Genomic DNA, 115343 nt, shown 5'->3' with positions numbered 1-115343 from the left:
GACGTTCCGCGACTTCCAGGCCTCCGACCGCCTGCCCGGCAAGGACTACGAGTCCGACCCGCTCGTCGTGGTGCTGTGCTCGTTCTACGACAGCGACCTCGGTGAACTGCAGGCGGGCCAGGCGATGCAGCGCGTCCTGCTCACCGCGACCACGCACGGCCTGTCCGCGTCGTTCATGTCCCAGCCGGTCGAGGTGAAGTCCGTCCGCGACGAGCTGCGCCGTGCGCTGGGCGGCATGCTGGTGCCGCAGACCGTGCTGCGCATCGGGTTCAGCACGCCGGTGCCCGCGACGCCCCGGCGTGCTGTCTCCGACCTGCTGATCACGCCGAACCATCACGTGGACGCGTGAACCGCCACTCCCGGATCTCCGGCAGGTCCTCGCCGGTCCGCCGGATGTGCTCGTGGTGCACGGCGAGCCGGTCGAGCAGGTGCTGGCGCAGGTGCCCGAGCCGGTCGGCCAGCCGCGGCACCCGCCGCAGCGCCGCCAGCGCGAGGTGGAACCGGTCCAGCTCGTTGAGCACCACCATGTCGAACGGCGTCGTGGTCGTGCCGTTCTCGTGGAACCCGTGCACGTGCATCAGGTCGTGACCCGGTCGCCGATAGGTCAGGCGGTGGATCAGCCACGGGTAGCCGTGGTAGGCGAAGATCACCGGCGCGTGGCTCGTGAAGATGGCCTCGTAGGCATCGTCGTCGATGCCGTGCGGGTGGTGCTCGGGTGAGGCGAGCGTCGCGAGGTCCACCACGTTCACGACGCGCACCCGCAGGTCCGGCACGAGCGCGCACAGAACGTCCACCGCGGCCAGGGTCTCCTGAGTGGGCACATCGCCCGCGCACGCGAGCACGACGTCCGGTTCACCGTCCACATCGGAGCTCGCCCAGCTCCACACCCCGATGCCCTGGGCGCAGTGCGCCACGGCCTCGTCCGGCCCGAGGTACTGCAACGCGGGCTGCTTGCCCGCGACGATCACGTTCACCAGGCCGCGGGAGCGCAGGCAGTGGTCGGCGACGGCGAGCAGGCAGTTCGCGTCCGGCGGCAGGTAGACGCGGACGAACTCCGGCCGCTTGTTCAGGACGTGGTCGATGAACCCGGGATCCTGGTGCGAGGCACCGTTGTGGTCCTGCCGCCACACGTGCGAGGTCAGCAGGTAGTTGAGGCTCGGAATCGGTCTGCGCCAAGGGATTTCGGCCGCCGTGTGCAGCCACTTGGCGTGCTGGGCGACCATCGAGTCGACGATGTGCGCGAACGCCTCGTACGACGACAGCAGCCCGTGCCTGCCGGTCAGCAGGTAGCCCTCCAGCCAGCCCTGGCAGAGGTGCTCGGACAGGACCTCCAGCACGCGTCCCTCGGGGTCGAGGTGGTCGTCGGCCGGCGAGACGGGCAGCTGCCAGCGCCGCCCGGTCACCTCGAACACCGCGTCGAGGCGGTTGGAGGCGTGCTCGTCCGGTGAGAAGTACAAGAGGTTGTCGTCGTTGAGCCGCATGGCATCCCGCAGATATCCGCCCAGCACCCGCGTCGACTCGGCGATCACCGGACCGTCGATCAGGTGCCGTTCGAGCGCGGGCAGGCGAAGATCACGCTGGGTCAGGCCGTGCGCGTGCGGGCTGGCGCTCATCCGCCCGTCGCCGCGCGGATGTCCGTTGACCAGCGGAACACCGTTCCCGGTGAACAACTCCTCCGGCCGGTAGGACCGCATCCACTTCTCCAGGTCCGCCAGCCGTTCCGGATGCCGCCGCACGTCGGTGATCGGCACCTGGTGCGACCGCCAGCTCCCCTCCAGCTCGGGCGGTCCCGTCCAGCCCTTCGGCGTGCGCAGCAGGATCATCGGCCGCGGCCCGCCCTCGGCGATGAGGTCGAAGGCGTGGTCCAGTGCCGCCGCGTACTCGGTGTGCACGTCGATCGGGTCGCAGCCGCGGACCTCGATCGGCCGCCACCCGAACCCGCGCAGCAGCTGTGCCAGGTCCTCCTCGGGCAGGCGGGACAACAGGGTCGGGTTCGCGATCTTGTAACCGTTGAGGTGCAGGATCGGCAGCACCACGCCGTCGCGTCGCGGGTGCAGCATCGACGGCGCGTGCCAGCTGGTCGCCAGCGGACCGGTCTCGGCCTCGCCGTCGCCGATCACGCACGCCACGACCAGTCCCGGATTGTCCAGCGCGGCACCGGTCGCGTGCGCGAGCGAGTACCCCAGCTCCCCGCCCTCGTGGATGGATCCCGGCAGGTGCGCCGACGCGTGGCTGGGAATGCCGCCGGGGAACGAGAACTGCCGGAACAGCCTGCGCATCCCCTCGGCGTCGCGGGACACCTCCGGGTACAGCTCGGAGTAAGTGCCTTCCAGCCAGGCGGCGGCGTTCAGACCGGCGGCGCCATGTCCTGGTCCGGCGACGAACAACGCCCGCACGCCACGGGTGACTATCGCGCGGTTGAGGTGCGCGTAGGTGAGTGTCAGGCCAGGCACCGTCCCCCAGTGGCCGAGCAGCCGCGGCTTCACGTGAGCCGGCTCCAGTGGCTCGGTCAGCAACGGGTTGTCCAGCAAGTAGATCTGTCCGACGGAAAGGTAGTTCGCCGCTCGCCACCAGGCATCCACCTGTTTGAGCGTCACGGTGTTCATCGAAGTCCCGCCTCCCGGTTCCGACTCGTCCCTTCAACCGTCCTTTCCCGAGGGGGCCGTCACAGCGGCCGCGGGGCCCGGCCGGGTCGGGACTTTCGTCCCCCTGTCACATTCGGGACCGATGTGGCGATGTCGTGTGCGGAGGAGGCGTAGTGGCGAAGTCGGTGAAGTCGCGGACCGGCCGCATCGTGGCCGGGATCGTGCTGGTGGGAGCGATCGCGGGCCTGGTGTTCGTGCTCAAGTCGTCGGCCGAGCAGAAGTCCTGGGCCAGTTCGGACGGGATCGTCCAGGAGCGGCTGCGGTCGGGAAAGAGCTACTCGGTCAAGGTCGAGTACCCGCTGCCGGACGGCTCGAAGCAGGTCGCGACCCTGTCGGAGAACGGACCGGCCCGCCACCCGGGTGATCGCGTGACGGTCCGCTACGACCTGCGGAACGGCAAGGTCGTCGACGCCGCTCTGGCCGACAACGACCAGGCGCACTGGGTGGTCGGCGGCATGCTGGGCTTCGTGATCCTCGGCGGCGTCTTCGCGAACTTCATCGCGTGGGCGCCCAAGCCGACGACCGAGTAACCGGCGGCCACCTCGGATCCTCTGTGGACAGTCGTTGTCCGCGCTCCCACAACGGTTTGCGGCCGCACGACTAGCCCGTAAGCCGGTATGGCGCACCCGGAACGTCGTGAATACTCGGCCGAATGCAGTTCCGGATCCTGGGCCCGCTGGAGGTCTGGGACGACGATCGTCCGGTGTCCGTGGGGGGACCGCAGCAACGCGCGCTGCTCGCCGTGCTGCTCGTGGACGCCAACCGCGTCGTGTCGGCCGACCGGCTGGTCGGCGAGCTGTGGCACACCGATCCGCCGCCTGCCGCGCGCCGGTTGCTGCAGGGGTGCGTGCGTCGGCTGCGCCGCGTGCTGCCCGGCGACCGGCTGCTCACCAGCCAGCCCGGCTACCTGCTGCGGGTGCTGCCCGGCGAGGTCGACGCCGACCGGTTCGACGAGCTCGTCGCGGCGGCGGCGGGCAGTGATGACGCCGGAGCCTCGGCGCTGCTGGCCGAGGCACTGGAGTTGTGGCGCGGCCCGGCGCTGGACGGCGTGACCGCGGAGTCCTGCCAGACCTGGGCGCGGGAGCTGGAGGAACGCCGCCAGACCGTGCTCGAGGATCGCATCGACGCCGACCTGCGGCTCGGCAGGCACCACGACCTGGCCGGCGAACTGCGGGCACTCGTCGGCGCGCAGCCGCTGCGGGAACGCCGGTGGGCGCAGCTGATCCGCGCGCTGCACGCGGCGGGCAGACAGGCCGACGCGCTCGCCGCGTACCGGGATCTGCGCCAGGTCCTGGTCGACCAGCTCGGGGTCGAGCCGAGTGCCGAGGTCCAGGAGATCCATCGCGCGATCCTCGCCGGAGACGCCCCTGCGGAGCCGGGACCGGCGCCGGTCCCGGCCCAGCTGCCCGCCGCGATCGCCACGTTCACCGGGCGCGACGAGCAGCTCAAGGAGCTCGACTCGCGGCTCGGCGCGGGCACGGTCGTCGTCACCGCGATCGACGGGACCGCGGGGGTCGGCAAGACCGCCCTGGCCGTGCATTGGGCGCATCGCGTGCGGGAGCGCTTCGCGGACGGCCAGCTGTACGTGAACCTGCGCGGGTTCGCGCCCGCACCGCCGATGCGGCCGATCGACGCGCTCGTCGGGTTCCTGCGGGCCATGGGCGTCGCGGCCGAGGAGATTCCCGTCGACGTCGAGCAGGCCGCGGCGTTGTACCGGACGCTCCTCGCGGATCGCCGGATGCTGATCCTGCTGGACAACGCCCGCAACCCGGACCAGGTGCGCCCGCTGCTGCCCGGCGGCGCGGGCTGCCTCGTGCTGGTGACCAGCCGCGACAAGCTCAACGGGCTCGTCGCGCTCGACGGCGCGCATCGCGTCACGCTGGACGTCCTCGCGCCGGACGAGGCCGCGGTGCTGCTGGCCAGGATCATCGGCCGGGAACGCGTCGAGGCCGAGCCGGACGCGACCGGCGAACTGGCTCGCGTGTGCGCGTTGCTGCCGCTGGCGTTGCGGATCGCCGCGGCGAACCTGGCCGACCAGCCGTGGCGCACGGTGGCCGGGTTCGCCGCCGCGCTCGCCGAGGGCAACCGCCTCGCGGAGCTGTCCGTGGCGGGCGACGACCGCGCGGCCGTGCGGGCCGCGTTCGACCTGTCCTACGCGACACTTCCCGTTGCGGCGCAACGGGTGTTCGCATTGCTCGGACTGGTGCCCGGCCCGGACGTGACCCAGGACGCGGCCGCCGCTTTGGCCGGGATCGGCGCGAGTGAGGCGGGGACGTCCCTGGACCGGCTCGCGGCGGCGCACCTGCTCGCGCAGCACGCGCCCGGCCGCTATACCTTCCACGACCTGCTCCGGGCCTACGCGGCACAGCACGGCGAACGGACCGCGGACCGCGACGCGGCGTCGCGACGGCTGCACCACTGGTACGTACGCACCGCCCACGCCGCCACGCGAGTGCTGTACCCGCACATGCTGTTTCTGCCCGTGGACACAGAGGACGTGTTCGGTGAGCCCGCGGAGGCGTTGGCGTGGCTCGACGACGAACGCCCGAACCTGGTCGCCGCCGTCACGCCGGCGGGTGGTCCACCCGCCTGGCTGCTCGCCGACGCGTTGCGCGGCTACCTGATGGCCCGGATGCACACCGTCGACTGGCTGACGGTCGCCGAGGCCGGGCTCGACGCGGCGACCGCGGCCGGTGACCTGACCGCGCAGGCCGCGGCGCGGCTCAGCCTCGGCGACGCGCACCAGCGGCTCAGCCGGTACCCGGAGGCCGTCGGGCACTACACGGCCGGACTCGGCCTCGCCCAGCGGGCGCACTGGACCGACGGGCAGGCCGCGTTGCTGCGGAACCTCGGCAACGTCTATTGGCCGATGGGCCGGCTCCGTGACGCCGCCGACCACTACACCCGCGCGCTCGCGTTGTACGAACGGGCGGGCCAGACCGCCGGGCAGGCACTCAGCCTCGGCAGCCTCGGTCTCGCCTACCGCCACCTGGGCCGGCTCGCGGACGCGGCGGACCACCTCGGCCGCGCGCTGATCCTGTTCCGCGACATCGGTTCCCGCAGCGCCGAGGCGGCGTGTCTCGGCAACCTCGCCGAGGTCTGCCACGACCTGGGCGAGCTGGACCGGGCCGCCGGGCACGGCACCAGATCACTGGACCTCTACCGGGAGTCCGGCGACCGCGGCGGCGAGGCCGACACCTGCCGGGTGCTCGCCGGGATCCACCTCGACCTCGGCGATCCCGGCCGCGCGCTCGACCTCGCCCGTACCGCGCTGGACCTGGCCCGCGACATCCGCGACCGGCGCGTCGAGGCCAACGCGCTGAACACGTTGTCCACGGTGTACGAGCGAATCGGCCGATACCGCGCGGCTGTCCAGGGGCACCGGCAGGCGCTCGACCTCGCAGAGGAGTCCGGCAACGCCTACCCGAAGGCGCAGGCGCTGCTCGGCCTGGCCACCGCGCACCGCGGCCGCCACGAGCTGCCCGAGGCCGAGTCCACCGCGCGCCGGGCGGTGGAGACCACCTGCGAGATCGGCTATCGCGCTCTGGAGGGCCGGGCGCTGGCCCTGCTCGCGGTCGTCCAGCTGGACCTCGGGCGCCCCCAGGACGCGGCGAGGTCGGCGCGGGAAGCGCTTTCCGTCTGCCGTGCGACCGGAATCGTTCCAACCGAGCTCCAACAGTTCTTCCACAGGCGACCGGTTGACTCCGCATCCCCGAGATTGGAGTCGACATGAGAGTCATGAAAGTCCTCGCAGCGGCGGCACTCGCGCTCGCGGCGACGCTGGTGGTGCCCGCGGCGGCGAACGCGGTCCCATCGACCAGCATGGCACCCGGAGCGTTCGCCATCTGGGACGGCACGAACTTCACGGGCCTGGCCGCGAGCATGGTGCAACACACACCCTCCTACGGCAATCTCGTCTACGCCGGTACGAACGTCCGGATCGACAACACGGCCAGCAGCGCGGCCAACTACGACCCGGACCTCGTGGCCAGGGCGTACCGCGATCCCCAACCCCAGTGCGACTTCACGGCGTTCCACCTCCTGTTCCTGCGCAAGGGTCAGGTCACGGCGGACGCGAGCTGGTTCTACGGGAACCTCGCCACCAAGGGGTTCGACAACACCATCAGCGGCCACTGCTTCGGGTGACCCGATGATCAGGTGGTGCACGCTTCTCCTGCTGCTCACCGCCTGCGCCACTCCGGCACCACCGGTCGCGACCGCGCCGGTGGTGCGGACGGGCGCGGACATCGTGCTGCCGCTGGACCGCTACCTGCACACCGCCGAGCACCGTGCGCTGCTCGACCGGGCCGCCGACGTCGTGGGCGACCGCTGCATGCGCCGCTTCGGGTTGAGGTGGGAGGGGGACCCCACGCCCGAACCGGTCTCGAACGCCCGGCGGTACACGAGCCTCGACGCGGCCGAGGCCTACCACCCCGCGACTCCCCCGGTACCGCGACGACCTCCGTTGCCCGCGGAGGTGAAGGCGGTCTGGCTCGGTGAGGTCGCGTTCCACGGCGGGCCGGTGCCCCAGGGCGGCTGTGTCGGCGAGGCCATGCGGATCCTCAAACCCGGCATCGAGCGGATCCAGGCCGGGCTGCCGCAACGCCTGCAGTGGGAGTCGTACGGCCGGACCCGGTCCGACGAGCGCGTCCACCGGGTGTTCGCGGCGTGGAGCTCCTGCATGGCGGACCGGGGGTTTCACTACCCGGACCCGTCCGCCGCCGCGAACGACCCGCGCTGGCGCACTCCGTCGATCACTCCACAGGAGACGGTCGTGGCGCGCGCCGACGTGGAGTGCAAACTGCGGACCAACGTCGCGGGCGTCATGCTCGCCGTCGAGACCGGCTACCAGCGCGAGCTCATCAAGCAGAATGAAGCCGCGCTGGCCGACGTCATGGCGTACGCGGACCGGGAGGTCCGCATCGCCGTGGAGACGCTGGGCAACAGCTGACGAACAGGATCGAAACGTGATCATCAATGCTCTGGGTGAGCTGACGAACCCGAACGTCGATGACGTCATCATCGACGACCGCGTCCTGAGCGAGGCGAAGGCGTCCGGCCTCACCGCCGTCAACATCACCATCGGCTACACCTGGGGCGACTTCGACCCGTACACGCACACGTTGCGCGAGCTGGACCTGTGGGACGGCCTCATCGCGACCCACTCCGACCACCTGCTCCAGGTCCGGTCCGCCGCCGACCTCCGGCGGGCCCACACCGAGGGCCGGATCGGCGTGATCTACGGCTTCCAGAACGCCGTCGCCGTCGACGCCGAGCGCGTCCCGTTCTTTGCCGACCGCGGTGTCCGCGTCATTCAGTTGACCTACAACCAGGCCAACCACCTGGGCGGCGGCTCGATGGCGCCGGAGAACCTCGGCTTGACCGATCTCGGCCACTCGACGATCGCGGCCCTGAACGACCACAGCCTCATGGTCGACCTGTCCCACAGCGGCCGGCAGACGTGCCTGCAGGCGACCCGCGCCTCCAGGCAGCCGGTCTCCATCAACCACACGGGCTGCCGCGCCCTCACCGACCTGCCGCGCAACAAGACCGACGAGGAACTCCGGCTGGTCGCGGACCGGGGCGGCTTCGTCGGCATCTACTTCATGCCGTTCCTGGCGCTCTCCGGCGACGCCCGCGCGGCCGACGTGGTCGAGCACATCGTGCACGCCGTGGACGTGTGCGGCGAGGACGCCGTCGGCATCGGCACCGACGGCCCGATCACCACCGTCGACGACCTCGACGCCTACCGCACCCGCCTGGCCGTGCAGCAGGCCGAGCGCGCCGACGCCGGGGCGGGCGCCGCGGGCGAGCTCGGTGCGCTGCCGTTCGTCGTCGACCTGCGCGGCGTGGACCAGTTCAGGCAGCTCGTCCGGCTGCTCGAGCAGCGGGGTTTCCGGGAGGAGCGCATCGCCAAAATCATGGGCGGCAACTTCCTCGCCTACGCCTCCCGGATCTGGGCGTGATCTGCTCCCGGACATACGGGATCGCCATCGTCTCCAACCCCCGGTCCGCGCCGAACGCCGGATGCACGTTCACCTCGAACACCACCCCGCCGTGCTCCGCCGCCAGGTCCACCCCGGCGAAACTCAGTCCCACCGACCGCGCCGCCCTGACGGCCAGCTCCGCGAGGTGCTCCGGCAGCTCCCCCGGATCCAGCACCGTGGACACCGCGCCCCGCACCTCGTTGCACGTCGCGAACTCGTCCTTCTGCACGTGTTCACACACCCGCACGACCTCGCCACCCAGCACCACCACCCGGAACTGATGGCGGAGCCCGTCGGCGTTGACGTTGGCCGCGTCCTTGGACATCAACCAGGTGCCTCTGGCACCTGCCACTTGGACAAGATCCTCGACCGCCGTCACCCGGAACACGTCATCCCCGCCCGCGCCGACCGCCGGGCGAAGCCACACATCACCGCCCAGCTCCTCGAAGTCACCGCACAGATGCGCCGCGTCCCGCCACGGCCCGCACCGCGTCGGCATGTGCGGCACCCCATCGCGCACGAACCGCCGCACCATCAGGTCCTTCTCCGTCGCCCACCGCCACGCCTCGGTGGCGTGCGACCGGATCCCGTGCCGCCACAGCTCCCGCTGGAACGGCTCGAACGCGCGCCGGCCGTGCGGCGGAATCTCGTAGACGATCACGGCATCCGGCGTGACCTCTTCGCCGGCAGCCGACAGCCGGAGCTCACCGTTTTCGCCGCCGACCTTCCCGTCGTTGCCGGGCAGGAAGTGCCGGGCATCGACGTGGACCGGGGTGCGGCCGGTGAGGCGGCGGACCGCCGCGGCCAGCACATCGGCACTGCCCTCGGTCGAACTGTGATCGGTGATCAGCACGATCGAGCCGTCGCCCATCAGCCCTCCGTAGCGTCAAGTGACGCCGACGTTACGGAGAGCGCTCACGTGTGGTAAATCAAGATCACCGATTCGGCGGCAGGAACGGCCATGTTCAGCTCGCCGCCGGCGTTGGCGTGAGCACGGTTGGCGGTGCTTGGTGCAGTGCCTCGCGGCGGACGCCGCGGACGAGCAGGTACCCGACCATCCACAACTCGCCCACGGTCGCGGGAAAGGCGAGAGTGTCGGCGACGAACGGCACGCCGGGGGCGAGATATCTGGCGAACGCGCCGAGCAGGTATGCGATGCCGCCGCCGATGAGGATCCAGCCAAGGGTGCGGGGCATCCAGCCCGAGCGGAGTACGCACCGGCCCATGGGGATGAGCCACAGGCCGAAGAACAGCGCTCCCACGCCCCACAGGTTCCCGCTGACCAGGTACAGGAGCTGGACGGTGGCTGCCGCGTCTCCGATCGGGTCGATCGCGATCTGGACCGCGGTGGCCAGCAGGGCCGCGTTGACGAGGATCGCGACCGCGTTGACGAGGCCGAAGGCGGCGATACCGCCGGCGGCAAGCGGGGCCGTCGTGCGGAACAGGCGGTAGAACCACACCGCGGCGAGGGCTTGGGTGACGACGATGAGCAGCTCGACGGCGACGCCGACGCGGGCGAGCGATTCGTGCTCGACCAGGTTGGCGAGTGTCGCGCCGGGGTTGTCGGCGGCAAAGAGTTGCGGCCGGACGAGCAGGAAACCGAGTAAGCCGGTGATGGCGAGGCCGAGGTAGAGCAGTCCGGTCGTGCGGGCGGTGCGGATCAGCGCGTGCATGGTGGCTCCTTCGCGGGCGGTGCGATCGGATCCGAGCGGTTTCTTACGTTGTAAGGTGACCTTACGTTGTAAGGTGAGATGCGGACAAGAGTGAGGAGATCGGTGAAGGCGTCCAGGCAGCCGCTCAGCCGTCAGCGCGTGCTGGCCGCGGCGGTCGTTCTGGCCGATACGCACGGGATCCAGGCGCTGACGATGCGCCGCCTCGCCGCCGAACTCCACGTCGAGGCCATGTCGCTCTACTACCACCTGCGCGACAAAGAGGCCCTGCTCGACGGCGTGGTCGAGACCGTGATCGCCGAGTTCGCCCGCATCGACACGAGTGGCGGTGACTGGCGTACGCGGCTGCGGCAGCGGTTCCTCGCGGCGCGTGACGTCATGCTGCGTCACCCGTGGGCGCCTGGGCTGCTGGCCACGCGCCGGACCATCCCCGCCGACGTGTACGCCTACTACGACGAGATCGTCGCCACGCTCGTCGATGCCGGGTTCTCGTACCACCTCGCCCACCGGGCGCTGCACGCGTTCGGGAGCCTGCCGCTCGGGTTCGCGCAGGAGATCTTCAGCCCGGCGTCGGCCGGCGGGAGCATGGAGGCCGACGCCGCGGAGGCAGACTTCGCCGCGATGGCCGAGGCCCTGCCGCACCTGACCGCCATGGTGGCGGCCGAGGTCCACGACAGCACCGACCCCACGCTGGGTTGGTGCGACAGCCAGGTCGAGTTCGAGTTCACCCTCGACCTGCTCCTGAACGGTCTCGAACGCCTCCGCGGCTAGCTGACGATCACCATTTCGTGGCCGGCGATCCTCAACCGCCGCCGATCGTGGACCCGCCCATTCCACGCCGCGTCACGTCGATGATCGGACACACTGTCCCGGTGCGAAACGATCTCGACCGAATCGAAGCGGCGTTCGCCGGCACGCCACTGGCCGGCCTGCCGATCGAGCACGGCCCCTCGGGCACCGTCCTCGTCGCCGACATCGACCCCAACCGCCTGCACGAGGCCTGGCAGGCCGCCGACGCCCTGGTGCCGGTCATCGGACGCCGCCCCGTCATGGTCACCGACGACTTCGGCGACACGCTGACCCGGCCCGAGCCCGAGCCGGGTCCGTCGGAGTCGGAACTGCAGGCGTTCGTGGCGGCGGCCGAGTCTTCCGACCCCTGGCTGACCTACCGCCACTACAGCGAGGACGACGAGGGCGACCAGGGCGAAATCGAGTACTACGCCCGTGGCATGGCCGGCGTCGACCTGACGGCTCTGGTGCCGGATGTGGCGCTGCCGACTTCACGCCCGGCGCTGGAGCGAGCGCTGTACGACCGAGTACTCGCCGACCCCAACCTGTACGCCCAGGTGCTGGGCAGCGTGGGGTTCGTGACGCAGACCGACTACTGGTACACGCCTGACAGCGTCCTGCTCATGTTGCTGCCGACCAGCGACGTCCGCAGTTCGGGGTACTGGGTGGACTTCTTCGGTGCGCTGACCCCGGAGTACCAGCAGAAGCTCGCCGAGGTGCTGGCGCAGTGGCATCACCGGTGGGACGCCCGCCTGGTCGCGTCGTGGGGCACCATGCTGCAGTTCCAGGTGGGCCGTCGCCCGGCGCCGGGTGATGAGGCGTGGACCGCGGCCGGCCAGCTCAAGGCGCTCGCCCCGAACCTCGACCTGAGCCAGTGGGAGGTCGCGGTCGCCTTGGCCGCCGGTGACGCGTGGTTCGTGCACAACCGTCCCTGACAGCCCGTGCCCCATCGGGCTCGGCCGTCGCCTGCGGATGAGCCGCTCTCTGAGGGGCGCATCACGCTGTCATGGGCGTTGGGCTCAGTACCGACGTGGGGCCGGTGACGGTGACCTGGACCAACACTTTCTACCCATACGGCGTCGAAGTCTTCCACGACAGGATCGAAGACCATCTCGTCTTGGGTGACGAGGGCCCGCAGCGGGTCGGGCCGCATGTCGAGTCCGGGAGTCCTTGGGACCGGTACCGCGCGTTGTGGACGTACCGACGGCACTTCGTGTCGACTTCCTGGCGGGTGCAGTGTGGTTTGTCGCTGCCATCCCACAGGCACCGGAGATGCAACGCGTGTTCGTCCTGGGCGACGAGATGATGGTTGTCTTCTCCCACGGGAAGATGCGTGACATGGGCTTTGACGACGCGGCGTTCCTCCGGTAGCTCGAGGACATGAGCGCGCGCTGAGCAACGCCGGTCAGTGTCAGCGGCATGAGCGTGCGTTGGGCCGGCGGGTGGCTTACCAATGTCCGAAGTGGACCGTCTCGGAGCGGTCGAGCCGTCGCCGCTTCATCCACGACTTGTCGGCGTCCGCCTCGGCGGTGTGCCCGATCGCGATCGCGCCGACCGGCTCGTGTGTCTCGGGCACGCCGTACGCGGCACGCAGGTCGTCCCACTGATCGGCACCGATACCGAAGTACACCGCACCCAGGCCTTCGTCGACCGCGGTCTGCAGGGTCAGCAACACGGCCATACCGGTGTCGATGTACCAGTACGGCACCGGCCAGTTCTCCTCGACGTCCAGGCCGCTATCGATCTTGTCCGGCCTGGAGTACCGCTCGAGGTACGCGTCCTTCACCGCGAACGGGATCACGATGACCTGCGCCGTGCGCACGGACTCGACGGTCCACGAGCCGAATTCGGTCACGAACCGCTTCGCATCTTCGCCCTGCAGCACCAGGAATGCCTGGCCCTGTGAGTAGCCTGCCGACGGGCACCGCACCGCGTTGTCCATGATCCGCCGGACGCTCTCATCGGACACCGGCTCCTCGGTGAACTCGCGCACCATTCGGCGCCTGCGGACCACATCGTGGAACTCCACGAAACCACCCCCGCGGCCGACTCTAGGGGTCTGTTACCGATCAGACCAGCATGTTCGTGGCGACATGAGACTTCGTTGGCAGGCGCTACGCCCAAGGCTCCAGGTTGGTCGTTTCGTGTGTCAGGTGGCTGAGGCCTTGTAGGCGGCGAGGATGTAGTTGGGATGGCGGTCGACGTTCTTGCGTGCGCGGTCGTATCGCATGGTGGTACGTGGATCGGCGTGCCGGGCGGCGATTTGGACATCGCGGAGATCGACGGCGTGCTCGACCGGTTCTACGACACCCTGCGATGGCCAGGCTGGCAGCAGGAGGTTGCCTCGGTCCGGACCGACCACGGCATCCACACCTGGCCACCACCATGGAGCCTCGAGGGTAAAGACCTCTCAAGTGTGTCACGCAAGGTCATCCCCCTGGCCGAGTCGATCTCTTTCCACCACGGCGCGGCCCGACAGCTGAACGGTCACGAATCCTGACCGGTCCGCCGGGACGAGCGGCGCGCAGGCCCGGTGATCGGCATGGGCGCTGAGCAACGCCGCTCAGCGGCATGAGAGTGGCACTCACACCGGGCCTTTGGGGAGGTCCAACGTCCGCGCCGCCGAGCGATTCGGCATGCGCTACCATTGTTTTATGGTGTCGGGACTTTGAGCCGATCGGCGCAGACGGCGAGATCCCAGAACTCCGGCCTCACCGCCTGCGCCAACACCGCCTTATCGGCAGGCGGACCCAGTGAAAGCGCCGCGAAATGCGGAACAGCGAAAGATTTCAGACCAAATAATTGTCAGGTGCGCACCGGTAGACCGCCGCCGAGCAGGCTGCCGACCAGCCCGAGCAGCGTCTTCAGCAGGCCCTGCACCAGGCCGGTGATCATCTCGATCGGATTCGACAGCATCGCCATCTCCGCCTCTTCGATCTTCGCGTCCAGCTCGGCGGAGGCCAGCTTCGCTTCACGCAGCTCGTCCATGGAGCTGTCGAACCCCGGCTGACCTGCAATGCTGTCCAGGACCGGACGCAGCTGGTCGAGGCGATCAGAGATGCCGGCGAAATCCTCGGCCTCGAGGGCGCTCTGCAGCTGATCATGCATTGTCTGCACTTTCGCTGCGGCCTGCCGCGCCTGCGACGCGGTGTCCGCGGTCGCCATGGTCACCCCCGACAGCATGAGCATGCTACCGGCGACAATCGCCGCAACGGCCCTCGTGAATCCTATAAACATGTTTGCACTCCTATCGGATGTGCCCCCTCACATGCGCCATCGTGACCACCAAATAGAATTCGCGCCACGCGCACCATCGGCCGCATTTTCACCCTCTGTCAACGTTTCACCGACAAGGCGCCGATACCAGCCCTTCGTAGTACCAGGAGAGTGAGTTTTCGCCACTCCCCGCAGTCATTTGCGCGGCTCGCACGCTCGCATCACCCGCCGTCACCCCCAACATCACACGTTTCGGGCCGCGTGCATCACGGAGATGTCCAGGCATGCCGGGTGAGCCGACCGCGGCACAGTGCCGGTGTCGGCCGGTACCTGCGACACCACGGGCACGGTCGCCGCCGGCGATCAGGTCGAGTAGTTCGTCGATAACCAGCGCTGCAAGGTGCTCGGTGCGGTCAACGCGGCCCCGATGGGGCGACTGAGTCAGCCGTTCCCAGGCTGCGGCGAGCACAGACCTCACATCCCTGACGACGTACACCACAGTGCGCACCACGTGGATCAGCAGCGCGTCAACCGCAGCGAGGCCGTCGAAGTCGATGAACGCCACCGGAACACCGTTGCGGTACACCGTGTTCCACGGGCCGAGGTCGCCGTGCGAGACGATTTGCCCTGCGCGTGGGGATGAGGGTGTAACCGGTAGTCGGTGACGGCCGGCTCGAATCCCGCCGCGGCGGTGTGTAGCCGGCGCAGCAGCGTCGCCGCGCCGACGAGGGCTGTTCCGTTGTGGCGTACGGGGGTAAGCGGTGTCCGCGTCCTGGTTGCCAGCGCGGGTCTACCGGCACGTCGCCCTCGACGTAGGTGAGGATCTCCCGGTCGTGCTCGAGGCCCAACACTCGCGGTGAGCTCATCGCCAAGAGAAATCAGACACAGGTCTACGGTGGCATGCGCATCACGGTTGGCGTGAGATGGTGGTCGATCATGACTGGTGGAAATCCGCTCTCCGGCCGGGACACGGTGCTGGGCACACTCGACGACCTGGTGAGGCAGCTGCGAACCGATCCGGCTTGGGAGAATCTCGAGCTCGACCGGTACCTGGAAACCCTTTCCGCGCTACTCGCCTCCATTGAGAACCACTACGCCAACACCGACCGGCCGATACCGGACAATCCATGGGCCATCATGGCGGAAGCTCTCAAGGGCGCCCGCGACTACGAGTAACTGGTGCAACCGACAGCTCCAGCGAGGGGCGAGGCACGGCCGGTGAACAGCTCGAAGTTCGAGGCGGCCTGCGTCGAGCGGCCAACCCGGCGTTCGACATCATGGACTGCCGTGGACACGTCCATGGTTGATCAACTCAAACGGCGCTGGCCTGAGGACTGGACGAAGCTGCACGTCTACTTCGTCCCCGACCCGACCGAGATCAAACCGCTGGCCGACGCCTACCGCGACGTCATCGAGGACCTCGACTGTGTGGCCCGGCAACCAGACGAGTGGCTGCATTCAACGGTCATGGTGATCGACGACATCCCAGCGCGCGACGTGACGGCCGAACAGCGCGCTGAACTGGCGAACAGGCTTCAGCAGACGCTCGCGGAGCTGCCCGCGTTCACGCTGTCCGCCGGTCCGGCGATCGCGGGCCGCAGCACCATCGCACTAGACCTGGTCCCCGATCGGGACTTCCGGAACCTGGTCGACCGCGTGCGGAGCGCGGCCGCCGGCGTGTTCGGCGAGGACAAGGTCCAGTACTCCAACGGCCGCCCGCACATCACCCTCGCCTACGCCACAGGTGACGGGGACTCGGGCGTCATCGCGGGCAGGTTGCGCGGCGCCACGGATCTCCGCGCCACGCTCACTGTCGACACGGTGCGGCTGGTGGATGTGCTGGTGGACGCCGATCTGTTTCAGTTCCGTTGGGAAGAACTCGCGGTCATACCGCTGCGGGGCTGACCTCTTCGCGCACGCGCTCGCGGATCAATGCCACGACGGGGTACTGATCCGCCGGTACTCCGCCGCGGCACCGGACGGTGCGCTCCGGGCAGGCGTGAACACGCCTCCCATAGCCAAGTCCTGAGTACTTGGGGTATCGCGTGATCAACGAAGTGGTCGTGGTCAGTTGCAGCGTCGCGTGCAGGACGACAACTCTGGTGAGATCGGGCTTCGTCTGTGCGTCGGACGTTCGGGGTGGTGTGCCGCCGTCAGCACCTCCGCATGCCGAGATCAGGATCGCCACGACTCCGGCCAACGTCCTCAGCACTGTCGTTCCCTCCAACGACGACGTGAGTTGGAGGAGGTAGACAAGCGACCGGTTCCATAGGTACTCGACGCGAGACCGGCGCTGGTGCCGCTCGGCAGGATCGTTGGGCCGTCGTCGGTACGGCGATCTACGGCTTGTCGGCCGCTGGCGAGGTTTCGGCCAGGCGCGCGCTCCAAGATCATGACAGCCGTCACGAAGAACAGGGCGGCCACGACGGCCCAGGGCGCGGTGTCCCGGACCGCCACTGCCGCATGGACGACCGACAGCGCTCCGAACACGACGGCCAGGCGGCGCAGTGCGTGTTCGCAGCCGCATGCCGCGCCGCCACGACGTCTCATGTCGGAAAGATCGAGGAGGTGATCCCAGCTGTTACTTGTCGCGTGGAATGGGGTAGCCAGGTGGACAAGTCCGATCGGCCCCCCTGCCGTCACCGCGCTAACGCCAGTGGGCGTGGCGTTCTGATCAAGACGGTAGGGGGATCTCCAGGTTCAGCGTGCCGCGCAGGTCCAGCCACGCCCGGTCCGGTCCACGCACCACCCGCAGCACCACCTTCTCGCAGCTCGGGCAACGGGCCACCAGCCCCGGAGCGCGCTGGTAGACACGCAAGGTCGCCACGGCGCCCCGGTACCCGCACCCCGCACATCGTCCCGTCGCCGCCGTCATGTCCATCGCGAAGATCTCCTGGAGATCCCCCGCGAGCGCGTTGCCGTCGACGTAGTCGTTGCTCATCTCTGGCCTCCTGTCATCGGTCCGGCTGGGTGCGTTGCGGCGCACTGGGTCCGAAGCGTTCGGTGCGGACACGTCGAGGGTCGTGACCCAGCGCCACGAGGATGTCGGCCACCGTCTCGACGAAGCCGGTCGACCCGCACACGAAACAGTTAGGGGCGAACTCGGCCAGCCAGCCGTGCGTGTTGAGGGTTGCCACGCTCACGCGGCCGACGGGCTCCGTTGCCTCCGCAGGGGCTCGCCGGGTGTAGACCAGCCGGACGTCGAGGCCGGCGTCGTCACGCACGCGTCGGCGCAGCTCGTCGGCGAAGTACACGTCCTCGGGCGTGCGCACCGAGTACACCAGCCGGAACGGCACGCGGCTGCCCAGCGCGGCCCGAGTACGCACCATCGCCATCAGCGGCGCGATTCCCGACCCGCCGCCTACCAGCAGTACCGGCGCCGGGTCGGCCGGCCGCCACACGAAGTAGCCGCCCACGGGGCCGCGCAACTCCACCGCGTCGCCCATCTCGAGCACGTCACACAGGTATGGCGACACCTCGCCGCCGGGCACGCGCTGCACGCTCAGCTCCACCCGATTGCCGTCGACCGTCGACGCGATCGAATAGCTGCGCTGCACCGAGTAGCCGTCCTCGGCGGTCAGCCGCACATCGACATGCTGTCCCGGCAGGTGTCCCGGCCAACCCGGCACGTCGAACACCAGGCTGCGCGCGTTGTGGGTCTGCTGGCGGGCCTCGGCCAACTCGGCCACCCGCCAGGTCAGTCGCCCTGATACCGCTGCTCCCGCCATGGGTCTCCGTAGTCGTGATAGCCCGCTGTCTCCCAGAAACCTGGCTCATCTTCCAGCAGCAACTGGATCCCACGGACCCACTTGGCCGACTTCCAGAAGTACAGATGCGGCACTAGCAACCTGGCCGGCCCACCATGCTCGGCGGCCAGATCCTCATCGTCATAGCGATACGCCACCCACGCCTGTCCGTCGAGCAGGTCCTCCAGTGGCAGGTTGGTGGTGTAGCCGCCGTAGCACTGGGCCAGCGCGTAGTCCGCCGCCGTCTCCACCTCCGCCAGCAGCGTGTCCAGGGAGACGCCCTGCCAGTGCGTGCCCAGCTTCGACCACTTGGTCACACAGTGCAGGTCCACCGTGATCGTTTCCGCCGGCAACGCCATCATCTGCTGCCACGACCAGGTGTGCCGCTGCCCGGTCTCGGTAGTGACCGTGAACTCCCACCGATCGGACGGCACGCGCGGGGTCGGCCCGGCAGTCAGCACGGGGAAATCCTCGGTCAGATACTGCCCAGGCGGCAGCGTGACGTCTGGCGATTTACGCCGACCGGCAAAGCCGCGAGAGACGATTCCCATAGGTTCCAGTAGACGCTACCGCGGTGCCGACAGCCATGGTCGAGACAGGGAATTGACCGCCTGCGCGCGTGTGCCGGATCAACGTCCACGCCGACGTCCCGCCCGAGGTGTGCGGTCCCGCCATCGGTAAGGGTGGTGGCCCAGGTGGAGAGGGCGGGCGTGTCCGCCATGGAGCTGGCGGGAGTTGCGGTGTGCTGGCTGGGTGATTTCGGCCGAAGGTCTGGCGGACGACGCTTCCGGCAGGGCGCCCCGGCGCGGTGACGAGTAGTCCGGTCGGTGGCATGACGGCGCTATCGGCCTGTTCCAGAGCGCTCAGGGCGCACGCGAATCACGGTCTTGCCCTTGCGCCGCTCGGTCGGGTTAAGCGCAGGGACGGCGTCGTCGAGGGTCGCGACGGTTCCGATGTGCGTGCGAAGGCTCCCGTCGCGCACCCGGTCGACGATCTCCGCGAGCTGACTCGGAACGGACTCGACGACGAAGTCGATCGCGAGGCCGTCGACAGGGCGAGCCTGCGCGGGCCCGAGCACCGTCACCAGGGTCCCACCAGGCCGGATGATGCTCGCCGAGCGCCGTTGGATGTCACCGCCGATGACATCGAAGACCAGGTCGACCCCGCCGACGTCGTCGAGATTCTCGTGGTCGAGGTCGAGGAACTCGTTCGCGCCGAAGTCGAGCGCCGCCTGGCGGTCCGCCGCGCGCCCGGTACCGATGACGTAGGCGCCGAACTCCTGGGCGAGCTGCGTCACCACGGACCCGACCGCGCCGGCGGCGCCGTGTGCGAGGACGCTCTGCCCCGCCTGAAGACGACCGTGCTGGAAGAGGCCCTGCCACGCGGTCAGGCCGGAGATCGGCAGGCTCGCACCCACCGTGAAGTCGACGTTCCCCCGCAGCGGCGCAAGGTTGCGTGCCTCCACGGCCGCGTACTCGGCCAGGGTTCCATCGCGGTGCCAGTCCGTGATCCCGAACACCCGCTGTCCGAGCGAGAGTCCCGTCGTGCCGTAGCCGAGGGAGGACACCACTCCGGCGAACTCGTGGCCGATGATCGCCGGGGCTCGATCGTGACCGGAGCGATCGACCCACGTCGAGGGCCATTCCCACTCCGCGGGGACGAAGCCCGACGCGTGGACTTCGACGATGACGTCGTTGATCGCCGGCGTCGGCTCAGGCCGCTCCGCGAGTGTGATCCCGGCTGCTTCCGCGGCCTGGTCCGTCGCGACGATTGCCTTCATTGGTGCCTCCGTATGTTTCGTGCTCGCCGGCTCTGTGCGCCGGTCTGTGACTAAGGTCGCGCAGTTCCTCACACCAGCCACATCAGGTTCGCCCGGCACAGGTCGGCGAGCTCGACCATTCCGACGAGCCTCCGGCCTTCGACAACCGGCAGGTGTTGGACGCCTTCCGCCAGCATCAAGTGGATCGCGTGCTGGACGGAGGTATCGGCCTGGACGGTCACCGGCTTGGTTGTGACGACCTGGCGGATACGCGTGTCCTCGAGGTTCCGCCCTCGCGCCACCGCCCTGGTGATGTCGGCCTCGGTGATCATCGCGACGGGTTCGCGGGTGTCGTCGGTGACCACGACGAGGGCCGAGTCGTGGTTGTGCTTCATCAGATATGCGGCTGCGGCCAGGTGGCCGTCCGGTTCGATCGTGGTCGTCGGAGGCTTCATCACCTCACGCACGGAACTGGTGCTCATGTTGGGCTCGTCTTGGTTCTCGAGAAGGGAGCGGGCACGGCCTCTGACGAAGACCGGACGGGGAGCCGGGTTGGTGACAACGACCCGCGCCGCATGTCGGTGGTGAGGACGAGGCGCTGGTGCGCGTCCTTGTTGACCGGTCCGGGGCGGATTCTGAAGTGCGCCCGCCGGATCAGTTGCCTGGTATTGGCCTGGCCGAGGTGCAGGACCTGTGCGACCCCTAGGTAGGGATAACCGAACCCTCTGCGCAGCAGGTACGCGGCCTGTTCGGAGGGGTTGGCCCGCTCCAGGAGAACCCGGACGATGAACTCGGCCGTCTCGGTGCGCTCCAGTCTCGTCGCCGGGTCGGCGGCGACGTCCACCTGCTCCGGGCACGACGCCGTGGTGAACTCGTGACGGCTCGTCGCGCTCTGCACGACGTTGATGGTGGCCCGGCCGGCCACAGTCGCGAGGAACGCCGAGGAGTTGTCGATGGCCCGGTGGTCCACGCGTGGCCGGCGCAGCCACACGTCCTGGATGACGTCCTCGGTCTCGGTCACGCTGCCCAAGATCCGGTGGGCGATTCGGAACAGGCGTTGCCGCTCCGCTTGGAAGACCGCGAGGGCGGGGTCGAGCTGGACGTTCTCGGACGGTCGCGGATCGATGAGACTGCGTGTTTCGAGCACCATGACCAATCTTCTCGGCTGCTCTGCGGTGGTGACACGCGAACCAGTCGATGGGCCGCGGTGGCGTCGCGCCCTGGAGACCCGTGGTGCCGGCGTCATGTGGGGGGAGGGGCGCGGCCACCGCGGCTCGGTCACCGGGCGGTGCCCTGGATCGCGTCGAGGATCGACGCCGCGACCACGTCGGGGTTCGACACGCTGAGCGCGTGGGACGCGCCCGCCACTGCGCAGCGGGTTGGCGACCGTGACGACGTCCTCCTCCCTACTCTGCCGTTCCGTTTCGACGTCGACCGCACCGAGCAGGCTGCGGAGCCCGACCTCGTAGCGTTCGGCGTCCGTCGGGTCGACCCTCCAGTCCGTGATCGGTTCGCGCATCACCTCGCCGGGGTGACTCGCCTCCGTCAGCGTCACTTCGGCCTCGGCCTCGCGCTCCCGGTCGCGCCCACCGGTCACGGTCGTGCCGCCCACGCCGTCGAGCGGCTCAGCCAGTCGGCTAACCGGGTCTCGGCCAGGACCGCGTCGTCATCGGGGACGAAGGAGTGCGCGCTCAGTACGGTGTGCGGGTGTCGCGTGAACATGGCACGGCCCGATGCGCGGTGATCTGGACCGGATCACGGAAGCGCTGTGGTCGAAGACGCGCATCAGCCGACGCGTGTCCGCCGAGGAACTGGTGCAGTGGCTGCAGCAGCGCAATCCGTCCGCCGCGGATCCCCGCTGCCCGATCTGCGCCCTCGGCTACCGGACGGATGGGGCTCAGCGTAAACCCGTTCCGCGTCAACCTGTTGACAGGAGCGAGAGTCCACTATAGACCGATATGGTGGTGTCGTGGACACAGGAGACAACAGTCCGCCGACATGACCAACGGGCCTGTCGGCGCCATCCGACCGGTCACGACAGTGCCATTGTCACTTCGTGTAGCCGCGAGAGCGACCTTGTTCACAGGTCACGCTTGCCAAGATCATTGAGCCTGGGATCGCCCGAGCCGGCTTCGACGGCGCTACACAGTCGGCTACAGGATCGACGTGGCCAACACCGAGGCACGCCGGTCAGGTACGACCTGACTGAGCAACTACCGCTCGGTCTGTCCATGGACATGGCCTGGGTGGGAGAACACCGTGCCGGAACGCGATCACGAATGCGGACTGGGCCTTGTCGGCTCGGTGTCCACATCGGCCGCCACCAAAGTGGCCATCGAGCCCGGTGACGCCCACAGCTATCAGCGGCTGGAGCCAGCCTGCCGAAGCGTGCGTGGAGGTGTCGAACCTCGTGATCGAGCCTGCCGCCACGACTGGGCGACCACCTACCTGACGCCGATCGTCAGTTCCGCAGGTCGGCCTGCCACACTCGTTGTCCGGGGCGCCTGATGATCTCTGTGCCGCCAACCATGCGCAGCCGGATCTGCCCTTGAGCGTCAGCGCCGACCGCACCTACCTCGCCGACGGGGCCGGCCGTGCCGTACAGGCGGACGTGTTGTCCGGGGTTGAGTTCCTCGGCCGCAGTCCGACGCATGTTCACTGCTTGCGATGCGGGCAACCAGTGGGTGGTGTACTGCTTCCACGCCAGGTACCCGAGCGGCGTCGCGACGAAGGGCAGCCACGGGTAGAGCGGTGCGGTGGCGCAGAACGCCGCCGCAGCTGCCCAGAACCCAGAGCTGACGGGAAGTTTGCCGAGCTGCAGCCAGCCGGTTGTGCGCACGGCGCTGTCCGGGCGAAGGCCTTGTGGAACGGTTCCGTCTGGCAGTCGCACGATCGGCACCGGCTCGGGATCCATATCGGGCGCCGTGTTCGCGGCCAACTCGATCAGTGTGGTGTCACCGGCGATGCGGTGCCCGCACTTGGTGCAGACGAGGCTGACGCCGACCGGTGCGTTCGTGTCCGGCCACACCCGCAACAAGCCGTGCCCGGCGGGGCAGTGGTACGCGGCTTGTCCGCGCTGCATTTGTGGTGTTCGCCGCTTCAGCTAACACCGTCCGCTCGGCGGCATGACAGCGCGTTCCGAACGAGACCGGCCCGCCCGAAGGTCTCCCAACGGACGGGCCGGTTCAGCTTGCGCGCGCTACGCGGCATGCGCGGACGCGTTGCCCTTGCGAAAACCACTGGTGACCGACTTACCCCGCTGATGTACTGATGGCACCGTGAGTCTGCCGCGTGACGGAGGTAGTAGTGGTGAGTGGCTATAACGCGCTTGCCGAGGTGTACGAGTGGCTCATCTCAGATGCAAAGCTGACTCCGGCCGAGTTCGCTTCGTCGTTCGATGACGTCCTCAGTCTCCTGCCGTCGAACGCTCATGTCCTCGATTGTTCGTGCGGGACCGGACAGTTGGCGGTTGGCCTGGCGGGTCTTGGCATGCACGTTGTCGCAACTGACGCCAGCGAAGCGATGGTTCGTCGGACTGCGGAGTTGTCTGAGGAGTTCAGGGCATCTGTCCGGACAGTGCGGGCGGACTGGCAAGAGTTGCCCGACCATTTCGATGACGACACCTTCGACATGGTGTTCTGCGTTGGCAACTCGCTGCACCATGCCGAGGGCGCGCGAGGCAGAGTTGCTGCTCTGGAGTCGATGTCACGGCTTCTGCGCCGTGGCGGGCGCTTGGTACTCACCTCCCGCACGTGGGAACTCGTGAGGGCCAGAGGTTCCCGACTGGACATCAGTGACCGACTCGTCCGCCGGAGCGGTCGCGATGCCGTCGTGGTCTACCGCTGGGACATTGCGCCGAACTGGGAGGACGAGCACCACATCGAGATTGCGATCGCGCAAGTGGACACGGCTGGGTCGGTTCTTGCCCGCTCGGAACTGCTGTCGAGCTGGCCCTACCGATACGAAGAACTCGAAGTCGAGTTGCACCGGGTCGGACTCCAGACGGAACTGAGCACGTTCAACCCTGAGGCCGAGAACTACATGGTGGTGGCAAGCAAGGTATAGACAACGGGCTCTCAGTCCGTGGCCGGACCGCGCGGTTGCGACCAGGAGGCTTGCGTCCTCTCATCGGCATGGTCGGATGTTCGTCTGGCATGTGCCCGTTTCTGGGGTTGATGAGTCGGCAGCGGGCGCCGCCGAGGTGCTCGAGGTAGAGGTGAGGGCCGCACCCTTCGGCCATGGTGCGAGCTGGCGTGAGACAAGCCAATGGCCTACATCCCTGCTTGCAATTCGGTGCAGGCGCGCCAGAACGAGGCGGATAGGGCCACGTTGGTTGCCTACGAACGACTTCTTGGTCCGGACCACCCGAACACGTTGATCTCACGGAACAACGCTTACCGGTCGGTGGGTGATCTGGGCCGGGTGTAAGGCGGTCCCGCTGTTCGAGGCGGTGCTCGCCGATCGTGAGCGGGTGCTGGGCGCCGACCACTCCGACACGTTGACGCGCCGAGGACCGGACCAAGCGCACTGCCACGCCACGACGCGACCACCTCCGCGTACCTGGCCACATGTTCATGTCGCTGAAACCAACGTGGTGCCCGCGCTGACATAGTGTCGCGTCATCCTGGACGAGATTGATCCTTTCATCGGAACAGCTGCCACCTCACTGCCTGCGGCGCAGGGGCTGGCGGCCACTTGGTGGTGGCCGAAAGCGCAGGTCGGCAACACCCACCCCGGCGCGACGTCCCCGCTCGGCATGGTGTCTGCCTGCGCGTACTCCGGTGCCTATCCCACCGGATACGGCCTCTACATGAAGAACACGGAGGGTCAGCCGGAGGAGCTGTTCGATCGGCTGCAGGCGTCCGGTTTCACCCACTTCCAACAGTCCGGTACCGGTGCGATACGGAAGTACTACAACTACGTGCGGGTGACCCCGATGGTGCAGCAGCTGGACGTCCTCGGGCAGGCCTGGCCGCTGCACGACGAGACCGCCGAAGCCGGGTACTACGCGGCCACTCTGGACACCGGCATTCGATGCGAGGTCACGGTCGGCGCCAAGGTCGCCGTCCACCGCTACGCCTTTCCCGAGCATCGCAGCGCGCGGATCGTCGTCGACCTGTCCTGCGGCGGGCTGGCGATCGACCTCGGCCGCACGGTGCCGCTGCGGGCGCATGTGGAAAGCCTTGGCAACGGCCGCGCCCAGGGAACGGTGGTCGTTGAAGGCGTGCCGCTGTCGGTGTACATCAAGGTCGACAGTCCGGGCTGGCGGCAGATGCTCTGGCATGACCGTCGGCTGATCGAGGGTGGCACGCGGCTCGACTTCGACCGCATCAGGCAGACCACGTTGCGCCCGTTCGGGCTGCTCTACATGGGCCCCACCACCGCCGGGCAGAGTGTCGAGATCCAGATCGGATTCTCGCTGCGCGGCTGTGAACAGGCTCGGGAGAACCTGTCTCGCGAGTGCGGTGAGGGGGCGCCGGCGTTCGACGCCGTCCGGGCGCAGACCAGGGCTCGGTGGCGCGACCACGTGGGCCGGGTGGAGGTCGACGGCGGGTCACCCGCCAGGCGGCAGGTGTTCGCGACGGCCCTGTACCACTCGCTGATCAAGCCGTGCTTCGCCGACGACGAGAGCCCGTTCTGGCCGTCCTCCGGGCCCTTCGTGTTCGACATCTGCACGATGTGGGACATCTACAAGACCCAGCTGCCGTTGCTCATCGCCATCTGCCCGGACCGCGCGGTCGATCTCCTGGAGTCACTGATCCGGGTCTGTGAGGAGGAAGGCAACTTCCCCATCGGATATCGGATGGCTCGCGGCGCGGACAGGTTCTTCCGGCAAGCGAGCGCGTTGGTCCACACGGCGCTGGCCGACGTGCACGCCCTCGGCCTCGGCGACCTGGACTGGACCTGGGCGCTGGTGCACATGTACGACGACCTGCGCCGGATGTACGGCGAAGACTTCTACGAGCACGGCGTTGTGCACCCGATCTCGCATACGCTCGACCTCGCCTACGCCTGCCACTGCACCTCCGGCGTCGCCCGGAGCCTGAACGACGTCCAGCTCGCCAACGACCTCGACGCGCGAAGCCGCCTGTGGTCCAACGCGTTCGATCCGGACACCGGCCTGCTGCTCGACTCGTCGTTCTACGAAGGCGGCAAATGGAACTACTCGTTCCGGCTGCTGCACGACATGGCCGCGAGAATCGCGATGGTCGGTGGGAACGAAGCTTTCGTCAGCACACTCGACGCGTTCTTCGGCTACGGCGCCCCGCGTGTGGTGCAGCCCGGTAAGCGACCCGACCCGGCGGAGATGGCGGCCGGCTACCTGCTGAACCGGTTCGAGGGGCTGAACAACGAGCCGGACATGGAAGCGCCGTGGTCCTACCACTACGCTGCTCGGCCGGACCGCACAGCCGAGATCGTGCACGCGGCGCTGACCTGGCAGTTCGGCACCGGTCCCGGCGGCCTGCCGGGCAACGACGACTCGGGTGGGCTGAGCTCCTGGTACGTGTGGGCCTCGCTCGGTCTGTTTCCGGTCTCCGGGCAGAACCTGTTCCTCGTCAACGCGCCCGCCTTCAGCCGCGCCACGCTGCACCTCGGGGACCGCGACTTCGTGATCGAGACGCGGGGACACCGCGAGACGGCCATCAGTTCCGACGGGTTGGACGCGGACCCGCCGCCTCAGTACGTGCAGTCCGCCCAGCTGAACGGCAGACCACTGGACGCGGCGCATCTGCGCGCAACCGACGTCCACGCCGGCGGCCGGCTGCTGCTCGAACTCGGCCCATACCCCTCGGAGTGGGGACGCAAGATCCTGCCGCCATCAGTGTCCGACCCGCTCGGAAAGGGGGCTCGCACATGAGCAGGCCAAGCCGCCGTCTCGTCATCGTGGTCCGGGCCGACCCAGTCATCTGCGGTCACTCCGGGGAAGCCCGCAACCTGGCCGAGGTCGCGCTCACCCGCGGCTTCGACGACGTCCGGCTACTGACCTGGCCGATACCCGTGCTACAGGCGGCAGGCCTGCCGCTCAAGCCGCTGGACCGGATCATGCCCTACAGCGAGAGCATCACCGTGGAGCGGCCCGAGCCGGTCGGCGACTACCGAGTACCCGATGGCCGATACCTGGCCGGGCTGACGGGACGCCTGGTCGAACTGCTCGCCGAGCCGGTCCCGACCACATGCGTGTCGATGTACCTCGCTCCCCACGACGCCGTGGTGCGCGACGCCGTAGACGCGGCACGCGCGGCCGGTTACGCACCTGACGTCCACACCATCGCGAAGGCGGTCGGCTCGGACGTCACGAACGTGATTCGCTCGTGCCTGCGCGAGGGTCGATTCGGGGCAGCCGTGGTCCTGTTCACCCGGTTCCTCGCCAACGACCAGGTGATCGCCGTCTCGGAGTACACGAGGCAGGAGATCATCGCCTGCGCAGAGGCCGTCGACACGCACTGCGGCACCCGGTTCGCCCGCCAGTGCGTGCGCCGGATATCGGTCAGCTACCCGCCGATCGACACTTCGGCATACCTCGACCTCGATCCGGCGCTCGTGGAAACCGCCCTGAAGCGACGCGGCCTGGAACGCGACGGGTACGTGTTGTTCCTGTCGCGGGTGACACGGGCCAAAGGCATCTACGACCTGGTGGACGCGTTCGCCCAGTGCCAGGCGCAGTCACGGCTGAAGCTCGTGGTCGCCGGTAACGGCCCCGAACTGGAGCACGTCCAGGCGATCACTCGGCACAACGACCGGATCCTCTTCCTCACCGACGTGGAGGACGAGGAAAAGCCGCTGCTGATGAACGGCTGCGCCGTGTACGCGCTGCCAACCAAGCCCGAACCGGACTTCGTCGAGACCTTCGGCATCGCGCTGACCGAGAAGATGCTCGCAGGCGGCGGGCCGGTGATCACGACCACCACCGGAGGCGTCGGCGAAGCGGTGGGCGGGACGGCGATCCTCGTCGAGGCCGGGAACACCAACCACATCGCCGCTGCGATCGACCGGGTGGTGCTCGACATGTCAGCCGAGGAACGGCGACTCATGGCGGACCGAGCACGCGAGCACGCCCTGTCTTTCGACCGTGTCCGGGTGTTCGACAGCCTCTTCGCCACGTCCAACCCAGCTGTCGCCCTAACGGGATGACCCTCTGTCCCCCAGCAGCCTCGATGGCAAGCTGAACCATGTCCACGGGCGTTGTGCTTGCCGAAACTCCGTCCGTGCTGGTCAGGCCACACCGTGGATGCGGCGATCTTGATGCCGTGCATCGCCTGGCCGTTCAGGGGGCCGAGGACGTCGAAGGTGGCGGCGCCCCAGCGCAGCAGGTTCTCCCGTCCCTCCGCCGGCCACCGACGAGGTGGGGACCACCGACATGGGCAGTGCGGCCGCGACCTCGACGCCGTCGACGGTGCGCCGGGCGAGCGCGGCGTCGACGATTTCGGCCGCCTCGTGCCACGGGAAAGCCGGTTGTGACGTCGGCGCAAGGTTGCTCCTTGTCACGTTCAGCGGAGGACCGCGGTGAACCTCGGCACGATCTGGGAGAGGCTGTTGCTCGAGCTCAGCACCGTGCCGTCCGGACGGACGATGGCGGCGCCGGCCCGGAGCCACCGGTGCAGCTCGCCGGACTGCCGGGTGGTGACGAGGACCGCGCCGCGCTCCTCGATGATCGCGCGTTCGCTCTCCGACGGGATGTCCGCCGTAACGACGGCGAAGCGGCCGCCGGCGACGTCGTCTAAGCGGGTTCCGGCGTCGAGAAGGACGTTGGGGCACAGCCGGCCCACCAGGGACCGCCCGAAGCGGGGCCGCGCGACCAGGTCCGTGCGGTGCAGTGCGGGTGTCGCGCTGTCGAGGGCGCGGCCGTTCAGGCGCGGTGCGACCACCCGGCGGATGATGTCGCCGAACCGGCCGCCTTCGGTCATGGCCTTGCCGATCAGCACGGCTCGCCGGATCATGGCGCGGGTGTGCGGCTTGCGTTCGGCCTCGTAGGTGTCGAGCGCGCTCGCGGACAGGGTCCCGTCGAGAACCCCGGCGAGTTTCCAGGCGAGATTGGCCGCGTCGCGCAGGCCGGCTCCCATGCCCTGCCCGATGAACGGTGGGGTGAGGTGGGCGGCGTCGCCGAGCAGGAACACCCTGCGGTCGCGCCACCGGTCCGCGATCCGCGCGCGGAAGGTGTACTCGGCGACTCGGACGATCTCCAGGTCGCCGGGCGGGATGTCCTGAGTCCACGGCGTGATCAGCGGGTGCAGCCGGTCGAGGTGGCCGAAGTCGTCGGCAGTCTCCCCCGGCAGCAGCCGAAATTCCCAGCGGTAGCGGGTTTTCCCGATCCGCATGTAGGTCGCGGCGCGGGCAGGGTCGCAGACCTGGTGCACACCTTCCCACTGGCCGAGGTCGGCGGTGGTGGCGACGTCCACCACGAGCCAGCGCTGCTCGAACTTCAGGTCCGCCATCGTCGCGCCGATCGCCGACCTGACGAGGCTGTTGGCGCCGTCGCAACCCAGCACGTAGTCCGCGTGGATCGCCTCCCGCGCACCGGTGCCGCGGTCGGTCACTTCGACCTGCACGCCGGTCCTGTCCTGCCGAATATCGGTGACCTCGGTGTTGCCGCGCAGGGCGACCGTGCCGATCGTCTCCAGGTGGGCACGGAGCAGGTGTTCCAGGTCGGGTTGGTCGAACATGTTCGCCTCCGGGTAGCCGTGGCGCCCGGTACCTGGGGAACGGTGGAACTCGGCCAGCACCCGCAGGTCCGGGTCGAGCAGCCGCAACCCGTGGCAGGGCCACGAGATGGCGGCGAACTCCCCGGCCAGCCCGAGGTGCCCGAGGATGCGGTGCACCTCGTCGTCCAGGTGCACCGCGCGGGGCTGCGGGTAGACCGACGCCCACCGCTCGAGCACCAGGCACTCGACGCCGTGCCGGCCGAGCAGCGCCGCGGCGGTCAGCCCGGTCGGGCCCGCGCCGACGATGACGACGGGCACCTTCACGGCGACACCCCGAGGGTCACGAGGTAGCCGGCGACGAGCACCGCGCAGACCAGCGCCGGCACGACGTCGCGGCCACTGTCCCGGTTGCGCACGTGCGTGATGAGGGCGCCGGCGAGCAGGAGGAGCAGGCCGACGGCGGCCAGGATGCCGAGCGCCGGCACGGCCAATCCGAGCAGGATCCCGGCGGCTCCGGCGATCTCCAGCGCGCCGATGCCTCGGTAGGCGGTGACGGAGAACCCGGCGTGGGCAGCGCGTTCCCGCATGGGGGCGAGCGCGAACAGCTTGGCCGCACCGAAAAGGAAGAAGACGACCGCCGCGAGGACGGACAGGACGATCAGGACGGTCATGGGTTTCCCTGGAATGTCAGACGCGTGGGCACGGTGTAGCGGGCAAGAGTTGCTGCCACCTTCGGTTCGTCTACTTCGGACGGAAGGGTGACGGCGGCGAGCACGGTTCCGTCCTCGATCACCGCGTCGACGGTCACGCCGTCGAACGGGGCGAGCGCCTCGGCGATCGCTCGGCGGGTGGCGTCGGCGCGCAGGGCGAGCTTGTAGGGCTTGCCGACGGCGGTCACGGGCAGCGCGTCGAGCACCGTGACGGCCTTCGGCGCGGCGGCGCGCTCGGGGACGCGGCCGGCGGCCCAGGTCAGCAGGTCCGCCTCGGTCGCCGTGGCAGCGGGAGTGAGGGTCACGTAGGCGACGGGCACCTCGCCGGAGTGCTCGTCGGGGCGGCCGACCGCACCAGCCGCGGTCACCTGCGGGTGGGCCAGCAGGGCGTCTTCGATCATCGCCGGGTCGATGTTGTGCCCGCCGCGGATGATGAGGTCCTTGGCCCGGCCGGCCAGGGACACGAACCCCTCGGCGTCGACGCGGGCCAGGTCGCCGGTGTCCAGCCAGCCGTCGCGGAGTTTGCCGAGACCGTCCAGGACGTATCCGTTGCGGTCCCGTCCGACGACGTAGCCGGGGAACACGGTGGGGCCGTTGATGGCCAGCACGCCTGTCTCGCCGCGGGGCAGCTCGTCCCCCGTTTCCGGGTGGACGACCTTCATCCGCTGGTAGGGCAGGCGCTGGCCGACGGTGCCGGGACGCGGGTCGTCGGGGAAGCTGCGGGCGCTGGCGCAGGTGGCTTCGGTGAGCCCGTAGCCCTCGATCAGCGTGACGCCGGTGTGGGCTTGGAAGCTCTGGCGCACGGCGGAGGGCAGCGGCGAGGCGCCGACCATGGCGTAACGCAGGCTGGTGATGTCGGCGTCGACCGGGCACTGCGCGAGGACCGCGTACACGGTCGGGACCGCGCTCATCGCGGTGATCCGGTGGTGTTCGACGATCTTCCAGAACTGCCCGTACAAGGCGGGTTCGCGGTAGCCGAGCGGGCTGGCCCACACCGCGTGCTGGCCCTTGAACAACGGCGCGAGCAGCGTGACCACCAGCGCGTTGACGTGGAACAGCGGCAGCGCCGCGAAGACCACCGAGCCGACGTCGAGCAGCGAGTTCGCCGCGATCATCCACGCGTCGGCGACCTCGTTGGCGTGCGTGTGCGCGGCCAGCTTCGGCGCCCCGGTCGTGCCGCCGGTGTGGAACAACGCGGCCAGATCCGACGCCACCGGCGGTTCACCGTCGAAGTCGGAGGCGTCGTGGTCGGCAGCGAGGTCGGCGAGGTAGCCCACGCGCACGCCGTCGAGGGCGGGCAGCGCGGCGGGTTCGCCTGCCGCGCCGGTCGGGCGCAGCACGAGAAGCGCGTCCAGGTGCGGAGCGAACGCCTGTGCGGTGTCCCAGGCCTCCGGCGCGAGCTCCGGGCCGGCGGTGATCAGCACCCGCGCCCCGGACAGGCGGAGCAGCTTGCCGAGGTGTTCGCGGGACAGGCCGCCGTTGAGCGGTGCCGCGACGCCGGCGAGCTGGGCGGCCAGGGTCGCCGGAATCAGGTCGGTGCAGTTGGGCGACATCAGGGCGACCGCGTCACCACGCCGGATCCCGAGTTCCCGCAGCAGGTTCGCGTAGCGATGGACGTCAGCGAGCAGCTCGGTGAAGGTGCGCCGGACCGGTTCGCGCCACCGCGCGGCGTCGGGCAGCACAGTGGTGGCCGGACGGTCCGGCAACCCCGCGGCGGCGCGCCGGAGCAGGGCGTACGTCGACTCCGGCAGGTTGCGTCCGGCGAGCGGGACCGCCTCGATCGCGGCCAGATCGGCCGGTTCGGCGTAGCGCGGCCACAGCGAAGCGCCGCTCATCGCCGGTACCTCACGACCGTGCGCTGGGTGCCGAGATCGAGGGCACTGTCGTCGGTGGCGACTGTCGCCTCGACGACGTCGCCATCGGCCAGGTACTTCGCGTTCTTCGCCTGTCCCTTGAAGAACAGCTTCCACTTCAGTGCCGGAGGCAGCAGCGCCGCGATCTTCTCCACGACCTTCGGCGGTGCGGACAGCGCGGTACCGGCCGGGGTCCCGGTCAGCACCAGATCGCCGGGATCCAACCGCTGGAAGCGGGTCAAGGCCTGCAGGGCCTCAAGCGGGCGGTAGATCATGTCGTCGCCGACGACCGCGTTCTGGCGCACCGAACCATTGACCGAAAGCCGCAGCCGCAGGTCGGCGAACCGCTTCAGCTCGTCGGCGTCCAGGAGCACGAGGGCAGGCCCGACCGGGGTGAACGTCGGGTACGACTTGGCCTCGTAGAACTGGGTCTGGGGCAGCTGGATGTCGCGGGCTGACACGTCGTTGGTCACCACCAGACCCCCGACGTACTCGCCCACGGCGGTGATCCCGGTACCGATCGGGATCTCCCGGCCGATGACCAGGCCGATCTCCACCTCGTAGTCGAGCAGGCGCACGTGCGGCGGTTTGACGACGTCGTCGAACGGGCCGCTGATCGACCCGGACGCCTTGCGGAAGAACGTCAACGGCACGGTTTCCGGATCCATCCCGGCATCGGAGACGTGCGAGGCGAAGTTGGTCATCTGGGCGACCACTCGGCAGGGCGCGGTGACCGGGGAGACCAGCTCGAGCGACGCCACCGGCACGGTGTCCGCGGAGCCGGCCGCGGCGGTGATCGCCGCACGGTCGCCGAGCAGTTCCGCGGTGGTCTTCGCTGCCGTGGAAATCTTCGCCGCCCCCGGTGGAGTGGCGACATACCAGGCGTCGGCGGTGCGCAGGACGGTCAGGCTCATGAGCGGGCCACTTTCAGCAGGCCCAACAGGCGCTGGGCATCGAACTCGTTGTCCTCGCGCAGCGCGGAGAACACCGCACGCAGTTCGCGCAGGGATTGCTTGCCCGGCTTGACGCCAAGGAAGTCGGCGGTGGCGGGCGGCCCCCACTGGGCCAGCCCGGAGGCGGTCATCGGGGCCCAGCCGGGCTCGAGGGTGTTGTCGAACAGGTCTCCGTCGCTGAAGTGCTCGACCAGGAACCCGTCCGGGTCGCGCCAGTAGTCGAAGAGCTGGCTGCCCTGAATGTGCCGCCCGATGCCCCACGAGCGGTGGTAGCCGTGCTCGCGCAGGTACTCACCACCGGCGGCCAGCGTGTCGAGGTCGGCCACCTGGTAGGCGGAGTGCACGTAGCGGTCGGCCGGGCCGAGAACCATGGCCAGCGTGTGGTGGTCGGCCGGCGTGGCACCGCGGTCGCACCGGATGAAGCTCATCACCGGCCCGCGCTCGCGCTGCCCTGGGTAGTACATGAAGTCGCTGACGATCAGCCCGAGGTGCTGCAGGTACCAGTCCAGCGCCTCGCGGTAGCGGGTCGTCTGCAGCACGACGTGCCCCAGCCGCTGCACCAGTGCCGGGGCCCGAGGCGGCCGCTGGGTGGCGTTGACCCGCCGGACCTCGTGGCCGAGGTTGAGCACGTGCGGGTCCTGCGGCGGCAGCGCGGGCAGCTCATGGGTGTCCGAGACGACCCGGACGCGCAGGCCGCTCGGGTCGGGCAGGTCGACGACGACACCGCCCAGCCTGTCGGGCAACGCGGCGACCGGCCGCCCGGTGGCTTCGGCCAGCCGCAGGACGTCGCCCGACGTTGCGGCCAGGAACGCCGGCCCGAGGAACTTCGACCGAGGCCCCTTGCGGATGAGCACGCACGGCGCGCCGGCATCGGTGCCCCGCAGGTACAGCTCGTGCCTGGTGCTGAGCACGGTGGTGAACCCGAAGGCCTGGGCGAACACCTCCGCCCGCTCCAGGTCCGGCTTCTCGAACTCCAGCCAGGCCAGGTCGTGCACCTTGATCACCGGGTTCGCGGCCCGGCCGGGGTGCTCGCCCGCGAGCGCGCCCTGCTCGCTGTGCAGCCCGCTGTGCGGATCTCCCACGGCTGCTCCCTCCATCCACGTTGATGACGATATCGTCAGTTAGGAGCATATCGTCAGTCAAGAGGTTCTGACGATTTCCTCAACAGTGACGCGATGGGCTACGATGCGGGAACGACCAGCTGAGACAGGAGCACGGATGCCGGAGCACGCTCCGAGCCGACTGGACCGGCGCAAGGCGCGCACCCGCGCAGCCCTGATCCGAGCGGCCCAGGCGCTCATCGCGGAGGGGAAGACCGCGGTGCCGATCCTGGAGATCACCCAGGCCGCGGACGTCGGCATGGGGTCGTTCTACAACCACTTCGAGACGAAGGAGCAGCTCTACCAGGCCGCGGTCGAGGACGCCCTCGACACGCACGGGGCCCTGCTCGACGAGCTGACAACCGGCCTCGACGACCCGGCACAGGTCTTCGCTCAGAGCTTCCGGCTGACCGGGCGCCTGCACCGGAGACACCCAGAACTCAGCAAGGTCCTCCTGCACTACGGGCTCGAACTCGCCACCTCGGAGAGCGGACTGGCTCCCCGTGCCCGCCGCGACATCGAGGCCGCTGTGCGCGCCGGCCGCTTCACCGTCGGAGACACCGAACTCACCATGGTCACGATCGCCGGGGCCGCTCTCTGCCTCGGTCACCTGCTACACCGTCAGCCCGAGCGCGACGACGCCGCGGCAACGGACCGCGTGACCGAGGACCTGCTGCGCATGCTCGGCCTCACCGCGGCCGAAGCCCACGAGATCTGCAACCGGCCACTGCCCGCCTTCGACACCACCGCGACCGGGCCGGACACCGCCGCCTGAACGCCACGGGTGCTGTCCTCCCTGATCGGCACCGCCGGGAGCGCGGTCACAGTCGGATTGCTGTGCAAGCCGGCGGCAACGTCATCGCCAGCAGGTCGCGGCACATCCGCAGGCCGTGACCATCAAGGTCCGACGCAGTCGAACCGCAGGCGAGACGCCTCTGCTGAGCGCTCGAGCCTGGCCGCTTCAGCAGACGCTTCATCGATGCCTGGGCCACGCACATCGGCAGAGCAGGACGTTCGCGAGTTTTGGATCACTCGGTTGCTTCGAGGCGAGACCATCGCGACCCATCGCGCTAGTGGAGCCTGATCCGTGGTGCGTATCGATGCTCCGACGAGCACCGTGAATGGTGTGCTTGTTCGACGCCCTCGAGGCAGTGCTGAGCCTGTCGGTGCTTCAGACGGCGAGTACTGCGCCGGCCACGACGGGAACCGCCTGCCGTAGCTGGTTCAACGCGGACGCGCGTGCGGTGGCGAAGTCTTCTGCGTATCCCCAGCCGCTTGTAGTGACGAGCAGGTCGTTGTGGGCCAGGGCCGCCAGGCAGTGGTGCACTCCGGGTTCGGGGTCGTTGGCTGTCTCGCAGTAGGCGTAGAAGTCATCGAGTCCGGCAGGGGCGGGTATGTCTGCGTCGGGACTGACGACGCGTTCAGGTTTGCCGTCGCGCGGGACGTGTTTCGGACAGGTCCTTGCCGTGCTCCTGATCTTCTCGACCAGGTCGCGTGCGTGGACGTCGGACAACGCGTGCACGTACTGGTTGACGTTCACGAGTTCCCCGACCCACAGCCGTCCCTGGGACACCGCCCATCCTGGTTCGACCTGGACCGGACCGCACAGACGGAGCACCTCGGCGGCACCTCTGCGCTCGGTCATCGGCCGGTCTTCTTTCCACGGGCCGCTGGGACCGAACGCGTCTTTGGGGGCGAGCGCGGACTTCGCCTTGAGCTCCAGCGCGTTCCACTTGTCGGTCACCGAGGTCGTGGAGGGTGCCGTGGACGTCGCAGGAGGTACGTCCTGCGTTGAACACGCCGCCAGCACGCCGGCAATCGTCAGTGTCACGAATCGTTTGAACACGCATACCCCCAGGTCAGGAGGATGAGCATAGCGAAGGCGAACGCTGCGTCGTCACCACGCTGTCCTTCTGTCAGCGGCGGTCGGTCATGATTCACGGCGTGGTCGATCAGCAGAACGAGGTACTGGCTCGTCTGTCCTCGTTGCGGCAACACCAGCAGGGCGGGACGCGGTCGCCGCACAAGCCGTTGTTGGTGTTGCTCGCGTTGGGACAGTTGTCGGCTACCGGAACGAGCGAGATCTCCTGGGCTACCGCCGCCACGAAACTGGCGGATCTGATCCGGGACTACGGCCCGCCGTCCGCCACACAGCCCGCGCAGAGCGCGGCGTACCCGTTCACACGACTGCGTTCGGACGGGATCTGGACGCTGAACGCGGATGTGCCGATGGACCGCGTGCAGCCGCTGGCGGCCAACGCGGTGGTCGGACGGTTGGAACCACTGCTCGAACAGGCCCTGCGCGACGCGGGCCTCGCCGCCGCGGCGGCGAGGCAACTGGTCGAGTCCGAGTTTCCCCCGACCATCGCACCGGACGTGTTGATGGCGGTCGGTCTTGATCCCGACGCGATCCTCGGTGCGGCCGACGGTTACACGGCCCGGCGGCGCCGGCGGGGTTCGTGGCCGGTTGCCATCCTGGAGGCGTGGGATCGGCAATGTGCGTTCTGCGGATTCGACGGCCAGCTCGGCGCGGCCACCGTTGGTATCGAGGCGGCGCACGTGCGCTGGTTCACCTTCGGTGGACCCGATGCCGTGGACAATGGGCTGGCACTGTGTTCGTTGCACCACAAGCTGTTCGACCGTGGAGTCCTGGGTCTCGGCGACGACCTGCGGATCATCGTGTCGTCGAGGTTCACCAGCCGGACCACCGCCGGGCAGTCCGTCTACGAGCTGCACGGACGCCCGCTGCGTCCACGCCCCGGCACGTCGTTGCCAGCCGCCGCGCACGTCGACTGGCATACCAACGAGGTCTTCAAAGGCCCTGGGTTGACCCTATGACGAGTGCGTCGCGCGGCCTCACTGTCCACCGAGGTGTTCGTCAAGGCCAAGCTGCAGGTCAACTCCCAAGAGCGGTGCCAATGTCCGCTCATGGGCATGAGTGCTTGAGCCGTACGGTCAGCGGCATGAGCGTACGGATCACTGCGGGCGAAAGCCGGTCGCCGCGGCAGGTGTCTCGGACCTACCATCGCAACGAGCCCGCCCAAGGCGCATCTACCCGGTAAGGGTGCGTCCTGCCCGTCGCATGGTGGGGGTGGCAGCCCGTTCGAGCCGGGCCGGGTCCGGGGAACTCACGCCTCGACGGGAGGTGTCGGGTTCCTGCATCAACGCCCTCAGCGGCATGAGCGCGACATCTGCGAACCCGTCACCGCCACGCCGGCGACTCGTTGACAGCGCGCTGCACCTCGTCGGCACGCGGATCGCCGCCGTAGAACGCCTCCCACCACCGCTTCCCGGCAGCGGTGAACTCGTCGACCGGCACGGGGGTGCCGTCGAACCGCTCCACCGTCAGCTCGTCGTACTCGACGACACCTTCGATGCAGTAGAGCCGATATCCGTCCTCGACGGTCACGCCGACCTCGTTGAACCAGTACAGGGTGTGCTCGGCGGGCGTGTCCCGGTGTGTCACGTCGAGGCTGACCTCGGCAGGCCAGTCCTGGACCAGGTTGGGGTTGTCCAGGAACTCCCACCCGTACATCGAGTTGTACAGCGCGACGGAGGCGAAGAACTCCTCCACCGCGTCGAAGTCGGCCAGCGGGATCACCGGGCCGAAGTCGGAGCCCTGACGCCGCAACAGAATCCGTGACCGTGACGGTCCGGACAGGACGATCGCGCGCCGGGCATCCGGGTCGATCAGGCGGTCCGCGGACAGCGCGAGCACCTGGAGCAGCAACACGACGCTGCCATCCGGGCGTTGCCGCAACCCGACGACCGTCGACTCGTTCAGCGCAACATTCAGCTCGTGCACGTCCGCCACTCCTCCGAGATCATCGGAAATGCTCCGGTCTGCGGTCAGGCCCTGGTCCATAGGTTGATGTCGCTGCTCGTCGCCACCACGAGCGTCGCCCCGGACGGGGAGAACCCGGCCGCACGCAGTTCGGAGTGGCGGGAATGGAAGATGTGCCACCAGGTCTCGCCGTGTGCCCCACCGGTGTACGGACTCCCGGTGGACAACAGCACCCGCTCGTTCGGCCAGTCCGGGCTGACGACGTCCACCGACCAACCCGCGGTGCCGGTGTGCAGACCGCCGCCGGCCAGCCCGGCCATCGGCACGCGACGCCGCGCGATCGGCCCGATTCCCTGGCACGTCAGGTCGTTGTCGTCCGGCCAACCCGAATCAGGTTCGGGGTCGCGGGCGAGGCGCGAACCGGTGACGGTGTCGAACAGCCCAAGCCCGCGCGTGGACGCCACCAACAGCAGATCGCGGCCGCGATCCGTGGCGAAACCAACGCCTAGCAGCCCGCCGACAGCGATCACGTGGGAGTCGGCTGGACGCCACGGTTGGGGCGCCGGCACCGTCGACGCGGCCAGAAACTTTGCCCGCAGGCCCCATTGATGGTCGGAAAGCGAAAGATCCTCAGGCATCCCGCGAGTATGCCGGAGCGGCCGTCGCCGCGATCAGGGTTGACGAGATGTACGCGTACGCGGGCGTCGTCGGGACGAAGAGCGTTTCGATGCCGGTCAGGTGACGGTTCATCTGCGCCATCGGCAGCTCGTGCTCGAGGTCGCCAACGCTGCGCGTTCCTCGCACGATCACGTCGATACCCGCCCCGCGGCAGTAGTCGACCAGGAGCCGGCCGGTGCTGGAGTCCACCGTGACGTTGGCCAGGTCGCTGGTCATGTCGGTCAGCAGGGCCAGTCGTTCGGCGAGCGGAAGACGGCCGGTCTTCCTCGGGTTGGTCAGGACGCACATGACGACTTCGTCGAACATGCCCGCGGCCCGGCGCGCCACGTCCAGGTGGCCCTGCGTGGCAGGGTCGAAGGAGCCGGGGAACACGGCGCGCATGGCCAGCCATGCTAACGATCAGCGGTGGCCTTGTGGACGGCCAGTGACAGGAGTCTCTCCCAACAACCCGTACTCCACGGACGCGTCACACAGCCACGCCGCCAGATACTCGGCGAACGACGAACGCACCAGCAGCGTGAACGTGTCCGCGCCCGTCACCTGCAGGATGATCCCCGTCCTGGCGAGCAACGTCTGCACGCAAGTGCCGACGGGAGCCGCAGCCGGGTGCAGGTCCACGGAACATCCGTGAGCGAGCACGTCCCGGACGTGCGGCCCTTCCAGGACAAGAGTCGTGCGCTGCGCCGAAGTGTCCACAACGGATCCCTTGCAGGCACGAAGACCCTCCTCGATCGGGACCTGCAGACCAGGCTCCGCCACGACAAGGTACTCGTCCGGCCCCAGCCACAACACCGAAACGTCCCCGAACCGGCCGGAGCCCTCGGTGAAGGTGCAGGGCCTGGACGGGAATGCGACACCCAGCACCGAACCCATCGCCGCGGTGTCCGACGAGCGAACGGTGAGCTGTGAAAGGAAGGGTCGCTCCGAAACGGTCGACGGAAGCCGGGAGGTCCAGGCGGCCAGCGGGCTGACCAACTCAGCCGTCACGACGGGTTCCTTCCTTGTCGTACAGCACGGAATCGGTGACGGTGACAGGCACGAGCGCGTCCGAGACAGGCACGTAAAGGGTCTCGCCGATGCGCGAGTGCCCCGACCTGACGAGAGCCAGGGCGAACGTGCGGCCGAGCGCGGCGCTGGGATAGCTGGAGGTGACGTGGCCGAGCATCCGGACCGGCGGCTCGGGCAGGTGGTCCGAGGAGATGATCTGAGCCCCTTCGGGCAGCAGCACCGACGGGTCCACCGGCAGCAGGCCGACCAGCTGCTTGCGGTCCGCGCGCTGGTTCTCCGCGCGGGCGAACGAGCGCTTGCCGATGAAGTCGGGCTTCTTCTTCGACACGGCCCACGACATGCCCAGGTCGTGGGGCGTGACCGTCGCGTCGGTCTCCTGGCCGATGATCGGGTAGCCCTTCTCGGCACGCAGCACGTGCATGGTTTCGGTGCCGTACGGCGTGATCCCGAACGGCGCCCCGGCCGCCATGAGCGTCTCCCACACGGCCAGGCCGTGCCAGGCGGTCACGTTGATCTCGTAGGCCAGTTCGCCGGAGAAGCTGATGCGGCACACGCGCGCGGGGACGCCCGCCACCTGGGTGTCGCGCCACGTCATGAACTCGAACGCCTCGTTGCTCACGTCCAGATCAGGCGCCACCGCAGCGAGAACGTCCCGGGATTTGGGGCCCACCAACGGGATCGTGGCCCAGTGGTCGGTGACCGAGGTGCAGTGGACGTCCAGGTGTGGCCACTCCGTCTGCAGCCACTCCTCCATCCAGTCGAGGATCTTCGCGGCGTTGCCGGTGGTCGTGGTGACCAGGTACCGCTCCTCGCCGACCCGGATCACGGTGCCGTCGTCGATCACCATGCCGTCGACGCCGCACATGACGCCGTAGCGGATCCGGCCGACCTTCAGCGTGCTCATCATGTTCGTGTAGAGCATGTCGAGGAACTTGCCCGCGTCGCTGCCCTGCACGTCGATCTTGCCCAGCGTCGAGCCGTCCATCATCGCGACGCCCGAGCGCGCGGCACGGCATTCGCGTAGCACTGCCGTGTGCAGGTCCTCGCCCGGTTGCGGGTAGTACCACGGGCGCTTCCACTGCCCGACGTTCTCGAACAGCGCGCCGTGCGCGACGTGCCACGGGTGAATCGCCGTTACACGCACCGGGTCGTGCAGCGCGCCGCGATCGCGGCCGGCCAGCGCCGCGAAGGACACCGAGGTGTAGGGCGGGCGGAACGTCGTCGGCCGCTGGTCGGCCGGCTCCACGCCCAGCGCCTCGGCGACGATACCCGCGGCGATCATGCCGGACGTCTTGCCCTGGTCGTGGGCGGTGCCGATGGTGGTGTAGCGCTTGATGTGTTCCAACGAACGCAGGCCGGCGCCGGTCGCGCGCAGCACGTCGGACACGGTCGCATCCCGTTGCAGGTCAACGAAACTCGTGTCCTCGTCGCCGGGTACGCGCCACAGCACCAGGCCGGACCGCGACGTGCAGCGCGAGTCGGACACCGGCAGCGGTACCTGACCGCGAGAAGAGAACCCGGCCGCGACAACAGCCGCCGAACCGGCTTCACGCCCCTGCCGCACGCACGAGGCGAGGTCGAGCTCGCCGGTCGCGGAGCCTGCGACGCGGACGGAACCAAGCTCCTCCCCCGGTACGAACGCGCCGAGTTCCGCGTCGTAGCGAAGTTTTCCGCGGGCCTGGCTGAACAAGCTGACGACGGGGTTCCAGCCGCCGGAGACGAGCAAGGTGTCGCAAGCGACGGTGGCGCCCGCGACGTGCACGCCGGTCACTCGTCCCTCGCCCTCGGTTCCGGTGACCACCTGCCCCGCACGCACCTCGATCCCCCGCGCGGCACATTCCGTGGCCAGCCGCGCGGGCGCCTCCGGGCGGGCGTCGACGATCAGCGGAACGTCCACACCGGACTCGGCGAGATTGATCGCCGCGCAGTACGCGCTGTCGTTGGTGGTGAACACGACGGCACGCGAGCCGACCAGCACGCCGTAGCGGTGCAGGAACGTGCGGGCGGCCGACGCCAGCATGATGCCGGGCCGGTCGTTGTCCGGGAACACGACCGGGCGTTCGTGGGCGCCGGTCGTGAGCACGGTCTGCTTCGTCCGGATCCGCCACACCCGTTGCCGGGCAACGGAAGCGGGCGCCGCGAAACCCAGGTGGTCGGTGCGCTTCTGCAGCGCGAGCACGAACCCGTCCTGGTACATGCCGAACGCCGTGGTGCGCTCCAGCACCAGCACGCCCGGCGTGCTCTTCAGTTCGGCAACGATGTCGGCGACCCACGAGGCGGACGGCCGGTCGTCGAGATACTCGTCGACGCCCAGCAACGCGCCGCCGGCCTGGTTCTGCTCGTCCACGAGCACCACGCGCGCACCGCTGCGAGCGGCGGTCAGGGCGGCCACGAGACCGGCGGGACCGGCACCTACAACCAACACGTCACAGTGCTCATGCTTGGCGTCGTACCGCGCCGGATCCGAAATGGAAGCCAGCCGACCCTGCCCGGCGAGGCCGCGTGCCTCCAGGCCTTCGTAGAGCTCAACGGTCGTCGCGAGCAGCATGGGTTCGGGGAACGGCGTTTCGATCTGCACCAACGAGGTCGGATCCTCGGACCCCGCCGCGACGATGCCGCGCGGCCGGCCGAACTTCACGCTGCTGCCGATCTCGTGCACACCATGAGCGAGCAACGCCGACGCGAGCGTGTCACCAGAATGTCCGGTAAAACCCTCACCGTTGAAGGTGAAGTGCAGCAAGGTGTTCCGGTCGATCGTGCCACCCGTGGGCGTGCGAAAGTTCACGACGCCACCTCCGGCATCGGCTCGCCCACGCGGTACACGGCGAGCAGGTCGTGGGTGCGGGTGTCTCGGACGGCGTTGAACCACCGCCGGCACCCGGCGCTGTGGCTCCAGCGCTCGGCGAACGGCCCGCTCGGGTTGTCCCGGAAGAACACGTACTGCGCCCATTCCTCGTCCGACAGCGCGGACGGGTCCGACGGGTAGGCGACGTGGGCCTGGCCGCCGTAGTGGAACTCCGCTTCCTCGCGCGGTCCGCACCACGGACACGGGATGAGTTGCATGTCAGCTCCCCAAGAAGATCTCAGTGCGCGACGGCGGCGGCGCCGTGCTCGTCGACGAGTGCGCCGGTGGTGAAGCGCTCGAGGGTGAACGGCTCGTTGAACGGGTGCGGCTTGTCGTGGGCGATGGTGTGCGCGAAGCAGTCGCCGACACCTGGCGTGGCCTTGAACCCGCCGGTCCCCCAGCCGCAGTTCAGGTACAGCCCGCCGACCGGAGTAAGGCCGACGATCGGCGACGCGTCCGGCGAGACATCGACGATGCCCGCCCACGTCCGCAGCAAGTGGGCGCGGGCGAACACCGGGAACAGCTCCAGTGCGGCCGCCATCTGCTGCTCGATGATGTGGAACGAACCCCGCTGGCCGTAACCGTTGTAGCTGTCGATGCCCGCGCCCATCACGAGTTCGCCCTTGTGCGCCTGGGAGACGTAGACGTGCACCGCGTTGGACATCACGACCGTCGGGTGCACGGGCTCCAAAAGCTCGGAAACCAAGGCCTGCAACGGATGTGAGGCCAAAGGCAACCTGAGGCCCACCATCGCAGCGAGCACCGAACTGTGGCCCGCCGCGCACAGCCCGACGCGACCGGCGGCGATGCGGCCGCGGGAGGTCTCGACCGCGGTGATCCGGCCGCCGGCAGTCTCCAGGCCGGTGACCTCGCAGTTCTGGATCAGATCAACGCCCATCGCGTGCGCGGCACGCGCATAGCCCCAGGCCACGTAGTCGTGCTTGGCGATGCCCGCGCGCGGCTGGTAGGTCGCGCCCAGCACGGGATAGCGCACGTCCGGCGAGACGTTGACGATGGGGCAGATCTCCTTGACACCCTGGGGATCCACCCATTCGGCGTCGATGCCGTTGAGCCGGTTGGCGTTGACCCGCCGCACGCTGTCGCGCACGTCCTGCAGGCTGTGCGCGAGGTTCAGCACGCCGCGCTGGTCGAACAGGATGGGATAGCCGAGGTCCTCCTCCAGCCCTTCCCACAGTTTCAGCGAGTGCTCGTAGATGCCGGAGCTCTCGTCCCACAGGTAGTTGGACCGGATGATCGTGGTGTTGCGGGCCATGTTGCCGCCGGCCAGCCAGCCCTTCTCCAGCACCGCCACGTTCCTGATGCCGTGAACCTTGGCCAGGTAGTAGGCGGTGGCGAGGCCGTGCCCTCCGCCGCCGACGATCACCACGTCGTAGGAGGCCTTCGGTTCCGGGTCGTCCCACAGGAAGTCCGGGTGCTCGGGCAGCTGCATGCGCGACGCCTCCAGCGAAGCTGGTCATCTACTGATATATCAGTCTGCGTAGTAACGTAGTTCACGTGAACACTCCGGTCAACGACGCCGTTTCACTCACGGAGCAGGCGTATGCGGCGTTGCGCGATCGCCTGGTGATGCTGGAGATCAAGCCGGGCGAGCCGATCAACGAGGAGCGGCTGCGCACCGAGCTCGGCGTCGGCCGCACCCCGATCCGCGAGGCGTTGAAACGGCTGGAGCAGGAACGGCTCGTGGTCGCGTTCCCGCGCCGCGGCACGTTCGCCACCGACGTGAACATCTCCGACCTCTCGCACATCTCCGAGGTCCGCCGGACCCTGGAACCACTCGCCGCGGCGGCTGCGGCCGAACGGGCTACCGCGGACGACCGCGCCGCGTTGACCGAGCTGCGCTCCCAGCTGGACACGGCGCCGTCGGGCGACAACACGGAGCTGCTCCGTGCGGACGTCGGGGTGCACCGCGCGATCTACCGGTGCGTGCACAACCCGTTCCTCGAGAACACCCTGATCTCCTACGACAACCTGGCCACCCGGATCTGGTGCGTCTTCCTCCCGCGGTTGTCCGGAATGGCCGGTCACGTCGGCGAACACGTCCCGCTGCTGACCGCCATCGTCGAGGGCGACGGCAAGAAGGCCTCAGAGCTCGCGGCCAAGCACGTCATCGGGTTCGAACGCGCAATCCGTGCCCTGATCTGAGGTCGATGCGGCAGACTTGCCGGAGTGCCAGGGGTCTTCGTCGGTCGTAGTCATGAGCTCGAGGTGCTGGCCGCCGCCAGAACGAGGGCGAGGCGGGGACGCCTCCAGCTCGTCGTGGTCACCGGTGAGGCGGGCGTCGGCAAGACCTGGTTCTGCGAACAGGCGTCGGCCGCGGCCCAGCACGACGGCTTCGAGGTGACGTGGGGCCGATGCTGGCCGCACGGTGGCGCGCCCGCGTTGTGGCCGTGGACCGTGGTGCTGCCCGCGCTGGCCGGGCCGGCCTGCTCGAACCTGCTGGCCGCCGACTCCGGCAGCGACGCCGTCGACCCCGAACGGTTCGCACGGTTCGCGGCCGTGGCCGATGTGGTCGCCGAAGCCCGTGCGCACCAGCCGACCATGGTCGTCATCGACGACGTGCACTACGCCGATGAGAGCGCTCTGCTGCTGACCAGGTTCCTGGCCGGTGCGCTCGATCGGCTCCCACTGGTCCTGGTGCTGGTCACCCGCGAGAACAGCCCGGTGAGCGGCGCGACCACGATCGCCCTGCGGTCCTTCGACATCAACGACGTGACGGCCCTGCTCGACGCGCACGGGCAGCCGAGTCCGGACCGGACAACCGCCACGACCCTGTTGCGGGTCACCGGCGGCAGCCCGTTGCACCTGGCCCGCGCGGTCGACCTCGGCTGGACCGGGTCCGGCCCGGCCACTCTGGAACACGCCATCACCGAGGCGTTGACCCGGCTGACGCCACCGCACCGCCGGATCCTCGCGTTCGCGGCCCTGCTCGGCGTCGACGGATCGGTCGGTGAGATCGCGAGCCTCGCCGACCGTTCGCCAACCGAGGTTCTCCAGGCGCTCATCGCCGCCGCGGACTCGGGACTCGTCGACCTGACGCCGAACGGGTACGCCTGCCACGATCTCGTCCGCGACGCCGCACTCAAGCAGTTCGACACGGTGGAACGGCTCGACGCGCACGCCCGCGCCGCCGCCGTCCTGACGGGCAACCCGGAGCGGATCGCCCACCACGCGCTCGCGGCGGCCATTCGGTCCGACGCCGACGTCGAGATCGCGGTCACCGCCTGCCGGGCGGCCGCCGAGTCGCTGCGCAGGGGTTACGCCTACGAACGGGCCGCGGACCTGCTCGGCCGGGCGGCGGCGCTGGCGCGGCACCGCCTCGACCTGCCCGACCGCGCCGAACTGCTGGTCGAACACGCCGACGCGGTCCTCGCCTGCGGACGGCTCAGCCAGGCACGCGAGAGGTTCGACGAGGCGACCGACGCCGCCGAACGGACCGGCGATCCCGTGCTGACCGCGCGAGCCGTGCTCGGACTGGGTGGCGTCTGGGTGCACGAGTACCGCAACGCGGCGGTCCGGGCCCGCGTGCTGGCGCGGCAACGGGCCGCGCTGGCCGCGTTGCCGGAACACGAGCGGTCGCTGCGCTGCCGGCTCGCGGTGCGCCTCGCCGCCGAAGCCGTCTACGAAGGAGCACCGGTCCCCGAGGTGCTCGACGCGCTGGACCGGACCCGCACCACCGGAGACCCGCACGCGGTGGCCGACGCGCTTTCGTTGACCCACCACGCTTTGCTGAGCCCGGAGCACGCGGCGATGCGGCTGTCGCTCGCCGAGGAACAGATCACGGCGGCGTCGGCGGCCGGTGACGGGATCCTGGCGTTATTCGGCCTGTTGTGGCGCACCGCGGACCTGTATCTGCTCGGCGATCCGGCGGCGGGACGATCGCTGACCGAACTGCGCCAGCGGTCGGCCGCGCTGGGCGTGACCAGCACCGCCTACATCGTGGCGTGCATGGACGTGATGCGGCTGATCCGGGCCGGCCGGTTCGCCGAGGCCGAACCGGCAGCGGAGCACTGCCTGCAGCTCGGTCTGGAGGTCGGCGACTCCGACGCCGTCGGCTACTACGCCGCGCAGCTGCTCAACATCCGGTGGCTGCAGGGCCGGGACGCCGAGCTGGCCGACCTCGTCACGAACACCCTGGCCTCGGCGACTCTCGCGGTGGGCGAGTACGGCTTCCGCGCGTCGGCGGTGATGGTGCTCGCCCGCAACGGCCGGATGCTCGAGGCGCGGGCGGCACTGACCCCGTTGCTCGACATCGGATTGGCCGCCCTGCCGAAGTCGAGCACCTGGCTCGCCGCGATGGCGGTGCTCGTCGAGGCCGCCGCGCTGCTGAACGATCCCGCGCTCGCCGCCGAGATCGCCCGGCTGCTGGGGCCGTTCGCCGATCTGCCGGTCACGGTGTCGCTCGCGGTGTGCTGCCTGGGATCGGTCTCCGGCGCCCTCGGTCTCGCCGCGCTGGTCGCCGGGGATCCGGCCGCCGCGGTCGAACACCTGGACCAGGCCGTCGTCGCCAACCTGCGACTCGACCACCGGCCCGCGACCGCGCTCAGCCGGGCGCGGCTCGCCGAGGCGCTCGTCGCCCGCGCCAGACCGGGCGATCTCGCACGGGCCCGCGCCCTGCTCGCCCAGGCGGTGAACGACGCGAGCGCGTTGGACATGCCGGAACGCGTGCGTGAATGGACCGCGAAAGCCAATGCCCTGGCCCCGACTCCCGCGGTCCTGAGGTGGAGCAGGGATGCGGGCTGGACGGTGCGCGGCGCCGGCCTGCCCGACCTGATCGGCTTCGACTACCTGGCCCGGCTGCTGCAACAGCCCGGCCGGGAGGTCACGGCCGTCGATCTGGTCGGCGCGGCCGTGCTGGACAGCCGGCACGACCTGCTCGACGACGCGGCCATCGACGCCTACCGGCACCGCGTCCGCGATCTCGACGAAGCCATCGCCGATACCTCGGATCCCTTGAAGGCACAACGGTTGCAGTCGGAACGCGACGCCGTGGCCGCCGAGCTCGCGCGTGCGATGGGGCTCGGCGGCCGGGTCCGCGGCTTCGCGTCCACGCCGGAACGGGCGCGCACCGCCGTGCGCAAGGCCATCAAGCGGGCCCTGGACGCGATCACCGAGCACGATCCGGTGCTCGGCGGCGAACTGCGCGCGGCGATCACCACCGGTGCGGTCTGCCGCTACACGCCCTCCTCCCGTGAGTGGCAGGTGGAGCGAACTTCCTGACGTCATGCCGGAATCGCGACCCGCCGAAGGGTGTCGAGCTCGGCGACGAGCCTGGCGTGCAGGCACTCATGGGCGAGCAGAGCGCCGGCAGGCTCGCCAGCGGCGATGCAGGCGTGCGTCAGGATGCCGTAGGCGCGTTCGTCGAACGGATCCGCGACGATCGCGGCCTCGGCCAACGTCCGCGCCCGCGCGGGATCCCGTTCCTGCAGCGCACAACTCGCACCCGTGTGCCATGCCCGGCGCAGCAGTTCGGCCTGCCGGGCGCGAGCCCGCTCGGCCCACTCGGCCCTGGGGTGCTCGGCGAGCACCGGACGGCCACCGATCAGCTCCAGCACCTGCTCGACGGCTCGCGACCCCGCGTGCGGAAAACCGTTGCCCAGCGCGGTTTCCGCCTGCCCGACAAGGTAGGCCGCCCGGTGCAGGTCCACCTCGATCCCGTCCCCGAGCCGGTAGCCGCGCCGGCCACCGGCGATCACGTCCGGTCCGAACTCGGCCCGCAGCCGCCTGACCACCCTGGCGACGTCCGTCCGCAACTCGTCGCCGATCGCGTCGATGCCGACCGGTCCTCCGGCCGCACCGAGCAGCCCCAGCAAGGTCCGTGCCTCGCGGCCACTCACCTCCACCCCGTTCAGCGCGACCGCGCCGACCAGCCGAACATTCCCCCTCTTGTCTCCCATACCTCAACGGCGTGACGCGGATGTGCCACGGCCGTGCCACCACTAGGACAACAGGTGGGCGGTCTCGCGCAGCGACTCGTCGATCGGCTGCGGCTTGAGGCCGAACGTCGCAGTCGCCGCGGTCGAGTCGAGGACGAACGGCCGCGCGAACTGGTAGTGCGTGGCGCGAAGCTCACGCACCATCGGCGAGAACAGCCCGACCGTCCACAGCACCGGGTACGGGATGGCCGACAGCTTCGGCGCCGCGACCCCAGCAGCCTCGGTGAACCGGGTCGCGAGCTCACGGATGGTCAGCGGCGCCTCCGTCGGCACGTGCCACGCCTTGCCCCACGCCCGCTCGTCCCCGGCGGCGGCGACCAGCAGCGCCGCCACGTCGTTGATCGACGTCCAGCTGTGCGGCACGTCGAGCGCGGCCGGTGAGTAGGCCCGTTTCCCGGCGAGCAGCGGCTTGCCCAGCGCGAAGGTCAGGATCGAGTTTGCCTGGATGTAGTCACTGCCGCGCACCTCGGTGGCCCGGATCCGGCCCGCTTCGTGCGCACGCAAGGCGTCGCGCCACATGTCCGCGCGGAGGCGGAGCTTCGGGTGCGTGGCGGCGAGCGGGGTCGACTCGGTGATCGGGCCGGTCACCTCGCCGTATCCGTACAGGTTGCTCGTGGTGGCGAGGACCGCTCCGGTGCGTTCGGCGGCCGTGAGCAGCGCCGACGCGAGCGGAGGCCAGTCGGTCGGCCACCGGTGGTACTGCGGGTTCGCGCAGTTGTAGAGAGCGACGGCCCCCTCGGCGAGACCGGTCAGGCCTTCCGCGTCGGTGGCGTCCGCGGCGATCCGCTCGACCCCAGGGTGCTCGGGGCCTGCGCCGCGGCGGCTCACGATCCGAACCCGCTCACCGCGCTCGGCCAGCAGGGTCGCGGTGGCGGATCCAACGGCGCCCGCGCCGACGATCACGTGCGTTGACATGGGAACTCCTTGCATGACGAGAGCAGTGCTCTCTCATCAGAGCACCCGCTTGGCGTCGAGTCAAGAGCAGTGCTCTCGAATGTGTGCAACAATCTCGCCCATGGCAGCCGGCTCCATCCGGGCGCGCGTCCGCGCCGAGATGATCGACGAGATCAAGGCGATCGCCCGCAAGCACCTGGCCTCCGACGGCGCGAACCTGTCGCTGCGCGCGGTCGCCAGGGACATGGGCATGGTCTCGTCGGCGATCTACCGGTATTTCCCCAGCCGCGACGACCTGCTGACCGCGTTGATCATGGACGCCTACAACGCGCTCGGCGCCGCGGTCGAGCAGGCCGACGACACGGTCGAGGACCGCGCGGACCTGCGCGGCCGATGGCTGGCCGCGTGCCACGGGGTGCGGCGGTGGGCGCTGGCCAACCCGGCCGAGTACGCGCTGCTCTTCGGCAGCCCGGTGCCCGGTTACGCGGCGCCGCAGGACACGATCGCGGCCGCGTCTCGGACGCCGCTGACCTTGATCCGGATTCTTGAGGACGGTGTTTCTCGCGGCCTGCTCAGCGATCCCGGTCCCGACTCACTGCCCGACGGCGTGCGGACCGACCTCGACCGGCTGCGGGAGTCGACCCTGCCGGACGTGCCGTCGGCGTTGCTGGCCCGCGGCACGGTCGGCTGGATCCACCTGTTCGGCGCGGTGAGCTTCGAGTTGTTCGGTCAGCTCAACAACGTGATCGAGGCGCGCGAGGAGTACTTCGACCACCAGATGCGCCTGGCGGCCGACCTCGTGCTGGGCTAGCGCGTCGCCGCGCGCACCAGGTCTTCGAGCTGGGCGCCGACGCGCTCGAGCGGGACCGCGCTGCGCTGAGCGCGGCAGAGCACGACGGCGCCCTCGACGGACGCCACGATCAGGGTGGCGAGCTGTTCTGCGTTCTCGGCACCGTGGCTTCGCAGCGAGTCGGCGAGGATCTCTTCCCACGTGCTGAAGGCGTCGGCGGCCGCGGCGAGTGCCGTGCTGTCCGCCTCGATGGACACCGCGACGACCGTGCACCCCGCCTCGAAGTCGTTGCCGGTGATGATCTCGCGCCACAGGGCGAGGAACCCGCGCAGCCCGTCGACGGGCCCGGCCTTCAGCTTCGCGCGCAGGATTTCGGCGACGGTGTCGCTCGCCCAGCGCACGGCCTCGGTGGCGAGCTGCTGCTTGCCGCCCGGGAAGTAGTGATAGGTCGACCCCAGCGGCGCCTGGGCGTGTTTCGCGACCTCACGGATGCTCGTCGCGTTGAGCCCCCGGCGCCGGAGCATGTCCGCCGCTCCGGCGACGAGCTGTTGGCGTGACTGGGTCATCGGGCGTCCTCGGTTGACTATAACGATCGTCATAGCATAACGTACGTTTCGTTATAACACCCGTCATAACCCAAGGAGAGCCGCCATGCCGATGATCGAGTTGACCGCACCCGAGGGCGCACTGACGGCCGGCGGACGCGAGAAGATCCAGAGCGAGCTCGCCGCCGCGCTGCTGCGCTGGGAGGGCGCGCCGGACTCGGCGTTCTTCCGCGCCAACGCGTGGACCTACCTGCACGAGCTTCCCGCCGGCGCGCAGGCGACGCTGGCCGACGACGCGCCCCGGTTCCGGGTGGACGTGACCGTGCCGCAGGGTGCGTTGTCCGACAAGCGGAAGGCCGGTCTGGTCGAGGAGGCGACTCAGCTCGTGCTTGCGGCGGCTGGACTTCCCGCTGATGACGCGGGCCGCGTGTGGGTCCTCTTCCGTGAGCAGCCGGAGGGCACTTGGGGTGCTGGGGGCAACATCATCCGGGTCGCCGACCTCGCCGCGATCGCCGCGCGGGACAAGGCCTGAGCCGTTCAACGCCGGCGGCGCGCCCTCAGGGCCACGCCGCCGGAGGCGACCGCGGACAGCCCGCCGAACAGCCACGCGGCGCTCGGCGCGTGCGCGGCGAGTACGACGACCGCGGCCGCCAGGACCAGGACGACCAGCACGATTCCCGCGAGGGCCCAGCGCAGTAACAGCACCGCGTTGCGGGTGCGGCCGTCGTCGGCCACCACGTAGCCGACGAGGCCGTGCGGGTACGCCTGGCCGGTGTCCTTCATGGCAGATCCGCCCTGGACGCGGACTCGCCGAGGCGGATTGTCGCGCGGAAGCCGGGCCTGTGGCTGCGAACGGCGGCGTCAAGGCCGAGCATGATGGCGGCCCGTTGTTCGTCGGACAGGTGTGCCATCCGCCGTAGCAGGATGTCCAGGCTCTCGGACTCGGAAGCGTCGGTGTCATGAGCTGCTTGACGCTGGCGTGGCGACAGGTAACTGGCCGCCATCAGGCGCTCGACATAGTCAGCGGCGTCGACGCCGCCAATGCGATCCCAGTGCTCCAGTGCACGCAGCAGTACATCCTGGACCAGGTCTTCGGCCAGATGCCGGTCGCCGGTCAGCGAGGTCGCGTACGCCAGCAACGACGGCAGCTGCGCGATCACGAAGTTATCGAAGGTCGTCCGCGTTCGTTCGCTCGCGGACACGCGCCGCTCCACGTCCTCACGGGCCGCGCCCAGGTCGTAGTCGGCATACCGCTCGTCCAGATCGGCCGCGACGCGTCGCACCATCTCGTCGAACGTCACCGCGTCACCTCCGTTCGGCTCATGACCTCGAGTCGTTGCCGGGCCAGGGAGATGTTCGACCGCACCGCCGACTCACTGATGCCCAGGTACCGCGCGATGTCCGCGGTCTTCTACTCGAGCAGGGCGTACAGCGCCAGACACTCCGCCTGCCGGTCGGGCAGTCCGGACAACAGGCGCTGGAAGTCCAGCCGTGCGACGACACCCGCCACTTCGTCAGGTACGGGCCGGTCCTCGATCTCGCCGACCAGCGAAGGGTGGCGGATTCGTCGGCGCCAGAAGTCCTTCAGTGCGTCGCCCAGGACCTTGAACGCGAACGCCTCCGGGACCTCGGCGGCCCGCAGCGCCGAACGCCTCCGGTACAGCGCAACGAACGTTTCGCTGACCACGTCCTCCGCGTCGTGCCGGGACAGGCCGCGCAACTGGCGCATACTGCAAGAACTTCACGCGGTGGAGATCGTGGAACGCGACGAGGTCGCCATCCAGCCGGCCGCGAGCACTCGCACTGGTCACGATCACCTCACTCCACCGGGCCCCGGCTCACCGTCCACCCGGTATGCCGTGCGCGGGCGGTCAGATGTCCAAGCAAACCCTGAACATCACCTGTTCGTAGTAACGGTCAGGTGATCCCCGACGACGGGTAGGCCGGGAATGGAGTAATTGAATACCGCCGAATGCGCGTCGTGGCTCATCTCACAAATGGCTTCGCGGTGTCGATTCAGTTGAACAGACTGTCTCAATCCCCGACAACGGAGGTGGGATGTTCGACGACGTCGTCAACGTGGCGGATTATCCGCTGACCGAACCGGGCAGTGCGGCGTGGGAAGACGTCGTTTCGCGGACCCGCCAGGAACTGCACACCGTCGGCTGCACCGTCCTGCCCGATTTCATTCTCCCGGCCAGGCACGCGGACTTGCGCCGGGAATGCGCGGACATCGCTCCCCTGGCGTATTACGACGTCGAGACGGTGAACGCGTACAACATCGCCATCGACACGCCGCTGCCAGCGGACCACCCCGGTCGCATCACAATGGAACGCGGTAACGCGTTCGTGGCGCGCGACCGCATTCCCCGCGACGCGATCATCCACCGGCTCTACACCAGCGAGGTGTTCCAGCGGTTTGTCGCCGCCTGTTTCGAGCTGCCGAAACTGCACGAACTGGCCGACCCGCTGTCCGGTCTCGTCCTGAACGTGATTCCGCCCGGCAAGGCGCATCCGTGGCACTTCGACACCAACGAGTTCACCGTGAGCATGCTGACCCAGCAGCCGGAGGCGGGCGGCGAGTTCCAATACTGCCCGAACATCCGGTCGGCCGCCACGGAGAACCTCGACGACGTGCGGGCGGTGCTGACCGGACGGGGTGAGGACCTCGTTCGGGGGCTGCGGCTGCGTGTCGGCGACCTCCAGTTGTTCAAGGGCCGATACTCACTGCACCAGGTGAGCACCGTCCACGGAGACCGGGCGCGGCACACGGTGATCTTCGCCTACAGCGAGCGGCCGGGGGTCATCGGCAGTGTGGCGCGGACGCGGCAGCTGTTCGGCCGGGTGCTGCCCGAGCACCTCGCGGCGGAGGACAACGCCGTGCGGGTCGACGAACGACTGGACTAGGGAGACACGTGCGATTCGACGCCACTGGGAAAGTGACGCTCGACCACATCTACACCCAGCCCGATCCGCGCGCGTACTTCTCCGCGCTGCGCGGCCTCGACTACCAGATCCCCCAGTTGGCCAAGCCGTACTTCGCCGCGCTGATCGACGAGTACCGCGAGGCACGACAGGTCGACACGCCACAGGTGGTCGACATCGGCAGCTCCTACGGCATCAACGCCGCGCTGCTGCGGTGCGACGTGACGATGGACGACCTGTACGACCGCTACTGCGACGCCGACGACCTGAGCCGCGCCGCGCTGCTGGCCAGTGACCGCGAGCTGGTCCGTACCCGGACCGGGGCGCGCGCCCGGTTCGTGGGCCTCGACATCTCGGAGCCCGCGCTGTCCTACGCCCGGCAGGCCGGGTTCCTCGACGACACCGTGCACGCCGATCTCGAACGGTCCGAACCCACGACCGGTCAGCAGGCCTGGCTGGCGGACACCGATCTGGTCGTCTCGACCGGCAGCCTGGGCTACGTCGGGGCGAGCACGCTGTCGCGGGTCGTCGCCAGCAGCAACCGCTCTCCGTGGATGGCGCATTTCGTGCTCAGGATGTTCCCGTTCGACGCGATCGAGGAACGCTTGTCCGGCCTGGGGTACGACACGATCCGGCTCGACGGCGTGTTCCGGCAGCGCCGGTTCATCTCGGCCGAGGAGCAGTCCCGCGTGCTCGACACGCTGTCCGGCGTGGGGGTTGATCCGACCGGCCTGGAGACCGACGGCTGGTTCTACGCTCAGCTCCACATATCGGGTCCGCGCGACGGCACGGCCCCGCGTTTCCTGGAAACCTTCCAACGGGCGAATCTGAGGTGACCGTGAACAACGGCGAGGTGTGGTCCACGCGTACTTTCGGCAACGAGGACCGGCTGCCGCGCGTGCCCCTGCCCACGCTGGAGGACAGCTGCGAGCGGTTCCTCGGCTGGTGTGCCCCACTGCTGACCGCGGACGAGCTGGAGACCACCAGGTCCGCCGTCGCGGAGTTCCTCGAACCGGACAGCCCGGCCCGCACGCTGCACGCGGCGCTCGAGGACTACAACGCGCAGGACGGCGTGCGCAGCTGGCTCGACCAGTTCTGGCCGACCCGGTACCTGGGCCGCCGCGACCGCATCGCGCTCAACGCGAACTTCTTCTTCCTGTTCCAGGACACCGGTCGGAGCCAGGAGCAGCGCGCGGCGGCACTCATCGCCGCGGCCGTCGCCTACAAGGTGCGGCTCGACGCCGAGCTCGTGCCACCGATCCTGCAGCGCGGGGTTCCGCAGTCCATGGTGCAGAACAAGTTCCTGTTCTCCGCCACCAGGATTCCCCACGCCGTGCAGGACACCGCCCGCACGCAGTTCCCGTCCACGGCCCGGCACATCGTCGTGTTCTTCCGCGGCAACGCCTTCCGGATGGACGTGTTCGGCCCGGACGGTCAGCCGCACGACATCGACGACCTCGTCGGTGGCCTGCAGGCGATCGCGAAGGCCGGCGCGGTGCGGGCCACGCACCCGGCCGGGCACCTCACAACCAAGGCACGCGCCGAGTGGGCGGCCAGCAGGCAGCAGCTTCTCGCGGGCAACGCCGAGGCGCTCGACACCATCGAGACCGCACTCTTCTGCGTGGCGCTGGAGGATTTCGCCCCGGCGGACACGCTCGCGGCCTGCGACCAGCTCCTGCACGGCGACAGCGGCAACCGGTGGTTCGACAAGGCCGTCACGCTGATCGTCTTCGCGGACGGCCGGGCGGGCATCAACGTCGAGCACTGCGAACTCGACGGCACCACCATCCTGAGCTTCGTCGACTCGATGCTGGGCACGCCGACCGAGGAGCACCTCCGCACGTCGGGTGCCACGGCGCAGGGTCTGCCCGCGATCGAGCCGATCGAGTTCGTGCTCTCCGACGAGCTGCGCGACGACGTGCAGGCGGCGGCCGGCGCGTTCGCGCAATACGCGGCGGACACCGCGACGGTCACCCTGTCGTACGAGAACTTCGGCCGGGACCGCGCCAAGGAGCTGCGGATGTCACCGGACGGCTTCGTGCAGATGGCGTACCAGCTGGCGCACCACCGGGCCAAGGGACTCGTCGGCACCACGTACGAGTCGATCGCCACCCGGCAGTACCAGAACGGTCGCACCGAGGCGATGCGCGTGGTGACGCCCGAGGTGCTGGAGTTCGTGTCCATTATGGACGATCCCGGCACGGACGCGGCCACCCGCAGGGCGGCGTTCCGAGCCGCCGCGAACAAGCACATCGAGCGGGCCAGGGAGTGCTCGGTCGGGGACGCGCCCGAGCAGCACCTGTGGGAACTGCAGCTGATCCAGAAGCGGCGCGGTGCTGAGCTGGGGGTGACGGAGCCGCTCTCGCTGTACGAGACGCCCGGCTGGCTGATCATGCGCGACGATTATCTGAGCACCAGTTCGGCGCCGTCGGTCAACATCCAGTACTTCGGCTTCGGTGCGACGAGCAACAAGTGCATCGGCGTTGCCTACGTGCTGCTGCCCGATCGCTTCAACGTCTACCTCAGCACGCCGCGAGCCGTGTCGGAACAGATGTACGGCTTCGCCGACCGGCTGACCGAGGCCGTGCGGGAACTGCAGGAGCTGCTCGCGGCGGAGGACGAGACCGGCTGATCACTCGGGTGACGGGGGCAGGGGTAACTCGCAGATCAACCGGAGACCCCTTTCCGTGTCAACGGATTCGGACAGGACCCCACCGAGGAGGGCGACGCTCTTCCTGAGGTCGACCATCTCGTCACGTCCGAGGCCCGGTGCGCCGGTGTCGTCATGGGACACCACGACTCTCAGCACCTGGCCGAAGTCGATCGTCACGTCCACTTCGGCAGGGCTCGCCCGCCGAAGTGCGGACGTGACCACGTTACGCACCACCAACTCGATGGCGGCTACCACGTCGGCGGGAGTGAGTCCCTTCTCGTTGCCGTTGATGCTGACCTCCAGGATGATGTCGTCGCCGTCGACGAGCTCGGTGACGGCCTTCACCAGCCGATGGCGCAACGACTCCGTCGGGTCCACGTCCTGCAGTTCGAACACCATGGCGCGCAACTGCCGCACCGTCCGGTCCAGCTGAGCGATCACGTTGTACACGCGGATACGTACGCGCGAGTCCGTGATGGCGCTGAGCACGCCCTCCAGGTTCATCCCCATGCCGACGATCGCGTGGATGACCCGGTCGTAGAGATTGCGGGCGATGCGGTCGCGGTCGGCGAACACGTCCTTCCTGCGCTGCGCCTCCTGGTTCTCGGCCACCATCACCGCACGCGCGGCCTGATCGGCGAACGCGGCCGCGTCGTCGGCCTCCTCGTCGGTGAACCGAGCGGCTTGCGGCTCTCGGACGCACACCAGCAAGGCGTGAACGCCCGCCCCGACGCGCAGGGGCACCAGCACCGCCGGCCCGAACGAACCCCGCAGCCGGTCGCCCAGATCGTCCAGCACCAACGGCACATCACCGGCCATGGCAGCCGTGACCCAACTGTCCTCGATGGCGGGCCACAGCCTTTCCAACTCCTCGGCGGCCGGGCCCGCCGAGGCGACCAGCGATCGCGCGGACCCCTCCGACCTCAGGACCACCACACCCGCCGAACTCGTGAGGCCGGCCGCCTCGCGGGCGAACAGCTGCCACGTCTCCCCCGCGGTCGCGCCGGTCAGCAGCGTCGTGCCCGGATCGACCGGCTGTCGCCGTCGCCCGCGCCGGGTGTATAGCAGGAACTCCGCACCACCCGTTGCCAGCCCGGCCGCCAGACACAACGCGAGGCCGCGTGCGGAGGCGCCTTGCAGCCGCTGTGCTTGTTCGGTGATGGTGCGGCCGAGCGACATCTGCGCCTCCCGCAGCTCATCGACGACCTTGGTGGCGACGTTCCACCAAACCCTGGGATCCACCTCCAGCCGGCCCTGGTCGTGCAGCGCGTGCAGCGCGCGGGTTTCGTAACCACCCGCCTCCGCCGCCGCATCGCTGTCCAGAACCGAGTGGAGTACGGCCCGTTGGTCGCCGGTCGTCAACCGGTCGAAGTCCGCGAGGCGGTCCTGCCGGTTGGTGCGGATGGCGACGAACCGGGTCGCCTCGTCCGCCGTGAAGGTTCCCGCCGCGAACACGCCGCTGAGCAGGCCGCGCAGCTGCGCCGTCGCCTCCTTGATGTGAGCCACCGTCTCGAGCGCGCGAACAGCCTGCCGCAGCGTGGGGTCGCCGATGCGGTCGAAGCCGCTGATCTGCTGGCCGAGCAACGAGATGCGGTCGGTGACCTCCTGGAACTCGGCCGTCGGCGGTGACCGGCCGGCCGTCGCCGCGGCCAGCATTTCCATGCCGCGTTCGCGCTGCAGGTCATGGATCTGCCGTTGCACGTCCTGAGCGTCCGACACCGCGTCGATGGCGACCTGCGCGGCTCGAAAGTCGTTGAGCCGCCCGGACATCGCTACCGCCGTCAACGCCAGCGTAGCGGCGAGCGCCGCCAGCAGGGCGGTCGTGGAGTTCACCCGGCTCAACAGGTTCCGCACCGGGACAGCCTCCGACTCTCGGCAACGGGTTGACCGTCGGCGAGGCCGGAGGCGTCCACAAGACAGCGAACGAGTGATGTTACCCGTTGCTCCATCGGTGCCCGGAACTGGCGGCGCCCGGCGTCAGGTGGTCACCACTCCCCCCACGACCGGCAGCACGGCCTTGCTGATGCCCAACGACAGGTCCAGCGCGAGGCCGGCGGCCCCGGTGTCCCGGCCGATGTAGCCGCTGTGGTTGGTCACGATCACGATGCCGATCCGGTGCCCGGCCGGGATGACGGCGTCCTTGGCGTGCATCCGCCAGGTGACGTCCACGGTTCCATTGGCAGGCAAAGGAATCGGTGCCTCCAGCGACTCGCGGTTCTTGGCGTCGATGGCACCGCGGGACAGCATGGTCGCCGTGACCGCGCGCACCGAGACCTTGGGCGGCCGGGCGCATCCCGTGCGGTCCCGCAGGTCCGACTGCGTACAGGTCTCGGTCGACAACTGCAGGGGCGTGCGGTCGGTCATCGTGGCCTGGGTGCTCGGACCGTAGTCCACCAGCAACGCTGTGAGCGGAGTCGAGGCGCGGTTCGACGCGACTCGGGCGGTCAGGCGGACTTCGCCGGACAGCCTGGCGGCTTGCTTCAGCGGCGCCGTCACGTAGACGAGCCGGCGCGCGTCAGGCACCTCGGGGTTGGCCATCATGGCGGACTCGGTGAGGTTCGTGTTGTCCGCCAGGCGTTGCGTCTGACCGGTACCGGTGGGTGCGGCGGTCAGCGAACCGGCGAACCCGCCGGCCGCCGGGCCGAAGAACAGGGTGGTGTCCTTGGTGCCCGGCTGCGGCCAGGAGGCGTGCTGCTCCCAGGACCCGTTGGGGCGCTGGATGTCGGCCATCGGCTCGCGCATGATGCCGTTGTCGATGCCCTTGAGCCAGTAGTCCATCCACAGACCCATCACGCGCTGCCATTCGGCCTGGCGGATCGAGATCGGGTCCAGGTGGCCGCCTCGGTGCAGCCAGATCTTGCGCGGCACGTTGCGGTCGGCGAGCTCCTGCCACCAGCGGCCGAAGTGCGAGGTCTTGACGTTCCAGTCGGCCTGGCCGTGGACGACGAAGACCGACGCGGTCACGTTCTGGGCCGTCCGGCGGTAGTCGCGGGCCTTCCAGAAGGCGGAGTAGTCGTAACTTTCGTCGCCGTCCTCGCGGGCCAGCCGGTCGAGGACCGCCTGGCACTTCGGCTTCTGCGCGGCGCTGATCACGTAGTTGGCGAGCCAGGTCTCGTAGTTGTTGGTGTGGCCGCTGTAGCCGATGCCCTGGTCGCGGGAGTACTCGTACCAGCTGGAGATCGCCGCGATCGGCACGATCGTCTTGACGCCGGGGATGCCGGCCGCCGCGGCGGCGTTGGGCAGGGTTCCGTTGTAGGAGACACCGAGCATGCCGACGTTGCCGGTGCTCCAGCTCGCGACCGCGGGCCGGCCGTCGGCGTAGAACGCCTTGGCGCGGCCGTTGAGCCAGTCCACGACCGCGCGGACGCTCGCGGTGTCCTCGGGGCCGCCGGTGGTCGGGCAGCCGGTCGAGCGCGAGGTGCCTTGCATCTCCACCTCGACCACGGCGTAGCCGCGCGGCACGAAGTACTCGTCGTACCACCGCTTGAAGCCGCGCGGCGCGTTCGTCGCCAGCTCTTCACCCAGCCCGTAGTAGGGGCTGGCCTCCATGACGATCGGCACCTTCCCGGCCGCGTCCGGACGCATCACGTCCGCGGCGATCCGGTCCGGCTTGCCGTCCGTGTCACTGTCTATTGTGGACTCGACATACACCGTCTCGGTGATCGCGGCAGGCGCCGCGTGAGCGGTGGGCGTGATGATCGTCGCGGCCGTCAGCAGGGTGGCCGCGACGAGGATGACCCTTCGCATGAGATCCTCCGTCGGAGGGCCCGGTCCAGCAGCAGGGATACAACGGGCGGGCCCTACGAACGGATCTCACCGAATCCGGCGGTGTCGCCGGTACGGCCGAAAGGTCCGAACAATTACCGGTTTCAGGCGGCGACGAGCTCCCGCTCGGGCTCCGGGGTCTTGACCTTCTTGTTCGGCAGCGAGAGGCGGAAGACCTTGCGCCACGCAGAGAACACCTGCCTGGGCAGCGACCCGGTGACGTACTGCAGCTCGTACTTGTCGAACAGCCCGCGCACCTTCACCGCGACCTCGGCGTACCGGTTGCTCGGCAGGTCGGGGAACAGGTGGTGCTCGATCTGGTGCGACAGGTTGCCGGTCATGATGTGCATCAGCTTGCTGCCGCTGATGTTCGCAGAGCCCATCATCTGCCGCAGGTACCACTGGCCGCGCGTCTCGCCCTCGATGGAGCGCCGCTCGAAGACCTGCACGCCCTCGGGGAAGTGACCGCACATGATCACCGAGTGCGTCCACAGGTTGCGGACCAGGTTCGCGGTGAACGTCGCGGCGAGCGTGGTGAGGAACGACGGGCCGGACAGCAGCGGGTGGATCACGTAGTCCTTGAGCACCTGCTTGCGGATCTTGCGGCCGACCGCCTTGGCCCGCGCGCGGAACTCGGGGCGGTTGCGGCGGCGCTTGTGCAGGTTCTTGCCGAGCTCGAGGTCGTACGCGGCGATGCCGTACTCGAAGAAGCACGCGTTGATGAAGTTCCACAGCGGCTGGCCGAGGTGCATCGGCTGCCACTTCTGGTCCTCGTCCACGCGCATGATGCCGTAGCCGAGGTCGTTGTCCTTGCCGATCACGTTGGTGTAGGTGTGGTGCAGCTCGTTGTGGGAGTGCTTCCACTGGTCGGCGGGCGAGACGTGGTCCCACTCCCACGTGGTGGAGTGGATCTTCGGGTCGCGCATCCAGTCCCACTGGCCGTGCAGGACGTTGTGGCCGATCTCCATGTTCTCCAGGATCTTCGCCACGGACAGGCCGGCGGTACCGATCAGCCACGCGGGCGGGAAGAGCGAGAACAGCAGGACGGCCCGGCTGGCCAGCTCGAGCTTGCGCTGCACCGAGATGACCTTGCGGATGTACGCGGCGTCGCGCTCACCACGGCTGGCCATCACCTCGTCGCGGATCGCGTCGAGCTCGCGGCCGAGCTCCTCGATCTGCGCGGCGGTCAGGTGGGCGGTGGGGTCGATGGCGGTCATGTCGTCCTAACGTTCGATGTCGCAGGGGCCCGCCGCGGCGGACACACAGGTCTGGATGAGGACGCCGGGCTCGGCCTCGGTGATCTCGCCGGTGCGCAGGTCGCGGACGGCGCCGGCCTTCAGTGGCGTGACGCAGCCGAAGCAGATGCCCATCCGGCAGCCGGACGGCATCAGCACGCCGGCCTCCTCGCCGACGTCCAGCAACGGCGTGGCGCCGTCGGCGTCGACGGTCTTGCCGGTGGTGCTGAACGTGACCTCGCCGCCGTCACCGGCGACGACGACGCTCGGGCGGAACCGTTCCGTGTGCAGGCGGTCGGCGATGCCGTGCCTGGCCCAGTGCTCCTCGGCGGCGTCGAGCAGGCCGGCCGGGCCACACGCCCAGGTCTCGCGCTCGGCCCAGTCGGGCACCAGGTCGTCGAGGCGGGCGATGTCGAGCATGCCCTGGGTGTCGGTGTGCAGCTCGATGAGGCGCAGCGCCTCGTCGGCCGCGAGGTCGTGCAGGTCGGCGCGGAAGATCACGTCCTGCGGCTTCGGCGCGGAGTGGACCAGGACGGCGTCGTCGAACGAGCTGTCGCGCAGCATGCCCATGACGGGTGTGATGCCGCTGCCCGCGGTCAGGAAGAGGACCTTGGCGGGCTTGTCGGCCGGCTGCACGAAGTCGCCGGTCGCCTGGTCGAGCTGGATGACCGTGCCCGGCTTGATCTTGCGGACCAGGTGGTTGCTCACCTTGCCGTCCGGCATCGCCTTGACCGTGATCGTGATGCGGCCGTCGGCGCGGTCGCGCGGTGACGTGACCGAGTAGGCCCGCCACAGGCGCACGCCGTCGACGTCGACGCCAACGCGGACGTATTGCCCGGCGACGTGTCCGCGCCAGCCGCGGCCCGGCTTGATCACGATGGTGGCCGCGTCACCGGTCTCGGGGTGCACGGCCTCGACGCGGCCGCGCAGGTCGGCACCTGCCCGGAGGGGGTTCACCAGGTCGAGGTAGTCCGACGGCAGCAGTGGCGTCGTGACCAGCTCCAGCAGTTTCCACGCCCTGCTGCGGAGGGCGGTGTTCGTCATGACTCCAGCTTGCTTTGTGTCCTGGCGTAAAGTCCTGACCGTAGGACGTGAATCTGTAGGTCACATCTTGTTCGCGAGGAACAAAAACCATGAGCCGAACCGTGCGAGGGGCAGCTGAGCTGGCCCTGAATGAGACGACCGTCAGTGCGTTGCGGGCCGTGCTCAAGGTGACCGCGGACGAGGTCGTCGAGGCGATCATCGACGAGGTGCCGAGCTACGCGAACGCCCTGCAGGGGCGGATGGGCGCCACGATCCGCCGGGCGGTGCGGACCGCCCTCGGGCACTACCTCGACCTGGCCGGCGGCCTGGCCACGGGAGGCGACGCCGGCGAGGCCGCGTACGAGCTCGGCCGCGGCGAGGTGCGCGACGGCCGTTCGATGGACGCCCTGCTCAGCGCGTACCGGGTCGGCGCGCGGGTGGCGTGGCGGGGCCTGGCCACCGGAGCGGTCGCGGCGGGCCTGCCGGCCGAGGAGGTGGCGAAGTTCGCCGAGCTGACGTTCGCCTACATCGACGAGCTGTCCGCGGCCAGCGCCGCCGGGCACGCCGACGAGCTGGCCGTCCGGGGCCGGGCGCACGAACGCGACCTCGAACAACTCGCACGCAAACTGCTGGCCGGCGCCGGTGAGGAGACGCTGCTCGCCGCGGCGGACCAGGCCAAGTGGTCCCCGCCCGGCTCGTTGACCGTGGTTCTGCTGCCGTCCGCGCAGGCCCGCCCCGCGTACCGGTTGCTCGACCCCGGCACGCTGGTGCTCGACGACCTGCCGGACGCCACCGCGGTGCTGCTGGTGCCCGACGCCGATCGGGCACATCTCCTGCGGCAGCTGACCGACCGCGCCGCCGTCGTCGGACCGAGCCGGCCGTGGACGCGGGCGTCGGCGTCCTACGCGCGGGCCGTGCGGGCGCGCGCGTTGTCCCCGGACATCCGCGACACCGACGACCATCTGGTCGACCTGGTCCTGAGCGCCGACGAGGACGCGTACGCCGACCTGCGCGCACGCGCCCTCGCGCCACTACGGGACCTGCGGCCCAACTCCGCGCGACGGCTGGAGGAGACGCTGCGGGCGTGGCTGCTGCACCACGGCCGCAGGGAGGACGTGGCAGCGTCCCTGTTCGTACATCCTCAGACCGTGCGGTACCGCATGGGACTACTGCGCGACCTTTTCCCGGATCTCGATTCGCCACAACGAGTCCTCGAACTCACTCTGGCGCTCGCGATCCCGGCGAAATAACCGAACCATATTCTGTTGCATTAATGACAGAAAACGTCGTGCAATTACGCGGCGGGCTTGATTCCGGTCGTCTGCTGAATCCAGGCGGCACGCTGAGGAACACTCTGGTACCTCACCGTCAGTTTCGACGGGTCGCCACCGCCGATCGGGCCGGTGCAGGTGCCGACCACGCGGCCGTTGTGGACCACCGGGCCACCGGAGTCGCCCTTGTAGGCCTGGCCGTTGCCGGGAGCCACGTTGATCGTTCCGCTGGTCGCGACCACCCGCACGTCCGCGGTCTTGATCGACTTGGCCAGCGGGCTACCCGGTCCGCCGATGCCGCCCCAGCCGTAGATCTGCACGGTGGCCCCGATGGGCGGGACCGTGGCCGAGTACGGCATGTACTTGGCGATATTGGCTGGTGAGGCCAGCTTCTTCAGCGCCATGTCGCCGTTGGTGAAGTCCTGCACGACCCGAATGCTCGTGCCCGCACCGAGCTTCTGGCTACCCACCTTGACGCTGCCACCGCGACCGCAGTGCGCGGCGGTGAGCACCCACAGGGGGGCGATCACGGCACCCGAGCAGAAGCCGCCCGAGTTGACCTGCGCACCCCAGGGGGCGCCTCCTTCCGGAACGGTCGTACCACCGATGATGTTGGCGTTCACGTCCGACGGCTCGCTCGCCTGGGACGGCGGGGCTGCGCCGAGACCGGCCGCGAGGGTCGCTCCGATAATCACACTTAACACCTTGAGCCGCATTACTACTCCTCAGTTCAGGACATGGGCAGGGAATCCATGGATGCGGCGAATGCGTCCAGCACCACTATCACCATGGTGCCGACCCGGCGACTATCCGAGACATTCTGAAAATTCGACCTGTCCGACATTTGCGAATTGATACGCAACGCCGGAATTCCAGCATGCGGCTGGAATTCCGGCGTCGGCCGGCCGATCAGTTCGAGCAGTACTGCTGTTGTTTGCCGATCGCCTCGTACGGGCAGTCGGCCCGGTCGAGCAGCTGCAGCACGGCCTCCTTGTTGCGCGCCGTCTGCGCCGGGATCACCTCGTCCGGCGGGTAGAAGCCGCCGCTGCCGTTCGAACCGGGATACATCTCGAACGTGTAGGAGAAGACGCCCTGCGAGCCCCACAGCCAGTCGCGGATCGAGCCGTCCGTGATGTAGAGGTCGCTGGCCTGCTGCGGCGTGTACCCGTTGGTGCGGGCCATGGACTGCCCGATCGTGGCGAACGTGTCCCGCTGGTCCTTCGTCATGCCGGGCGCGACGTCGTCGTAGGTCCAGCCGAACGGCCACATCACGAGCTCGCTGAAGGTGTGGAAGTCGATCGAAGCCTTGATCTGCTGCTTCCCGCCGACGACGCGGCCGCGCACGAAGTCCGCGACGACCTTCACCTCGGGCGCCGACTCGGCCCGCGCGCCGCGGTAGGTGTCGCTGCTCGGGCTGCCGCTCGAACCGCCGCAGCAGCCCCACTTGTAGGACCAGTTGCGGTTGAGGTCCGTGCCGATGGCCGTGGACCCCGCGTTCGGCTGCCGGTTCTTGCGCCAGCTCCGGTAGCTGCCGGTCGCGATGTCGTACTCGCCGCCATCAGGGTTGACGTCGGGCACGATCCAGATCTCGCGGGTGTTCACCAGGTCGCGCACCCGCGGCTCGGTGCTCTCGGTGAACAGCTTGACCAGGTACAGCGCCATCTCGACGGTCAGGTGCTCGCGCGCGTGCTGGTGCGCGGTGAACAGCACCTCGGGCTCGTTCTCGTCGGTCGCGACGTTGTCGCTGATCTTGAGCGCGACGATGTCGCGGTTCTGGTAGGACCTGCCGATGACGGTCTTGGTGATCAGGTTCGGGTACTTGGCGACCGCCTGGTTGATCTCTGCGGTCATCTCCCCGTAGTTGTGGTAGTTGGCGTCCTTCGGCGGGAAGTCGAACGGCGCCGCCGCCTTGTCGGTGCGCTTGGGCACCTCCTGCACGCCGAACCCTTGTACTTTCATGGCACGGACTTCGGCCGCGGTCGCGGTGACCACGACGACCCCGTGCTCCTCGACAACATCGATCGCGGCACCGATGCGGGTGATCTGGCCGCGTTGCTCGACGGTCCGCACGCCGCTCACGGCGTAGGCGGCCGTCTCGGTCTCGGCGGGTGCCGCGACCGACGGGATGGCGAGTGTCGCCAGGGCGATGGTGAAGACCAGGACTCTTCCGTAACCCATGGTTACCAACGGTTCCACGGCCGGTCATCGGCGGGCAGAGCCGATCGGCCGAGCGCGCTGGATCAGCAGGATCGCGACCGCCACCGAGACGACGACGACGCCGTTGCCGAACGCCCAGAGCACGGCGTGGTCGTGCACGACGGCTCGGGTCACGGCGGCGTCGCGGAACACCGGGTTGACCTGCGTGATCAGCAGAATCTTCGCCATGACCGACACCGCGAGACACCCAAGCGCCGGCCACGGAGCACGTGTGACGACCGCGAGCACGACGCCGAGCGGACCCCATGGCAGGTAGTAGTAGATCGGGCTGCCCGCGGCGAACACGCCGACGAGCGAGCCCGGCCGCGGGTCGGCCGGCAGCTGCGGATTCCACACGATCTGCTCGTAGAGGTTTCCGAAGAACCACATGCTCAGCAGCGGCACGACCAGCCTGGAAAAGATCACCGGACCATCGTGTCAAAACGTAGAGTGGCGATCATGAGGTGCGTGGTGCTGGACGACTACCAGGGTGTGGCGACGGAGCTGGCCGACTGGAGCGGCATCGACGTCACCACCTGCCGTGAGCACCTCGAGGGCGACGCCCTGGTGGAGGCGATCGGCGACGCCGAGGTCGTGGTGATCATGCGGGAACGCACGCCGTTCACCGCCGCGTTGTTCGAACGGCTGCCGGCGTTGCGGCTGCTGGTCACCAGCGGCATGCGCAACGCGTCGATCGACCTCGACGCCGCCCGTGCAAACGGGGTCACCGTGTGCGGCACGGCGAGCACGTCGGAGCCGCCGGTCGAGCTGACCTGGGCGTTGATTCTCGGGCTCGCCCGGAACCTGGTGCGGGAGAACAACTCCTTCCGCGAGAACGGTCCGTGGCAGAGCACGATCGGCACCGGTCTCGCGGGGAAGACGCTGGGGCTGCTGGGGTTCGGCAAGATCGGGGTGAAGGTCGCGCGGGTCGGTGCAGCGTTCGGCATGGACGTCGTGGCGTGGAGCCAGAACCTCACCGCGGACCGCACGGACGCCGAAGGGGTCCGGCTCGCGCCGAGCAAGGAGAAGCTCCTCGCCGAGAGCGACGTCGTGTCCGTCCACCTCGTGCTCGGCGACCGCACCCGCGGACTGATCGACGCCGACGCGTTGCGGCACATGCGGCCCAGCGCGTTCCTCGTCAACACCTCGCGTGCGGCGATCGTCGAGCAGGACGCGTTGATCGAGGCATTGAGCGCCAACCGGATCGCCAGTGCCGGGCTGGACGTGTTCGAGCAGGAGCCGCTGCCAGCGGACCATCCGTTGCGCACGCTGCCCAACGTGCTGGCCACCCCGCACCTGGGCTACGTGACCGACGGCAACTACCGCACCTACTTCCGCGAGGCCGTGGAAGACATCCACGCGTTCGCCGCCGGAACACCGTTGCGAGTACTGGGCTAACGCTTCGGCCGGCGGTCCACGATGCGCTTCATCTTGCCCACCGACCGCTCGATCCCACCGGGTCCGACCACGTCCACGGCCACCGTGACGCCGATCGAGTTCTTCACCAGCCGCTGCAGCACGGCACCCGCGTCGCCGGCGACCGCGTGCTCCCGGTGCTCGACGACGACGGTCAGGTCGTCCAGGTTGCCCGTGCGGCTCAGGACGCACTGGAAGTGCGGTGACAGCTCGGGCACCCGCAGGATCAGCTCCTCGATCTGCGTCGGGAACAGGTTCACGCCGCGCAGGATGATCATGTCGTCGGTGCGGCCGGTGATCTTCTCGATGCGCCGCATCGTGCGCGCGGTCCCCGGCAGTAGGCGAGTCAGGTCGCGCGTGCGGTAGCGGATGACCGGCATCGCCTGCTTGGTGAGCGAGGTGAAGACGAGCTCGCCCTCCTCGCCGTCGGGCAGGACCTCGCCGGTGACCGGGTCGACGATCTCCGGGTAGAAGTGGTCCTCCCACACGTGCAGGCCGTCCTTGGACTCCACGCACTCACTGGCGACACCGGGCCCGATCACCTCGGACAGGCCGTAGATGTCCACGGCGTGCATGTCCAGGCGCCGCTCCATCTCCAGGCGCATGTCGTTGGTCCACGGCTCGGCGCCGAAGATGCCGACCTTCAACGAGGTCGCACGCGGGTCGATCCCCTGCCGCTCCAGCTCGTCGATGATCGACAGCATGTAGGACGGGGTGACCATGATGATGTCGGGCTCGAAGTCGCGGATCAGCTGGACCTGGCGTTCAGTCATGCCGCCGGACACCGGAACCACGGTGCAGCCCAGTCGTTCCGCACCGGCGTGCGCGCCGAGCCCACCGGTGAACAGGCCGTAGCCGTAGGCGTTGTGCACGATGTGACCGGCCCGGCCGCCCGCGGCGCGGATGCTTCGTGCCATGACGCTCGCCCACATGTCCAGGTCGTCGCGGGTGTAGCCGACCACGGTCGGGCGGCCGGTCGTACCCGACGACGCGTGCACGCGCACCACCTCGTCGCGCGGCACGGCGAACATCCCGAACGGGTAGTTGTCGCGCAGGTCCGCCTTCGCGGTGAACGGCAGCTTCGCCAGGTCCGCCAGCGTCTTCACGTCGTCCGGGTGGACACCTCGCGCGTCGAACGCGGCGCGGTAGTGCGGCACGTGGTCGTAGGCGTGCCGGACCGACCAGCGCAGCCGTTCGAGCTGCACCGCGCGTAGCTCGTCCACCGACGCGGTCTCGATCGGCTCCAGGTCACCCGGCTTCGGGCTCAGGTCCAGCATCGCCTCATTCAACGCCAGAAAGTTTCCGCACACCACGACGGTCGATGCGAACATATGTTCGTGAGCACTACGCCGATATTGCACGCCGACCTGGACGCGTTCTATGCGTCGGTCGAGCAGCGCGACGACCCGCGGTTGCGGGGCCGCCCGGTGATCGTGGGTGGTGGCGTGGTGCTGGCGGCGAGCTACGAGGCCAAACGCCTCGGGGTGCGCACCGCGATGGGCGGTGCGCGGGCGCTGCGCCTGTGTCCGCACGCGATCGTCGTGCCGCCGCGGATGGAGGCGTACTCGGCCGCGAGCAAGGCGGTCTTCGAGGTGTTCCGTGACACGACACCGCTGGTCGAGGGCATTTCGATCGACGAGGCGTTCCTGGACGTCGGCGGCCTGGGCAGGATCGTCGGCCCGCCGGAGCTGATCGCCGCGCAGCTACGTGCCAAGGTGCTCGAGCGGGTCGGCCTGCCGATCACCGTCGGGGTGGCCAGGACGAAGTTCCTGGCCAAGGTCGCGAGCGGGGTGGCCAAGCCCGACGGGCTGCTGGTCGTGCCCGCGGACCGGGAACTGGAGTTCCTCCACCCGTTGCCGGTCGAGCGGCTGTGGGGTGTCGGCGAGGTGACCGCCGCGAAGCTGCACGACCGGGGCATCCACACGGTCGGCCACGTCGCGGGTCTGGGCGAGAGCGTGCTGGTCGCGATGCTCGGCACCGGGGCCGGCCGGCACCTGCACGCGTTGGCGCACAACCGCGACCCGCGCCCGGTGCAGGTGGGCCGGCGCCGCCGTTCGATCGGCTCGCAACGGGCGCTGGGGCGCAAACCGCGCACGCCGGACGATCTGGATGCCATCCTCGCCTCACTCATCGACCGCACCTCGCGCCGCCTGCGCTCCGCTCACCGCGGGTGCCGGACGGTGGTGCTGCGCCTGCGCTTCGCCGACTTCACCCGTGCGACGCGGTCGCACACGTTGCCGCATCCGACCGACGACACCGAGGTACTGCTGACGACGGCGAGACTGCTGCTCGCGGCCGCGATGCCCCTGATCACGAGCCGCGGCATCACGTTGCTGGGCGTGTCGCTGGCCAACCTCGGCAACGACGACGCGATCCAGCTGATGCTGCCGTTCGACGAGCACGAGCCGGGCGCGCTGGACACGGCGCTGGACCATGTGCGGGACCGCTTCGGCACGTCGGCGGTGACCCGAGCGGCGTTGCTCGGCCGCGACACGGGTTTCTCGGTGCCGCTGCTACCGGACTGAGGCGAACGATGCCTTGCGGGACGCGCGACGCAACGTTGTCAGCACCGCGGGGCCGAGCACGAGGATGGCGACGGCGTTGGTGATCGCACGGCCGGTGTCCCACCCGGCGGTCGTGGTCAGCAGCGTGTAGACGACGAACCGGTGCAGGTTCTCCAGCACCGGGGCGCCCGGCACATAGGAGATGTGGCCGTCGGCGTTGGTGATGAACGGCCAGAACCACAGGTTCATCAGGAACCCGAACAGGTACGCCACGACGATGCCGTACCCGGCGAGCATCGCGATCTCGGCCTTGCCGCGCACCCGCCGCGGCAGCAGCCCGGCGCCCATGCCGATCCACGCCGAGCACATCATCTGGGCCGGCAGCCACGGCCCGACGCCCGCCGTCAGCAACGCCGAGGCGAACATCGACGTGCAGCCCAGCACATAACCGAACCCCGGACCGAACACCCGGCCGGACAGCACGAGCAGGAAGAACACCAGCTCGATGCCCGCGGTGCCGGTACCCAGCGGACGCAGGGCGGCGTTCACCGCCGACAGCACCCCGAGCATCGCGAGCGCCTTGGAGTCCATGCCGCCCTCGGACAGCTCCGCCAGCACCACGATGATCAGGATCGGCAGGATGCCGATGAACACGAACGGCGCGTCCGTGCCGTGCTGCGTCGACTGCGACTCCACGCGGACCAGCAGTGGCCACACGAACATCATCAGGCTCGCGACGGACGCCAGCGTGAGGACTGCGGCCGAACGACGGCCGACGTTCACCGGGCCACCGCCGCGCGTACGTCGTCCACGGTCAGCCACGGCCCGCCCAGGATCTTGGTGATCTGCGGCGCGAACGCGGGCGAACCGCCGAGCACCTCCGCGGCCGGGCCGTCGGACACGATCTCGCCCTCGGCCATGACCACGACGCGATGCGCGATGGTGGCGACGAACTCGACGTCGTGTGTCGCCACGACGATCGCGCGTCCCTCGGCGGCCAGTGCCGCGATCATCGACGCCAGCGCGGCCTTCGCGGCGTAGTCGAGGCCGCGGGTCGGTTCGTCGAGCAGCATGATCCGTGGTGCCGCCGACAGTTGCACGGCCAGCACGAGCGCCAGGCGTTGTCCCTCCGACAGGTCACGCGGGTGCGCCGATCGGGAGATGCCCGGTGCCAGGCGATCCAGCAGCGCGCAACAACTTCCTTGCGCGGCACCGGACTCGGCGTCCGCCGCCGCGCACTCGGCCTCGACCGTCTGCAGGTACAGCAGGTCTGACGCCGTCTGGGGCACCATGCCCACGAGCCTGCGGGCCTCCGCGCTACTCAACGACTGTGGGTCCGCCGACCCGACGCGCACCGAACCACCCTGGCGCGGACCGGATCCCTGCACCGCCCAGAGCAGCGACGACTTGCCGGAACCGTTGCGCCCCATCATCGCCAGCACCTCGCCCTCGTGCAGGTCGAGGTCCACGCCGCGCACCGCCACCTTGGGGCCGTAGCGCACGACGACACCAGATGCGGTCAGCAACCGCTCCCCCACTGTCACCGACCTGACCGGCGGTGGCCCCAGCGTCAGTTTCTTGCGGCGCGCCTCGCGGACCGTCATGGGCAACGGGTCCCAGCCCAACAACCGTCCCAAGTGGACGATCGGCGGGGCGATCGGCGTGTCGAGCAACACCTCCGCCGGTGTCCCGTCGACGATCCCGCCGGTGCCCGGCACGTACACCATCCGGTCCGCGAACGGGATCACGCGTTCCATCCGGTGCTCGGCCATCAGCACGGTCGTGCCGAGGTCCTCGACCAGGCGGGCCAGCGTGGCGAGCACGTCCTCGGCCGCGGTCGGGTCCAGCGCGGACGTCGGTTCGTCCAGCACGAGGACGCGAGGGTGGGTGGTCAGGACCGCACCGATGGCGACGCGTTGCTGCTGACCGCCGGACAACGTGCGCAGGGCGCGGCGGCGCAGGTCCGCGATGCCCAGCAGGTCCAGGGTCTCCTCGACGCGGCGGCGCATCACCTGTGGCGACAGAGCCAGTTGTTCCATGCCGTACGCGAGCTCCTCCTCGACCGTGTCGGCAACGAACCCGGCCAGCGGGTCCTGCCCCACGACCCCGACCAGATGCGCGAACTCGCGCGGTGGCCGGGAGCTCGTCGACACCCCCGAGACCGACACGTCACCGCTGAGATGGCCGCCGGTGAAGTGCGGGACGAGGCCGTTGATCGTGCCGAGCAGGGTCGACTTGCCCGCGCCGGTCTGGCCCGCGAACAGCACCAGCTCGCCCTCGCCGACGGACAGCGAGACGTCGGACAGCACGGGCGTGGCCTGCCCGTCGTAGGTGAAGCCGACGCGGTTGAGTTCGATCATGCGACTTCCAGTGCTGCTGGTTCGGGGACCGGGGTGAGGAACGCGGGGAGCACGCCGATCAGCACGCCGGCCAGCGGTTCCCACGACAGCGCCGGCCAGGACAGGTCGATCAGCGACGGGTTCATCGGGTTGAAGCTGGAGCTCACGAACAGCACCACCGCGACCCCCAGGCCGCTCGCCGCGACGACGAGCTCCGGCAGCCGCCAGCGGTCCGGCCGGTACCGGCTGCGCCGCACCCGTTTACCCGCCAGCCAGAACCCGGCCAGCGCGAGGATTGTCCCGCCTATTAACACTGGCGTGGCGAGGTAGCGCGGCGTCGAACCGTCCAAAGTGGAGTAGACGCCGACGCACACGCCGAGCAAACCGGCGATCATCATCAGGCCCGTCCACATCCGGGCACGGGCCTCGACCAGACCGGCCCGGCCGTACCCGCGCGAGTCCATCGACGCCGCGAGCTGCAGCGACCGCGACAGCGCGTCCTCGAGCACCGGGATCATGATCGTCTGCAGCACCCGCATCCGCCGGCCCGAGCCGCCACGCAACCGGCGGGCGCGGCGTACCCGCACCGCGCTCTCCGCGAGCTGCGGGAACACCGACAGCGCCACGATCACCGCCGTGCCCACCTCGTACAGGGCCGGCGGCATCGCCTTGAGCAGCCGCTTCGGGTTCGCCAGGGCGTTCGCGGCGCCCAGGCAGATCACCATCGCCGCCAGCCGCAGCCCGTCGTAGAGTCCGCCCAGCAACGACTCCGCCGACACGTCCCCGAACAGCCGGATGCCCGCAAGCGGGATCTCCGGCAGCCGCAGGATGATCGTCGATCCCTCCGCGCCGCCGAACACGAAGCGGAAGAACACCCGAACCGCGATGATCATCACGCCCAGGTACAGGTAGAGCCGGAACGCCAGCGCCCACGGTGCTTCCGCGCGCCGCGCGACCACGACGAACCCCGCGACCGCCACGATCGTGAGCAAAAGCCACGGGTTCGTCGTGCGGGTCGCCGCGACCGCGAGCCCCAGCGCCCACACCCACCACGCGCCCGGGTGCAGGTCGCGCGGCAGGAAGTACCCCGCCATCAAGACTTCTGCTTGCGCCTGCGTGCAACGAGGAAACCGGCCACCGCCAGCACGAGCACGACTGCGCCCGCGGCCCACGGCGCGAAGTCGCTCGACTTCTGCTTGATCGCCTCGGTCTTCTCGCCGCCGGTGAACTCCACGTTCTGCTTCGGGTCGGGCTTGGTGCTCGTGACGACGTCGCACGGCCGGTTCTCGGTGCCCGGCCGCACCGGCGCGATCCTCGGCGTCGTGTTGGAGTCCGCCTTGGCGTTCAACGAGAACGACCAGCCCTCGAACCCGCCGCGGACGAAGTCGCGGTCCTTCGGACCCGACTGGCTGACCTCCCACCCGCAGTTGTTCCCGGAGTGAAAGTACGACCAGTACGCGCCCGCAGGAGGCATGTCGGCGCACGGCTCGCGGTAGTCGTTCCGGCCGGTGATCGGGATCGTCTCCGTGGCCGAGGGACGGTTCTCCACGCGGCAGATGAGTGATTCACCAAACCGCTGATTGCCCTCGACCTGGAACCCCGCGCCTTTCAACGCGTCCAGCCCGGTGCCGCGGCTCGTCGCCGGGTTGCAGCGCACGATGGTCGTGCCGCCCAGTTGCTGGAAGTCGACCACGACGGTCACGCCGTTGTCGTCCTTGCAGAATCCGGGATAGCCCTTGGTGCGGTCGATGGCGTGTGCGTCAGGGGCGATGGCCACGATCAGACCGGCGACGGACGCCAGAACGGCAGAGCGCCTTTTCATTTCTCCTCCTTGTGCTGCATGAAGGAGGAGACCGGTGGTCACCCCTGCTTCTCGCGACAGCGGGTCGGATGATCAACTCCGCCCGGCTGGTATCCCGACTCGCCACTGGACGTGGCCCACGGTTGCGCGACAGTGCCGGAGTTCGACCGGCTTCCCCATCACGGGCAGAGGTGTTCGGTTGTGGTGCAGAATCAACCTAACACGGTGGCGGGCGACGACGGATTCGCCCGCCCTTGTGCTTACTTGCCTCCTGGGCGAATCCCGGTCGTCTGCTGCACCCAGGCGGCCCGCCGCGGAATGTTCTGGTACGCCACCGTCAGCTTCGACGGGTCCGACCCGCCGCCGACGGGGCCGGTGCAGGTCCCGATCTCCTGTCCGTTGTAGACCATCGGCCCACCGGAGTCACCGAAGTAGGCCTGACCGTTGATCGGAGCACCGTTGATCGTGTTGCCGATCGCGACCACGCGCAGGTTCGCCGTCTTGATCGACTGGGCCAGCGGTCCGCCGGGCGCGGAGATGCCGCCCCAGCCGTAGATCTGCACGGTGGCGCCCATCGGCGGTGGTGTCGCGGCGTACGGCAGGTACTTGCTGATGTTGGCCGGCGACGCCAGCTTCTTCAGCGCCACGTCACCGTTGGTGAAGTCCTGCACGACCCGGATGCTCCGGCCCTGACCGAGCCGCTGGCTGCCCACGCGCACGCTGCCGCCGCGACCGCAGTGGGCGGCGGTCATCACCCACAGCGGGCCGATCACGGAGCCGGAGCAGAAGCCTCCGCCCACGTTGACCTGGGCACCCCACGGAGCGCCGCCTTCCGGCACGGTGGACCCACCGATGATGTTCGGCTGCACGTCGGTCGCCTGCGCCTGGGTGGCCGTGCCGAGGCCGGTCACGAGCATCGCTCCGACGATCACGCTCAACAACTTGAGCCGCATTACCTCTCCTGTTCAGGACATGGGGCAGGGAAACCATGGATGCGGCGGAATGTGTTGATTGTGCGGCTCGGGCGACGGGTGGAGACGTGCCGGAATTTCGGCGCTCCGAAAATCCGGGAGCGCAGCGGAGCGAACGTGACGTCGGGGGACATGGATGTCCCTGAACGTCACGTTCGCTCCGGTGCGCTACCTGGCTTCCTCGAGAAGCAGCTTCGCGGCCACCATCGCTCCATCGCCCCGCACCTGACCGGCCACGTCGATGGCGCGGGCGGCGGTCTCGGGAGCCAGGGCCGTGGCGAGCGCGGCGGACAGCGTGTCGACGGTCGCGGCCGCACCGATGCCCAAGTCGGCCACGCGACCGGCCCAGTAAGGCTGGTCCGCGATGTGCGGCAGGATCACCTGCGGGGCCCCGGCCCGAGCCGCCGTCGCGGTGGTGCCCGCGCCGCCGTGGTGCACGACCGCCGCCACCCTGCGGAACAACGCCTGCTGGTTGACCTCCCCGATGACGAGGCAGTCCTCGGAGTCGACCGCGGTCAGGCCGGCCCAGCCTCGCGCGAGCACGACGCGGCGCCCCTGCGAACGGACCGCGTCGATGGCCACCTCGGCGATGTCCTTCGGGGTGTGCGCGGCCATGCTGCCGAAGCCCACGTACACCGGTGGGTCGCCGGCGTCCAGGAACGCCACCAGGTCGTCCGGCAGCGGCCGGTCGTCGGGCAGGATCCACGCCCCGGTCTGCACGAGGTCGAGGTCCGTCTCCCCCTGCGGCGGGCACAGCACCGGGTCCGCCGCCAGCCACGGCCGACCGGTCAGGACGTGGTCGCGGACGTTGTTCACCGGCGGCAGGCCGATCGCCGCCCGATGGCTGTTCAGCGCCGGGCCGTACAGGGCGTTGACCCGCTGGGCGTCCTGTTCCCACAGCACCCGGTTGTCGGTCTCGTCGTCCGGCGACGGTGTGCCCGGCCGCCTGCCCGGAGGGCGGTGCCGCGACGGCAGCCCGAGCAGGTGGAACGTCGCGAGCACGTAGTGGATGCCCAGTTTCTCGGCCACGTCCGGTACCCCCGCGGGCATCAGGCCGGTCGCCAGCAGCGCGTCACAGCCCTCCTCCGCCACCTCCAGCAACGTTTCGAACCGCGAGGCGACCAGCTGCGGAGCGAGCTGGAACGCGTCCGGCTTCGGGTTCTCGACCACCGAACGCACCGAAGGGCCCATCGGCACATGCGGCACGCCGGCCCGCGCCAGCAGCACCGCGAAATCGTCGTCCGGCGGAGCGCACACCCGCGCGTCCGCACCCAGTTCCCGCAACGCCACCGCCAGCGCCGCCAGCGGCTCGACATCCCCGCGCGATCCCCACGTCGTCAACAGCACACGCACTACCAGGTCCCCCATTTCCGCACGTCAAAGGCGTTCGGCCGGGAATTCTGAAGCACACCCCGGGTCTTGCCGCAAGCCCCCCGGTGCGCTATATGTTGAAGTGGGGAGAGCGTGCGGACTCCGCTTCCCCTCCACTCTGGACGATCAACTCGCTTCCCACTGGGCTGGTCTTTCTCCGAGTGATGGTCTATACCAATGATGACCCACCTCACACCCTGCACCTGAGGAGGTTCGTCATGCGAAGGCTGTTCAAGATCGGCCTGATCGCCGCGTTGGCGATCACGACCCTGCCGGTAGGCACGAGTCAGGCGGCGACGGCGTCATCGGTCGCTCCCTACGTGGACATGGGCGCCTGGCCGTCGCCCGTTCTGTCCACAATGGCCAGTAAGGGAGGCGTGAAGAGCTTCACCCTCGGCTTCGTCACCTCGTACGGCTGCAAGGCCAGCTGGTTCGGCGCCTACGACCCCAGGACGGGGTGGCAGAAGGAGGAGATCGCCAAGATCCGGGCGGCCGGCGGCGACGTGAAGATCTCCTTCGGCGGTGCGTCCGGCATCGAACTGGCCTACTACTGCACGACGCCGACGACGCTGGCCAACGAGTACGACGCCGTGGTCAACGCGTACTCGCTGAAGTACGTCGACTTCGACATCGAGGGGGCCGCCGTCGCCGACCCGACGACGGTGGCGCGCCGGTCGCAGGCGTTGAAGATCCTCCAGGACCGCCACCCCGGCCTGAAGATCTCGCTCACCCTGCCGGTCCTGCCCAGCGGGCTCACGCAGGACGGCGTGAACGTGGTGAAGTCGGCCAAGAACGCCGGGGTGAACCTGGACCTGGTCAACGTCATGGCGATGGACTACTACCAGGGGCCCGGTGACCAGGGCGCCAAGGCGATCGCCGCGGCCAGGGCCACGCAGGCCCAGGTGAAGTCGGTGTACGGGCTGACGGACTCGGCGGCCTGGAAGAAGATCGGCGTCACCCCGATGTTGGGCGTGAACGACTCGCAGAACGAGATCTTCTACCAGAAGGACGCCCGCGCGCTCGTGAGCTTCGCGAGCTCGGTGCACCTGGGCATGCTCTCGTTCTGGGAACAGGGCCGCGACGCCAACGCGTGCAACGGCGCCCTGTACCGCTGCACGAACATCGCGCAGCAGCCCTACGAGTTCGCCCGGATCTTCTCCGGCTACAACGGTTGACGCGTTCGCCGTGCCCGGCCTGATCGAACGACCGGACCATCGCCCTGCTCCCTAAGGCGCAACGGGGTACCGACACGTCGTGCAGTGTGGAATCGGCCACGCGACCAGCGGCGATGTCCATGGCAAGGTGAGCAGCCGCAGAACGCTCATATTGTTGGCATTCAGAAGGCGGCGAGCCCTTTGTTCGGGCATCCGGACGAACGCGAAGCGCGGTGGTGGCGTACCGCGGACCCGGTCACGATGCGTGCCGGCCTCGCCCGCGCGCTCCTCGACGCCGACGACGGGTCGGCGTCGGGACCGCCGCACCTGTCGTCGGACGCGGAGCTGATCGAGGCCGTGCGCGGCGGGACCGTGCACGCCTACGGCGGGCTCTACGAGCGCCACGTGCGGGCCGCGCAGAACCTGGCCATGCAGCTGTCCCGGTCGCCGATCGAGGCCGACGACCTGGTGTCGGACGCCTTCGCCAAGGTGCTCGTCACCCTGCGCGCGGGTGGCGGTCCCGACTCGGCGTTCCGGCCCTACCTGCTCACCGCGGTGCGCCACACCGCCTACGACCGCTACCGGCGGGACCGCCGGCTCGAGCTGGCGGGCGACGTAACGGACGTTCCCGGCGCCGAGCAGGTGACCAGCCAGCCGTTCCACGACACAGCGGTCGCGGAGCTGGATCGGACGCTGGTCGCGAAGGCGTTCGCCAGCCTGCCCGAGCGCTGGCAGAACGTGTTGTGGCACACCGCGATCGAAGGCCGCTCACCGAACGAGCTCGCGCCGGTGTTCGGCCTGACGCCCAACGGCGTCTCCGCGATGGCGCACCGGGCCCGTGAGGGGCTGCGCAAGGCCTACCTCCAGGCGCACGTGGGCGACCGGCCCGCCGACCGTTGCCGGGCCACCGTCGCCCGGCTGGGCGCCTGGACCCGTGGTGGCCTCACCGGCCGTGAGTCGGCACAGCTCGACGCGCATCTGGACGGCTGCGCGACCTGCCGGGCGCTGGCCACCGAGCTGGCCGACGTCAACGGCGCGCTGCGCGGTGTCGTCGCGCCGATCGTGCTCGGCGCGGGCACCGCCGGTTACCTGGCCGCGACGGCCAAGGCGAGCGCCTCCGTCGCCGCGACGACGCCCATGGTCGTCGGTGCGGCGGCCTCGACGACCGCCTTCGTCATCGTTGTCGCACTGGGGACAGCGGGCGGGCCCGTCCCCTCCACCGCTCCCAGCGCGGCCGCGCAACCTCCCGCGTCGAGCAGCACGGCGACGCCGGTCCGCAGCGGCACGTCCGCCGGCACCCCGACGGTCACGGGGCCGACGCTCACCACGCCGGGTGCCACGACGATCACCACGCCCCTCGGGACGCCCGTGCTGGACGCGAAGGCACCGCCTGGGTTCACCACGCACACCGGCGGCCCGCCATCGGAACTGTCCATCACGGTCAGCAACACCGGCTCGGCACCGTCGGCGCCGGTCACGCTGACGGTGTCCCTGCCCGACGACCTCAAGACGGTCGGGCCGGGCAACACCACGGCGGGTTCGGTCGGGTGCCCGGCGGGCAAGGACACGGTGACTTGTTCTTCCGGGCGCGAACTGGCACCGGGCGAGTCGGTGACGTTCGTCCTGCGCCTGCTGGCCGGTCCGAAAGCGAGCAATGGCACCATCACTGGCACCACCGGATCAGCGCAGGTCAGCGTACCTGTCACCATCGTGCCGAAGAAGTAAAGCGCCACGTTGGCGCCATTGATGTGCCATGTTGGCTTGCAGTGGTGCCACATGTGTGCCACAGTGGTGCCATGGACTTGACCACGTATGTGAGCAACCTCGGCCGTGAGTTCGCCACGCTCGCCGAAGCCGGTGGCGAGGAACCCCGAGCACTGGTCGAGCGCCTGACCGGTTCGCTCGAGTCGGCGATCCGGATGACCCTGCTGGACGCGCTGTCCGCAGCCGCGGACGAGATCACCCAGGACCTCGCGCCCGGCTCGGTGGAGCTGCGCCTGCGTGGACGCGACCCGAACTTCGTCGTCACCCCGCCGCCCGCCGGACCGGCCGCAGCGGCGCCCACCCAGGAGTCCACTGTGGACAGCGCGCCGCAGTTCGCCGAGGACGGTCCCGCCGCACGCATCAACGTGCGCCTGCCGGAACAGCTGAAGGCGGCGGTCGAGGAGGCCGCGGCCAAGGAGGGCCGCTCGGTCAACGCCTGGCTGGTCCGGGCCGCGACGGCCGCACTGCAGACGCCCAGCCGGACCGAGCAACCCGGCGGCGGCCAGCGGAGCAAGCAGCACTTCACCGGCTGGGTGCGTTAGCACCGAACCGCTTTCACCACACCACTTCCCCGACCTGCGGGGACACCTGAACCACCTGAACTGAGGGGACAGCCATGCCTGAATTCGCCACTCCCGAGCCGATCGCCGTCACGATCGACCTCGGCGCCGGCAACCTTCGGATCGCCGCGAGCGACCGCACCGACACCGTCGTGGACGTGCGCCCGACGGACGACTCCGACGAGTCGGATGTCAAGGCCGCGCAACAGGTCCAGGTCGAGTTCGCCAACGGCGTGCTCACCGTCAAGGGACCGCGGTTCCGCGCGTTCGACTTCTCCAAGAAGACCCGGTCGGTCGACGTGTCGATCGACCTGCCGTCCGGCTCCCAGGTGTCGGGCGACGTGCAGATCGGCGACCTGGCCACCACCGGCCGGCTCGGGGAGCTCGGCTACAAGACCTCCGCCGGTGACCTGCACGTGGAGCGGACCGGCGCACTGCGCCTGCGCACGTCGGCGGGTCACGTGACCGCGGGCGCGGTCACGGGCAACGCCGAGATCCACACCGGCTCCGGCAAGGTCCGCCTCGGCCAGGTCGACGGCACCGCGGTCATCAAGAACTCCAACGGAGCCATCGACGTGGACGCGGTCACCGGTCCGGTCCGGGCACGCAGCGCGAACGGCGACATCGCCGTCGAACACGCGGGCGCCGGCGTCGAGGTGAAGACGGCCAACGGCAACATCCGCCTCGGCGAGGTGGTCCGCGGTTCGGTCGAGATCGGCACCGCCATGGGTGACCTCGAGATCGGCATCGCCGACGGCACCGCCGCCTGGCTCGAGGTGAACACCTCGTTCGGCAAGGTGCGCAACCTGATGGAGGACGCCACCTCGCCCGGAGACGCCGCCGAGACCGTCGAGGTCCGCGGGCGCACGTCCTACGGCGACATCACGATCCGCCGGTCCTGAGAGGGGAAGATCATGACATTCGCGATCACCGTCACCGGACTGCGCAAGTCCTTCGGTGACCACCTCGTCCTCGACGGTCTCGACCTGAACGTCAAGCGGGGAAACGTATTCTCGTTGCTGGGGGCGAACGGCGCCGGCAAGACCACGACGGTGAACATTCTGTCCACTTTGCTCAGTGCCGATGCCGGTGCCGTCCGGATAGCCGGCCACGACCTCGCGAGCGAACCCGACGCGGTCCGCGCGTCGATCGGCGTGACCGGCCAGTTCTCGGCGGTGGACAACCTGCTCACCGGCGAGGAGAACCTGCTCCTGATGGCGGACCTGCACCACCTGCCCCGGCGGGACCGCCGGCGGCGCGCCGCCGAACTCCTAGAGCAGTTCGACCTCGTCGACGCCGCGAAGAAACCCGCCTCGGCCTACTCCGGAGGTATGCGGCGGCGCCTCGACCTGGCGATGACCCTGGTCGGCAGCCCGAGCGTGATCTTCCTCGACGAGCCGACGACCGGCCTGGACCCGCGCAGCCGTCGCGCCATGTGGCAGATCGTCCGGGAGCTGGTTTCCAGCGGTGTCACCATCTTCCTCACCACGCAGTACCTGGACGAGGCCGACGAGCTGGCCGACCGGATCGCGGTCCTCGACCACGGCCGCCTGGTCGCCGAGGGCACCCCGGACGAGCTGAAGCGCCGCATCCCGGGCGGGCACGTCCGCCTGCGGTTCGCCGACCAGCACGGGCTCGACATGGCCGAACGGCTGCTCCGCGAGGCGTCACGCGAGAGCGACGCGCTCGCCCTGCGGGTGCCCAGCGACGGCAGCCTCCGCGCGTTGAAGGGCCTCATCGATCTGCTCGACGGCCAGGCCATCGAGGTCGACGAACTGTCCGTGCACACCCCAGACCTCGACGACGTCTTCCTCGCCCTCACCGAACAGAAGGTGACGACCCGATGAGCACCATGACGCTCGCCCTCACCGACTCGGCGACCATGCTGCGCCGCAATCTCAAGCGGATGCTGCGCTACCCGTCGATGACCGTGCTGCTGGTCGGCATGCCGATCATCTTCCTGTTGCTGTTCGTCTTCGTCTTCGGCGGCACGCTCGGCGCCGGCATCGGCGGTCCTTCCGGCGGACGGGCGGAGTACGTCAACTACGTGACGCCCGCGATCATCCTGATGACGATCATGTCCGCGGTCCAGGGCACTTCGATCTCGGTGGCCATGGATATGACCGAAGGGATCGTCGCCCGGTTCCGCACTATGGCCATCGCCCGTGTGTCCGTCCTGACCGGACACGTCGTCGGGAGCGTCATCCAGGCGATGCTCGGGATCACCGCCGTCATCGCTGTCGCTTTGCTCATCGGGTTCCGGCCAACGGCTGGCTTCGGCGGCTGGCTCGCACTCACCGGGGTGCTGGTGCTGATGAGCTTCGCGTTCGTCTGGCTGGCCGTGGCGCTCGGGCTTGCCAGCAAGACCGTCGAGGGGGCTAGCAACGTCGGTATGCCGCTGGTGCTGCTTCCGTTCCTCGGCAGCGGGTTTGTCCCCACCGACTCGATGCCTACCGTGTTGCGGTGGTTCGCCGAGTACCAGCCGTTCACGCCGTTCATCGAGACTCTGCGCGGGCTGCTGATGGGTACGCCCATCGGGAACAACGCCGTTATCGCGCTTGGGTGGGGTGTGGTTATCACGCTCGTTGGCTACCTCTGGGCGAAGAGGTTGTTCAACCGCGAGGCCTGATTGGGCTTTGGACGCGGCTGCGCCGCGACACGTTGGCATTTTCGCGCGGCCACGGCGCTAGGGCGCCGCGTCCGCGCGAAAATGCCAACGTACCGAAGTCCGTGGCTGGCTGCCGTCGTGCCCCAGACACCGCCCAGACTTGCGTAGCTTTGGTGCGGTTGCGGGCGTGGCCGGGATGAGTGGCTTGAGTTTCGTTGTTTGATTTTTGATTTAGAAGGGCGGATCGGCCGGGAAGCCAGCCAGGACCGGTTCCGGTTCCCGCACATAGGTCTTGCCTGAGGGCGCCTTGAAGATGAAGCGGCCGGGAATCGGCTGGGTCACCGCCCAGTTGCTCTTGTGCTTCAAGCGATGATGATGCTTGCAGAACGGGCACAGATTGCACGCCGCCGTCGGGCCGTCGGGATAGGGCACCGTGTGGTCGAGTTCGCAGCGCTGCGCGGGCATCATGCAGCCCGGCTGACGGCAGGTCTGATCACGCGCCCACAGGAACCGGCGCAGATGCTCCGGCGGGCGGTAGGTGCTGGTGCCGACGTCGAGCAGCATGCCGGACTGCGGGTCGGTCAGCAGTCGACGCCAGGTCGAGTCGCCCGCAAGCTCACGGGCGAGTTCGGCGCTGATCGGGCCGTAGCCCTGCAACTCACCGGGATGATCATCCAGACCCATCAGCGTCGTCGAGGAGACGGTGACGTTGAGGTTGACCTTCACGCTCGGGGTGTGGTCGGGCGTCGCGAGGAGCATGTCCGCGACCACGTCGGCCCGGCGCTGGCTCAACGTCCGCGTGTCACCGGGGAACTTCGCCGCACGGGCGAGCTTGTCCACCCGATGCGCAGCGGCAATACCGCGATCCGCCGGGAGCCAGGCGAACAGCTTCACCATGTCATCTACCCGCTCCTCGATCCCCGCGATCCGCTCCGCCTTGCGCGCCTCCCGCCGCTCCGCGCAGCCCTCCGGGTCCACCGCCATCACGATCCGCTGCAACGACCGGCGCAACTGAGTACTGGTCTGTCCCGGCGCCTTGACCAACGCCCGCTCCTCGACTCGAGCGGCCTGGTCGCTGGTGAGCCGGTGGGTGTAGTTGAACAGGATCTTCGCCTTATAGGAGTCGATCTCCCCGGCCTGCAAGGCGTCGACCGTGCGGGGCAGCTTGGTCACGGTCTCCCGCGCCACCAGCAACTGATCCTCGGCCCACTTCGAAGTCCACTTCATCGCCGCGACAATCTCCGCCGCCGCGAATTCGTCGTCGGCGGTACCGATGGCAAAGTCGGCCAGCTGACGCAATAGCTGGGCCTGCCAATAATCAACTTGCTTTTGTATGAACAGCATGTTGTCGATAGCCACCGCTCGGTCCATAGCACAAATCTACCGCAAGATCACAATTAAACAGCTATTCCTGCAGCGGAGACCACTATCGAGTGAAAAAACAAACAACGAAACTCCAGCCACCTCATCCCAGCCACCCACGCAACCGCACGAAACAACGCAAGTCTGGAACGGATCGGGACCACGACGGCAACCAACCACCGTATCGGTACGTTGGCATTTTCGTGCGGGACAGGCGCCCTAGCGCCTGGCCCGCACGAAAATGCCAACGTGTCGCGGCGCAGCCGCGTCCACAACCCGGACGAGTACCGGAAGCGGAACGTCCGGAATCCGTCCTAGTGTGACCCCAGCCGCACCGCAGAACGGAGCCTGATCGTGGACATCCTGCTAGCCGCCGGCCTCTGGCTGAACGGACAGTCAGTCTGGGACGAAGTCGCCGCCGCCCTGAGGGAGCGAGGCCACCGCCCGATCCCGCTAACCCTGCCGGGCCAGGGTGACGGCAACCCGACCGCCACGCTGGACGACCAACTGGCGGTAGTCCTGGCCGCAGTGGACCAAGCGAAAGACAAACCGCTGCTGGTGGGGCACTCAGCGGCCTGCACCCTGGCATGGCTGGCCGCCGACGCGAGGCCGGACCGGATCGCCAAGATCGCGCTAATCGGCGGCTTCCCCACGGGCGACGGCAAGCCGTACGCCGACTTCTTCGAGATCGTGGACGGCGCCATGCCGTTCCCCGGCTGGGACCCGTTCGAGGGACCGGACTCCGCCGACCTGGACGAGCAGACCAGGCAACGCTTCGCGGCCGAGGCGATCCCGGTACCGGAAGGCGTGGCCAAAGGCGTAGTGCGGCTCAGCGACGAACGCCGGTTCGACGTGCCGGTCGCGCTCGTCTGCCCGGAGTTCTCCCCGGCCCAGGCACAGAAGTGGATCGACAACGGCGAGGTTCCGGAGCTGAAGAACGCCAAGCACGTCGAGATGGTCGACATCGACTCCGGCCACTGGCCCATGGTCACCAAACCGGAGGAGCTCGCCCGCATCCTGGCCGATCTGACCACAACGGACTGAAGATGCCGTACACGGCCACATCTCTCGACGCCTCGACGTGGGATCGGTTCGCCGAGCTCGTCGAGCGCAACAACGGAATCTTCGGCGGCTGCTGGTGCATCGGCTGGCATCCGGAGTGCCGCCAGCCGGAGGTCGACCACCGCACGGCCAAGGAGGACCGCGTGCGGACCGGCCGCGCGCACGCCGCGCTCGTCCTGGACGACGACGGCGTCGCGCAGGGGTGGTGCCAGTACGGCAGTCCCGAGGAGCTGCCACGCATCAAGCATCGGCGTGAGTACGAGAAGGACGCGCCACCTCTGCCGGACTGGCGGATCACCTGCTTCTACGTCGACACCAAACACCGGGGCCAGGGCGTGGCGCGAACCGCGCTGGCAGGCGCGCTCGACCAGATCGCGCGGGCGGGCGGCGGGCTCGTCGAGGCCATTCCCGAGGTGACCGCCGGACGCGAGGCGCAGGGCCGGTTCCTGTACAGCGCGACCGTGGAGCTGTTCGAGGACTTCGGGTTCGAGCGCGTGCGGCAGGTGGGCAAACACGCGTGGATCGTGAGCCGGGTCGTCGATCCTGTCGGTGCCCGCGGGTAGCGTGGTCCGCTGTGGACACTGGGGCACGCATTCAGGAGCTGGCCGACCGCGTCACGCAACTGCGTGAGGCCTACTACCAGGGCGAACCCCTGGTGGCGGACGCCGAGTACGACGCGATCGAGGACGAGCTGCGGGGGCTGATCGAGGCCAACCCGGAGCTGACGCCCGATCCGAACCCGCTGGAGCAGGTGGGCGCACCGGGCGTGCTGCACGCGCCGGTGCGCCACTCGCGGCCGATGCTGTCGCTGGAGAAGGCGACGCGGCCCGAGCAGGTCGCGGCGTTCTTCGACCGGTTCCCCGGTCAGCCGGTGGTGGTCATGCCGAAGCTGGACGGACTGTCGCTCGCGCTGGTCTACGAGAACGGGCGGCTCAAGCGCGCGGTCACCCGCGGAGACGGCACGACCGGCGACGACGTGACGTTCCTCGTGCGGGCGCTGGTCGACGGGGTGCCGGACCGGATCGACGCGCCGGGGCGGGTCGAGGTGCGCGGTGAGGCCGTGATGCTGCGGTCGACGTTCGCCGCCTACAACCAGAAGCACCCGGACAAGCCGCTGATCAACCCGCGTGGCGCGGCCGCGGGCACGTTGCGGGCGAAGGATCCCGCAACCGTCGCCGAGCGGCGGCTGTTCTTCTTCGCGTTCGACCTGGCCACGGATCCCGACAGCGGCGAGACCGATGTGGAGCAGGGCCTGCGCGCGCTCGGGTTCAGCGCCGCGGACATGCGGCACTGCTCCGACGCGGCCGCGGCGCAGGCGGTGATCACCGAGATCGAACAGCAGCGCAACGAGCTCGACTACGACCTGGACGGCGCGGTGCTGCGGCTGGCCGACCGCGACGCCTTCGCGGCGGCCGGGACGCGGTCCAGCTCGCCGCGCGGCGCGCTGGCGTTCAAGTTCGCCGCGGAGGAGAAGACGACCGTGCTGGCCGACGTCGTCTGGGATGTCGGCAAGACCGGCAAGATCGCCCCGGTCGCACACCTGGAACCGGTGTTCGTGGGCGGCACGACCGTCACCCGCGCGACACTGGCCAACCAGGAGGTGATCCGTGCCCGCGGCATCAAGATCGGCGACACCGTGCTGGTGCGCCGCGCGGGCGACGTGATCCCGTTCGTCGCGGGCGTGCTCGACGCCTCGAAGCGCACCGGCAAGGAACGCGCGATCGTGCCGCCGAGCGAGTGCCCGTCGTGCGGGCAGCCGCTGACCGAGCAGGGCAACAGCCGCGAGCTGTTCTGCACCAACGTCGCCTGCCCCGCCCAGACCGTGCGGCGGCTGATCCACTGGGCGTCGCGCGCGGCCGCGGACATCGACGCCATCGGCGGGGTGTGGATCGAACGGCTGGCCGAGGCCGGGATCCTCGAGCGGCCGTCGGACTTCTACCGGCTGACCAAGGAGCGGTTGCTGGAGTTCGACCGCATCGGCGACGTCTCGGCGACGCGCATGATCGAATCGATCGACGCCAGCCGCGGGGTGGGGCTGCGCCGGGCGCTGATCGGGTTCGCGATCCCGATGGCGTCCGAGGGCACCGCGGCCCGGCTGTGCCGCGCGGGGTTCGGCTCGCTCGAGGAGGTCGCCGACGCGGGCGAGGAACGGCTCGTGGCGGTCGAGGACATCGGGCCGAAGGTCGCCGCCTCCCTGGTGGAGCACCTGACCCGCCTGCGCCCTGAGCTGGAACGGCTGCGGGAGCTCGGTGTCTCGCTGGACGTGCGCGACGAGGACCTGCCGCCCGTCGTCGCGTCGGACGCCCCGTTGGCCGGGAAGACCGTGGTGATCACCGGGGCGATCAGCGATCCGCGGTCGGGCGAGAAGGTTCCCCGCCCGACCTTCCAGCGGCTGTGCGAGCAGGCGGGCGCGACGGCCGCGTCGTCGGTGTCGGCCAACACGGACATGCTGATCACCGGGGCGGACGTGGGCGCTTCGAAACTCACGAAGGCGGAGAAGCTCGGTGTGGAGGTGGTTGACCAGGGCGAGATCTGGCGGCAGCTGATCGCCGCGGGGGTGGCGTGATCACGGCTGGTCGACCTCGGCCACCGCATACGGCAACGGCCGCTCCGTCCCGCTCAGCAGCGGATCGAACCGCGTCTCGCCGTTGAGGTACCGCCGGAAGAACGCCGACAGGTACAGGACCCCGGCGTCGCGCTGTTGCCGTTCGCCGAGCTGCTTCTCATCGGCCCGCAGTGCCTCGCAGTAGCCGGGCCGGGTGGCCACGGCGTCGTCCTCGGCGGTGACCTGCCCGCTCGACGGCGACCACACGGTGTTGAAGAAGTTGTGGTTGGCGCCCTGCACCATCAACCGGTGCACGGGCACGACGTTGTGCGCGGCAGCATCAGAGAAGTAGTCGTTCGCGTCCGGGTTGCTGACCTTGTCGCAGCCGCCGATCACGGTCAGGAACGGAATGTCCGAGATCACCGAGTCGCCCCCGCCGCTGATGATCGGCTCCAGCGCCACGACGGCCTTCACCTGAACACCGGCCGGCCAGTCCCGGTACCCGTCGGCCGAATGCCGCACCGCACCGCGCCCGCCCTTCGAATGGCCCAGCACGCCGACCCGGTTCAGGTCGACATGCCCGCGGAACTCAGCGAACTGAGGCGACAGCGCCCCGCGGCCCGACGACGACACCTCCTGCCACAGCCGCAGGTGCGCGTCGATCAACGCGGCCCGGTCGGCGAACTCGTCCGGTGAGGCGGACGAGATGTGGTTGGCGTTGACCGAAACGACGACGAACCCCGCGCGGGCCAGCGAACGGGCCAGGTAGTCGTATCCGTGGTAGCTCGGCACCTGCTCGATGCCGGGTTTGCACGGCCACCCGTACAGGTCCTGGTAGCTCGCGTCCGGCCGCCGGTCGGCGCACTTGGCGAAGAACCCGTGCAGCAGCACGACCAGCGGGTGCGAGCCGCGCGTGACGTCGCGCGGGTAGTGGACCACGGCGGCGAGATCCGGTGTCACGTCGTACTCCGCGGTGCGAACGGGGTCCGCGGCCGCAGCTGGAGTGAGAGTCGTCATCGCCACGAGCAGCGCGAGCAGCTTCATGGCGGCAGCCTGTCGGGAAACTGTGAAGAACTTGTCAGAGCGACGTCATGGTGTTGCCACAAGCGTTGGCGGGCAATGGGTTCCTTGACACACCCCAAAGTCATTCATACATTCAAGGCACATTTGTATGATCGACGTGGGGAGTTGGTCCGAGTGCACCTCGGCAAGACCGCCGTCGTCCTGGGTGGCAGCGCCGCCGGCCTCTGTACCGCGGGGGCGCTCGCCCCGTACTTCGAAGAAGTCCTCGTCCTTGAGCGTGACGAGCTGCCCGCACAGGCCGAGCACCGGCGCGGCGTGCCGCAGAGCAAGCACCCGCACTTCCTGCTGAACTCGGGCCGGCGCGCGATCGGCGCGCTGTTCCCCCGGTTCGAAGCCGACCTCATCGCCGCGGGCGGACTGCACCTCATGCCGTCCATGGACGCCGCCTACCTCGACGGCGAGGGCTGGTCGGCGCGCAAACGCAGCGCGATGACCATGGTCTACGGCTCGCGGATCCTCATCGAACGGGTGTTGCGCGACAAGGTGCGCGAGCTGCCGAACGTCACGATCCGCGAAGGCGTCACGGTCAACGCCCTGAGCACGCACTCCCAAAGGGTCACCGGAGTCGGTTTCGATGACGAGGAGAAAATCGCTGACTTCGTGGTGGACGCGATGGGTCGCGGCTCGTCGGTGAGCAGCTGGCTCGTGGCGGCCGGGTGGCCCGAGCCCGAGGTGCGGACCCTCGACGCCAAGGTCACCTACACCTCACGGTGGTACGAGCTGCCCGCGGACCGGCCCGAGGCCTGGTGGTGGCAGCACCTCGTGATCATGCCGACGCCGGACAAGGGGAAGCACCCGGACGAGCACGACTTCCTCGTCAACTTCTTCCCGATCGAGGGCAACCGCGCGATCGCCTGCATGGGCTCGTGGGGACTCGACATGCCGCGCACCACCGACGCTTTCGTCGAGGCGGCCCGCCGGGTGCGCACGCCGTTGTTCTCGACCGCGATGGACCGGTGCTCCCCCACCTCGGAGGTGCACCTGACCCGGTCGACCGGCAACAAGTGGCGCCGCTACGACCGGTGGCGGACGCCGCCCGAAGGACTCGTGTTCATCGGCGACTCGATCTGCGCGTTCAACCCGTTCTACGGGCAGGGCATCAGTTCCGCGGCGATCTCGGCACTGCTGCTGCGCGAACACCTCTCGCGGACGACGTCCCTCGAACCTCGGTTCTACTCGCGTTTCCTTGCGGCACAACGCAAAGCGCTCAACGTGCCATGGCGGCTGGCGATGGCCAGGGACCAGGGCTACGAATGCGCGGTGGGCACGGAGAAGCCGCCCGAGTGGCGGCGGCGGATCATCGCGGCCGTGTCCGGCCCGGCGTTCAGCTTCATCGTCGGCGCCGCCCGCGAGGACCCGGTGGTCGACGAGCACTTCGCCAAGGTGTTCAACCTCGACGAGTCGCTGGGCGACATGATGACCAACCCGCGGGTGATCGCCGGACTGCTGCGCTACCGCATCCGCACCGCGCTGGGCCGGCACCGCGTTCCGTTCGGCTTCGATCCGCAGGTCGACCCGCCGGCGACCGACTACTCCCCCGCCGCGGCGGCCGTGCGATGAGCACCGACTGCGGGCCCGAGGCCGAGGCTGTCACGCGCGGTCTCGGGTTCGACTGCCACGACGTCGCGCCCGTGGTCTCGGTCCGCGCGCCCTGGGACCTCGCGCACTGGACGATGCCGCTGCTCGAGCTGATCGTCATCGGCGGCGCCGTGTTCGCGCTGGTGCACGCGGTGCGCCGCTACCGCGCCGGTGATCCGGTCAACCTGGCGCTGTGGTGGGCCTCGCTGGTCTACCTCTTCGTCACCGAACCACCGCTGTACTTCCCGGAGTGGTTCGGCCTCGACCGGATCTACGGCTTCATCTTCGCCCACAACCAGTTCACCGTTCAGTTCATGTGGGACCGGTTGCCGCTCTACATCGTGGCGTTCTATCCGATGATCACCGGACTCGCCTACGAGGTCGTGCGCTCGCTGGGGATCTTCCGCCGGAGCGCGGCGGCCGGTGCGGTGACCGTCGCCTTCGTGTGCCAGCTGTTCTACGAGGTCTTCGACCACATCGGACCGCAGCTCAAGTGGTGGGCGTGGAACCCGGACAACCACATCGTGAACCACCCGGCGCTGGAGTCGGTGCCGATGACCAGCATGCTGCTGTTCGCGTCCGTATCGCTGGGAGCGCTGACATATCTGGTAGTGCGACTGGTTCAGCGGTCGTTGGCGATGGGCCTCCTGGTGGCCGGGGTGCTCACCCCGCCGACCATGGCGATCGCCGGAATCCCGTCGAGCCTCTTCGAAGGCAACACCACCGCGCAGGCTTGGGTGATCGGCATTGAGCTGGCGCTGGTGTGGCTGGCGGGTGCCTGGATCATTTCGAAGGCGACGCCGGAGGAGTCGTTGTCCGCCTTCGCGCGCTGGTATCCGCCGATCTACCTGGGCGGGCTGGCGGTGTGCTGGATCGGCGCGCTGCCCGTCCCGATCGGCAGCGGCCTCTACGCGCTCGCGTGCTTCATCGGCGCGGGTGCGGTGCTGACCGTGCTGAACCGCCGGAGGGCGCCTGTCCCTGCTCGGGGATGATGGAACGCATGGGGCACCACGGATGGCAGGGCAACCCGCCCGGCACCGAGTACGAGGCGCGCCGCCGGATCGTCGAGGCCGCGACGGCGTGCATCGACCGGTTCGGGCTCGCCAAGACCAGCCTGTCCGACGTCGCCGCCGAGGCCGGCGTGACACGGCAGACCGTGTACCGCTACTTCCCGCGCCTGGCGGACATCCTGAGCGCGGTGGCCATCGCGGGCGTCGAGGAGTTCGCCGGGCGGATGGAACGCCACCTGGCGCAGTTCCACAGCCCCGCCGAGGTCGCGGTGGAGTCCGTCGTGTTCGGCGTGCGGACCGTCCCCGAGGAGCCCTACCTCGGCCTGTTGCTGCAGGCGGGTGAGTCCGACTTCTTCACGGACGCGGTCGCCTCGCCTCAGTCGTTCGCCCTCGGCGCACGGATTCTGCGCAACGTGCCGGTCGACTGGGCCGCCGCCGGTGTCACCGACGACGACCTCGAGGGGCTCGCCGAGCTCCTGATGCGGCTGTTCCTGTCGTTCCTGCGGTACCCGTCGACGCCCGCGCTCACCGACGACGAGCTGCGAGCGCTCGTCCGCCGCTGGATCGGACCGGCGCTCAGAGCTTCCAGATCCTGATCGCCTTGTCGTCGCCACCGGCGGCGAGCCGGGTTCCCTTGGCGTCGAACACGACCGTGTTCACGTTGCCCGCGGCACCGATCAGCACGGCGCGGACCTGCTTGGTCGCGATGTCCCAGAGCTGGATGACGTTGCCGAGCCCCCAGGCGGCGACGGTCTTGCCGTCCGGGCTGAACAGGACGGACGCGAGCGTGATGTCCTCGGTGCGGTCGAAGACGGCCTTGCTCTTGCCGGTGGCGACGTCCCAGAGCTGCATGCTGTTCTTGCCGTCGGCGTCGGGGACCGCGAGCGTCCGGCTGTCCGGTGAGAAGGACACGTCGCTGCCGGTCGCGTCGGTGATGGTACTGATGGTCTTGCCGGTCGCCGGGTCGGACAGCCGGACCTCCGTGCCCTTGGTGCCGCCGTTGGCCAGCAGCTTGCCGTCCGGGCTGAAGACCACGTTGCGGCCGCCGTCGCCGTCGGGCAGGCCGATCTTGACCTTGCGGCTCGCCACGTCCCAGATCTTGATGCCGCCGGTGTGGGTCACCCCGGCGACGATCTTGCCGTCCGGGCTGAAGACCAGGCACTTCATGATGGAACGGCTCTCGTCGAGCGGGCCGACCAACTGCCGGTCCGCGACGTTCCACAGCATCGTGCTGTCGCCGAGGCGGTTGCCGCCCGCCGCCAGCAATTTGCCGTCCGGGCTGAACGCCACGGCGTTCGCGGAGGCGCCGCCGGTGCCGTGCGGGCCGACCAGCGTGGTGATCTGCTTGCCGGTCGCCGCGTCCCACAAGCGGACCACCGGCCCGTCGTTGCGTTCGCCGTCACCGCTCGCGAGCAGCTTGCCGTCGGGGCTGAAGGCGATCGACGTGACCTCCTCGTTGTGCCCGATCAGCTGGATGTGCTCGGTGATCTCGACCGGTTTGCCGGGCTCGGCCGGCGTGCTCGTGTTGCTCTGTTCGGCCGCACCACCCTTGGCCGCCGCGTTGTCGTCGTTGCGGTTCGGACCGGCGGCCTCGCCGGAGCCGTTCGGCCACAGCACCCACGCCGCCGCGGAGATACCGATCGCCGCGAGCGCGCCGCCGCCCGCGAACAGCAGCGTGCGCCGGGGCACGCCTTGCTTGGCGGGCAACGGAGTCCCGGTGCCGGCCAGGAGGTGTGCGGCCTGCTCGGCCGTCGCGCGTTCGGCGGGGTTCTTGCGGAGCAGGGCCTGCAGCAACGGGGTGAGGCGTCCGGCGCGCTGGGGCGGCGCCGGATCCCTGGTGAGCAGCGCCGACAACGTCGACATGAAGTCCGGGCCCTCGAAGGGCGGCCGGCCCTCCACCGCCGCGTAGAGCGTGGCGCCCAGCGACCACAGGTCGGTCGCGGGCGTGATCGGCGCCCCGGTCCCCTGCTCGGGCGCCATGTACGAGGGCGTTCCCACGATCGATCCGGACGTGGTGAGCTGGACGTCGCCGGTCAGCCGCGCGATGCCGAAGTCCGTGATCACCACCCGCTCGCCGGACAGCAACACGTTGGCGGGCTTCAGGTCGCGGTGCACGATCCCGGCCTCGTGGGCGACCCGCAACGCGTTGAGCACGGCCGTGCCGATGCGCGCCACCTCGTCGACGGGCAGGCCGCCCCGAGCCTTGATCGCGTCGGACAGCGACCCGCCGCGGACGAACTCCATCACGATCATCGGCGTGCCGTTGAACTCGACCACGTCGTGCACGGTGACGATGCCGGGGTGGTTGAGCCGGCCGGCCAGCTGCGCCTCCCGCATCGCGCGGTGGCACAGCATCGCCCGCTGTTCGGCGTCGAGCCCGGCGGGCAGCAGCAGCTCCTTGATCGCCACCTCCCGGCCGATGAGCTCGTCCTGGCCGAGCCAGACGCGCCCCATCCCGCCGGCGCCGATCACGCGCGCCAGACGGTACCTTTGGGCAACCAGCATTCCCGTCGCATCGGTCACGGCGTGCAGCATAGGTTGCGATCACGCGGTCACAAGTGGGAATCCCGCAACGAAATACATCCGTCGACAATGGACATACGCGTCCCGGACGCCAGTGCCACGAGGACGAAGACCCCGGCGAGCAGCCCGGCCTGGTCCCACGGCACGCGCAGGCTCATCCCGGCCAGCGCCATCGGTGGGATCGCGATCACGCAGGCGAGCACCACGCTCACCCCGGCGGCCACCCCGCTCTCGACGAGCAGCACCTGACGGATCCACCGCCGGCTCAGTCCGATCGCGCTCAGCCGCCCCGCGTACCCGCGCAACGCCCGTGCCCGTGCCCTGGCCACCGCCGCCGCGCTGAGGACCGCGATCAGCGCCAGCCCCAGGGCGACCGCGGTCAGCGACGCCGGGACGAACCCCGGCTCCGGCGGCCGATGCCTCAGCACGAAACCGTGCCCCAGCCCGGCATCCAGCACGGCCTGCTGCGCCTTGATGGCGTCGTCGTCGGGCACGTTCACGAACACGACGGCCGCGGGTGTGCCGTCGGTGACGTCCCCGAGCATCACCCCGGACACAGTCGCCTGCCAGGTCGGGTCGGTGAAGGTGAGGATCCGGCCCCGGTTCAGTCCGTCCGTCTCGGCCGGGGTGAGCGTGCGATTGTCCAGCGCGGCAACGTCTTCGACCCGATCGACGACGAGGAGCCGCCGATCCGCGAGGTACCGGGTGCGGATCACGGGTCCGGAGATCTTGGTGGTGACCGCGGCGACCACCTCCGGCGGCGGCGCGTACCCGATGCCGTTGCGTCCACTCACGACGATCTGGTGCGGCGCCGCGTCGGGAATCGCCTTGGCCTCCTGGTTCGCGATGTCCGTGGCCAAGAACGTGATCATCGCCAGTGCCGGGGCGAGCGCCGCGGTCAGCACGGCGACCGCGGACGCGCCACGCGCACGCAACTGGTTCCCACCGAGCCGCAGCCGTGGATCGCGTTGCGGCAGCAGACCCGCGAGGTACCGCACGACGTCCGGCGCGAGCAGCAACACCACGGCGCCGACGGTCGCGGTGAGCAGCATGGCACCCACGACGCCCCCGGTCTGCGCGACCTGGAGAACGATCACTCCGCCGAGCAGGATCGCCAGGCACCGACGGGCCGTGCTCGCGGTTCCCGCTGGTGTCTTCGCCCTGAAGTACAAAGCGCAGGCGGCCAAGGTGCACACCAAGATCTGCGACACAGGTTCGGTCAGGCCGGGCAGAGGCGAGAGGGGTTCGACGCGGTCCCGCGCGATGATCGCCCGCACGACGAGCCCGATGCCGACCCCGGCAGCCGAGCCGAGGACGGTCCAGATCATCGTCCACGCGGTCGCCGCAATCGCGACGGACGTCTGGCGCACCCCGATCGCGTGCAGCAGCGTTCTCGTGCGCCGGGCCCACGCCAGGGTCAGCCCGAAGATCGCCAGTACGGTCAGCAACGGCAGGGTCAGCGCCGGAATCCAGTACGCCAGCGGGAAGCGTTCGATCCACGACCGCGGTTCGTGGCTGTCGCGGGTGACGACCGTGCCCAGCGCGTCGCCCGCCGCCGCGGGCCCGTTCCAGTACACCGTGCGGGTCACACCGCCGGTCCCGAGCGTCGCCCAGGTGCCGGGTGCGGCGAGAATCGTGTTCCAGCCGGAGAACCGGTCGCGCACCACGCCGACACTCCGCAGCCCGGTGGGCAGTTTGTGGTTGTTGTTCACGACCACTTCGTTCGGCCGGCTTGGCCAGCGTCCGCTCACGAGCTGATAGCGGGCGGGAAATGGGTCAGCCGTCCAGTCCATCTCGACGTACTTCGTGGCGGGTGCGTCGACCACCGGCGGCCGGATGTCCAATGAGGACAGTGCGACCATGCTGCCGGCCAGTGACTCTTCCGTGTCGACCTTCGCGTCGAACCGGCCGAGGTCGCGCTCGGCGACCTGCTCGGGCGTGAGCGCGAACGCCTTGACGGTGATGAACAGGCCGACCAGCACCGCCGCCGTCACGAACATCAGCGCTGACGACCACGTCAGCGTCCGGTTGCGCATCAACCTCATGCCGGCACCATGCTTCGCAGCCTGCCGTCGGCCATCTCGTACACGGTGTCCGCGACCTCCCGGCACATCGGGTCGTGCGAACACACGATGGCCAGCACGCCGTCGTCGCACAACGACCTGATCAGCTCGAACAACTCGCGCGAGCCGCGGGAGTCGAGCGCCCCGGTCGGCTCGTCGGCCACGAGAACGCGCCGCCCGCCGACCAACGCCCGCGCGATGCCGACCCGCTGCCGCTGCCCACCGGACAGGTTCCGCGGGCGCCGGTGTGCAAGGTCTGCCATGCCCACGCGGCCGAGCTGTTTCCGGGCCTCGCTGGGATCGAGCTTGCGCGCTTCCAGCGGCAGCGCGACGTTCTCCAGCGCGGTGAACTCCTCGATCAGGTTGTGGTCCTGGAAGACCACGCCGATCGTGTCCAGCCGCAGCCGCGTACGCCGCCGCTCGTCGAGCAGGCCGAGGTCGGCCTGCTCGACGAGAATCCTCCCGGAGTCCGCGGTGTCGAGTCCCGTGATCAGGTTGACCAGCGTGGACTTGCCCGAGCCACTCGCCCCCGTGACGCACACGAACTCCCCCGCGCGCGCTGTCAGGTTCACCTCCCGCACCGCGTGAACGGTCTCGGCGGCGGAGACGAACGAGCGGCTCACGTTCTCGACCACGAGCAACCGGGAGGACATGTCAGCACCTACCCTGGGTGTTCCACGACGAGAGCTCGTTGTCGTCCCGGGTGTTGATGTCGTTGTCCGAATGGCCCGCGAGCATCGTCACGCACCGACCGCCACCGTCGCGGTTGTGGTACCAGCGCGCGTCGACGTTCGTCAGGTTCTTCCACGACGACATCAGGTTGTCGTACCTGGACGACACGTTGTACGTCGGCTTGAGCGGCTCGCGAACGCCGAACCGGCCGATGTAGTTGTTGTCCTTGTAGATGCAGACCCGGTCGGGCGTGCAGGGCTCGGCCTGCGCGCCGGCGGACGCGACGCCGATGCCGCCGAGGACGACCGCCCCGATGACGGCGGTCCCGATCGCCACTTTCCTGAACTCCATGAGCTCCCTCTCCTTCGATCACGCCTGCCCTCCCGGCAGGCAGATCAACATTGGCGAGAGCTCTGCCCAGATCGCGCCCAGATCGCGCAAGGGCCCAGGGATCCCGTGCGGACGCGGAAACCGATTTTCACGACACCCGCGAACGCGACGTGCACCCCGGTAGCAACTCCGTGAGCGCGGACATAGAATCCACTTCATGCCGAATCTGCGGATCAGCGAGGCCGCCGCGCTGCTCGGGGTCAGCGACGACACGGTGCGCCGGTGGATCGACCAGGGGCGCCTGAGCTCCGTGGTGCTCGACAACGGCCGCAAAGCCGTCGAGGGCGCCGAGCTCGCGGCGTTCGCGCAGCACCTCACCGAGACCGCCGAGCCGGGCGCGACGGTGGCGGCCTCGGCTCGCAACCGGATGAAGGGCATCGTCACGCGCGTCGTGAAGGACGGCGTGATGGCGCAGGTCGACATGCAGGCCGGCCCGTTCCGCATCGTGTCGCTGATGAGCCGCGAGTCCGCGGACGAGCTCGGCCTGGAGGTCGGCAGCGTCGCGGTCGCCTCGATCAAGTCCACCCACGTGGTCGTCGAGATCCCGGAGGCCTGAACATGCGGAGACTGCTCGCGGTCGTCACGGCCCTCACACTGGTGGGGTGCGCCGCGAAGCAGCCCACGACCGGCGAGATCACGGTTTTCGCCGCGGCCTCGCTCACGGAGTCGTTCACCAAGCTGGGCAAGGACTTCGAGGCGAAGAACCCCGGCGCGAAGGTCAAGTTCAACTTCGCGGGCAGCTCCGCGCTGGCGCAGCAGATCAACCAGGGCGCGCCGGTCGACGTGTTCGCGTCCGCGGCGCCGGCGAACATGAAGCAGGTGACCGACAGCGGGGCCGTCACGGCGAGCCCGGCGACGTTCGTCAAGAACACGCTGCAGATCGCGGTACCCAAGGGCAACCCCGGCAAGGTCAGCGGGCTGGCAGACTTCGGCAACCCTGGGCTGAAGATCGCGCTGTGCGCCGAGCAGGTGCCGTGCGGTGCGGCGGCGAAGAAGGTGTTCGAGGCGGCCAAGATCACCGCCGCGCCGGACACGCTCGAGCAGGACGTGAAGGCCGTGCTCACCAAGGTGCGGCTCGGTGAGGTCGACGCGGCGCTCGTCTACCGCACGGACGTCAAGTCGGCCGGCGATTCCGTGGAGGGCAAGGACTTCCCCGAGGCGGACAAGGCCGTCAACGAGTACCCGATCGCCCCGCTCGCCAAGGCGCCCAACGCCGGGGCCGCCAAGGCGTTCGTCGACTTCGTGTTGTCGGAACAGGGCCGCAAGGTGCTCGCCGAGGCGGGTTTCACCGCGCCGTGACGAAGCCACCCGCCGTCCTCCTGCTGCCCGCACTGGCGGGGGTCGCCTTCCTGCTCGTCCCGCTGGCGGGCCTGCTGGTGCGGGCGCCGTGGGCGGACCTGCCGCGGCAGCTGCTCAGCGCGGAGGTCGGGGAGGCACTGCGGTTGTCACTCATCACCGCGAGCCTGGCCACGATCGTGTGCCTGCTGCTCGGGGTTCCGCTCGCGTGGCTGCTCGCCCGCGGCGACCTGCCCGGCCGCGGGATTCTCCGGGCGCTCATCACGGTTCCGCTGGTGTTGCCGCCGGTCGTGGGCGGTGTCGCGCTACTGCTCGTCCTCGGCCGGCGCGGGCTCGTGGGCCAGTACCTCGACGAGTGGTTCGGTGTCACGCTTCCGTTCACCACGACCGGAGTGGTGCTCGCGGAGGCGTTCGTGGCGATGCCGTTCCTGGTCATCTCGGTCGAAGGGGCACTGCGCGCGGCGGATCCGCGGTTCGAGGAGGCGGCGGCCACGCTCGGCGCCTCGCGATGGCTGACGTTCCGCCGGGTGACGTTGCCGTCCGTGATGCCGGGGGTCGTCGCGGGCACGGTGTTGTGCTGGGCCCGTGCTCTCGGCGAGTTCGGCGCGACGATCACCTTCGCCGGCAACTTCCCCGGCAGGACCACCACCATGCCGCTGGCCGTCTACCTCGCGCTGGAGACGGATCCCGACGCGGCGATCGTGCTCAGCATCGTGCTGCTGCTCGTCTCCATCGCCGTACTCGCCGGGTTGCGCGACCGGTGGATCAGCGGGCCGACATGACCCTGCACGCCGAACTCCGCGTCACCCGTGGGACTTTCACGCTGGAGCTCGACCTCACCATCGAGGCCGGTGAGGTCGTCGCGTTGCTCGGCCCCAACGGCGCGGGCAAGACCACCGCCCTGCGCGCCCTCGCCGGACTGGACGCCGGCGGCCGCGTCCGGCACAACGGGTCCACTTGGGACGGTCTGCCCGCCGAGCGGCGACCGATCGGCGTGGTGTTCCAGGACTACCTGCTCTTCGCCCACATGACGGCACTCGACAACGTCGCGTTCGGACCGCGCGCCCGAGGTGTACGCAAGGCCGACGCCAACGTCGTTGCCGCACAACGGCTCGAGCAGGTCGGCCTCGCCGGGTTCGCGAAGGCCAAGCCCCGCACGCTGTCCGGCGGTCAGGCCCAGCGCGTCGCGCTCGCCCGCGCCCTGGCCACCGACCCGGAGCTGCTGCTGCTCGACGAACCTCTGGCGGCACTGGACGCGAGCACCCGGTTGCGTGTGCGGTCCGAGCTCGCGCGGCACCTGCGGGACTACCCCGGTCACACCCTGCTCGTCACCCACGACCCGCTCGACGCGATGGTGCTCGCCGACCGGCTCGTCATCCTCGAACACGGCCGGGTCGTGCAGCAGGGTACGCCGAAGGACGTGGTCCGCCAGCCGCGCACCGACTACGTGGCCAACCTCGTCGGGCTCAACTTCTACCGCGGGTTGGCGGACGACACGACCATCCGCCTCGACGACGGCGGCACGCTGACCGTCGCCGAGCCCGCCACCGGGCCGGTGCACGTCGTGTTCCCGCCAACGGCCGTCAGCCTGTTCCCCGACAAGCCATCGGGAAGCCCGCGCAACACCTGGCCCGCCACCGTCGCCGGCATCGAGCAGCACGCCCACACCACCCGCGTGGAGCTCGACGGCTCCCCCGCCGTGGTCGCCGACATCACCACCGCGACGGTCGCCGACCTGCGACTGCAGCCCGGCACCACACTGTGGGTCTCGCTGAAGGCGACGGAGATCCACACCTATCCCGCCGGATAAGTGCCAGGATGCTCGTATGGCTGATGGATCATGGACCGTGCAGGTGGGGCGCAAGGATCTGGCCGACGTCGAGGTGGTGCGCGCTGCCACACCGTCCGTGGAACCGGGCGAGGTGCTGCTGCGGGTCGACAAGGTGGGCGTCACGGCCAACAACGTCACGTACGGCGTGCTCGGCGACGACCTCCGCTACTGGAACTTCTTTCCTGGGGACGAGGGCCGCGGCATCGTGCCCGTGTGGGGTTTCGCCGAGGTCGTGGACTCGGCGGCTGACGGCGTGGCCGTGGGCAGCCGGATCTATGGCTACCTGCCGATGGCCTCGCACCTGGTCGTGCGGCCGGAGCGGGTCACCGCGGGCGGGTTCGTCGACGGCACCGCGCATCGGCAGGACCTGCCGCCGGCCTACAACCGCTACACCCTGGCGAGCGGCGACGACGAGGACCTGCAGGTGCTGTACCGGCCGCTGTTCTACACGTCGTTCCTGCTCGCGGACCTACTGAGCGAGGCCGAGTTCGACGTGGTCGTCGTGTCCTCGGCGTCGAGCAAGACCGCCTACGGCACGGCGTTCCTGTTGCAGGAGGCCGGGATCCGGGTCGTCGGACTCACGTCGCCGCGCAACGTCGCGTTCACCGAATCGCTTGGCTGCTACGACACCGTGGCGGCGTACTCCACGGCCGCGCTCAAGCCCCAACGCACTGTGTACCTCGACTTCGCCGGTGACGGCGACGTGCGGGCCGCGGTACGAAAGCAGCTCGGAGAGAACCTCGTCCGGGACATCGTGATCGGGCTGACGCACCAGGTGCGGTCCGCCGGTGGTGGCGAGTTCTTCTTCGCACCCGACCAGATGCGCAAGCGGATCGGCGACTGGGGTGCCGACGGGCTCGAGCGGCGGTTCAGCGACGCGTGGCAGCGGTTCGCCGCGCGTGCCGTCGACTGGGTCGACGTGGTGGCGCACCACGGGCCGGACGAGCTGGCGCAGGTGTGGCTGGAAGTGCTCGCGGGGCGGGCCGAACCGCGCAGCGGTCACGTGGTCACCTGCTGAGCGCGCCGAACAGGTGAATCCGGTTGCCGCCGAACGCGATGATCGGCTTACCTGAGGGTCCGCTACCGCGGGAGTCGTACCTCAACGACCACCCCGCGAGCGAGGCGTTGCGGCCGTTGTTCGAGCGCACCGCGCTCAAAGCAAGATTGACTACGTGCTGCTCTCACCCGAGCTGTTCGCGAAGGCCACCGGTGGCGGCGTGTTCCGCAAGGGCGTCTGGCGCGGCAACCGCACCCACGACCGCTGGGACATCTATGACACGCTCACCAGCGAGGTGCACGCGGCGTCGGACCACGCGGCGATCTACGCCGACATCGACTGGGAGAGGTGAGAACAGAAGTTCCCTCTTCAACGTATAACGCACCGGGGGACTTGTGGCAAGAGCCCGGTCGTACCGCACAATTCCGCGGTCAACAAAAAAGGCGCGCTGTCCACAACCTCATGGACAACCCGCCGGATATACATTCAGATTAGCCGCCGTGGGGGGCAAGTGTCAAATCGCGAGTACGAAGACGAATTGCGGTCCGAGCAGAGCCACGTGGCCGGGCTCTACGTGCGGCTCGACGAGGAGCGCGCGCGGGTGAAGGGCGAGTACCGCGCGGCGCTGCGCGGAAACGGCGGGACGATCCTGGAACGCGATGACGAGGTGCGCGCGCGGGCCAAGGAGCTGAAGCGGCTGAACGTGGCCGACAACGGGTTGTGCTTCGGCCGGCTGGACTCGGTGACGGGCGAACGTTCCTACATCGGCCGGATCGGCCTGTTCGACCAGGAGAACGACTACGAACCGGTGCTGCTCGACTGGCGGGCACCGGCGGCGCGCCCGTTCTACATCGCCACCGGCGCGAACCCGGAGGCCATGCGCCGGCGCCGCCAGTTCCTCACGCGTGGGCGGCGGATCGCCGACTTCACCGACGAGGTGTTCGGCAAAACGGACGGGCACGAACATGGGGACACCGCCCTGCTCGCGGCGGTCAACGCGCCGCGTGGCGAGGGCATGCGCGACATCGTCGCGACGATCCAGGCCGAGCAGGACGCGATCATCCGGCACGAGCACCCCGGCGTGCTGGTGATCGAGGGCGGCCCCGGCACCGGCAAGACCGTGGTGGCGCTGCACCGCGTCGCGTACCTGCTCTACACGCAGCGGGAGCGGATGGAACGCCACGGCGTGCTCGTGGTCGGGCCCAACCCGGCGTTCCTCAACCACATCGGCCGCGTGCTGCCGTCGCTGGGCGAGTCCGACGTGGTGTTCACGACGCCCGGCGGCTTCGTGCCCGGCCTGCACGTCACCGCCGAGGACGGGCCGGAGGCCGCCCGGCTCAAGGGTTCGCTGCAGATCCTCGACGTGCTCAAGGCCGCGATCGCCGACCGGCAGCGGCTGCCGGAGCAGCCGATCGAAGTCGAGCTGGGCGGAGTGTCGACGCGGATCGACGCGGACACCGCGGAGTGGGCGCGACAGGAGGCGCGCGACAGCGGGTTGCCGCACAACGAGGCCCGCACGGTGTTCACCGAGATCATCACCTACGTCCTCACCGAGCGGACGATCGGCCGGGTCGGCAAGGGCTGGCTGAACCGGTCCGACCGCGACGCCTGGGAGCGGGTGCGCAAGGACCTGATCGCCGAGCTCGCGCTGAACGACCGGTTCACCGCCGCGCTCGACCAGCTCTGGCCGGTCCTGACGCCAGAAACTGTGCTGGCCGAGCTGTACACGTCTCGCGAACGACTGAAAGCGGCCGGCGCCGACGAGGCGTTGTGGCGCGCGGACGGCACGGCCTGGACGGTGTCCGACGTGCCGTTGCTCGACGAGTTGGTGGACCTGCTTGGCGGTGACCCGCCGGACCACAAGGCCGCCGAACGGGAGCGCAAGACGCAGGCCGAGTACGCCGAGGCCGTGCTGGACAGCCTGGTCGGCCGCCAGGACTCGATGGACGACGAGGACCACCTCTTCGCCACCGACCTGCTCTACGCCGAGGACCTGGCCGAGCGCTTCGAGGAGCGCGACACCCGTGACCTGGTCGAACGGGCCGCCGCGGACCGGAACTGGACCTACCGGCACGTCGTGGTCGACGAGGCGCAGGAACTGTCCGAAATGGACTGGCGGGTGCTGATGCGGCGCTGCCCGAACCGGTCGTTCACCGTCGTCGGCGACCTGGCCCAGCGCCGGTCGGTGGCCGGCGCGACGTCGTGGGCGCAGATGCTGGACCCGTACGTGCCCGGCCGCTGGGTCTACCTCTCGCTCACGGTCAACTACCGCACCCCGGCGGAGATCATGAGCGTCGCCGCGGCGCTGCTCGCCGAGTTCGCGCCCGGAGTCCAGCCACCGGAGTCGGTCCGCTCCTCCGGCGTCCGGCCGTGGTCCAGGCAGGTCTCCGAGGAGGAACTGGGTGAAGCCATCGCGGAGTTCGTCCGCGACGAGGCCGATCGCGAAGGCACCAGCGTCGTGATCGGACCGCCCGGCGTGCCGGGCACCGTGCCCGCGGCGGAGACGAAAGGACTGGAGTACGACGCCGTTCTCGTCGTCGAACCGGAGCGGATCCTCGCCGACGGCCCGCGTGGCGCGGCCGAGCTCTACGTCGCCCTGACCCGCGCGACGCAGCGCCTCGGCGTCCTGCATCAAGGGGCGTTGCCGTTGATCGGATTCACCGAATTCGTCACGCCACCCGCGATGCACCATTCGCAGCAACGATGACAGTTCACCGAAAGAGCGCGTTTCGCCTGGACACGGACCGGGAACCGTCCAACCGGGAACGCCTGGGAACACCTCCGACGACTCGCATAACGTTACGAAAATCGTGGCGTATGCGGGTCGTCTGGGGCGATTCCACGGAGCGGTAACCGAGCATCACTCATAGGGAACACCCCAATGGACACCCCACATCGCCCGTGCAATACTCGATTCAATTCTCGAATTAGAGATCGATTGACGGCGTTTTTCGCGTCGGCGCTGCGGAAATACCCGCGGGCGAATCCGGCGAACGAAGGGTTCACATGCGCAGCAACGCGGTTCGAGTCATAGACGGGACGACATTCGGAATTCACGACGCGGCGCACATTTCGGTGTTCGGGCCGCTGACACCGAGGTTCTCCGACGGCGACGTCGAGTTAGGTCCTCCACGCCGCCGGGCCGTGCTCGCGATGCTGGTCATCAACGCCGGCAAGATCGTCTCGACCGCAGCGCTGATCGAAGGGATCTGGGGCACCGCCCCGCCGGCGTGCGCGACCGCCACGCTCCAGTCGTACGTGTCCCGGCTGCGCGGGCTGCTGACGCACCCCGGTGTCTCGCTCTCCCACCGCGCGCCGGGGTACCGGCTGGTCGTGCCGCCCGAGCACACCGACGCGACCCGCTTCGAGCGGCTGGTCGAGCAGGGGCTCACGGCGCCCCATGACGAGGCGTTCTCGTTGCTGACCTCGGCGCTCGCCATGTGGACCGCGCCGCCGTACGAGGACCTCACCGACTACGAGTTCGTCCGGCAGGAGGTCGTCCGGCTCGAGCGCGTGCGCCTCACCGCGGTCGAACAGCTGGCCGCCACGGCGTTCGCTCTGGACCGCGACCACGAGGTGCTGCCCACCCTGGAGTACGAGAGCGCGCGCAACCCGACGCGGGAACGGCTGGTGGGACTGCTGATGCGGGCCCAATACCGGGCCGGTCGGCAGGCCGACGCGCTGCACACGTTCGACCGGACGCGCCGGCTGCTGGCCGACGAGCTCGGCGCCGACGTCGGGCCCGACCTGCAACGCGTGCACGCCCAGATCATCCGGCACGACCCGGCGCTCCGGCCGGACGCCAACCGGCCGAGGGTGCCCAGTCCGCGGTCCCCCAGGCTGAGCGTCGTCCCGGACCACGACCCGCGGCACGGCCGGGAGACCGAGCTGCGCCGGCTCAACGACCTGCTGGACACCGCGCGCGGCGGTGAGGGCCGGATCGCGCTGGTGACCGGTGAGGCCGGGGTGGGCAAGACGTGGCTCGTCGAGGAGCTGCGCAAGGACTGCCGGGCCGACAGCCAGGACGGCGCCGACCTCGTGTCGGTGTACTGCCCGCAGGCGGACGGCATGCCCGCGTACTGGCCGTGGACGCAGGTGCTCCGGCAGCTCGCCACCCTGCGGCCGGACGCGATGCGGCGGCTGCCCACGGACGTCCGTGCGACGCTCGCGTTCCTGTTGCCCGAACTGCGGCCCGGTCCCGACCTGGACACCACGCACACCGCACCCACGGCGTTCGAGGTGCACGAGGCGATCAGCCGGGCACTGTGCCACTTCGCCGATCGGCCGCTGGTGATCGCGCTGGAGGACTTCCAGTGGGCGGACCGGTGCTCGCTCGCGATGCTCCGGTTCGTCGCCCGGCAGCTCGCCGGGGCCAAGGTGCTGCTGATCACGACCTTCCGCACGTTCCGGATCGCCTACGACGCCGACCTGCGCGTCACCCTCGCGGTCCTGGAACAGCAGCCGGTCGTCGAGGCGATCCGGCTCACCGGCCTCGACCGAACGGCCACCGCCGAGCTGGTCAGCGCGGCCGGAGGTGGCACGATCACGGCCGAGGTGGGCGCGGCGCTGTACGAACGCACCCTCGGCAACCCGTATTTCGTGCTCGACCTCGTGCGCAACCTGCCCGCCGGCGCGGGGGCCGAGGAGGTGCGGACGTTCGTGCCCAGCGGGCTGCACGACGTAATCCTGGAACGGCTGTCCTCGGTGCCGCCGGAGGTCAGGCTCGCGCTCGACGTGTGCTCCACGGCCGACGACGGCGTTCCGCCCGCGGACCTCACCGTTTCCGACGAGACGATCCGGGTCGCTGCGCAGAGCGGGCTGCTGCGGATGAGCCGGGGTGTTCCGCGCCGCGTCCGCGTGGCACATCCGCTGGTGCGGGACGTGATCCGGCACGAGATCGACGCGATGGAGGTCAACCGTGCCCCTTGCTGACCTCCCCACTCGCCGGCTCGGCCCACTGACCGTTGCGGCGCAAGGCCTCGGCTGCCTGAGCATGAGCTCCTTCTACGGTGCGTCCGACCGGGCCGAGGCGATCGCCACCGTCCACGAGGCGATCGACCGCGGTGTCGCGATGCTCGACACGGCCGACATCCAGGGCCTGCTGCCGGGCGAGGGCGAGTGGGTGCTCGGCACGGCCGTCGCCGGGCGGCGCGACGAGGTGCTGATCGCGACCAAGGCGGGCCTGGAACGCTCGCACACCGGCGAGTTCCTCGGTGTGCGCGGGGACCGGGACTATCTGCGCCGGCAGTGCGACGAGTCCCTGCGCAGGCTGGGTATCGACCACATCGACCTGTACACCAAGCACTGGTTCGCTCCCGGCGAGGACGTGGCCGAAACGATGGGGGCGCTGGGCGAGCTCGTCGCCGCGGGCAAGGTGCGGCACGTGTGCCTGGCCGAGGTCGGTGCGGACACCATTCGCCGGGCCCACAGTGTTTTCCCGGTGACCGCGGTGCAGAGCGAATGGTCGTTGTGGAGCCGGGACATCGAGACCGACATCGTGGGCACGTGCCGTGAGCTCGGGATCGGCATCGTCGCCTGCTGCCCGCTGGGCCGCGGTTTCCTGGCCGGGCAGGTCGCCGACCCCGGCCGGCCCGAGGACTTCCGGCACACCCTGCCCCGGTTCTCCGCGGACAACCTGCCGCGCAACCTCGCGATCCTCGAGCGGCTGCGGCCCCCCGCGCGGCGGCACGGGCTCACCCTCGCTCAGCTTGCCCTCGCCTGGGTGCACCACCAGGGTGACGACGTGGTCCCGATTCCCGGCACCGCCCGGCGGGACCATCTGGCGGAGAACCTGGCCGCCGCACTGGTGGAGCTCTCCCCCGCCGAGCTGGCGGAGATCGAGGCGGCGGTCGCGCCCGGTGACGTGTACGGCGAACGCTACGCACCGTTTCTTATGGAGCTTGTAGGCAACTGACGCACTCGCGAAACGCCCGGCAGGTCTGCCAGACCTGTCGGGCGTTTGTCATGCCGGCCCACCTTGTGCACGGCTTGTGTTGTGTCACAAGGAATCCGTCAGTCCCGTCGCAAGTGGCCCGGCGCACAGTCGGACCGGGAAGCCATTGAGCCGAGGGAGACCGTCATGTCGCGAGTGTCCAGCACCCCCAGCGCCAACTCCACCGCCCGTGCTCTGCTCCAGCGCCTGCGTGATCACGGTATCGAGACCGTCTTCGGTGTGGTGGGACGGGAAGCCGCGTCGATCCTGTTCGACGAGGTACCGGGTCTCGACTTCGTGCTCACGCGGCACGAGTTCACCGCCGGTGTGGCGGCCGACGTCCTGGCCCGGATCACCGGCAAGCCGCAGGCCTGCTGGGCCACCCTCGGCCCCGGCATGACGAACCTGTCGACCGGCGTCGCGACGTCCATTTTGGACCGTTCCCCGGTGATCGCGCTGGCCGCGCAGTCCGAGTCGCACGACATCTTCCCCAACGACACCCACCAGTGCCTCGACTCGGTCGCGGTGATGCGCCCGATGACCAAGTACGCGGCGGAACTGCAGCGTCCCAACGAGATCACCGACCTGGTGGACTCCGCGATCGGCGCCGCGATGACCGAGCCGGTCGGGCCGAGCTTCCTGTCGCTGCCGGTGGACCTCCTCGGCGCCGACGTCGACCCCTCGCTGCAGCACCCGCCGGCCAGGACCCCGGAGCGGCCGATCGGCGCGGTGGCGAAGGACTGGGAGGACGCCGCCGCACAGGCCGCGGAACTGCTGCGCGGGGCCGAGCACCCCGTGCTCGTGGTCGGCGCGTCGGCGATCCGCTCCGGTGCCGTGCCCGCGATCCGCGCCCTGGCCGAGCGGCTGCGGATCCCGGTGATCACCACCTACATCGCCAAGGGGGTGCTGCCGCACGGGCACGAGCTGAACTACGGCGCGGTCACCGGCTACATGGACGGCATCCTGTCGTTCCCCGCCCTGGAGACGATGTTCGGCTCGGTGGACCTCATCCTGACGCTCGGCTACGACTACGCCGAGGACCTCCGGCCGTCGATGTGGCAGCGCGGCATCGAGAAGAAGACCGTCCGCGTCTCGCCGACGGTCAACCCGATCCCGCGGGTCTACCAGCCGGACGTGGACGTGGTCGCCGACGTGCTGTCCTTTGTGGAGTATCTGGACGCCGCCAGCACAGACGTGTCCGCCAAGACGCCGCACGACATCTCGGCGTTGCGGGACCGGATCGCCGAGTTCCTGGCCGACCCCGAGACCTACGCCGACGGCATGCGGGTCCACCAGGTCATGGACGCGATGAACACCGTGATGAGCGAGAGCGCGGAGGACGGCGAGGGCACGATCGTGTCCGACATCGGGTTCTTCCGGCACTACGGCGTGCTGTTCGCGCGCGCCGACCAGCCGTTCGGGTTCCTCACCTCGGCGGGCTGCTCCAGCTTCGGCTACGGCATCCCCGCCGCGATCGGCGCCCAGCTGGCGCGTCCGGGTCAGCCGACGTTCCTGATCGCGGGCGACGGCGGGTTCCACTCCAACAGCGCCGACCTGGAGACCATCGCGCGGCTGAACCTGCCGATCGTCACGGTGGTCGTCAACAACGACACCAACGGGCTGATCGAGCTCTACCAGAACCTCGGCCACAAGCGCTCGCACCAGCCGGCGGTGAAGTTCACCGGTGTCGACTTCACCGAACTGGCCCGCGCCAACGGCGTCGAGGCGGTGAAGGCCGCCAGCCGCGAGGAGCTGCTCGCCGCGCTGCGCAAGGGCGTGGGCCTGGGCCGGCCGTTCCTCATCGAGGTGCCGGTGACGTACGACTTCCAGACCGGCGGCTTCGGCGCCCTGGCTGTCTGACATGAGCACTCTGCCTCCCGCCACGGGATTCCTGGTGTCCGCCGGACCGGACGCGGTCTTCAACCCCGTCCCGATGTTCGCCTCGCTCGGCGCGCTGACCGAGGTCGAGGACAACGCGAGCGGGACGCGGCTGTGCGCCACGCTGGTCCACTCGGGAACACCTCAAGGCGCCGTCGCCCGCCGGCGCGGCGCGACGCTGGTCCTCGCCGGAGAGCTCCACAACGGCGACCAGCTGCGGTCGTTGCTGCCCGGCGACGACATCCCGGACACCGACGCGGGACTCGTCCTCGCGCTCGTCGAGCTGTACGGCGTCCACGCGTTCCGGCTGCTCAACGGACGTTTCGCGGCGTTCGGCCTCCTGGGCCGGCGCGCCCTGCTGGCCACCGACCACGCCGGCTCGGTGCCGCTGTATCTCAACGCCGTGCGCGGCCGGATCACCGCGGCGACCGAGGCCAAGGCCATCACGGTGACCACCCGGCATCCGATGCCGGCACTCGGGCGCCAGATCCACGCCCTGCCCGGCATCCGCCAGGTTCCCGCGGGCTCGGTGCTGGAACTGGACGTCGGTTCCGGCGCCGGGACCGTCCACCGCACGTGGACCCCGCCCCTGTCGCGCCGGATCCTGCCAGAGGACGAGGCGGTCGAGCTCGTGCGAAGGACGCTCGACCACGCCGTGCGGTCACGCATCGGCTCCTGCACGCCGCTGGTGGTGATCTCCGGCGGGATCGACTCCTCCAGTGTCGCCGCGCTGGCCGCTCAGGCGGTGCGCGGGCCGATCGACACCGTGTCGATGGGCACGACGGACAACAACGAGTTCGCCGAGGCACGCGTTGTCGCGGAACACCTGCGATCCGTCCACAGTGAACTGACTGTGTCCACGGAGGATCTTCTGCGCAGGCTGCCGCACGCGATCTGGGCGTCCGAGTCCACCGATCCCGACATCATCGAGTACCTGTTGCCGTTGACCACGCTCTACCTCGGCCTGAACGGGCCGGGGAGGCGGATCCTGACCGGCTACGGCGCGGACATCCCGCTGGGCGGCATGCACCGCGAGGACCGGCTGCCGGAGCTGGACACCGCGGTCGCGCGCGACATGGCCACGTTCGACGGGCTCAACGAGATGACGCCGGTGCTGTCGGCGATCGGCGGCCACTGGTCCACGCATCCGTTCTGGGACCGCGAGGTGCTCGACGCCCTCACCGGGCTGGAGGCCGGTCTGAAACGCCGCTACGGGCGGGACAAGTGGGTGCTGCGCGCGGCGATGGGCGACATGTTGCCGCTGCCCACGGTGCTGCGGCCGAAGCTCGGCGTGCACGAGGGCTCCGGCACGACCACCGGGTTCACCGCGCTGCTCACCGGCGCCGGTCTGCCGGCCGACCGGGTGCACCAGGCCAAGCACCTCGTGGTCCGCGAGCTGTTCGGCCAGGTCGTCGCGGAGGGCAGGCACCCGGACGAGGTCGACCTCATGGCCGTGGTGGACGAGGTCGCCCGCAACCACTTCCAGCCGGTGGCGTGAAAGGAGCACAGGTGGAACGGGTAGACACCACGATCTCGCCCCGGTACGCGCAGATCCCCACGTTCATGCGTCTGCCGCACGACACCGATCCGTCCGGCTATGACGTCGTCGTCATCGGAGCGCCCTACGACTCGGGCGCCAGCTACCGGCCGGGCGCCCGCTTCGGTCCGCGAGCGATCCGGGCCGAGTCGGGGCTCATCCACGGCGTGGGCATCGACCGCGGGCCCGGCACGTTCGACCTGATCCGCTGTGCGGACGCGGGCGATATCGACCTGACGCCGTTCAACATGAACGTCGCCATGGAGACCGCGCAACGCCGGCTCGAGGTGCTGCTGCGGGACAACGCCGCGTTCCTCATGCTCGGCGGTGACCACTCCATGACGCTGGCGGCATTGCGCGCCACCGCGGGAAAACACGGCCCGCTGGCGGTGTTGCATCTCGACGCGCACTCCGACACCAATCCCGCGTTCTACGGCGGGGAGTACCACCACGGCACGCCGTTCCGGCACGCCATCGAGGAGAAGCTGGTCGACCCACGGCGGATGGTGCAGCTCGGCATCCGCGGCCACAACCCGCGGCCCGACTCGCTCGACTACGCCCGCGACAACGGCGTGCACATCGTCACCGCCGACGAGTTCACCCAGCTCGGCATCGCGGACTGCACCCGGTTCGTCCGCGAAACCGTCGGTGACGCGCCGTTGTACGTGTCGGTCGACATCGACGTGGTGGATCCGGCGTTCGCGCCGGGCACCGGAACCCCCGCTCCCGGCGGGCTGTCGTCCCGCGAGCTGCTGGCGTTGCTGCGCGCGACCGGCGACCTGCGGCTCACCGGGTTCGACGTCATGGAGGTCTCGCCGCTCTACGACCACGGCGGCATCACCTCGATCCTCGCCACCGAGATCGGTGCCGAGCTGCTCTACCAGTACGCACGATCCCGTGCATCGGAAAGGAAGCCGTCATGACCGTCCTCGACTGCACCGCGTACTCGGCGCAACTGCGCACGCTGGCCCGGCAGCTGCCCCAGGTGCCGCGCGCCGACCTGCACGGGTTCCTGCACATCGCGAAGGCCGCGGCCGACCAGTTGCCCGCCGAGATCGCTCGGGCACTCGACGACTTCAACGCGCACGGCAGCCAGGACGGTCATCTGGTGCTGCGCGGCCTGCCCGTCGAGGACGACGCCGACCTGCCGCCGACCCCCACCAGCACCCCGGCTCCGACCGACCGGCCCCTGTTGACGATGGAGGCCATGCTCGCGATCTTCGGCCGCCGGCTCGGCCTGCACACCGGCTATCGCGAACTGCGTTACGGCACGGTCTTCCACGACGTGTACCCGTCGCCGGGCGCCCACCACCTGTCGTCGGAGACCTCCGAGACGCTGCTCGAGTTCCACACCGAGATGGCGTACCACACGCTGCAGCCCAACTACGTGATGCTGGCGTGCTCGCGCGCGGACCACGAGCGCCGCGCGGCCACCCTGGTGGCGTCGGTGCGCAACGCGGTTCCGTTGCTGTCCAAGGACGTCCGCGAGTGGCTCTTCGACCGGCCGGTCCCGTGCGAGGTCGACGTCGCGTTCCGCGGCGGTGTCGAGGATCCGGGCGCGATCGCCGACGTGAAACCGTTGTACGGCGACAAGGACGACGTCTACCTCGGTTACGACCGGGAGCTGCTCACGCCGAAGTTCCCGCACGACGTCGAGGCCGTCGAGGCGCTGTCGAAGGCGCTCGACGAGGTCACCGAGGCGGTGTACCTCGTGCCCGGTGATGTCCTGATCATCGACAACTTCCGGACCACGCACGCCCGCACGCCGTTCACGCCGCGCTGGGACGGCCACGACCGGTGGCTGCACCGCGTCTACATCCGCACCGACCGCAACGGCCAGCTCTCCGGCGGCGAGCGCGCCGGTGACGTCGTCGACTTCGAACCGCGGCACTGATCATGACCGCACTGCTCTCCAGCCTGGTCGAGCGGGATCGCGCCACGCTGATGCATCCGCTGCTGCCTGAGGATCGAACCGACCGCACGGTTCTGGTCAGCGGCAACGGTGTCCGGGTCCGGGACGCCGACGGGCGTTCGTACCTCGACGCTTCCGCGGTACTCGGTCTGATGCAGGTCGGTCACGGCAGAACTGAGCTCGCCGAGGCCGCTGCCGCGCAGATGCGTTCCCTGGCGTGCTTCCACACGTGGGGCACGATCACCAACGACAAGGCCGTCGAGCTCGCCACGCGACTGGTCTCACTCGCGCCGGACGGCCTGGACCGGGTGTTCTTCACCAGCGGTGGCGCGGAGGGCAACGAGATCGCCCTGCGCATGGCGCGGTTCTTCCACCACCGGCAGGGACATACTGACCGCACCTGGCTGCTGTCGCGGCACAGCGCGTACCACGGCATCGGTTACGGCAGCGGCAGTGTGTCCGGATCCCCGGTCTACCAGGCGGGGTTCGGCCCGGTCGTGCCGGACGTCGCCCTGCTCACGCCGCCGCACCCGTACCAACGCGAGCTCTTCGGCGGTGACGACCCGACCGACTTCTGCGTGCGGGAGCTGGAGAAGACCATCGACCAGCTCGGCGCACACCGGATCGCCGCGATGATCGGCGAACCGGTGATGGGCGGGTACGGCGCGGTCGTGCCGCCGGCCGACTACTGGCCGCGCATCGCGGAAGTGCTGCGGCGCAACGGGATTCTGCTGATCTTCGACGAGGTCGTCACCGCGTTCGGGCGCACCGGGCGGTGGTTCGGCGCCGAGCACTTCGGGGTGGTGCCGGACATCCTCGTGACGGCCAAGGGCATCACGTCCGGCTATGTGCCGCACGGTGCCGTGCTGGTCAGCTCGCCGGTTGCGGACGTCATCTCGTCCGGCAACGGGTTCCCGATCGGCTACACCTACACCGGGCATCCCACCGCGTGCGCCGTGGCGTTGGCCAACCTCGACATCATCGAACGCGAGCGCCTGCTGGACAACGCGGTCGAGGTCGGCGCGCACCTCGGCGCCGGGCTGCGGACGCTGCTCGACCTGCCCGCGGTCGGTGACGTCCGGCAGCTCGGGATGATGCTGGCGGTGCAGCTCGTGTCGGACAAGGACGTGCGGACGGACCTGCCGCCGGGCAGCACGCTGCGGGTCGCCGACGCGTTGCGCGAGGACGCGGGCATCATCGTGCGCACCAACCCGCACTCGCTGATCGTCGCGCCGCCGTTGATCCTGGACCAGGCCACCGCCGACGAGCTGGTGGTGGGGCTGCGTTCCGTGCTCTCCCGGCTCGGCACGGACGGCGTCGTTCGCTGACGGCCTCTTGGTGCGCGGCCCGGCGCAAGGCAGACTGCGGGGGTGCTGCGGTGTGACGTCGACGAGCAGATCGCCCGACTCGAGGCCCGCCTCGTCCACGAACAGGACCGGGTACCGCCGACCCTCGTGCACGAGTGGGTCGCGCGGGCCCGCGCGCGGTTCGCCGGGGCGCGGGTGCCGGATTTCGTGCCGCTGCTAGTCGAACGGGCGGTCCGGGCGCAGGCCACGGCCAACGCGGAGAGTTTCGCCGCGGGTCCGAGCGGTGGGTTCGGCCTGGTCTGGGCCCGCCGCACCGCCCATCGGCTGCTCGCGCGTGAGCTCCCCCGCCGCTGGGCCCACACCAGCGGGGTGGCGCGTCGCGCGGAACAGGTCGCGCACGTCCTGGCGTTGCGGGACCGGCCGGTGCTGATCGCGGCCGCGTGGCTGCACGACATCGGTTACGCGGCCGAGGTGGTGGAGACCGGGTTGCATTCGCTCGACGGCGCCCGGTTCCTGGCCCGCCAAGGCGTGTCGCCACGGGTGTGCGGGCTGGTCGCCCACCACTCCGGTGCCGCCGCGGTCGCCGCCGAGGTCGGGCTGGCTGGTGAGTTGGGGGCGTTCCACGACGAGCGTGGGCCGGTCCGTGACGCGCTGTGGTACTGCGACATGACCACTGATCCGCAGGGTCGTCCGGTCACCGTGGAGGAGCGGATCGCCGAGATCCGTGGCCGGCGTGGGCCCGATGACCCGGTCGTGCGGGCGTTGTCGGCCAACCTCGGTGAACGCCTTGCCGCCGTGGACGCCACGCACCGGTCGCTCAGCGCGCTGGCTGATCGGGTTGCCGCACCCGCTTAGTACTCCAGCCGTAGATCGTAAGGATCAACGGCGGTCTCGCCTGCTTGGACGCCATCGGAACCAGTAATCCACACCCTCGGCCCGGTGCCGGGCGCCGGCATCGAACCGCACCTCGCCCACCAGTCGCCTCGCGTCGTCCGGCACCTGCCGGTACTGCTTCAGCAGCAGGTCCAGTTCGTCGTAGCGGGCCCACTGCTCGCGCTCCAGCTCCACCGCCGCGTCGCTCGCGGGCCAGACGCTGTACTCGTCGGCTTCGTCAGCGTGGTTGTAGTCGTAGCCCTGGAAGTAGTGGGGCTTGCCGTTGACATCGGCGAGGCCAGCGCGCACGCCCGAAGCCATCCGCGATCAGCTGCACTTCGTCCTGGGTCTCAGCCACACGCGCAGGCTACCGATGGGCGATCCGCTCGGGTATTTGGACGCGGCTGCGCCGCGACACGTTGGCATTTTCGCGCGGCCACGGCGCTAGGGCGCCGCGTCCGCGCGAAAATGCCAACGTACCGAAGTCTGTGGTTGGCTGCCGTCGTGCCCCAGACACCGCCCAGACTTGCGTAATTTTGGTGCGGTTGCGGGCATGGCCGGGAGGTGTGGCCCGAGTTTCGTCGTTTATTTTAGAACGGCGGATCGGTCGGGAAGCCAGCCAGCACCGGTTCCGGTTCGCGCACGTACACCTTTCCCGACGGGGCCTTGAAGATGAACCGCCCGGGAATCGGCTGAGTCACCGCCCAATTGCTCTTGTGCTTCAACCGATGATGATGCTTGCAGAACGGGCACAGGTTGCACGCCGCCGTCGGACCGTCGGGATAGGGCACCGTGTGGTCAAGTTCGCAGCGCTGCGCGGGCATCATGCAGCCCGGCTGACGGCACGTCTGATCACGCGCCCACAGGAACCGGCGCAGATGCTCCGGCGGCCGATACGTGCTGGTGCCGACATCCAGCAGCATCCCCGACTGCGGGTCAGTGAGCAGTCGCCGCCACGTCGAGTCGCCCGCGAGCTCGCGGGCGAGTTCGGCGCTGATCGGGCCGTAACCCACCAGCTCACCGGGATGATCATCCAGTCCCATCAGGGTGGTCGAGGAGACGGTGACGTTCAGGTTGACCTTCACGGAGGAGGTCTGGTCGGGCGTCGCGAGGAGCATGTCGGCGACCACGTCGGCGCGGCGCTGGCTGAGCGTGCGCGTGTCACCGGGAAACTTCGCCGCACGGGCGAGCTTGTCGACCCGATGCGCAGCCGCGATACCGCGGTCGGCGGGCAGCCAGGCGAACAGCTTCACCATGTCGTCGACCCGCTCCTCGATCCCGGCGATCCGCTCGGCCTTGCGCGCCTCCCGCCGCTCGGCGCACCCCTCGGGGTCCACCGCCATCACGATGCGCTGCAGCGACCGCCGCA

At 69.4% G+C, this 115343-nt stretch carries 109 protein-coding genes and 1 riboswitch (2 of these 110 cut by a window edge); of the genes, 53 read left to right on the top strand and 56 right to left on the bottom strand.

What is annotated here, in order from left to right:
* On the top strand, window positions 1-349 hold the 3' end of the coding sequence (locus QSK35_RS37375; protein WP_285752451.1) for an Acg family FMN-binding oxidoreductase. Its footprint begins 650 nt before the window's first position; 349 of the gene's 999 nt are visible here — the last part of the coding sequence; its start codon lies off the left edge, out of view; the stop codon is at window positions 347-349.
* Here QSK35_RS37375 and QSK35_RS37370 read toward each other — a convergent pair.
* Complete coding sequence (locus QSK35_RS37370) at window positions 321-2606, bottom strand: phosphoketolase family protein (protein ID WP_285752450.1); 2286 nt, start codon at window positions 2604-2606, stop codon at window positions 321-323. The genes QSK35_RS37375 and QSK35_RS37370 overlap by 29 nt on opposite strands.
* A gap of 152 nt (window positions 2607-2758) precedes the next feature.
* On the opposite strand from QSK35_RS37370, the gene QSK35_RS37365 reads away from it, so the two are divergent.
* From QSK35_RS37365 to QSK35_RS37345, 5 genes are all read left to right on the top strand, one after another.
* The gene (locus tag QSK35_RS37365) at window positions 2759-3175 is read left to right on the top strand and encodes a DUF3592 domain-containing protein (RefSeq protein ID WP_285752449.1); all 417 of its coding nucleotides are present in this window, start codon (window positions 2759-2761) and stop codon (window positions 3173-3175) included.
* A gap of 122 nt (window positions 3176-3297) precedes the next feature.
* Window positions 3298-6378, top strand: coding sequence for an AfsR/SARP family transcriptional regulator (locus tag QSK35_RS37360; protein WP_285752448.1), 3081 nt, complete (start codon window positions 3298-3300; stop codon window positions 6376-6378).
* Window positions 6375-6791 carry a hypothetical protein gene (locus QSK35_RS37355; protein WP_285752447.1) on the top strand — a complete coding sequence of 139 codons (417 nt, stop codon included), beginning with the start codon at window positions 6375-6377 and terminating at the stop codon, window positions 6789-6791. The genes QSK35_RS37360 and QSK35_RS37355 overlap by 4 nt, the downstream gene beginning before the upstream one ends.
* 4 nt (window positions 6792-6795) lie before the next feature.
* On the top strand, window positions 6796-7596 hold the full coding sequence (locus QSK35_RS37350) for a hypothetical protein (protein WP_285752446.1): 801 nt from the start codon (window positions 6796-6798) through the stop codon (window positions 7594-7596).
* Between the two features lie 16 nt (window positions 7597-7612).
* Window positions 7613-8611, top strand: a complete 999-nt coding sequence (locus QSK35_RS37345; protein WP_285752445.1) for a dipeptidase — start codon at window positions 7613-7615, stop codon at window positions 8609-8611.
* Here QSK35_RS37345 and QSK35_RS37340 read toward each other — a convergent pair.
* Both QSK35_RS37340 and QSK35_RS37335 read right to left on the bottom strand, forming a co-directional pair.
* The gene (locus QSK35_RS37340) at window positions 8565-9503 is read right to left on the bottom strand and encodes an ATP-grasp domain-containing protein (protein ID WP_285752444.1); all 939 of its coding nucleotides are present in this window, start codon (window positions 9501-9503) and stop codon (window positions 8565-8567) included. The genes QSK35_RS37345 and QSK35_RS37340 overlap by 47 nt on opposite strands.
* Before the next feature lie 94 nt (window positions 9504-9597).
* Window positions 9598-10305: a DUF4386 domain-containing protein gene (locus QSK35_RS37335; protein WP_285752443.1), complete on the bottom strand. Its 708-nt coding sequence runs from the start codon at window positions 10303-10305 to the stop codon at window positions 9598-9600.
* Window positions 10306-10407: 102 nt separating this feature from the next.
* On the opposite strand from QSK35_RS37335, the gene QSK35_RS37330 reads away from it, so the two are divergent.
* Together QSK35_RS37330 and QSK35_RS37325 are read left to right on the top strand one after the other, a co-directional pair.
* Window positions 10408-11073 carry a TetR/AcrR family transcriptional regulator gene (locus QSK35_RS37330; protein WP_285752442.1) on the top strand — a complete coding sequence of 222 codons (666 nt, stop codon included), beginning with the start codon at window positions 10408-10410 and terminating at the stop codon, window positions 11071-11073.
* Between the two features lie 101 nt (window positions 11074-11174).
* On the top strand, window positions 11175-12026 hold the full coding sequence (locus QSK35_RS37325) for a DUF4253 domain-containing protein (RefSeq protein ID WP_285752441.1): 852 nt from the start codon (window positions 11175-11177) through the stop codon (window positions 12024-12026).
* 512 nt (window positions 12027-12538) lie between these two features.
* Here the strand turns inward: QSK35_RS37325 and QSK35_RS37320 are convergent.
* The gene (locus QSK35_RS37320) at window positions 12539-13120 is read right to left on the bottom strand and encodes a nitroreductase family protein (protein ID WP_285752440.1); all 582 of its coding nucleotides are present in this window, start codon (window positions 13118-13120) and stop codon (window positions 12539-12541) included.
* A gap of 162 nt (window positions 13121-13282) precedes the next feature.
* On the opposite strand from QSK35_RS37320, the gene QSK35_RS37315 reads away from it, so the two are divergent.
* Window positions 13283-13591 (top strand): DUF2625 family protein, encoded by a 309-nt coding sequence (locus QSK35_RS37315; protein WP_285752439.1) that lies wholly within the window; start codon window positions 13283-13285, stop codon window positions 13589-13591.
* A 305-nt stretch (window positions 13592-13896) separates the two neighbouring features.
* On the opposite strand, the gene QSK35_RS37310 is transcribed toward QSK35_RS37315, so the two are convergent.
* Complete coding sequence (locus tag QSK35_RS37310) at window positions 13897-14262, bottom strand: hypothetical protein (protein ID WP_285752438.1); 366 nt, start codon at window positions 14260-14262, stop codon at window positions 13897-13899.
* 172 nt (window positions 14263-14434) lie between these two features.
* A complete protein-coding gene (locus QSK35_RS37305; RefSeq protein ID WP_285752437.1) occupies window positions 14435-14872 on the bottom strand; it encodes a hypothetical protein in 438 nt (145 codons plus the stop codon).
* Between the two features lie 371 nt (window positions 14873-15243).
* Between QSK35_RS37305 and QSK35_RS37300 the strand changes: the two genes are divergently transcribed.
* Window positions 15244-15483 carry a DUF7660 family protein gene (locus QSK35_RS37300; RefSeq protein ID WP_285752436.1) on the top strand — a complete coding sequence of 80 codons (240 nt, stop codon included), beginning with the start codon at window positions 15244-15246 and terminating at the stop codon, window positions 15481-15483.
* A gap of 123 nt (window positions 15484-15606) precedes the next feature.
* Window positions 15607-16212 (top strand): 2'-5' RNA ligase family protein, encoded by a 606-nt coding sequence (locus QSK35_RS37295; protein WP_285752435.1) that lies wholly within the window; start codon window positions 15607-15609, stop codon window positions 16210-16212.
* 769 nt (window positions 16213-16981) lie between these two features.
* Here QSK35_RS37295 and QSK35_RS37290 read toward each other — a convergent pair.
* From QSK35_RS37290 to QSK35_RS37260, 7 genes are all read right to left on the bottom strand, one after another.
* On the bottom strand, window positions 16982-17248 hold the full coding sequence (locus QSK35_RS37290; protein WP_285752434.1) for a DUF6510 family protein: 267 nt from the start codon (window positions 17246-17248) through the stop codon (window positions 16982-16984).
* Between the two features lie 13 nt (window positions 17249-17261).
* A complete protein-coding gene (locus QSK35_RS37285) occupies window positions 17262-18035 on the bottom strand; it encodes a ferredoxin reductase (RefSeq protein WP_285752433.1) in 774 nt (257 codons plus the stop codon).
* Window positions 18005-18604, bottom strand: coding sequence for a sulfite oxidase-like oxidoreductase (locus QSK35_RS37280; RefSeq protein ID WP_285752432.1), 600 nt, complete (start codon window positions 18602-18604; stop codon window positions 18005-18007). The genes QSK35_RS37285 and QSK35_RS37280 overlap by 31 nt, the downstream gene beginning before the upstream one ends.
* 290 nt (window positions 18605-18894) lie before the next feature.
* Complete coding sequence (locus tag QSK35_RS37275) at window positions 18895-19833, bottom strand: NADP-dependent oxidoreductase (protein ID WP_285752431.1); 939 nt, start codon at window positions 19831-19833, stop codon at window positions 18895-18897.
* Between the two features lie 68 nt (window positions 19834-19901).
* Window positions 19902-20294: a CBS domain-containing protein gene (locus QSK35_RS37270; protein ID WP_285752430.1), complete on the bottom strand. Its 393-nt coding sequence runs from the start codon at window positions 20292-20294 to the stop codon at window positions 19902-19904.
* Window positions 20291-20962, bottom strand: a complete 672-nt coding sequence (locus tag QSK35_RS37265) for a sigma factor (protein WP_285752429.1) — start codon at window positions 20960-20962, stop codon at window positions 20291-20293. The genes QSK35_RS37270 and QSK35_RS37265 overlap by 4 nt, the downstream gene beginning before the upstream one ends.
* Window positions 20963-22273: 1311 nt before the next feature.
* Window positions 22274-22894: a hypothetical protein gene (locus QSK35_RS37260; RefSeq protein WP_285752428.1), complete on the bottom strand. Its 621-nt coding sequence runs from the start codon at window positions 22892-22894 to the stop codon at window positions 22274-22276.
* A 209-nt stretch (window positions 22895-23103) separates the two neighbouring features.
* Between QSK35_RS37260 and QSK35_RS37255 the strand changes: the two genes are divergently transcribed.
* From QSK35_RS37255 to QSK35_RS37245, 3 genes are all read left to right on the top strand, one after another.
* Window positions 23104-23877 carry a class I SAM-dependent methyltransferase gene (locus tag QSK35_RS37255; protein ID WP_285752427.1) on the top strand — a complete coding sequence of 258 codons (774 nt, stop codon included), beginning with the start codon at window positions 23104-23106 and terminating at the stop codon, window positions 23875-23877.
* A gap of 556 nt (window positions 23878-24433) precedes the next feature.
* Complete coding sequence (locus QSK35_RS37250) at window positions 24434-26671, top strand: glycoside hydrolase domain-containing protein (protein WP_352244189.1); 2238 nt, start codon at window positions 24434-24436, stop codon at window positions 26669-26671.
* Window positions 26668-27945: a glycosyltransferase gene (locus tag QSK35_RS37245; RefSeq protein WP_285752426.1), complete on the top strand. Its 1278-nt coding sequence runs from the start codon at window positions 26668-26670 to the stop codon at window positions 27943-27945. Before QSK35_RS37250 ends, QSK35_RS37245 begins: the two co-directional genes overlap by 4 nt.
* Before the next feature lie 356 nt (window positions 27946-28301).
* Here the strand turns inward: QSK35_RS37245 and mhpA are convergent, their stop codons facing one another.
* The 5 genes from mhpA to QSK35_RS37220 are packed head-to-tail and all read right to left on the bottom strand — an operon-like array spanning window position 28302 to window position 34051.
* A complete protein-coding gene (gene mhpA / locus QSK35_RS37240) occupies window positions 28302-29777 on the bottom strand; it encodes a bifunctional 3-(3-hydroxy-phenyl)propionate/3-hydroxycinnamic acid hydroxylase MhpA (RefSeq protein ID WP_352244185.1) in 1476 nt (491 codons plus the stop codon).
* The gene (locus QSK35_RS37235) at window positions 29774-30124 is read right to left on the bottom strand and encodes a DoxX family protein (protein ID WP_285752425.1); all 351 of its coding nucleotides are present in this window, start codon (window positions 30122-30124) and stop codon (window positions 29774-29776) included. Before QSK35_RS37235 ends, mhpA begins: the two co-directional genes overlap by 4 nt.
* Complete coding sequence (locus QSK35_RS37230) at window positions 30121-31998, bottom strand: acyl-CoA synthetase (RefSeq protein ID WP_285752424.1); 1878 nt, start codon at window positions 31996-31998, stop codon at window positions 30121-30123. Before QSK35_RS37230 ends, QSK35_RS37235 begins: the two co-directional genes overlap by 4 nt.
* Window positions 31995-32930, bottom strand: coding sequence for a fumarylacetoacetate hydrolase family protein (locus QSK35_RS37225; protein WP_285752423.1), 936 nt, complete (start codon window positions 32928-32930; stop codon window positions 31995-31997). The genes QSK35_RS37230 and QSK35_RS37225 overlap by 4 nt, the downstream gene beginning before the upstream one ends.
* A complete protein-coding gene (locus QSK35_RS37220; RefSeq protein ID WP_285752422.1) occupies window positions 32927-34051 on the bottom strand; it encodes a VOC family protein in 1125 nt (374 codons plus the stop codon). The genes QSK35_RS37225 and QSK35_RS37220 overlap by 4 nt, the downstream gene beginning before the upstream one ends.
* 136 nt (window positions 34052-34187) lie before the next feature.
* On the opposite strand from QSK35_RS37220, the gene QSK35_RS37215 reads away from it, so the two are divergent.
* Window positions 34188-34844, top strand: coding sequence for a TetR/AcrR family transcriptional regulator (locus QSK35_RS37215; protein ID WP_285752421.1), 657 nt, complete (start codon window positions 34188-34190; stop codon window positions 34842-34844).
* Window positions 34845-35240: 396 nt separating this feature from the next.
* Here QSK35_RS37215 and QSK35_RS37210 read toward each other — a convergent pair whose 3' ends face one another.
* On the bottom strand, window positions 35241-35900 hold the full coding sequence (locus QSK35_RS37210; RefSeq protein WP_285752420.1) for a hypothetical protein: 660 nt from the start codon (window positions 35898-35900) through the stop codon (window positions 35241-35243).
* 101 nt (window positions 35901-36001) lie between these two features.
* Here QSK35_RS37210 and QSK35_RS37205 point away from each other — a divergent pair, with 101 nt between their 5' ends.
* Complete coding sequence (locus tag QSK35_RS37205) at window positions 36002-36907, top strand: phosphorothioated DNA-binding restriction endonuclease (RefSeq protein ID WP_352244184.1); 906 nt, start codon at window positions 36002-36004, stop codon at window positions 36905-36907.
* Between the two features lie 364 nt (window positions 36908-37271).
* On the opposite strand, the gene QSK35_RS37200 is transcribed toward QSK35_RS37205, so the two are convergent.
* From QSK35_RS37200 to QSK35_RS37170, 7 genes are all read right to left on the bottom strand, one after another.
* Window positions 37272-37874 carry a hypothetical protein gene (locus QSK35_RS37200; RefSeq protein WP_285752418.1) on the bottom strand — a complete coding sequence of 201 codons (603 nt, stop codon included), beginning with the start codon at window positions 37872-37874 and terminating at the stop codon, window positions 37272-37274.
* Between the two features lie 44 nt (window positions 37875-37918).
* Window positions 37919-38383, bottom strand: coding sequence for a hypothetical protein (locus tag QSK35_RS37195; RefSeq protein WP_285752417.1), 465 nt, complete (start codon window positions 38381-38383; stop codon window positions 37919-37921).
* A gap of 100 nt (window positions 38384-38483) precedes the next feature.
* On the bottom strand, window positions 38484-38912 hold the full coding sequence (coaD, locus tag QSK35_RS37190) for a pantetheine-phosphate adenylyltransferase (RefSeq protein ID WP_285752416.1): 429 nt from the start codon (window positions 38910-38912) through the stop codon (window positions 38484-38486).
* A gap of 18 nt (window positions 38913-38930) precedes the next feature.
* A complete protein-coding gene (locus QSK35_RS37185; RefSeq protein ID WP_285752415.1) occupies window positions 38931-39518 on the bottom strand; it encodes a sarcosine oxidase subunit gamma in 588 nt (195 codons plus the stop codon).
* Window positions 39508-42324, bottom strand: a complete 2817-nt coding sequence (locus QSK35_RS37180; protein WP_285752414.1) for a glycine cleavage T C-terminal barrel domain-containing protein — start codon at window positions 42322-42324, stop codon at window positions 39508-39510. The genes QSK35_RS37185 and QSK35_RS37180 overlap by 11 nt, the downstream gene beginning before the upstream one ends.
* Window positions 42321-42602 (bottom strand): sarcosine oxidase subunit delta, encoded by a 282-nt coding sequence (locus tag QSK35_RS37175; RefSeq protein ID WP_285752413.1) that lies wholly within the window; start codon window positions 42600-42602, stop codon window positions 42321-42323. The genes QSK35_RS37180 and QSK35_RS37175 overlap by 4 nt, the downstream gene beginning before the upstream one ends.
* A 20-nt stretch (window positions 42603-42622) precedes the next feature.
* A complete protein-coding gene (locus QSK35_RS37170; RefSeq protein ID WP_285752412.1) occupies window positions 42623-43834 on the bottom strand; it encodes a sarcosine oxidase subunit beta family protein in 1212 nt (403 codons plus the stop codon).
* Window positions 43835-43899: 65 nt separating this feature from the next.
* Between QSK35_RS37170 and QSK35_RS37165 the strand changes: the two genes are divergently transcribed.
* Complete coding sequence (locus QSK35_RS37165) at window positions 43900-44547, top strand: GntR family transcriptional regulator (protein ID WP_285752411.1); 648 nt, start codon at window positions 43900-43902, stop codon at window positions 44545-44547.
* A gap of 24 nt (window positions 44548-44571) precedes the next feature.
* Window positions 44572-47622: an ATP-binding protein gene (locus QSK35_RS37160; RefSeq protein WP_285752410.1), complete on the top strand. Its 3051-nt coding sequence runs from the start codon at window positions 44572-44574 to the stop codon at window positions 47620-47622.
* 2 nt (window positions 47623-47624) lie between these two features.
* On the opposite strand, the gene QSK35_RS37155 is transcribed toward QSK35_RS37160, so the two are convergent.
* Complete coding sequence (locus QSK35_RS37155) at window positions 47625-48299, bottom strand: AfsR/SARP family transcriptional regulator (protein ID WP_285752409.1); 675 nt, start codon at window positions 48297-48299, stop codon at window positions 47625-47627.
* A 42-nt stretch (window positions 48300-48341) separates the two neighbouring features.
* On the bottom strand, window positions 48342-49253 hold the full coding sequence (locus QSK35_RS37150; RefSeq protein ID WP_285752408.1) for an NAD-dependent epimerase/dehydratase family protein: 912 nt from the start codon (window positions 49251-49253) through the stop codon (window positions 48342-48344).
* A gap of 100 nt (window positions 49254-49353) precedes the next feature.
* Between QSK35_RS37150 and QSK35_RS37145 the strand changes: the two genes are divergently transcribed.
* Entirely contained in the window at window positions 49354-50043 is a 690-nt protein-coding gene (locus QSK35_RS37145; RefSeq protein WP_285752407.1) for a TetR/AcrR family transcriptional regulator, read from the top strand.
* On the opposite strand, the gene QSK35_RS37140 is transcribed toward QSK35_RS37145, so the two are convergent.
* Window positions 50040-50588 carry a TetR/AcrR family transcriptional regulator gene (locus QSK35_RS37140; protein WP_285752406.1) on the bottom strand — a complete coding sequence of 183 codons (549 nt, stop codon included), beginning with the start codon at window positions 50586-50588 and terminating at the stop codon, window positions 50040-50042. The two genes, QSK35_RS37145 and QSK35_RS37140, sit on opposite strands and share 4 nt — an antisense overlap.
* Window positions 50589-50673: 85 nt before the next feature.
* Here QSK35_RS37140 and QSK35_RS37135 point away from each other — a divergent pair, with 85 nt between their 5' ends.
* Window positions 50674-51099, top strand: a complete 426-nt coding sequence (locus QSK35_RS37135; protein ID WP_285752405.1) for a tautomerase family protein — start codon at window positions 50674-50676, stop codon at window positions 51097-51099.
* A 5-nt stretch (window positions 51100-51104) separates the two neighbouring features.
* Here QSK35_RS37135 and QSK35_RS37130 read toward each other — a convergent pair whose 3' ends face one another.
* Genes QSK35_RS37130 through QSK35_RS37120 form a run of 4 tightly spaced genes read right to left on the bottom strand, consistent with a single transcriptional unit; the run spans window position 51105 to window position 52296 of the window.
* Entirely contained in the window at window positions 51105-51350 is a 246-nt protein-coding gene (locus tag QSK35_RS37130) for a hypothetical protein (protein ID WP_285752404.1), read from the bottom strand.
* The gene (locus tag QSK35_RS37125) at window positions 51347-51868 is read right to left on the bottom strand and encodes an RNA polymerase sigma factor (protein ID WP_285752403.1); all 522 of its coding nucleotides are present in this window, start codon (window positions 51866-51868) and stop codon (window positions 51347-51349) included. Before QSK35_RS37125 ends, QSK35_RS37130 begins: the two co-directional genes overlap by 4 nt.
* Window positions 51865-51966, bottom strand: a complete 102-nt coding sequence (locus tag QSK35_RS42790; protein ID WP_352244188.1) for a hypothetical protein — start codon at window positions 51964-51966, stop codon at window positions 51865-51867. Before QSK35_RS42790 ends, QSK35_RS37125 begins: the two co-directional genes overlap by 4 nt.
* 12 nt (window positions 51967-51978) lie before the next feature.
* A complete protein-coding gene (locus QSK35_RS37120; RefSeq protein WP_285752402.1) occupies window positions 51979-52296 on the bottom strand; it encodes an RNA polymerase sigma factor in 318 nt (105 codons plus the stop codon).
* 329 nt (window positions 52297-52625) lie between these two features.
* Here QSK35_RS37120 and QSK35_RS37115 point away from each other — a divergent pair, with 329 nt between their 5' ends.
* From QSK35_RS37115 to QSK35_RS37105, 3 genes are read left to right on the top strand one after another with little or no spacing between them, the layout of a single operon-like run.
* Complete coding sequence (locus QSK35_RS37115; protein WP_285752401.1) at window positions 52626-53474, top strand: HalD/BesD family halogenase; 849 nt, start codon at window positions 52626-52628, stop codon at window positions 53472-53474.
* Window positions 53475-53482: 8 nt separating this feature from the next.
* Window positions 53483-54328, top strand: a complete 846-nt coding sequence (locus QSK35_RS37110; protein ID WP_285752400.1) for a class I SAM-dependent methyltransferase — start codon at window positions 53483-53485, stop codon at window positions 54326-54328.
* On the top strand, window positions 54325-56124 hold the full coding sequence (locus QSK35_RS37105; RefSeq protein WP_285752399.1) for a choline/carnitine O-acyltransferase: 1800 nt from the start codon (window positions 54325-54327) through the stop codon (window positions 56122-56124). The genes QSK35_RS37110 and QSK35_RS37105 overlap by 4 nt, the downstream gene beginning before the upstream one ends.
* Here the strand turns inward: QSK35_RS37105 and QSK35_RS37100 are convergent, their stop codons facing one another.
* The 4 genes from QSK35_RS37100 to QSK35_RS37085 all read right to left on the bottom strand — a co-directional run bounded on the left by QSK35_RS37100 (window position 56125) and on the right by QSK35_RS37085 (window position 62189).
* Window positions 56125-57999 carry a nitrate- and nitrite sensing domain-containing protein gene (locus QSK35_RS37100; protein WP_285752398.1) on the bottom strand — a complete coding sequence of 625 codons (1875 nt, stop codon included), beginning with the start codon at window positions 57997-57999 and terminating at the stop codon, window positions 56125-56127.
* A 123-nt stretch (window positions 58000-58122) separates the two neighbouring features.
* Window positions 58123-59892: a CocE/NonD family hydrolase gene (locus tag QSK35_RS37095; RefSeq protein ID WP_285752397.1), complete on the bottom strand. Its 1770-nt coding sequence runs from the start codon at window positions 59890-59892 to the stop codon at window positions 58123-58125.
* 122 nt (window positions 59893-60014) lie between these two features.
* A complete protein-coding gene (locus QSK35_RS37090) occupies window positions 60015-61127 on the bottom strand; it encodes a fatty acid desaturase family protein (protein WP_285752396.1) in 1113 nt (370 codons plus the stop codon).
* 6 nt (window positions 61128-61133) lie between these two features.
* Window positions 61134-62189: a ferredoxin reductase gene (locus QSK35_RS37085; protein ID WP_285752395.1), complete on the bottom strand. Its 1056-nt coding sequence runs from the start codon at window positions 62187-62189 to the stop codon at window positions 61134-61136.
* 89 nt (window positions 62190-62278) lie between these two features.
* Between QSK35_RS37085 and QSK35_RS37080 the strand changes: the two genes are divergently transcribed.
* On the top strand, window positions 62279-63418 hold the full coding sequence (locus QSK35_RS37080; RefSeq protein ID WP_285752394.1) for a PucR family transcriptional regulator: 1140 nt from the start codon (window positions 62279-62281) through the stop codon (window positions 63416-63418).
* A gap of 44 nt (window positions 63419-63462) precedes the next feature.
* Here QSK35_RS37080 and QSK35_RS37075 read toward each other — a convergent pair whose 3' ends face one another.
* The 3 genes from QSK35_RS37075 to QSK35_RS37065 form a co-directional block, all read right to left on the bottom strand.
* Complete coding sequence (locus tag QSK35_RS37075; RefSeq protein ID WP_285752393.1) at window positions 63463-64134, bottom strand: S1 family peptidase; 672 nt, start codon at window positions 64132-64134, stop codon at window positions 63463-63465.
* A 214-nt stretch (window positions 64135-64348) separates the two neighbouring features.
* Complete coding sequence (locus QSK35_RS37070) at window positions 64349-65617, bottom strand: M14 family metallopeptidase (protein WP_285752392.1); 1269 nt, start codon at window positions 65615-65617, stop codon at window positions 64349-64351.
* 24 nt (window positions 65618-65641) lie between these two features.
* On the bottom strand, window positions 65642-66061 hold the full coding sequence (locus tag QSK35_RS37065; RefSeq protein ID WP_285752391.1) for a hypothetical protein: 420 nt from the start codon (window positions 66059-66061) through the stop codon (window positions 65642-65644).
* 33 nt (window positions 66062-66094) lie between these two features.
* On the opposite strand from QSK35_RS37065, the gene QSK35_RS37060 reads away from it, so the two are divergent.
* A complete protein-coding gene (locus tag QSK35_RS37060) occupies window positions 66095-67033 on the top strand; it encodes a D-2-hydroxyacid dehydrogenase family protein (RefSeq protein WP_285752390.1) in 939 nt (312 codons plus the stop codon).
* Here the strand turns inward: QSK35_RS37060 and paaK are convergent.
* The gene (gene paaK, locus QSK35_RS37055) at window positions 67030-68328 is read right to left on the bottom strand and encodes a phenylacetate--CoA ligase PaaK (RefSeq protein ID WP_285752389.1); all 1299 of its coding nucleotides are present in this window, start codon (window positions 68326-68328) and stop codon (window positions 67030-67032) included. The two genes, QSK35_RS37060 and paaK, sit on opposite strands and share 4 nt — an antisense overlap.
* Window positions 68329-68382: 54 nt before the next feature.
* Between paaK and dinB the strand changes: the two genes are divergently transcribed.
* Window positions 68383-69576, top strand: a complete 1194-nt coding sequence (dinB, locus tag QSK35_RS37050) for a DNA polymerase IV (protein ID WP_285752388.1) — start codon at window positions 68383-68385, stop codon at window positions 69574-69576.
* On the opposite strand, the gene QSK35_RS37045 is transcribed toward dinB, so the two are convergent.
* From QSK35_RS37045 to QSK35_RS37020, 6 genes are all read right to left on the bottom strand, one after another.
* Window positions 69565-70281, bottom strand: coding sequence for an ECF transporter S component (locus QSK35_RS37045; RefSeq protein WP_285752461.1), 717 nt, complete (start codon window positions 70279-70281; stop codon window positions 69565-69567). The two genes, dinB and QSK35_RS37045, sit on opposite strands and share 12 nt — an antisense overlap.
* A gap of 53 nt (window positions 70282-70334) precedes the next feature.
* Window positions 70335-71915 carry an ABC transporter ATP-binding protein gene (locus tag QSK35_RS37040; protein ID WP_285752387.1) on the bottom strand — a complete coding sequence of 527 codons (1581 nt, stop codon included), beginning with the start codon at window positions 71913-71915 and terminating at the stop codon, window positions 70335-70337.
* Window positions 71912-72988 (bottom strand): CbiQ family ECF transporter T component, encoded by a 1077-nt coding sequence (locus QSK35_RS37035; protein ID WP_285752386.1) that lies wholly within the window; start codon window positions 72986-72988, stop codon window positions 71912-71914. The genes QSK35_RS37040 and QSK35_RS37035 overlap by 4 nt, the downstream gene beginning before the upstream one ends.
* Window positions 72988-73716 carry an ABC transporter substrate-binding protein gene (locus QSK35_RS37030; protein ID WP_285752385.1) on the bottom strand — a complete coding sequence of 243 codons (729 nt, stop codon included), beginning with the start codon at window positions 73714-73716 and terminating at the stop codon, window positions 72988-72990. The genes QSK35_RS37035 and QSK35_RS37030 overlap by 1 nt, the downstream gene beginning before the upstream one ends.
* 67 nt (window positions 73717-73783) lie before the next feature.
* A riboswitch (cobalamin riboswitch) is annotated at window positions 73784-73931 on the bottom strand.
* Between the two features lie 24 nt (window positions 73932-73955).
* On the bottom strand, window positions 73956-74648 hold the full coding sequence (locus tag QSK35_RS37025) for a S1 family peptidase (RefSeq protein ID WP_285752384.1): 693 nt from the start codon (window positions 74646-74648) through the stop codon (window positions 73956-73958).
* 186 nt (window positions 74649-74834) lie between these two features.
* Complete coding sequence (locus QSK35_RS37020) at window positions 74835-76019, bottom strand: glycosyltransferase (RefSeq protein WP_285752460.1); 1185 nt, start codon at window positions 76017-76019, stop codon at window positions 74835-74837.
* A gap of 236 nt (window positions 76020-76255) precedes the next feature.
* Here QSK35_RS37020 and QSK35_RS37015 point away from each other — a divergent pair, with 236 nt between their 5' ends.
* The 6 genes from QSK35_RS37015 (at window position 76256) to QSK35_RS36990 (ending at window position 82144) form a co-directional block, all read left to right on the top strand.
* Window positions 76256-77212: a chitinase gene (locus QSK35_RS37015; protein WP_285752383.1), complete on the top strand. Its 957-nt coding sequence runs from the start codon at window positions 76256-76258 to the stop codon at window positions 77210-77212.
* Between the two features lie 180 nt (window positions 77213-77392).
* Entirely contained in the window at window positions 77393-78916 is a 1524-nt protein-coding gene (locus tag QSK35_RS37010) for a sigma-70 family RNA polymerase sigma factor (RefSeq protein ID WP_285752382.1), read from the top strand.
* A 71-nt stretch (window positions 78917-78987) separates the two neighbouring features.
* Window positions 78988-79497 carry a YlcI/YnfO family protein gene (locus QSK35_RS37005; RefSeq protein ID WP_285752381.1) on the top strand — a complete coding sequence of 170 codons (510 nt, stop codon included), beginning with the start codon at window positions 78988-78990 and terminating at the stop codon, window positions 79495-79497.
* Between the two features lie 74 nt (window positions 79498-79571).
* Window positions 79572-80417 carry a DUF4097 family beta strand repeat-containing protein gene (locus QSK35_RS37000; protein WP_285752380.1) on the top strand — a complete coding sequence of 282 codons (846 nt, stop codon included), beginning with the start codon at window positions 79572-79574 and terminating at the stop codon, window positions 80415-80417.
* 12 nt (window positions 80418-80429) lie between these two features.
* Complete coding sequence (locus QSK35_RS36995) at window positions 80430-81362, top strand: ATP-binding cassette domain-containing protein (RefSeq protein WP_285752379.1); 933 nt, start codon at window positions 80430-80432, stop codon at window positions 81360-81362.
* Window positions 81359-82144 carry an ABC transporter permease gene (locus QSK35_RS36990; protein WP_285752378.1) on the top strand — a complete coding sequence of 262 codons (786 nt, stop codon included), beginning with the start codon at window positions 81359-81361 and terminating at the stop codon, window positions 82142-82144. Before QSK35_RS36995 ends, QSK35_RS36990 begins: the two co-directional genes overlap by 4 nt.
* 210 nt (window positions 82145-82354) lie before the next feature.
* On the opposite strand, the gene QSK35_RS36985 is transcribed toward QSK35_RS36990, so the two are convergent.
* The gene (locus tag QSK35_RS36985) at window positions 82355-83494 is read right to left on the bottom strand and encodes an HNH endonuclease signature motif containing protein (RefSeq protein ID WP_285752377.1); all 1140 of its coding nucleotides are present in this window, start codon (window positions 83492-83494) and stop codon (window positions 82355-82357) included.
* 345 nt (window positions 83495-83839) lie between these two features.
* On the opposite strand from QSK35_RS36985, the gene QSK35_RS36980 reads away from it, so the two are divergent.
* From QSK35_RS36980 to ligA, 3 genes are read left to right on the top strand one after another with little or no spacing between them, the layout of a single operon-like run.
* The gene (locus QSK35_RS36980; RefSeq protein ID WP_285752376.1) at window positions 83840-84529 is read left to right on the top strand and encodes an alpha/beta fold hydrolase; all 690 of its coding nucleotides are present in this window, start codon (window positions 83840-83842) and stop codon (window positions 84527-84529) included.
* A 2-nt stretch (window positions 84530-84531) separates the two neighbouring features.
* A complete protein-coding gene (locus tag QSK35_RS36975; RefSeq protein WP_285752375.1) occupies window positions 84532-85110 on the top strand; it encodes a GNAT family N-acetyltransferase in 579 nt (192 codons plus the stop codon).
* Between the two features lie 11 nt (window positions 85111-85121).
* Window positions 85122-87113, top strand: a complete 1992-nt coding sequence (ligA, locus tag QSK35_RS36970; protein WP_285752374.1) for an NAD-dependent DNA ligase LigA — start codon at window positions 85122-85124, stop codon at window positions 87111-87113.
* On the opposite strand, the gene QSK35_RS36965 is transcribed toward ligA, so the two are convergent.
* The gene (locus QSK35_RS36965; RefSeq protein ID WP_285752373.1) at window positions 87114-88136 is read right to left on the bottom strand and encodes an alpha/beta hydrolase family protein; all 1023 of its coding nucleotides are present in this window, start codon (window positions 88134-88136) and stop codon (window positions 87114-87116) included.
* A 153-nt stretch (window positions 88137-88289) separates the two neighbouring features.
* On the opposite strand from QSK35_RS36965, the gene QSK35_RS36960 reads away from it, so the two are divergent.
* Genes QSK35_RS36960 through QSK35_RS36950 form a run of 3 tightly spaced genes read left to right on the top strand, consistent with a single transcriptional unit; the run spans window position 88290 to window position 91359 of the window.
* Window positions 88290-89735 carry an FAD-dependent oxidoreductase gene (locus tag QSK35_RS36960; RefSeq protein ID WP_285752459.1) on the top strand — a complete coding sequence of 482 codons (1446 nt, stop codon included), beginning with the start codon at window positions 88290-88292 and terminating at the stop codon, window positions 89733-89735.
* A complete protein-coding gene (locus tag QSK35_RS36955) occupies window positions 89732-90745 on the top strand; it encodes a hypothetical protein (RefSeq protein WP_285752372.1) in 1014 nt (337 codons plus the stop codon). The genes QSK35_RS36960 and QSK35_RS36955 overlap by 4 nt, the downstream gene beginning before the upstream one ends.
* A gap of 8 nt (window positions 90746-90753) precedes the next feature.
* Window positions 90754-91359, top strand: a complete 606-nt coding sequence (locus QSK35_RS36950) for a TetR/AcrR family transcriptional regulator (protein WP_285752371.1) — start codon at window positions 90754-90756, stop codon at window positions 91357-91359.
* Here the strand turns inward: QSK35_RS36950 and QSK35_RS36945 are convergent.
* The 4 genes from QSK35_RS36945 to QSK35_RS36930 are packed head-to-tail and all read right to left on the bottom strand — an operon-like array spanning window position 91340 to window position 96372.
* Complete coding sequence (locus tag QSK35_RS36945; protein ID WP_285752370.1) at window positions 91340-93286, bottom strand: WD40 repeat domain-containing serine/threonine protein kinase; 1947 nt, start codon at window positions 93284-93286, stop codon at window positions 91340-91342. The two genes, QSK35_RS36950 and QSK35_RS36945, sit on opposite strands and share 20 nt — an antisense overlap.
* 29 nt (window positions 93287-93315) lie before the next feature.
* A complete protein-coding gene (locus tag QSK35_RS36940; RefSeq protein WP_285752369.1) occupies window positions 93316-95331 on the bottom strand; it encodes a hypothetical protein in 2016 nt (671 codons plus the stop codon).
* A complete protein-coding gene (locus QSK35_RS36935) occupies window positions 95328-96002 on the bottom strand; it encodes an ABC transporter ATP-binding protein (RefSeq protein ID WP_285752368.1) in 675 nt (224 codons plus the stop codon). The genes QSK35_RS36940 and QSK35_RS36935 overlap by 4 nt, the downstream gene beginning before the upstream one ends.
* Window position 96003: 1 nt before the next feature.
* The gene (locus QSK35_RS36930) at window positions 96004-96372 is read right to left on the bottom strand and encodes a peptidase inhibitor family I36 protein (RefSeq protein ID WP_285752367.1); all 369 of its coding nucleotides are present in this window, start codon (window positions 96370-96372) and stop codon (window positions 96004-96006) included.
* 196 nt (window positions 96373-96568) lie between these two features.
* Here QSK35_RS36930 and QSK35_RS36925 point away from each other — a divergent pair, with 196 nt between their 5' ends.
* The 5 genes from QSK35_RS36925 to QSK35_RS36905 are packed head-to-tail and all read left to right on the top strand — an operon-like array spanning window position 96569 to window position 100556.
* The gene (locus tag QSK35_RS36925) at window positions 96569-96967 is read left to right on the top strand and encodes a TOBE domain-containing protein (RefSeq protein ID WP_285752366.1); all 399 of its coding nucleotides are present in this window, start codon (window positions 96569-96571) and stop codon (window positions 96965-96967) included.
* A gap of 2 nt (window positions 96968-96969) precedes the next feature.
* Window positions 96970-97710 (top strand): molybdate ABC transporter substrate-binding protein, encoded by a 741-nt coding sequence (gene modA, locus QSK35_RS36920; RefSeq protein ID WP_285752365.1) that lies wholly within the window; start codon window positions 96970-96972, stop codon window positions 97708-97710.
* A complete protein-coding gene (modB, locus tag QSK35_RS36915) occupies window positions 97707-98489 on the top strand; it encodes a molybdate ABC transporter permease subunit (protein ID WP_285752364.1) in 783 nt (260 codons plus the stop codon). Before modA ends, modB begins: the two co-directional genes overlap by 4 nt.
* A complete protein-coding gene (locus QSK35_RS36910) occupies window positions 98486-99517 on the top strand; it encodes an ABC transporter ATP-binding protein (protein WP_285752363.1) in 1032 nt (343 codons plus the stop codon). The genes modB and QSK35_RS36910 overlap by 4 nt, the downstream gene beginning before the upstream one ends.
* 16 nt (window positions 99518-99533) lie before the next feature.
* Window positions 99534-100556 carry a DUF2855 family protein gene (locus tag QSK35_RS36905; RefSeq protein ID WP_285752362.1) on the top strand — a complete coding sequence of 341 codons (1023 nt, stop codon included), beginning with the start codon at window positions 99534-99536 and terminating at the stop codon, window positions 100554-100556.
* Here the strand turns inward: QSK35_RS36905 and QSK35_RS36900 are convergent.
* Entirely contained in the window at window positions 100546-100695 is a 150-nt protein-coding gene (locus tag QSK35_RS36900) for a hypothetical protein (protein WP_285752361.1), read from the bottom strand. The two genes, QSK35_RS36905 and QSK35_RS36900, sit on opposite strands and share 11 nt — an antisense overlap.
* A gap of 15 nt (window positions 100696-100710) precedes the next feature.
* On the opposite strand from QSK35_RS36900, the gene QSK35_RS36895 reads away from it, so the two are divergent.
* From QSK35_RS36895 to QSK35_RS36850, 10 genes are all read left to right on the top strand, one after another.
* Window positions 100711-100887 (top strand): hypothetical protein, encoded by a 177-nt coding sequence (locus tag QSK35_RS36895; RefSeq protein ID WP_285752360.1) that lies wholly within the window; start codon window positions 100711-100713, stop codon window positions 100885-100887.
* 159 nt (window positions 100888-101046) lie between these two features.
* Window positions 101047-103242: an RNA polymerase recycling motor ATPase HelR gene (helR, locus tag QSK35_RS36890; RefSeq protein ID WP_285752359.1), complete on the top strand. Its 2196-nt coding sequence runs from the start codon at window positions 101047-101049 to the stop codon at window positions 103240-103242.
* A 299-nt stretch (window positions 103243-103541) separates the two neighbouring features.
* A complete protein-coding gene (locus tag QSK35_RS36885; protein ID WP_285752358.1) occupies window positions 103542-105467 on the top strand; it encodes an ATP-binding protein in 1926 nt (641 codons plus the stop codon).
* Window positions 105454-106449, top strand: coding sequence for an aldo/keto reductase (locus QSK35_RS36880; RefSeq protein ID WP_285752357.1), 996 nt, complete (start codon window positions 105454-105456; stop codon window positions 106447-106449). The genes QSK35_RS36885 and QSK35_RS36880 overlap by 14 nt, the downstream gene beginning before the upstream one ends.
* A gap of 165 nt (window positions 106450-106614) precedes the next feature.
* Entirely contained in the window at window positions 106615-108327 is a 1713-nt protein-coding gene (locus tag QSK35_RS36875) for a thiamine pyrophosphate-binding protein (protein ID WP_285752356.1), read from the top strand.
* Between the two features lies 1 nt (window position 108328).
* Window positions 108329-109843 (top strand): asparagine synthase-related protein, encoded by a 1515-nt coding sequence (locus tag QSK35_RS36870; RefSeq protein ID WP_285752355.1) that lies wholly within the window; start codon window positions 108329-108331, stop codon window positions 109841-109843.
* An 11-nt stretch (window positions 109844-109854) separates the two neighbouring features.
* Window positions 109855-110805, top strand: coding sequence for an agmatinase (speB, locus tag QSK35_RS36865; protein WP_285752354.1), 951 nt, complete (start codon window positions 109855-109857; stop codon window positions 110803-110805).
* Window positions 110802-111776: a clavaminate synthase Cs1 gene (gene cs1, locus QSK35_RS36860; protein WP_285752353.1), complete on the top strand. Its 975-nt coding sequence runs from the start codon at window positions 110802-110804 to the stop codon at window positions 111774-111776. The genes speB and cs1 overlap by 4 nt, the downstream gene beginning before the upstream one ends.
* Window positions 111777-111778: 2 nt before the next feature.
* Window positions 111779-113122, top strand: a complete 1344-nt coding sequence (locus QSK35_RS36855; RefSeq protein ID WP_285752352.1) for an aminotransferase family protein — start codon at window positions 111779-111781, stop codon at window positions 113120-113122.
* 42 nt (window positions 113123-113164) lie between these two features.
* The gene (locus QSK35_RS36850; RefSeq protein WP_285752351.1) at window positions 113165-113956 is read left to right on the top strand and encodes a three-helix bundle dimerization domain-containing protein; all 792 of its coding nucleotides are present in this window, start codon (window positions 113165-113167) and stop codon (window positions 113954-113956) included.
* A gap of 24 nt (window positions 113957-113980) precedes the next feature.
* Here the strand turns inward: QSK35_RS36850 and QSK35_RS36845 are convergent, their stop codons facing one another.
* Both QSK35_RS36845 and QSK35_RS36840 read right to left on the bottom strand, forming a co-directional pair.
* Complete coding sequence (locus QSK35_RS36845) at window positions 113981-114283, bottom strand: hypothetical protein (protein ID WP_285752350.1); 303 nt, start codon at window positions 114281-114283, stop codon at window positions 113981-113983.
* A 281-nt stretch (window positions 114284-114564) separates the two neighbouring features.
* A protein-coding gene (locus QSK35_RS36840; RefSeq protein WP_285752349.1) for an HNH endonuclease signature motif containing protein crosses the window boundary here: on the bottom strand, window positions 114565-115343 show its 3' portion. It continues 361 nt past the right edge of the window; 779 of the gene's 1140 nt are visible here — the last part of the coding sequence; the start codon falls outside the window, past its right edge — the gene reads right to left on this strand; the stop codon is at window positions 114565-114567.

Origin of the sequence: Lentzea sp. NBRC 105346 (assembly GCF_030269605.1) — a bacterium.
GTDB lineage: Bacteria > Actinomycetota > Actinomycetes > Mycobacteriales > Pseudonocardiaceae > Lentzea.
The sequence above is the reverse complement of the archived record's forward strand: the minus strand, read 5'-3'. Positions and strand labels throughout refer to the sequence as shown.

Coding starts and splice junctions, on each gene's coding strand:
- QSK35_RS36950 (WP_285752371.1), top strand. CDS start 90,754: ATGGGGCACCACGGATGGCAGGGCAACCCGCCCGGCACCGAGTACGAG.
- QSK35_RS37170 (WP_285752412.1), bottom strand. CDS start 43,834: ATGCAGCTGCCCGAGCACCCGGACTTCCTGTGGGACGACCCGGAACCG.
- QSK35_RS37150 (WP_285752408.1), bottom strand. CDS start 49,253: ATGTCAACGCACGTGATCGTCGGCGCGGGCGCCGTTGGATCCGCCACC.
- QSK35_RS37030 (WP_285752385.1), bottom strand. CDS start 73,716: ATGAAAAGGCGCTCTGCCGTTCTGGCGTCCGTCGCCGGTCTGATCGTG.
- QSK35_RS37040 (WP_285752387.1), bottom strand. CDS start 71,915: ATGATCGAACTCAACCGCGTCGGCTTCACCTACGACGGGCAGGCCACG.
- QSK35_RS36965 (WP_285752373.1), bottom strand. CDS start 88,136: ATGAAGCTGCTCGCGCTGCTCGTGGCGATGACGACTCTCACTCCAGCT.
- QSK35_RS37045 (WP_285752461.1), bottom strand. CDS start 70,281: ATGATGTTCGTGTGGCCACTGCTGGTCCGCGTGGAGTCGCAGTCGACG.
- QSK35_RS36935 (WP_285752368.1), bottom strand. CDS start 96,002: ATGTCCTCCCGGTTGCTCGTGGTCGAGAACGTGAGCCGCTCGTTCGTC.
- QSK35_RS36985 (WP_285752377.1), bottom strand. CDS start 83,494: ATGGACCGAGCGGTGGCTATCGACAACATGCTGTTCATACAAAAGCAA.
- QSK35_RS37005 (WP_285752381.1), top strand. CDS start 78,988: ATGGACTTGACCACGTATGTGAGCAACCTCGGCCGTGAGTTCGCCACG.
- QSK35_RS37315 (WP_285752439.1), top strand. CDS start 13,283: ATGGCGGTCGACGTTCTTGCGTGCGCGGTCGTATCGCATGGTGGTACG.
- QSK35_RS37355 (WP_285752447.1), top strand. CDS start 6,375: ATGAGAGTCATGAAAGTCCTCGCAGCGGCGGCACTCGCGCTCGCGGCG.
- QSK35_RS37090 (WP_285752396.1), bottom strand. CDS start 61,127: ATGACCGCCATCGACCCCACCGCCCACCTGACCGCCGCGCAGATCGAG.
- QSK35_RS36875 (WP_285752356.1), top strand. CDS start 106,615: ATGTCGCGAGTGTCCAGCACCCCCAGCGCCAACTCCACCGCCCGTGCT.
- QSK35_RS37060 (WP_285752390.1), top strand. CDS start 66,095: ATGAGGTGCGTGGTGCTGGACGACTACCAGGGTGTGGCGACGGAGCTG.
- QSK35_RS37225 (WP_285752423.1), bottom strand. CDS start 32,930: ATGAGCCTGACCGTCCTGCGCACCGCCGACGCCTGGTATGTCGCCACT.
- QSK35_RS37360 (WP_285752448.1), top strand. CDS start 3,298: ATGCAGTTCCGGATCCTGGGCCCGCTGGAGGTCTGGGACGACGATCGT.
- QSK35_RS37035 (WP_285752386.1), bottom strand. CDS start 72,988: ATGGCGGGGTACTTCCTGCCGCGCGACCTGCACCCGGGCGCGTGGTGG.
- QSK35_RS37350 (WP_285752446.1), top strand. CDS start 6,796: ATGATCAGGTGGTGCACGCTTCTCCTGCTGCTCACCGCCTGCGCCACT.
- QSK35_RS37230 (WP_285752424.1), bottom strand. CDS start 31,998: ATGAGCGGCGCTTCGCTGTGGCCGCGCTACGCCGAACCGGCCGATCTG.
- QSK35_RS36925 (WP_285752366.1), top strand. CDS start 96,569: ATGCCGAATCTGCGGATCAGCGAGGCCGCCGCGCTGCTCGGGGTCAGC.
- QSK35_RS37295 (WP_285752435.1), top strand. CDS start 15,607: ATGGTTGATCAACTCAAACGGCGCTGGCCTGAGGACTGGACGAAGCTG.
- QSK35_RS37095 (WP_285752397.1), bottom strand. CDS start 59,892: ATGCGAAGGGTCATCCTCGTCGCGGCCACCCTGCTGACGGCCGCGACG.
- QSK35_RS37265 (WP_285752429.1), bottom strand. CDS start 20,962: ATGGTGCTCGAAACACGCAGTCTCATCGATCCGCGACCGTCCGAGAAC.
- QSK35_RS37280 (WP_285752432.1), bottom strand. CDS start 18,604: ATGGGAATCGTCTCTCGCGGCTTTGCCGGTCGGCGTAAATCGCCAGAC.
- QSK35_RS37140 (WP_285752406.1), bottom strand. CDS start 50,588: ATGACCCAGTCACGCCAACAGCTCGTCGCCGGAGCGGCGGACATGCTC.
- QSK35_RS37335 (WP_285752443.1), bottom strand. CDS start 10,305: ATGCACGCGCTGATCCGCACCGCCCGCACGACCGGACTGCTCTACCTC.
- QSK35_RS37085 (WP_285752395.1), bottom strand. CDS start 62,189: ATGACGAACACCGCCCTCCGCAGCAGGGCGTGGAAACTGCTGGAGCTG.
- QSK35_RS37120 (WP_285752402.1), bottom strand. CDS start 52,296: ATGCGCCAGTTGCGCGGCCTGTCCCGGCACGACGCGGAGGACGTGGTC.
- cs1 (WP_285752353.1), top strand. CDS start 110,802: ATGACCGTCCTCGACTGCACCGCGTACTCGGCGCAACTGCGCACGCTG.
- QSK35_RS37300 (WP_285752436.1), top strand. CDS start 15,244: ATGACTGGTGGAAATCCGCTCTCCGGCCGGGACACGGTGCTGGGCACA.
- QSK35_RS36870 (WP_285752355.1), top strand. CDS start 108,329: ATGAGCACTCTGCCTCCCGCCACGGGATTCCTGGTGTCCGCCGGACCG.
- QSK35_RS37155 (WP_285752409.1), bottom strand. CDS start 48,299: ATGGGAGACAAGAGGGGGAATGTTCGGCTGGTCGGCGCGGTCGCGCTG.
- QSK35_RS37175 (WP_285752413.1), bottom strand. CDS start 42,602: ATGCAACTCATCCCGTGTCCGTGGTGCGGACCGCGCGAGGAAGCGGAG.
- QSK35_RS37080 (WP_285752394.1), top strand. CDS start 62,279: ATGAGCCGAACCGTGCGAGGGGCAGCTGAGCTGGCCCTGAATGAGACG.
- dinB (WP_285752388.1), top strand. CDS start 68,383: ATGTTCGTGAGCACTACGCCGATATTGCACGCCGACCTGGACGCGTTC.
- QSK35_RS37025 (WP_285752384.1), bottom strand. CDS start 74,648: ATGCGGCTCAAGTTGTTGAGCGTGATCGTCGGAGCGATGCTCGTGACC.
- QSK35_RS37145 (WP_285752407.1), top strand. CDS start 49,354: ATGGCAGCCGGCTCCATCCGGGCGCGCGTCCGCGCCGAGATGATCGAC.
- QSK35_RS36910 (WP_285752363.1), top strand. CDS start 98,486: ATGACCCTGCACGCCGAACTCCGCGTCACCCGTGGGACTTTCACGCTG.
- QSK35_RS37370 (WP_285752450.1), bottom strand. CDS start 2,606: ATGAACACCGTGACGCTCAAACAGGTGGATGCCTGGTGGCGAGCGGCG.
- QSK35_RS36995 (WP_285752379.1), top strand. CDS start 80,430: ATGACATTCGCGATCACCGTCACCGGACTGCGCAAGTCCTTCGGTGAC.
- QSK35_RS37290 (WP_285752434.1), bottom strand. CDS start 17,248: ATGAGCAACGACTACGTCGACGGCAACGCGCTCGCGGGGGATCTCCAG.
- QSK35_RS36885 (WP_285752358.1), top strand. CDS start 103,542: ATGCGCAGCAACGCGGTTCGAGTCATAGACGGGACGACATTCGGAATT.
- QSK35_RS36975 (WP_285752375.1), top strand. CDS start 84,532: ATGCCGTACACGGCCACATCTCTCGACGCCTCGACGTGGGATCGGTTC.
- QSK35_RS37000 (WP_285752380.1), top strand. CDS start 79,572: ATGCCTGAATTCGCCACTCCCGAGCCGATCGCCGTCACGATCGACCTC.
- QSK35_RS37215 (WP_285752421.1), top strand. CDS start 34,188: ATGCCGGAGCACGCTCCGAGCCGACTGGACCGGCGCAAGGCGCGCACC.
- coaD (WP_285752416.1), bottom strand. CDS start 38,912: ATGCGCGCCGTGTTCCCCGGCTCCTTCGACCCTGCCACGCAGGGCCAC.
- paaK (WP_285752389.1), bottom strand. CDS start 68,328: ATGCTGGACCTGAGCCCGAAGCCGGGTGACCTGGAGCCGATCGAGACC.
- QSK35_RS36905 (WP_285752362.1), top strand. CDS start 99,534: ATGGCTGATGGATCATGGACCGTGCAGGTGGGGCGCAAGGATCTGGCC.
- QSK35_RS37130 (WP_285752404.1), bottom strand. CDS start 51,350: ATGAAGGACACCGGCCAGGCGTACCCGCACGGCCTCGTCGGCTACGTG.
- QSK35_RS37260 (WP_285752428.1), bottom strand. CDS start 22,894: ATGCAGCGCGGACAAGCCGCGTACCACTGCCCCGCCGGGCACGGCTTG.
- QSK35_RS37205 (WP_352244184.1), top strand. CDS start 36,002: ATGATTCACGGCGTGGTCGATCAGCAGAACGAGGTACTGGCTCGTCTG.
- QSK35_RS37235 (WP_285752425.1), bottom strand. CDS start 30,124: ATGACCGTCCTGATCGTCCTGTCCGTCCTCGCGGCGGTCGTCTTCTTC.
- QSK35_RS37115 (WP_285752401.1), top strand. CDS start 52,626: ATGTTCGACGACGTCGTCAACGTGGCGGATTATCCGCTGACCGAACCG.
- QSK35_RS37275 (WP_285752431.1), bottom strand. CDS start 19,833: ATGAAGGCAATCGTCGCGACGGACCAGGCCGCGGAAGCAGCCGGGATC.
- modA (WP_285752365.1), top strand. CDS start 96,970: ATGCGGAGACTGCTCGCGGTCGTCACGGCCCTCACACTGGTGGGGTGC.
- QSK35_RS36855 (WP_285752352.1), top strand. CDS start 111,779: ATGACCGCACTGCTCTCCAGCCTGGTCGAGCGGGATCGCGCCACGCTG.
- QSK35_RS36940 (WP_285752369.1), bottom strand. CDS start 95,331: ATGAGGTTGATGCGCAACCGGACGCTGACGTGGTCGTCAGCGCTGATG.
- QSK35_RS36955 (WP_285752372.1), top strand. CDS start 89,732: ATGAGCACCGACTGCGGGCCCGAGGCCGAGGCTGTCACGCGCGGTCTC.
- QSK35_RS36930 (WP_285752367.1), bottom strand. CDS start 96,372: ATGGAGTTCAGGAAAGTGGCGATCGGGACCGCCGTCATCGGGGCGGTC.
- QSK35_RS37340 (WP_285752444.1), bottom strand. CDS start 9,503: ATGGGCGACGGCTCGATCGTGCTGATCACCGATCACAGTTCGACCGAG.
- QSK35_RS37070 (WP_285752392.1), bottom strand. CDS start 65,617: ATGGGTTACGGAAGAGTCCTGGTCTTCACCATCGCCCTGGCGACACTC.
- QSK35_RS37245 (WP_285752426.1), top strand. CDS start 26,668: ATGAGCAGGCCAAGCCGCCGTCTCGTCATCGTGGTCCGGGCCGACCCA.
- QSK35_RS37015 (WP_285752383.1), top strand. CDS start 76,256: ATGCGAAGGCTGTTCAAGATCGGCCTGATCGCCGCGTTGGCGATCACG.
- QSK35_RS37135 (WP_285752405.1), top strand. CDS start 50,674: ATGCCGATGATCGAGTTGACCGCACCCGAGGGCGCACTGACGGCCGGC.
- QSK35_RS37270 (WP_285752430.1), bottom strand. CDS start 20,294: ATGAGCACCAGTTCCGTGCGTGAGGTGATGAAGCCTCCGACGACCACG.
- QSK35_RS37285 (WP_285752433.1), bottom strand. CDS start 18,035: ATGGCGGGAGCAGCGGTATCAGGGCGACTGACCTGGCGGGTGGCCGAG.
- QSK35_RS36990 (WP_285752378.1), top strand. CDS start 81,359: ATGAGCACCATGACGCTCGCCCTCACCGACTCGGCGACCATGCTGCGC.